This is a genomic window from Antribacter soli, from assembly GCF_021568775.1.
GTDB lineage: Bacteria > Actinomycetota > Actinomycetes > Actinomycetales > Cellulomonadaceae > Antribacter > Antribacter soli.
Window position 1 is genome coordinate 1 of sequence record NZ_JAKGSG010000042.1, and the last position, 102,942, is coordinate 102,942.

General features: G+C 72.5%; 99 protein-coding genes and 1 tRNA gene. 44 read left to right on the forward strand and 56 right to left on the reverse strand.

The features are described 5' to 3' along the window. Window positions 1-220: 220 nt before the first annotated feature. Window positions 221-826 (forward strand): hypothetical protein, encoded by a 606-nt coding sequence (locus L1785_RS15405; RefSeq protein ID WP_236090165.1) that lies wholly within the window; start codon window positions 221-223, stop codon window positions 824-826. Window positions 827-918: 92 nt separating this feature from the next. Here L1785_RS15405 and lysA read toward each other — a convergent pair whose 3' ends face one another. Continuing rightward, entirely contained in the window at window positions 919-2,292 is a 1,374-nt protein-coding gene (gene lysA, locus L1785_RS15410; RefSeq protein ID WP_236090255.1) for a diaminopimelate decarboxylase, read from the reverse strand. Window positions 2,293-2,351: 59 nt separating this feature from the next. After that, complete coding sequence (argS, locus tag L1785_RS15415; protein ID WP_236090166.1) at window positions 2,352-4,034, reverse strand: arginine--tRNA ligase; 1,683 nt, start codon at window positions 4,032-4,034, stop codon at window positions 2,352-2,354. 206 nt (window positions 4,035-4,240) lie between these two features. Between argS and L1785_RS15420 the strand changes: the two genes are divergently transcribed. Beyond that, window positions 4,241-4,313, forward strand: a tRNA-Arg gene (locus tag L1785_RS15420). Between the two features lie 247 nt (window positions 4,314-4,560). Here L1785_RS15420 and L1785_RS15425 read toward each other — a convergent pair. Next, window positions 4,561-5,415 (reverse strand): ALF repeat-containing protein, encoded by an 855-nt coding sequence (locus L1785_RS15425; RefSeq protein ID WP_236090256.1) that lies wholly within the window; start codon window positions 5,413-5,415, stop codon window positions 4,561-4,563. A gap of 156 nt (window positions 5,416-5,571) precedes the next feature. Between L1785_RS15425 and L1785_RS15430 the strand changes: the two genes are divergently transcribed. Both L1785_RS15430 and L1785_RS15435 read left to right on the forward strand, forming a co-directional pair. Next, window positions 5,572-6,063 carry a GvpU-like protein gene (locus L1785_RS15430; protein ID WP_236090167.1) on the forward strand — a complete coding sequence of 164 codons (492 nt, stop codon included), beginning with the start codon at window positions 5,572-5,574 and terminating at the stop codon, window positions 6,061-6,063. 72 nt (window positions 6,064-6,135) lie between these two features. Continuing rightward, window positions 6,136-6,795, forward strand: coding sequence for a CYTH domain-containing protein (locus L1785_RS15435; RefSeq protein ID WP_236090168.1), 660 nt, complete (start codon window positions 6,136-6,138; stop codon window positions 6,793-6,795). 13 nt (window positions 6,796-6,808) lie between these two features. On the opposite strand, the gene L1785_RS15440 is transcribed toward L1785_RS15435, so the two are convergent. The 3 genes from L1785_RS15440 to L1785_RS15450 all read right to left on the reverse strand — a co-directional run bounded on the left by L1785_RS15440 (window position 6,809) and on the right by L1785_RS15450 (window position 10,478). Further along, on the reverse strand, window positions 6,809-7,483 hold the full coding sequence (locus tag L1785_RS15440; RefSeq protein ID WP_236090169.1) for a M15 family metallopeptidase: 675 nt from the start codon (window positions 7,481-7,483) through the stop codon (window positions 6,809-6,811). A gap of 458 nt (window positions 7,484-7,941) precedes the next feature. Further along, a complete protein-coding gene (locus tag L1785_RS15445; RefSeq protein ID WP_236090170.1) occupies window positions 7,942-9,084 on the reverse strand; it encodes a hemolysin family protein in 1,143 nt (380 codons plus the stop codon). Beyond that, complete coding sequence (locus L1785_RS15450; protein ID WP_236090171.1) at window positions 9,081-10,478, reverse strand: hemolysin family protein; 1,398 nt, start codon at window positions 10,476-10,478, stop codon at window positions 9,081-9,083. Before L1785_RS15450 ends, L1785_RS15445 begins: the two co-directional genes overlap by 4 nt. A gap of 246 nt (window positions 10,479-10,724) precedes the next feature. On the opposite strand from L1785_RS15450, the gene L1785_RS15455 reads away from it, so the two are divergent. The 4 genes from L1785_RS15455 (at window position 10,725) to L1785_RS15470 (ending at window position 17,388) form a co-directional block, all read left to right on the forward strand. Next, window positions 10,725-11,504, forward strand: coding sequence for a response regulator transcription factor (locus tag L1785_RS15455; protein WP_236090172.1), 780 nt, complete (start codon window positions 10,725-10,727; stop codon window positions 11,502-11,504). 9 nt (window positions 11,505-11,513) lie between these two features. Beyond that, window positions 11,514-12,593, forward strand: a complete 1,080-nt coding sequence (locus tag L1785_RS15460) for a sensor histidine kinase (protein WP_236090173.1) — start codon at window positions 11,514-11,516, stop codon at window positions 12,591-12,593. Window positions 12,594-12,936: 343 nt separating this feature from the next. Next, a complete protein-coding gene (locus tag L1785_RS15465) occupies window positions 12,937-16,692 on the forward strand; it encodes a multifunctional oxoglutarate decarboxylase/oxoglutarate dehydrogenase thiamine pyrophosphate-binding subunit/dihydrolipoyllysine-residue succinyltransferase subunit (RefSeq protein ID WP_236090174.1) in 3,756 nt (1,251 codons plus the stop codon). A 156-nt stretch (window positions 16,693-16,848) separates the two neighbouring features. After that, window positions 16,849-17,388: a hypothetical protein gene (locus tag L1785_RS15470; RefSeq protein WP_236090175.1), complete on the forward strand. Its 540-nt coding sequence runs from the start codon at window positions 16,849-16,851 to the stop codon at window positions 17,386-17,388. A gap of 2 nt (window positions 17,389-17,390) precedes the next feature. Here L1785_RS15470 and L1785_RS15475 read toward each other — a convergent pair whose 3' ends face one another. Further along, window positions 17,391-18,386 (reverse strand): aldo/keto reductase, encoded by a 996-nt coding sequence (locus L1785_RS15475; protein WP_236090176.1) that lies wholly within the window; start codon window positions 18,384-18,386, stop codon window positions 17,391-17,393. 124 nt (window positions 18,387-18,510) lie between these two features. Between L1785_RS15475 and L1785_RS15480 the strand changes: the two genes are divergently transcribed. Together L1785_RS15480 and L1785_RS15485 are read left to right on the forward strand one after the other, a co-directional pair. Next, window positions 18,511-19,485 (forward strand): aldose 1-epimerase family protein, encoded by a 975-nt coding sequence (locus L1785_RS15480; RefSeq protein WP_236090177.1) that lies wholly within the window; start codon window positions 18,511-18,513, stop codon window positions 19,483-19,485. Between the two features lie 214 nt (window positions 19,486-19,699). Beyond that, the gene (locus tag L1785_RS15485; protein WP_236090178.1) at window positions 19,700-20,305 is read left to right on the forward strand and encodes a GDSL-type esterase/lipase family protein; all 606 of its coding nucleotides are present in this window, start codon (window positions 19,700-19,702) and stop codon (window positions 20,303-20,305) included. A 104-nt stretch (window positions 20,306-20,409) separates the two neighbouring features. Here the strand turns inward: L1785_RS15485 and L1785_RS15490 are convergent, their stop codons facing one another. The 3 genes from L1785_RS15490 to L1785_RS15500 are packed head-to-tail and all read right to left on the reverse strand — an operon-like array spanning window position 20,410 to window position 22,795. After that, window positions 20,410-21,207, reverse strand: coding sequence for a DUF4097 family beta strand repeat-containing protein (locus L1785_RS15490; protein ID WP_236090179.1), 798 nt, complete (start codon window positions 21,205-21,207; stop codon window positions 20,410-20,412). After that, window positions 21,204-21,926, reverse strand: a complete 723-nt coding sequence (locus tag L1785_RS15495) for a PadR family transcriptional regulator (protein ID WP_308113345.1) — start codon at window positions 21,924-21,926, stop codon at window positions 21,204-21,206. The genes L1785_RS15490 and L1785_RS15495 overlap by 4 nt, the downstream gene beginning before the upstream one ends. Then, window positions 21,926-22,795 (reverse strand): DUF4097 family beta strand repeat-containing protein, encoded by an 870-nt coding sequence (locus L1785_RS15500; protein ID WP_236090180.1) that lies wholly within the window; start codon window positions 22,793-22,795, stop codon window positions 21,926-21,928. The genes L1785_RS15495 and L1785_RS15500 overlap by 1 nt, the downstream gene beginning before the upstream one ends. 189 nt (window positions 22,796-22,984) lie before the next feature. On the opposite strand from L1785_RS15500, the gene L1785_RS23410 reads away from it, so the two are divergent. Continuing rightward, window positions 22,985-23,059 (forward strand): 50S ribosomal protein bL37, encoded by a 75-nt coding sequence (locus L1785_RS23410; protein ID WP_370449906.1) that lies wholly within the window; start codon window positions 22,985-22,987, stop codon window positions 23,057-23,059. A gap of 78 nt (window positions 23,060-23,137) precedes the next feature. Here L1785_RS23410 and rsrA read toward each other — a convergent pair whose 3' ends face one another. Together rsrA and L1785_RS15510 are read right to left on the reverse strand one after the other, a co-directional pair. After that, entirely contained in the window at window positions 23,138-23,425 is a 288-nt protein-coding gene (rsrA, locus tag L1785_RS15505; RefSeq protein ID WP_236090181.1) for a mycothiol system anti-sigma-R factor, read from the reverse strand. Continuing rightward, complete coding sequence (locus L1785_RS15510; protein ID WP_236090182.1) at window positions 23,422-24,129, reverse strand: sigma-70 family RNA polymerase sigma factor; 708 nt, start codon at window positions 24,127-24,129, stop codon at window positions 23,422-23,424. The genes rsrA and L1785_RS15510 overlap by 4 nt, the downstream gene beginning before the upstream one ends. A 290-nt stretch (window positions 24,130-24,419) precedes the next feature. On the opposite strand from L1785_RS15510, the gene L1785_RS15515 reads away from it, so the two are divergent. The 3 genes from L1785_RS15515 to rsgA all read left to right on the forward strand — a co-directional run bounded on the left by L1785_RS15515 (window position 24,420) and on the right by rsgA (window position 27,520). Further along, on the forward strand, window positions 24,420-24,911 hold the full coding sequence (locus tag L1785_RS15515; RefSeq protein ID WP_236090183.1) for a DoxX family membrane protein: 492 nt from the start codon (window positions 24,420-24,422) through the stop codon (window positions 24,909-24,911). A gap of 112 nt (window positions 24,912-25,023) precedes the next feature. Then, window positions 25,024-26,355, forward strand: coding sequence for a 3-phosphoshikimate 1-carboxyvinyltransferase (aroA, locus tag L1785_RS15520; protein WP_236090184.1), 1,332 nt, complete (start codon window positions 25,024-25,026; stop codon window positions 26,353-26,355). A gap of 10 nt (window positions 26,356-26,365) precedes the next feature. Beyond that, on the forward strand, window positions 26,366-27,520 hold the full coding sequence (gene rsgA, locus L1785_RS15525; RefSeq protein ID WP_236090185.1) for a ribosome small subunit-dependent GTPase A: 1,155 nt from the start codon (window positions 26,366-26,368) through the stop codon (window positions 27,518-27,520). A 28-nt stretch (window positions 27,521-27,548) separates the two neighbouring features. Here rsgA and L1785_RS15530 read toward each other — a convergent pair whose 3' ends face one another. Together L1785_RS15530 and L1785_RS15535 are read right to left on the reverse strand one after the other, a co-directional pair. After that, complete coding sequence (locus tag L1785_RS15530) at window positions 27,549-28,196, reverse strand: DUF6928 family protein (protein ID WP_236090186.1); 648 nt, start codon at window positions 28,194-28,196, stop codon at window positions 27,549-27,551. Between the two features lie 45 nt (window positions 28,197-28,241). Further along, window positions 28,242-28,652 carry a VOC family protein gene (locus tag L1785_RS15535; RefSeq protein WP_236090187.1) on the reverse strand — a complete coding sequence of 137 codons (411 nt, stop codon included), beginning with the start codon at window positions 28,650-28,652 and terminating at the stop codon, window positions 28,242-28,244. Window positions 28,653-28,830: 178 nt separating this feature from the next. Between L1785_RS15535 and hisN the strand changes: the two genes are divergently transcribed. Next, on the forward strand, window positions 28,831-29,625 hold the full coding sequence (gene hisN / locus L1785_RS15540; RefSeq protein ID WP_372461875.1) for a histidinol-phosphatase: 795 nt from the start codon (window positions 28,831-28,833) through the stop codon (window positions 29,623-29,625). A 70-nt stretch (window positions 29,626-29,695) separates the two neighbouring features. Here the strand turns inward: hisN and L1785_RS15545 are convergent, their stop codons facing one another. Genes L1785_RS15545 through L1785_RS15555 form a run of 3 tightly spaced genes read right to left on the reverse strand, consistent with a single transcriptional unit; the run spans window position 29,696 to window position 32,332 of the window. Continuing rightward, a complete protein-coding gene (locus tag L1785_RS15545; RefSeq protein WP_236090188.1) occupies window positions 29,696-30,238 on the reverse strand; it encodes a DUF6912 family protein in 543 nt (180 codons plus the stop codon). Between the two features lie 4 nt (window positions 30,239-30,242). Then, window positions 30,243-31,598, reverse strand: coding sequence for a CpaE/TadZ family protein (locus L1785_RS15550; RefSeq protein WP_236090189.1), 1,356 nt, complete (start codon window positions 31,596-31,598; stop codon window positions 30,243-30,245). Continuing rightward, on the reverse strand, window positions 31,595-32,332 hold the full coding sequence (locus tag L1785_RS15555; protein WP_236090190.1) for a CpaB family protein: 738 nt from the start codon (window positions 32,330-32,332) through the stop codon (window positions 31,595-31,597). Before L1785_RS15555 ends, L1785_RS15550 begins: the two co-directional genes overlap by 4 nt. 122 nt (window positions 32,333-32,454) lie before the next feature. On the opposite strand from L1785_RS15555, the gene L1785_RS15560 reads away from it, so the two are divergent. Beyond that, entirely contained in the window at window positions 32,455-32,673 is a 219-nt protein-coding gene (locus L1785_RS15560; protein WP_236090191.1) for a helix-turn-helix transcriptional regulator, read from the forward strand. A gap of 117 nt (window positions 32,674-32,790) precedes the next feature. Here L1785_RS15560 and L1785_RS15565 read toward each other — a convergent pair whose 3' ends face one another. After that, complete coding sequence (locus tag L1785_RS15565) at window positions 32,791-33,369, reverse strand: hypothetical protein (RefSeq protein ID WP_236090192.1); 579 nt, start codon at window positions 33,367-33,369, stop codon at window positions 32,791-32,793. Between the two features lie 142 nt (window positions 33,370-33,511). On the opposite strand from L1785_RS15565, the gene L1785_RS15570 reads away from it, so the two are divergent. Both L1785_RS15570 and L1785_RS15575 read left to right on the forward strand, forming a co-directional pair. Continuing rightward, window positions 33,512-34,444, forward strand: coding sequence for a LysM peptidoglycan-binding domain-containing protein (locus L1785_RS15570; RefSeq protein WP_236090193.1), 933 nt, complete (start codon window positions 33,512-33,514; stop codon window positions 34,442-34,444). Window positions 34,445-34,526: 82 nt separating this feature from the next. After that, on the forward strand, window positions 34,527-35,246 hold the full coding sequence (locus L1785_RS15575) for an Rv3235 family protein (RefSeq protein ID WP_236090194.1): 720 nt from the start codon (window positions 34,527-34,529) through the stop codon (window positions 35,244-35,246). A 24-nt stretch (window positions 35,247-35,270) separates the two neighbouring features. Here the strand turns inward: L1785_RS15575 and L1785_RS15580 are convergent, their stop codons facing one another. Continuing rightward, entirely contained in the window at window positions 35,271-35,918 is a 648-nt protein-coding gene (locus L1785_RS15580) for a nucleoside/nucleotide kinase family protein (RefSeq protein WP_236090195.1), read from the reverse strand. Further along, complete coding sequence (locus L1785_RS15585; protein ID WP_236090196.1) at window positions 35,915-36,751, reverse strand: PfkB family carbohydrate kinase; 837 nt, start codon at window positions 36,749-36,751, stop codon at window positions 35,915-35,917. Before L1785_RS15585 ends, L1785_RS15580 begins: the two co-directional genes overlap by 4 nt. Window positions 36,752-36,940: 189 nt before the next feature. Between L1785_RS15585 and L1785_RS15590 the strand changes: the two genes are divergently transcribed. After that, window positions 36,941-37,870 carry a DinB family protein gene (locus L1785_RS15590; RefSeq protein ID WP_236090197.1) on the forward strand — a complete coding sequence of 310 codons (930 nt, stop codon included), beginning with the start codon at window positions 36,941-36,943 and terminating at the stop codon, window positions 37,868-37,870. 24 nt (window positions 37,871-37,894) lie between these two features. Next, window positions 37,895-38,317, forward strand: a complete 423-nt coding sequence (locus tag L1785_RS15595) for a hypothetical protein (protein ID WP_236090198.1) — start codon at window positions 37,895-37,897, stop codon at window positions 38,315-38,317. Between the two features lie 124 nt (window positions 38,318-38,441). Here the strand turns inward: L1785_RS15595 and L1785_RS15600 are convergent, their stop codons facing one another. After that, a complete protein-coding gene (locus L1785_RS15600; protein WP_236090199.1) occupies window positions 38,442-39,200 on the reverse strand; it encodes a MerR family transcriptional regulator in 759 nt (252 codons plus the stop codon). Between the two features lie 68 nt (window positions 39,201-39,268). Further along, window positions 39,269-39,880, reverse strand: a complete 612-nt coding sequence (locus tag L1785_RS15605; protein ID WP_236090200.1) for a GNAT family N-acetyltransferase — start codon at window positions 39,878-39,880, stop codon at window positions 39,269-39,271. Between the two features lie 146 nt (window positions 39,881-40,026). Here L1785_RS15605 and L1785_RS15610 point away from each other — a divergent pair, with 146 nt between their 5' ends. Then, window positions 40,027-40,425: a VOC family protein gene (locus tag L1785_RS15610; protein ID WP_236090201.1), complete on the forward strand. Its 399-nt coding sequence runs from the start codon at window positions 40,027-40,029 to the stop codon at window positions 40,423-40,425. 89 nt (window positions 40,426-40,514) lie between these two features. On the opposite strand, the gene L1785_RS15615 is transcribed toward L1785_RS15610, so the two are convergent. Further along, the gene (locus L1785_RS15615) at window positions 40,515-40,685 is read right to left on the reverse strand and encodes a DUF8730 family Cys-rich protein (RefSeq protein WP_236090202.1); all 171 of its coding nucleotides are present in this window, start codon (window positions 40,683-40,685) and stop codon (window positions 40,515-40,517) included. A 63-nt stretch (window positions 40,686-40,748) separates the two neighbouring features. On the opposite strand from L1785_RS15615, the gene L1785_RS15620 reads away from it, so the two are divergent. The 7 genes from L1785_RS15620 (at window position 40,749) to L1785_RS15650 (ending at window position 47,769) form a co-directional block, all read left to right on the forward strand. Further along, window positions 40,749-42,413 carry an FAD-dependent oxidoreductase gene (locus tag L1785_RS15620; RefSeq protein WP_236090203.1) on the forward strand — a complete coding sequence of 555 codons (1,665 nt, stop codon included), beginning with the start codon at window positions 40,749-40,751 and terminating at the stop codon, window positions 42,411-42,413. A 34-nt stretch (window positions 42,414-42,447) separates the two neighbouring features. Beyond that, on the forward strand, window positions 42,448-42,789 hold the full coding sequence (locus L1785_RS15625) for a metal-sensitive transcriptional regulator (RefSeq protein ID WP_372461876.1): 342 nt from the start codon (window positions 42,448-42,450) through the stop codon (window positions 42,787-42,789). Between the two features lie 59 nt (window positions 42,790-42,848). Next, window positions 42,849-43,688 carry an alpha/beta fold hydrolase gene (locus L1785_RS15630; protein WP_236090204.1) on the forward strand — a complete coding sequence of 280 codons (840 nt, stop codon included), beginning with the start codon at window positions 42,849-42,851 and terminating at the stop codon, window positions 43,686-43,688. Then, complete coding sequence (locus L1785_RS15635) at window positions 43,685-44,152, forward strand: hotdog fold domain-containing protein (RefSeq protein ID WP_236090205.1); 468 nt, start codon at window positions 43,685-43,687, stop codon at window positions 44,150-44,152. The genes L1785_RS15630 and L1785_RS15635 overlap by 4 nt, the downstream gene beginning before the upstream one ends. A 156-nt stretch (window positions 44,153-44,308) precedes the next feature. After that, window positions 44,309-45,802, forward strand: a complete 1,494-nt coding sequence (locus L1785_RS15640; protein ID WP_236090206.1) for a family 43 glycosylhydrolase — start codon at window positions 44,309-44,311, stop codon at window positions 45,800-45,802. Window positions 45,803-45,813: 11 nt separating this feature from the next. Beyond that, on the forward strand, window positions 45,814-47,259 hold the full coding sequence (locus L1785_RS15645) for a family 43 glycosylhydrolase (RefSeq protein WP_236090207.1): 1,446 nt from the start codon (window positions 45,814-45,816) through the stop codon (window positions 47,257-47,259). Window positions 47,260-47,487: 228 nt separating this feature from the next. Beyond that, the gene (locus tag L1785_RS15650; RefSeq protein WP_236090208.1) at window positions 47,488-47,769 is read left to right on the forward strand and encodes a DUF3892 domain-containing protein; all 282 of its coding nucleotides are present in this window, start codon (window positions 47,488-47,490) and stop codon (window positions 47,767-47,769) included. A 48-nt stretch (window positions 47,770-47,817) separates the two neighbouring features. Here the strand turns inward: L1785_RS15650 and L1785_RS15655 are convergent, their stop codons facing one another. Both L1785_RS15655 and exaC read right to left on the reverse strand, forming a co-directional pair. Continuing rightward, on the reverse strand, window positions 47,818-48,354 hold the full coding sequence (locus L1785_RS15655) for a DUF779 domain-containing protein (RefSeq protein WP_236090209.1): 537 nt from the start codon (window positions 48,352-48,354) through the stop codon (window positions 47,818-47,820). Further along, window positions 48,354-49,877 (reverse strand): acetaldehyde dehydrogenase ExaC, encoded by a 1,524-nt coding sequence (gene exaC / locus L1785_RS15660; protein ID WP_236090210.1) that lies wholly within the window; start codon window positions 49,875-49,877, stop codon window positions 48,354-48,356. Before exaC ends, L1785_RS15655 begins: the two co-directional genes overlap by 1 nt. A 279-nt stretch (window positions 49,878-50,156) precedes the next feature. Here exaC and L1785_RS15665 point away from each other — a divergent pair, with 279 nt between their 5' ends. Next, on the forward strand, window positions 50,157-51,707 hold the full coding sequence (locus L1785_RS15665; protein ID WP_236090211.1) for a vWA domain-containing protein: 1,551 nt from the start codon (window positions 50,157-50,159) through the stop codon (window positions 51,705-51,707). Window positions 51,708-51,771: 64 nt separating this feature from the next. On the opposite strand, the gene L1785_RS15670 is transcribed toward L1785_RS15665, so the two are convergent. Next, the gene (locus L1785_RS15670) at window positions 51,772-53,097 is read right to left on the reverse strand and encodes a GAF domain-containing protein (protein WP_236090212.1); all 1,326 of its coding nucleotides are present in this window, start codon (window positions 53,095-53,097) and stop codon (window positions 51,772-51,774) included. A gap of 322 nt (window positions 53,098-53,419) precedes the next feature. Here L1785_RS15670 and L1785_RS15675 point away from each other — a divergent pair, with 322 nt between their 5' ends. The 3 genes from L1785_RS15675 (at window position 53,420) to L1785_RS15685 (ending at window position 55,560) form a co-directional block, all read left to right on the forward strand. Then, the gene (locus L1785_RS15675) at window positions 53,420-53,986 is read left to right on the forward strand and encodes a hypothetical protein (RefSeq protein ID WP_236090213.1); all 567 of its coding nucleotides are present in this window, start codon (window positions 53,420-53,422) and stop codon (window positions 53,984-53,986) included. 195 nt (window positions 53,987-54,181) lie between these two features. Continuing rightward, window positions 54,182-55,105, forward strand: a complete 924-nt coding sequence (locus L1785_RS15680) for a sulfurtransferase (RefSeq protein WP_236090214.1) — start codon at window positions 54,182-54,184, stop codon at window positions 55,103-55,105. After that, complete coding sequence (locus tag L1785_RS15685) at window positions 55,102-55,560, forward strand: SufE family protein (RefSeq protein ID WP_236090215.1); 459 nt, start codon at window positions 55,102-55,104, stop codon at window positions 55,558-55,560. Before L1785_RS15680 ends, L1785_RS15685 begins: the two co-directional genes overlap by 4 nt. A gap of 88 nt (window positions 55,561-55,648) precedes the next feature. Here L1785_RS15685 and L1785_RS15690 read toward each other — a convergent pair whose 3' ends face one another. From L1785_RS15690 to eda, 10 genes are all read right to left on the reverse strand, one after another. Beyond that, a complete protein-coding gene (locus L1785_RS15690) occupies window positions 55,649-55,957 on the reverse strand; it encodes a DUF3175 domain-containing protein (protein WP_236090216.1) in 309 nt (102 codons plus the stop codon). Between the two features lie 225 nt (window positions 55,958-56,182). Beyond that, complete coding sequence (locus L1785_RS15695) at window positions 56,183-56,548, reverse strand: TFIIB-type zinc ribbon-containing protein (RefSeq protein ID WP_236090217.1); 366 nt, start codon at window positions 56,546-56,548, stop codon at window positions 56,183-56,185. 90 nt (window positions 56,549-56,638) lie between these two features. Next, complete coding sequence (locus L1785_RS15700) at window positions 56,639-57,367, reverse strand: response regulator (protein ID WP_308113347.1); 729 nt, start codon at window positions 57,365-57,367, stop codon at window positions 56,639-56,641. Next, complete coding sequence (locus tag L1785_RS15705; RefSeq protein ID WP_236090218.1) at window positions 57,364-59,967, reverse strand: DUF4118 domain-containing protein; 2,604 nt, start codon at window positions 59,965-59,967, stop codon at window positions 57,364-57,366. The genes L1785_RS15700 and L1785_RS15705 overlap by 4 nt, the downstream gene beginning before the upstream one ends. Window positions 59,968-59,971: 4 nt before the next feature. Then, on the reverse strand, window positions 59,972-60,640 hold the full coding sequence (gene kdpC, locus L1785_RS15710) for a potassium-transporting ATPase subunit KdpC (protein ID WP_268915344.1): 669 nt from the start codon (window positions 60,638-60,640) through the stop codon (window positions 59,972-59,974). 25 nt (window positions 60,641-60,665) lie between these two features. Beyond that, window positions 60,666-62,849 (reverse strand): potassium-transporting ATPase subunit KdpB, encoded by a 2,184-nt coding sequence (gene kdpB, locus L1785_RS15715; protein WP_236090219.1) that lies wholly within the window; start codon window positions 62,847-62,849, stop codon window positions 60,666-60,668. Next, window positions 62,846-64,513, reverse strand: coding sequence for a potassium-transporting ATPase subunit KdpA (gene kdpA, locus L1785_RS15720; protein WP_236090220.1), 1,668 nt, complete (start codon window positions 64,511-64,513; stop codon window positions 62,846-62,848). Before kdpA ends, kdpB begins: the two co-directional genes overlap by 4 nt. A gap of 5 nt (window positions 64,514-64,518) precedes the next feature. Beyond that, a complete protein-coding gene (locus L1785_RS15725) occupies window positions 64,519-64,611 on the reverse strand; it encodes a potassium-transporting ATPase subunit F (RefSeq protein WP_236090221.1) in 93 nt (30 codons plus the stop codon). Between the two features lie 303 nt (window positions 64,612-64,914). Then, entirely contained in the window at window positions 64,915-66,015 is a 1,101-nt protein-coding gene (locus tag L1785_RS15730; protein ID WP_236090222.1) for a sugar kinase, read from the reverse strand. Then, a complete protein-coding gene (eda, locus tag L1785_RS15735; protein ID WP_268915345.1) occupies window positions 66,012-66,728 on the reverse strand; it encodes a bifunctional 4-hydroxy-2-oxoglutarate aldolase/2-dehydro-3-deoxy-phosphogluconate aldolase in 717 nt (238 codons plus the stop codon). Before eda ends, L1785_RS15730 begins: the two co-directional genes overlap by 4 nt. A 264-nt stretch (window positions 66,729-66,992) precedes the next feature. On the opposite strand from eda, the gene L1785_RS15740 reads away from it, so the two are divergent. Beyond that, window positions 66,993-67,379: a universal stress protein gene (locus L1785_RS15740; RefSeq protein ID WP_236090224.1), complete on the forward strand. Its 387-nt coding sequence runs from the start codon at window positions 66,993-66,995 to the stop codon at window positions 67,377-67,379. On the opposite strand, the gene L1785_RS15745 is transcribed toward L1785_RS15740, so the two are convergent. Further along, window positions 67,370-67,966 (reverse strand): ArsR/SmtB family transcription factor, encoded by a 597-nt coding sequence (locus tag L1785_RS15745; RefSeq protein ID WP_236090225.1) that lies wholly within the window; start codon window positions 67,964-67,966, stop codon window positions 67,370-67,372. The two genes, L1785_RS15740 and L1785_RS15745, sit on opposite strands and share 10 nt — an antisense overlap. A 56-nt stretch (window positions 67,967-68,022) precedes the next feature. On the opposite strand from L1785_RS15745, the gene L1785_RS15750 reads away from it, so the two are divergent. Beyond that, entirely contained in the window at window positions 68,023-69,372 is a 1,350-nt protein-coding gene (locus L1785_RS15750) for an MFS transporter (protein ID WP_236090226.1), read from the forward strand. 104 nt (window positions 69,373-69,476) lie between these two features. On the opposite strand, the gene L1785_RS15755 is transcribed toward L1785_RS15750, so the two are convergent. Next, window positions 69,477-70,394, reverse strand: coding sequence for a VOC family protein (locus tag L1785_RS15755; RefSeq protein WP_236090227.1), 918 nt, complete (start codon window positions 70,392-70,394; stop codon window positions 69,477-69,479). A 103-nt stretch (window positions 70,395-70,497) separates the two neighbouring features. Between L1785_RS15755 and L1785_RS15760 the strand changes: the two genes are divergently transcribed. Together L1785_RS15760 and L1785_RS15765 are read left to right on the forward strand one after the other, a co-directional pair. Further along, window positions 70,498-71,664 (forward strand): GTP 3',8-cyclase MoaA, encoded by a 1,167-nt coding sequence (locus tag L1785_RS15760; protein ID WP_236090228.1) that lies wholly within the window; start codon window positions 70,498-70,500, stop codon window positions 71,662-71,664. Between the two features lie 127 nt (window positions 71,665-71,791). Then, a complete protein-coding gene (locus L1785_RS15765) occupies window positions 71,792-73,171 on the forward strand; it encodes a glycosyltransferase family 4 protein (RefSeq protein ID WP_236090261.1) in 1,380 nt (459 codons plus the stop codon). Here the strand turns inward: L1785_RS15765 and L1785_RS15770 are convergent. Then, window positions 73,137-73,586 carry a molybdenum cofactor biosynthesis protein MoaE gene (locus tag L1785_RS15770; protein ID WP_236090229.1) on the reverse strand — a complete coding sequence of 150 codons (450 nt, stop codon included), beginning with the start codon at window positions 73,584-73,586 and terminating at the stop codon, window positions 73,137-73,139. The two genes, L1785_RS15765 and L1785_RS15770, sit on opposite strands and share 35 nt — an antisense overlap. A 116-nt stretch (window positions 73,587-73,702) precedes the next feature. Next, on the reverse strand, window positions 73,703-75,028 hold the full coding sequence (locus L1785_RS15775; protein WP_236090230.1) for a molybdopterin molybdotransferase MoeA: 1,326 nt from the start codon (window positions 75,026-75,028) through the stop codon (window positions 73,703-73,705). A 160-nt stretch (window positions 75,029-75,188) separates the two neighbouring features. On the opposite strand from L1785_RS15775, the gene nhaA reads away from it, so the two are divergent. Then, on the forward strand, window positions 75,189-76,562 hold the full coding sequence (gene nhaA / locus L1785_RS15780) for a Na+/H+ antiporter NhaA (RefSeq protein WP_236090231.1): 1,374 nt from the start codon (window positions 75,189-75,191) through the stop codon (window positions 76,560-76,562). Between the two features lie 25 nt (window positions 76,563-76,587). Here the strand turns inward: nhaA and L1785_RS15785 are convergent, their stop codons facing one another. Then, the gene (locus L1785_RS15785; protein ID WP_236090232.1) at window positions 76,588-77,136 is read right to left on the reverse strand and encodes a DsbA family protein; all 549 of its coding nucleotides are present in this window, start codon (window positions 77,134-77,136) and stop codon (window positions 76,588-76,590) included. A gap of 100 nt (window positions 77,137-77,236) precedes the next feature. Between L1785_RS15785 and L1785_RS15790 the strand changes: the two genes are divergently transcribed. Continuing rightward, window positions 77,237-77,890, forward strand: coding sequence for a vitamin K epoxide reductase family protein (locus L1785_RS15790; protein ID WP_236090233.1), 654 nt, complete (start codon window positions 77,237-77,239; stop codon window positions 77,888-77,890). 130 nt (window positions 77,891-78,020) lie between these two features. Here L1785_RS15790 and L1785_RS15795 read toward each other — a convergent pair whose 3' ends face one another. Further along, a complete protein-coding gene (locus tag L1785_RS15795; protein WP_236090234.1) occupies window positions 78,021-78,527 on the reverse strand; it encodes a dsRBD fold-containing protein in 507 nt (168 codons plus the stop codon). A gap of 129 nt (window positions 78,528-78,656) precedes the next feature. On the opposite strand from L1785_RS15795, the gene L1785_RS15800 reads away from it, so the two are divergent. Then, window positions 78,657-79,793, forward strand: coding sequence for an XdhC family protein (locus tag L1785_RS15800; RefSeq protein WP_236090235.1), 1,137 nt, complete (start codon window positions 78,657-78,659; stop codon window positions 79,791-79,793). On the opposite strand, the gene L1785_RS15805 is transcribed toward L1785_RS15800, so the two are convergent. From L1785_RS15805 to L1785_RS15815, 3 genes are all read right to left on the reverse strand, one after another. Beyond that, entirely contained in the window at window positions 79,723-83,379 is a 3,657-nt protein-coding gene (locus L1785_RS15805) for a glycoside hydrolase (protein WP_236090236.1), read from the reverse strand. The two genes, L1785_RS15800 and L1785_RS15805, sit on opposite strands and share 71 nt — an antisense overlap. A 97-nt stretch (window positions 83,380-83,476) precedes the next feature. Continuing rightward, entirely contained in the window at window positions 83,477-83,947 is a 471-nt protein-coding gene (locus L1785_RS15810) for a DUF421 domain-containing protein (RefSeq protein ID WP_236090237.1), read from the reverse strand. Between the two features lie 9 nt (window positions 83,948-83,956). Beyond that, the gene (locus tag L1785_RS15815) at window positions 83,957-84,442 is read right to left on the reverse strand and encodes a hypothetical protein (RefSeq protein ID WP_236090238.1); all 486 of its coding nucleotides are present in this window, start codon (window positions 84,440-84,442) and stop codon (window positions 83,957-83,959) included. Window positions 84,443-84,657: 215 nt separating this feature from the next. Here L1785_RS15815 and L1785_RS15820 point away from each other — a divergent pair, with 215 nt between their 5' ends. The 4 genes from L1785_RS15820 (at window position 84,658) to L1785_RS15835 (ending at window position 90,726) form a co-directional block, all read left to right on the forward strand. Beyond that, entirely contained in the window at window positions 84,658-87,027 is a 2,370-nt protein-coding gene (locus L1785_RS15820; RefSeq protein WP_236090239.1) for an autotransporter-associated beta strand repeat-containing protein, read from the forward strand. Window positions 87,028-87,095: 68 nt separating this feature from the next. Further along, on the forward strand, window positions 87,096-88,622 hold the full coding sequence (locus L1785_RS15825) for an alginate lyase family protein (RefSeq protein WP_236090240.1): 1,527 nt from the start codon (window positions 87,096-87,098) through the stop codon (window positions 88,620-88,622). A gap of 163 nt (window positions 88,623-88,785) precedes the next feature. Beyond that, window positions 88,786-89,694: a sugar phosphate isomerase/epimerase family protein gene (locus L1785_RS15830; RefSeq protein ID WP_236090241.1), complete on the forward strand. Its 909-nt coding sequence runs from the start codon at window positions 88,786-88,788 to the stop codon at window positions 89,692-89,694. 12 nt (window positions 89,695-89,706) lie between these two features. Then, on the forward strand, window positions 89,707-90,726 hold the full coding sequence (locus tag L1785_RS15835) for a Gfo/Idh/MocA family protein (protein WP_236090242.1): 1,020 nt from the start codon (window positions 89,707-89,709) through the stop codon (window positions 90,724-90,726). Window positions 90,727-90,867: 141 nt separating this feature from the next. Here L1785_RS15835 and L1785_RS15840 read toward each other — a convergent pair whose 3' ends face one another. From L1785_RS15840 to L1785_RS15880, 9 genes are all read right to left on the reverse strand, one after another. Continuing rightward, a complete protein-coding gene (locus L1785_RS15840) occupies window positions 90,868-91,605 on the reverse strand; it encodes a GntR family transcriptional regulator (RefSeq protein WP_236090243.1) in 738 nt (245 codons plus the stop codon). Between the two features lie 74 nt (window positions 91,606-91,679). Next, complete coding sequence (locus L1785_RS15845; protein ID WP_236090244.1) at window positions 91,680-93,356, reverse strand: hypothetical protein; 1,677 nt, start codon at window positions 93,354-93,356, stop codon at window positions 91,680-91,682. Between the two features lie 4 nt (window positions 93,357-93,360). Continuing rightward, window positions 93,361-94,179, reverse strand: a complete 819-nt coding sequence (locus tag L1785_RS15850) for a carbohydrate ABC transporter permease (protein WP_236090245.1) — start codon at window positions 94,177-94,179, stop codon at window positions 93,361-93,363. Then, window positions 94,176-95,123 carry a carbohydrate ABC transporter permease gene (locus L1785_RS15855; protein WP_236090246.1) on the reverse strand — a complete coding sequence of 316 codons (948 nt, stop codon included), beginning with the start codon at window positions 95,121-95,123 and terminating at the stop codon, window positions 94,176-94,178. Before L1785_RS15855 ends, L1785_RS15850 begins: the two co-directional genes overlap by 4 nt. Window positions 95,124-95,194: 71 nt before the next feature. Continuing rightward, window positions 95,195-96,484 (reverse strand): ABC transporter substrate-binding protein, encoded by a 1,290-nt coding sequence (locus L1785_RS15860; protein ID WP_236090247.1) that lies wholly within the window; start codon window positions 96,482-96,484, stop codon window positions 95,195-95,197. A 517-nt stretch (window positions 96,485-97,001) separates the two neighbouring features. Continuing rightward, a complete protein-coding gene (locus tag L1785_RS15865; RefSeq protein WP_236090248.1) occupies window positions 97,002-98,561 on the reverse strand; it encodes a pectate lyase family protein in 1,560 nt (519 codons plus the stop codon). A gap of 320 nt (window positions 98,562-98,881) precedes the next feature. Further along, window positions 98,882-99,328 carry a TolB family protein gene (locus L1785_RS15870; protein WP_236090249.1) on the reverse strand — a complete coding sequence of 149 codons (447 nt, stop codon included), beginning with the start codon at window positions 99,326-99,328 and terminating at the stop codon, window positions 98,882-98,884. A 26-nt stretch (window positions 99,329-99,354) separates the two neighbouring features. Then, complete coding sequence (locus tag L1785_RS15875; protein WP_236090250.1) at window positions 99,355-99,714, reverse strand: hypothetical protein; 360 nt, start codon at window positions 99,712-99,714, stop codon at window positions 99,355-99,357. Between the two features lie 109 nt (window positions 99,715-99,823). Beyond that, a complete protein-coding gene (locus L1785_RS15880; protein ID WP_236090251.1) occupies window positions 99,824-100,345 on the reverse strand; it encodes a putative immunity protein in 522 nt (173 codons plus the stop codon). 169 nt (window positions 100,346-100,514) lie between these two features. Here L1785_RS15880 and L1785_RS15885 point away from each other — a divergent pair, with 169 nt between their 5' ends. Further along, window positions 100,515-100,937, forward strand: a complete 423-nt coding sequence (locus L1785_RS15885; RefSeq protein ID WP_236090252.1) for a VOC family protein — start codon at window positions 100,515-100,517, stop codon at window positions 100,935-100,937. 30 nt (window positions 100,938-100,967) lie between these two features. Here L1785_RS15885 and L1785_RS15890 read toward each other — a convergent pair whose 3' ends face one another. Next, window positions 100,968-101,357 (reverse strand): nitroreductase/quinone reductase family protein, encoded by a 390-nt coding sequence (locus L1785_RS15890; RefSeq protein ID WP_236090253.1) that lies wholly within the window; start codon window positions 101,355-101,357, stop codon window positions 100,968-100,970. Between the two features lie 236 nt (window positions 101,358-101,593). Further along, window positions 101,594-102,942 (reverse strand): InlB B-repeat-containing protein (locus L1785_RS15895; RefSeq protein WP_236090254.1); only part of this gene is annotated, 1,349 nt, incomplete at its 5' end.

Sequence of the window (102,942 nt, forward strand, 5' to 3'; positions counted from 1 at the left end):
GCACCCGGCTCGGGGGCACCGCGTGAGCCCGCCTCCCGGGCCCCCTGCCGATGGCTTGAGCGACCAGGAGGCGGTCTCGCGCGTTCCACCCTTTTTCACCCGCTGTGGGGGCCCAGAGTACGAATTCAGGTAATTCCCAGGCGGTATCTTGCGCGGGCGCTCTGTGTCTTCGCGGACACCTGTATCCGCACCGCGGCGCGAGAACCACCTAGGAGAGCACGTGTCCACCGACAAGACCACCCCGGAGCAGACGGAGCAGCCCACGGCCGCCGAGCCCGTCGAGGCCACCCCGGCCGGCGTCGAGGCGTCCGCCGAGACGGCGACCACGCCCCGCCCGGCCATCGTGTCGTTCCTGCGCGACAACTGGCTCACGGCGCTGCTCGCAGTGCTGCTGGCCGGCGCGATCGTCTACGGCGCGGTGTTCACGGCGTCGAGCAGCCGCTGGGAGGCCAGCTCGGGCGACTTCGAGGCTCAGCTCGCCGAGACGACCGCTGCGAAGGCGGAGGTCGAGGCGGCAAAGGCGGAGGTCGAGGCCGCGAAGATCGCGGTGGAGGCCACGAACACCGATCTCCAGGGCGACCTCGACGAGTGCCGCTCCACGGCCGACGCGGCCGACGTGCTGGTCGGTCTCGACAAGCAGGCGGGCGACAAGCTCAGCGCCTTCATGGACACGTTCTTCTCGCTCATGGCCACGACGAGCGATGCGGAGGCCCAGAGCCTCCTGGGCACGATCGAGACGCAGGGCGCCGAGATCGAGGCCCTCGACGGTCAGGTCGACGCGGCGGAGAAGACGTACGACGAGCGCGTCGGGCTCTGCCGCGACTGACGGGGGCCGCCGTTGAGTTGGGGGGCGTCCGCGGGGTCCGGAACCGGACCCGGCGGACGTCCCACCTTCAGGCGCTCCCAGCGGCGACGCGGTCAGCCCTGGTCGAGGGCCAGCAGGTCGTCGACCGACTCCCGGCGCACCAGGACCCGGGACGCCCCGTTCGCGACCGCGACGACAGGCGGGCGCGGCAGCAGGTTGTAGTTCGACGCCATGGACCTGCCGTACGCCCCGGTCGCGGCGACGGCGAGGAGGTCTCCCGCCCGGATGTCACCGGGCAGCATGACCTCGTGAACGACGATGTCGCCGCTCTCGCAGTGCTTGCCGACGACGCGGGCGAGCACCAGGCCCGCCGACGATGCCCGGCTCGCGAGCTCGGCGTGGTACCGCGCGCCGTACAGGGCCGGGCGGATGTTGTCGCTCATGCCGCCGTCGACGGACACGTAGGTGCGGGTGAACGTCTCGTCGTCGCTGCCGTCCGCACCGCCGACCACCACCGGCTTGACCGTGCCCACCGTGTAGAGCGTCAGGCCGGCGGGCCCCACGATCGCCCGACCCGGCTCGATCGAGAACCGCGGCAGCGGGGTACCGAGCTCGGAGGCGACCGCGGCGACGGCCGAGGCCACGTCCTTGGCCACCCGATCGGGGTCGAGCGCAACCTCGCCCGGCAGGTACGCGATGCCGTATCCGCCGCCGAGGTCGATCTCCTCCACGAGCACGCCGGTGCGCGCCGCGAGGTCGGCCCGGAGCCGCAGCACGGCGTGCGCCGCGACCTCGAAGCCCGAAGGGTCGAGGATCTGGGAGCCGATGTGCGAGTGGATCCCGAGCAGGCGCAGCTCGGGCCGCTCCAGGATCGCGAGCAGCGCAGTCATCGCGGGGCTGTCGCCCGTGCCAGCGATCGACAGCCCGAACTTCTGGTCCTCGTGCGCGGTCGAGATGTACTCGTGGCCACCCGCGTGCACGCCTGTGGTCACGCGGACCAGGACCGGCGCGACGACCCCGGCCTCGCGGGCGAGCGCCGCGACCCTGTCGACCTCGACGAGGGAGTCCACGATGATCCGGCCGACACCCACCTCGAGGGCCTGGGCGATCTCCGCGTCCGCCTTGTTGTTGCCGTGCAGTCCGAGCTCGGCGCCGGGCAGGCCGGCCCGCAATGCGACCGCCAGCTCGCCGCCGGACGCGGTGTCGACCCGCAGCCCCTCCTCGCGCGCCCACCGTGCGACGGCGACCGTCAGGAGCGCCTTGCCGGCGTAGTAGACGTCCACGCCCGCACCGACCTCGGCGAACGCCCGCTCGAACGCGGTGCGGTACGCCTGGGCACGAGCGCGGAAGTCCGCCTCGTCGAGCACGTACGCCGGGGTGCCGTGCTCGGCCGCGAGGTCGTGCACGTCCACGCCGCCCACGGCGAGCGAGCCCTCCGGCGTACGCCGGACGCCGGACGACCACGGCTCCCCCGGGTGCCCGGGCACGCCCTGCGGGAGGTGACCCGGTGCACCCGGGCGCGCTCCGGCGTCGGGCAGCGCGCCCGTCACATCCGCTCCGGTGCACTGACGCCCAGCAGGCCCAGGCCGTTGACGAGGACCGTGCGCACCGCGTCGTTCAGCCACAGGCGCGTGCGGTGCTGGTCCGTGACCTCCTCGTCCGGGTACGGGGCGACGCGGAGGTTCTGGTTGTACCAGGAGTGGAAGTCCCCGGCGAGGGCCTCGAGGTAGCGGGCAACTCGGTGCGGTTCACGCAGCTCGGCGGCCTGCGCCACGATCCGCGGGAACTCCGTGAGGCGGCCGAGCAGCACCGCCTCCGACTCCTGGTCGAGGAGCGCCGGATCGAAACCGTCCTCGCGGCGCACGCCACGTTCGGCTGCCTTGGCCGCGACCTGGACGGTGCGGCTGTGCGCGTACTGCACGTAGAAGACCGGGTTCTCGTTCTTGGCGCTGGCCAGCAGGTCGAGGTCCAGGTCGATGTTCGAGTCCGCCGAGTAGCGCGCGAGCGAGTACCGGGCGGCGTCCACGCCCACGGCGCCGACGAGGTCGTCGATCGTGAGGACCGTGCCCGCGCGCTTCGACATGCGCACCGGCTGGCCCTCCTTGACGAGGTTCACCATCTGGCCGATGAGGATCTGCAGGTTCTTGCCCGGCGTGTCCCCGAAGGCCGCGCAGACCGCCATCATGCGGCCCACATACCCGTGATGGTCGGCGCCCAGCATGATGATCACGTCGTCGAAGCCGCGCTCGCGCTTGTCCAGGTAGTACGCGATGTCGCCCGCGATGTACGCGGCGTCACCGTCCGACTTCACGACGACGCGGTCCTTGTCGTCGCCGAAGTCCGTGGTGCGCAGCCACAGCGCCCCGTCCTTCTCGAACATGTGGCCGCCGGCCTGCAGACGCGCCACCGCGTGCTCCACCGCGCCCGACTCGTGCAGCGAGTCCTCGTGGAAGTAGACGTCGAAGTCCACCCCGAAGTCGTGGAGCGACTGCTTGATCTCGGCGAACATCCGCGTCACGCCGCGAGCGCGGAACGTCTCCTGCGCCTCGGCGTCCGGCAGGTCGCGCGGGTCGGCGTCGCCGTCGGCCAGCGCGTCCGCGATCACGGCTTCCGCGATCTCCGCGATGTACGCGCCGCCGTAGCCGTCCTCCGGCGCGGGGCGCCCCTTCGCGGCAGCGAGGAGCGACCGGGCGAACCGGTCGATCTGCGTGCCGTGGTCGTTGAAGTAGTACTCCCGGGCCACCTCGGCGCCGGAGGCGGTCAGGATGCGGGCCAGCGAGTCACCCACCGCGGCCCAGCGCACGCCACCGATGTGGATGGGTCCCGTCGGGTTCGCGGAGACGAACTCCAGGTTGATCTTGAGGCCCGCCTCGGAGTCGTTGCGGCCGTACGCGGCGCCCGCCTCGACGATCGTGCGCGCCAGGCTGCCGGCCGCGGCCGCGTCGAGCGTGATGTTGAGGAAGCCCGGGCCGGCGACGTCCACGGCCTTGACGCCCGGTGTGACGACCAGGCGCTTCGCGAGGTCCTCGGCGAGCGTGCGCGGGGCGACGCCAGCCTTCTTCGCGAGCTGCAGCGCGATGTTCGTGGCCCAGTCCCCGTGCTCGCGCTGGCGCGGTCGCTCCACGTGCACCGACGCGGGGATCGCATCGGCGGGCAGGGCGAGGGTGCCGTCGGCAACGGCCGCGGCCAGGGCAGCGCTGAGTGCTCCGGAGAGCTCGTCGGGGGTCACCCGGCGATTCTATCGGCCGGTCTGACGGCCCTGCCGTGGTTTTCCACACCCTGGGCGGCCCACGGCGCCCACGCTGCCCGACGGCGGCCCTCGCGCTGCGTACGCGAGGTGGCACCACCGTCGGGTGCCCGCAATGGATGCGGACGAAGCGGCCGACTGCTGGTAGTCTCGTGCACCGTGCCGGTTCACCACGTGGACAGGCGCGAGCGCCCGTAGCTCAGTGGATAGAGCGTCTGCCTCCGGAGCAGAAGGTCGTAGGTTCGAGTCCTATCGGGCGCACCCTCCGAAACATGGCCCCTGAAATGCAGAAATGCAGATCAGGGGCCATTTTCATGCACCGTGCCGACGACCGGTTCCCCACCAACTCTCCCACCACGGCGCCGCACCCACCCGGCGAGCCGAGAACGACGAAGCGGCCCCGGATTCGGTTCCGGGACCGCTTCACTCCTAGGCCGGCTACAACCCCGCCACCTCAGGAACGCTCAAGGGACAAAGGCTCGCCCCCGCCTTGTTCGTCCGTCGGCACTCAGGCCTTACGGCGCCGGCGGGCGAGGACGACGAGGCCGATACCGGTGAGGACCGCGGTCGCGGCGAGCACAGCCAAGGGTGCCGCGGCGGAAGAGCCCGTGGCGGCGAGCACGGGGGCAGGGTCCTCGGCGACGGCAGCAGGCGGCGCGGCGGCCCCCTCGGGCTGCCCAGACGCGGCCGGCGCGTCGGCCGCCGCCGCCGGCGCCGCGGGTGCTGCCGCCTTCGCGTCGAGCGCGCGCGCCGTGAACTGGCCGTTGAGCAGGAACTCGCGAAGGTCGGCGGCCGTGCCGGCCAGCGCTGCCTGCGCCGCCGCGTCGAGCGCCGGACCGCTGTTGTTCGCGCCACCGGTCAGCATCGTCGCAGCTGCCAGCCTGTCGTCGGCGTACTGCGCCTGGGCCAGGCCTGTCGAGAGGAACTCCGACAGTGCCTGAGGGTCGCTGCTGTCCAGGGCCGCCTGCGCGCCGGCCTTGACCGCAGGACCGGTTGCCGCGTCCAGGACGCGCGCCACCCGCAGGCGTTCATCGGCGTACCACGCGGCCCGGTAACCCCCGTCGACGAAGGCCCGCAACTGCTCGTCGGTCCCCGCCAACGCTTCCGTCGCTGCCTGACGCAACGCCGGGCCATCGGTAGTCGTCGCCAGGACTTCCGCCCATGCCCGGTACTCGGCGTCCGAAGTCCCGTGAAAACCCGCCTCGACGAACACCCGGAGGTCCGTGACGGGGTCCGCCGCAGCGGCAGGTACCGCACCGGGTCCGAAGCCCACCACTGACAGCACCGCGGCCACGCCAAGCAACCGCACCAAGTTCCGCACCAGCACACACTCCTCGTCATACACACACGGGCTCGGCGGCATGGCGTCCAAGCGAGACGGGCGAAGCCCCGCAACACCCTATAGTCTTTGTGAACCTTGTACGGTTTGTCTGCGTCCGGGCAGGGGATCGCCGGCCCCGAAGGCCAACTCCCCGGCTCCGATGAGCGGCGACAAGCAGCCGGTGGCAGACTCCCCCGCATGGTCGACATCAACCCACAGACCACCCCTCCCGAGATCACACCGGAGCAGGTCGCCGAGATCAGCGAGTCGATCACCATGCGCAGCGGCGATCGCGACTTCTACCTTGCGTTCCTCCTCAGGGCCTTCTTCGGCGAGACGTCCGGCAACGACCACGCGTCCTTCAGGATCTCCGTCCTCACGCCCGCCGGTGTTGTGGCCGGCACGGCCGTCTCACATGCGCGCTGGTCCAAGGCGCTGGCGGCGGAGCTCGCCACGGACACGAACGACGCCCTCTACGAAGCGTTCATCGACGCGTTCGCGATGGTGACGGACACCGATCTCCGATCGTCCCGCCTTCGCGACGTGAAGGGCGTGCCAGAGCCGCTCCCCTCCTTCCTGCACCTCGAGGACGCGACGATCTTCGTCGGCGAGCGGACCCTGAACAACCGCCTGTTCCGGGTCAGCGTCGACGACGTCTCGGGCTGGTGCCTCGGCTCCTGGTCCGCATGACCGGGTTCGCAGGAACCGTCGGTAACTCCACGTCTGGATAGGCTGGCTGACGTCCAGACCCTAGGAGTGACCATGAACGCCCACCGCACCGACTCCGGCGCAGCCGAGGACGGCTACGCCGACTTCGAGTTCGAGCGCCGGTTCTTCGTCCGCGACTTCCCGGAGGCGCTGCGGGACGCGCCCACGCTGATCGTCCAGTCCTACTTCCTGTCCGACGGCGGATACGCGCTCCGCGTCCGAGTCCAGGCGGCCGGCGTCGACGTCCTGCCGACGGCCGACACGGATACCGCCGACATCCTGCGGGACCACCGAGACCAGTTCGACTTCGCGGCCGTCACGGTCAAGGGACCGCCGGTGGGTGGCACCCGCTACGAAGCGGAGCGGGAGCTCGACACCCAGGTCGCCGCAGAGCTGGTGCACCGTGGCGGGGCGCCGATCGTCAAGACCCGGTACGCCGTGTGGCTGGGGGCCGACGGCTGGTCCGTCGACGTGTTCGGCGGCGCCAACCACCCGCTGGTCGTCGCCGAGTGCGAGCGCTCCACCCCCGTGACCGACCTGCAGATCCCGGACTTCTGCGTCACGGAGATCACGGACGACCGGCGCTTCTCGAACGAGACGCTCGCCGTCGATCCCTACCGGGGATGGTCGGTGCAGTTCGCCGCCGAGCTCGCGATGTCAGGCCCGCACTTCAGCCAGGACTTCGGCGGGAACACGCACCTGCCGACCACCTGAGCGGCCGGTCACCTCACCCGTACCACTTGCCCTTCTCCTGGACGCCCGGCACGAACTCGAAGTGCCACGGCTCGTACGCGCCGCTGCCGCCGCGCTTGGCCCAGGAGGGGTTCTGCCAGCCGTACGCCGAAGCATTGGACGTGAACCAGCGGTAGACCTCGCCGTTGCCGGTCTCCTGCGAGCACAGGTCGATGGCGAGGCCCCAGCCGTGCATCGAGCTGCCCGGGGACGCGGCATAGGAGCCACGGGTCGCCCGGACGGAGTACTGCATGCTCAGTGAGCGGTAGCTCGCGACGAGGCACAGGTCGCGGCCGAAGGCGGCGCGGAAGTTCTCGTTCAGCGAGGAGAGCGCGATCGCGGCGTCGGGCCGCAGGAACTCCCCGGGCTGCCACAGCTGGCACAGAGAGTGGTCGGCAAGGTTCCCGTTCGTTCCCTCGACGGGCGCGTCGGGGTTGCACTCGGGCAGCGGGTTGCGCTCGGACAAGCGGCTGACGGCGACGTCGGTGCGGGCGACCCGCTCCGCCGCGGCCACGTTGGGGGACGTCGGCGGCACGGCGACCTGGGCGGTCAGGAGCTCCAGCGTGCTGGGTCCGACGTCGCCCTGGTCGAGCGCGAAGGGTGTCTCGCCGATGTGCGCGGCCGGGCCGAGCGGGACGGCGATCGTGGCGGCTGCGAGGGTACCGAGCACCGCGGTGCGGGGGATCCAGCGGTTCGGCAGCGACCTCGTGGCCGGAGGCCGGGTTACCCCGGTACTTCGACCCGGCGGTTCGGCGGGCGCCGCGGCCGGCTTGCGCCGGGGGCTCTGTTCCGCCTCTCGCCTGGCACGGCGCGATACGAGGGCGGGCGTGACGCCCGTGACAGCCGCTTGCTCCACTACCCCTCCGTACTCCGTGTGCCCGCGGCCCCTCGCGGTTTTCCGTCTGCCCCCCGGCCTGGACCCTGCCTGCCGACCGCCGCACTGGGTGCTGCGGTCTGTCACAGGACAGTAACGGTGACGGGGCAGGACTGCCAAGCCTGCCAGTGAACCGACCTCGCCCCTGCGGGACCGGCGCCACCAGTGTGGTGCACGTGCGTGTCGTGAGCGTGTCGTCTACGTCACGCGGTGCGGCGACCGCGATAGCGACCCCCGCGCGCCGCCCGGACACCTCACCGTCGGCGCTGCATGGCGTCCCGGACCTCGCCGACGAGCTCTTCGAGGATGTCCTCGAGGAACACCACGCCCTGCAGGTCCCCGCCGGTCCCGACGACGCGTGCGAGGTGCGTCCGGGAGCGCTGCATCTCCCGCAGCACGTCCTCCACCTCGTCGTCCGGCCCGACGGCCGCGAGGGCCCGCACGCGCCAGGCGGCGACGGGCTCGAACCGGTCGCCGTTGGTCGCGTACAGCACGTCCTTCAGGTGCAGGTATCCGACGAGGTCCCCCGCGGCGGGCCCCGCCAGGACGGCGCCCCCCAGAGGAGGCCCCTCCACGGCGGGACCCTCCAGGGCGGGCCTACCCAGGGCGGCCTCTTCCAGGATGACGCCCGCCGCCGCGACGACCGGGAACCGGGAGAACCCGTGCCGCGTGACGAGCCGCTCGACATCGTCGGGCGTGGTGTCCTCCGGGACGGTGACGAGCTCGCCGACCGGCACCATGACGTCGGCCGCGGTACGGGACGAGAACTCGATGGCGCCTGCGAGGAGGCCCTGCTCGTCGCGCAGCAGGCCCTCGGCCTGGGAGTGCACCACGATGGACTGCACCTCCTCGGCGGTGAACGCCGAGGCGACCTCGTCCTTCGGCTCGATGCCGGCGAGGCGCACCGCGTGGTTCGCGAGCCAGTTCAGCGCCCCGATGACCGGCCGCAGCACCCGGGCGAGCAGCACGAGCGGCGGCCCGAACCACAGCACGGCCTTCTCAGGCCCGGCGACGGCGAGGTTCTTCGGCACCATCTCGCCGAGCACCACGTGCAGGTACACCACGAGAGACAGCGCGATGACGAGCGCGATGGGGTGCGCCAGGGCCGTGCTCGCACCGAGGGCGTGCAGCGGCACCTCGAGCAGGTGCGCGAGCGCGGGCTCGGCCACGATGCCCAGGCCGGTGGAGCAGACGGTGACGCCGAGCTGGGCGCACGCCAGCATGAGCGAGACGTGCTCCATGGCCCACAGGACGATCTGGGCACGCCGGTCCCCTGCGGCCGCGAGCGGCTCGATGGCGCTGCGGCGGGCGGAGATCACGGCGAACTCGGCGCCCACGAAGAACGCGTTGCCGGCCAGCAGCGCCAGGCCGACAAGGAGAGCGGTCGAGGTGCTCATCGGGCCCCCTCCCCGTTGCGGGAACCGCGCGGGGCGGACGCGCCCGCCCCGCCACCGGCGTCGGACAGGACGCGGACCCGCAGGCGCTCCACGCGCCGGCCCGCCATGGCCTCCACGCGCAGCATGACGCCGTCGACCTCGATCTCGTCCCCGACGGTCGGCACCCGGCCGAGCCGGGCCATGACGAGGCCGCCGAGGGTCTCGTACGCACCGTCCTCGGGGACCTCGATGCCGCTGGTCTCCTCGAGCTCGTCGGGGCGCATCACTCCCGGCACGATCCAGGAGCCGTCCGCCGCACGGGCGGCGCCCGCGCGACGTGGGTCGTGCTCGTCGGCGACGTCCCCGACCAGCTCCTCCACGACGTCCTCCAGGGTGACGATGCCGGACGTGCCGCCGTACTCGTCGACCACCACGGCCATCTGCATGCCGAACCCGCGCAGCTCCACGAGGAGAGGCCCCAGGCGGACGGTCTCGGGGACGCGATGCGCGTCCACCATGAGGGCGGCGGCAGGAACGTCGCGGCGGCGGCCGTGCGGCACGCCGACGGCGCGGCGCAGGTGCACCAGGCCGACGACGTCGTCCCGGTCCTCCCCGATCACGGGGAAGCGCGAGTGCCCGGTGCTGCGCGCGAGCGCGACGACGTCCTCCGCCGTGGTGTCGCGGTGGACCACCACCATCCGCATGCGGTCGGTCATCACGTCGACGGCCGTCAGCTCGTTGAGCTCGATGGAGTTCGTCAGCAGCGTCGCCACCGACTCCTCGAGCGTGCCCTCTCGCGCCGACCGGCGGACCAGGTACGCGAGCTCGGACGCGCTGCGCGCCCCGGACAGCTCCTCGCGCGGCTCGACGCCCACACGGCGCAGCAACGCGTTCGCCGACCCGTTCAGCACGGCGATCACCGGCTTGAACCCCGTGGTGAACATCCGCTGCAGGGGCATGACGACGCGTGCCGTGCCGAGTGGCACGGACAGGGCGAAGTTCTTGGGGATCAGCTCCCCGAACACCATGGAGAAGGTGTTCACCAGCACGAGCGCCAGGGCGACGGCGAGGCCGCCCGCGACCGCGCCGCTCATCGAGAAGCGCCCGAACGCCGCCTCCAGCAGAGAGGCCAGAGCCGGTTGCGCGGTGTAGCCCAGGAGGATGGTGGTCAGCGTGATGCCGACCTGCGCGGAGCTGAGCTCCGTCGAGAGGTTCTTCAGCCCGGCGCGAACCGCCCGGTCGCGCATGCCTGCGCGACGGACGGACCTGCCGGGCCCCGGACTGTCGCCCTCCGGGTCGTCCCCGCCGATCACGGCGGGGTCCAGGGTGACCAGGGAAAACTCGCCGGCCACGAAGAGTGCTGTACCTGCGGTCAGGAGCACCCCGAGCCCGACCATCAGCCAGTCGCCTACCACAGGGTGCTCCACGGATATCGCTCGATCATCGTGGCACCGATGGTAGCCGCTTGACACGCTCTTGGCTCTGCTCGCCGGGTCTCCGCCGGCCTGCCCGACGACGTCCGGATCACCCCCGCCGGTCGTGCTCCCGACCGGCGTGACGCACCCGGGCGACCGGGTCCGCGGCCGGGCGAGGACGACGCAGAGGCGGCCCACAGGTGCGCCTCAGTGTCCTGACAGGCCGGTACGTGCAAGATTGGTCCTATGTCGACAGGTACGCCCCAGCCGAGCACCTCGTACCCGGGGAGCGCCGCACCCGCCACGGGTCAGCCGAGCCAGCCCGGGAGCCAGCAGAGCGCCACCGTGCTCGTCGTCGAGGACGAGCCCACCATCGCCACCGCGATCGCCCAGCGGCTGTCCGCGGAGGGCTGGCGTGTGGAGGTGGCGCGCGACGGGCTGTCCGGCGTGGACGCCGCCGCGCGCCTGCGCCCGGACGTGGTGGTGCTCGACGTCATGCTGCCCGGTATCGACGGCCTCGAGGTGACCCGCCGCATCCAGGCGGACCACCCTGTGCCGATCCTCATGCTCACCGCGCGCGACGACGAGACCGACATGCTGGTCGGGCTCGGCGTGGGCGCGGACGACTACATGACGAAGCCCTTCTCGATGCGGGAGCTCGTCGCACGCATCAAGGCGCTGCTGCGCCGCGTCGACCGCGCCGCGCAGGCCGCCGTGTCCGCGCCGTCGGACCCGCCCATGGTCATGGGCGACGTCACCGTGGACCGCGCGCAGCGTCGCGTCTACCGCGGCGGCGACGAGGTCCACCTCACGCCCACGGAGTTCGAGCTGCTCGTCATGCTGGCCGGCTCCCCGAAGACCGTCCTCACGCGCGAGCGCCTCCTCGCCGAGGTGTGGGACTGGGCGGACGCGAGCGGCACCCGCACCGTGGACTCCCACATCAAGGCGCTGCGCCGCAAGCTCGGGCCGGACCTGATCCGGACGGTTCACGGCGTCGGGTACGCGTTCGAGCCGCCGACAGCCTGAGGCACGCCGATGAAGCCAAGGCGGGCGATACCCGACCTGCGCCCGCTCGACCCGCTCCAGTCCCTGAAGACGAAGCTCGGCGTGCTCGTGGCGGCGACAGCCACCCTCGCCGTGCTCATCACGTGGCTCGGCCTGCAGGCGTCCCTCGGGCCGAGCCGCACGTTCCCGCTCGCGATCGTGCTGTCGCTCCTGCTGACGCAGATCCTCGCGCGCGGCATGACGTCGCCCCTGCGCGAGATGACGGCGGCCGTGCAGGCGATGGCCGACGGCGACTACACGACGCGGGTGCACGCGACGAGCCAGGACGAGGTGGGCCAGCTCGCCACCGCCTTCAACATGATGGCGGAGGACCTGGAGTCGGTGGAGAAGACGCGGCGCGACCTCATCGCGAACGTGTCGCACGAGCTGCGTACCCCGGTCGCGGCGCTCCAGGCGCAGCTCGAGAACATGGTGGACGGCGTCGCGGAGCCCACGCCGGCGGCCCTGGAGCAGGCGCTCGCGCAGACGGAGCGGCTCACGCGCCTCGTCACCTACCTGCTGGACCTGTCGCGCATCGAGGCGGGGGCCTCCGCCCTGAGCGTCGGCCAGATCGCCGTCGGTGACTTCCTCGAGGACTGCGCGCAGTCGCTGTCGATGGTGGAAGCCGGCAAGGGCCTGAACTACGTGGTGGACGTGACGCCCGAGGACCTGATGCTGGAGGCAGACGCCGAGCGGCTGCACCAGGTCATCACGAACCTGCTGCAGAACGCGATCCGGCACTCGCCGCAGGGCGGGGTCATCCGGCTGGACGGCTATCCGGTCGACGACCTCGTCGTCATCGAGGTGAGCGACCAGGGGCCGGGCATCGCCCCGCAGGACCGCGAGCAGATCTTCGAACGGTTCGCCCGCGGGTCCCACGGACCCGTCGCGACGCCGGGGACGGGCACCAGCGGCGGCACCGGCATCGGCCTGGCGATCGTGCGCTGGGCGGTGGACCTGCACGGAGGGCACATCGAGGTGGCGGACTCCGCCGAGGGCGCCACGATGCGCGTGACCCTGCCGGCGCGATCTCATCCTGCGCCCGGCGTGACGACCATGCCGGCGGAGTGAGGCGCACGCCGTGAGACCCCGTCGCCGTGATTTGCGTCACATCAGCAAGCCAACGTTTGCGGCCGCAAGGAGTACGAAACGTCGGGCTGGACACTTCCAGCCCGAACATTGCCCGGCTTTTGCCCGGCGTGCAAGATTCGTGACGAACCGTCACCATGCCGCTCGCGACCACTGCAGCGTGTCCGTTTCGGGCACCCTGTCAACGGCGTCAAGGGCCTACGCTTGAAAACGGCCCGGAACTTCGGGCCGAGCACGAACTCTCGAGAACGCACTCCTACCAGAGAGTGCCGACACTGTGGTGAAGGTGGGCGATCCGCGCGTGGCTGGGTCAGAGTCGATCAGCGTGTCGAGCACGTCGTTCGGGGCCAACGAATGGCTCGTCGACGAGCTCTACGAGCAGTACCTCAAGGACAAGAACGCGGTAGACCCCGCATGGTGGGACTTCTTCGAGGACTACACCCCGGGCGGTAACGGCGGTCCGACGGCGGCCGAGGCCACCCTGGCGACCCCCGCCACCCCTCCGGCGACCGCCCCGGGCGGTGCACCGGCCCAGCCGGCGCCGAGCCCCGCGGCGTCCCACGGGACCGCCGCCGCCGAGGAGGCGCAGAGGGTCCGCCGGCAGCCGGTCCCCAAGGAGCCTTCCGTGAACGCGGCCCTGAAGAAGGTCGTGGCGACGGCGCAGCCGGCCACGGCGGAGTACGCGGCGGCCGCGACCGTCAAGCCGAAGCCGCACCACGACGACGCCGTCGACGAGGTCGAGAAGCTGCGCGGCCCGGCCGCGCGCGTCGTGACCAACATGGAGTCCTCGCTCGACGTGCCCACGGCCACCTCGGTGCGCGCGGTGCCCGCCAAGCTCATGGTGGACAACCGCACCGTGATCAACAACCACCTCAAGCGCGGCCGCGGGGGGAAGATCTCGTTCACGCACCTCATCGGCTACGCGCTGGTCGAGGCGCTGGCCGACATGCCGGTGATGAACGCGCACTACCAGATGGTGGACGGCAAGCCCGGCATCGTGCAGCCCGCCCACGTGGGCTTCGGTCTCGCGATCGACCTGTCCAAGCCGGACGGCTCGCGCCAGCTCCTTGTGCCGAGCATCAAGAAGGCGGAGGAGCTCGACTTCTCCGAGTTCTGGGCCGCCTACGAGGAGCTCGTCCGCAAGGCGCGCGGCGCGAAGCTCACGGTCGACGACTTCGCCGGCACGACGATCTCGCTCACGAACCCGGGCGGCATCGGCACCGTGCACTCGGTGCCGCGGCTCATGCAGGGCCAGGGCACGATCATCGGCGTCGGCGCGATGGACTACCCGGCCGAGTTCGCCGGCGCCTCCGACGAGCAGCTCGCGCGCATGGGCGTGTCGAAGGTCCTGACGATCACGTCGACCTACGACCACCGCATCATCCAGGGCGCGCAGTCCGGCGAGTTCCTCAAGATCCTCTCGGGCAAGCTGCTCGGCCTCGACGGCTTCTACGACCGCGTCTTCGCGGCGCTGCGCGTGCCGTACGAGCCGGTCCGCTGGGTCCGCGACAACACCGTCTCCACCGAGATCGAGGCCGCCAAGCCGGCCAAGATCGCGGAGGTCATCCAGTCGCACCGCTCGCGCGGCCACCTCATGGCGGACACGGACCCGCTCGCGTACCGCCAGCGCAAGCACCCGGACCTCGACATCCAGAACCACGGCCTCACGCTGTGGGACCTGGACCGGACATTCCCGACCGGCGGGTTCGGCACCAAGGACCGGATGACGCTGCGCGAGATCCTTGGTCTCCTGCGCGACTCCTACTGCCGCTCCATCGGCATCGAGTACATGCACATCGCCGACCCGGCGCAGCGCACGTGGCTTCAGGAGCGCCTCGAATCCGGCTACGCCCGCACCCCGCGCGAGGACCAGCTGCGCATCCTGCGCAAGCTGAACTCCGCCGAGGCGTTCGAGACGTTCCTGCAGACGAAGTACGTCGGCCAGAAGCGCTTCTCGCTCGAGGGCGCCGAGACCGTCATCCCGCTGCTCGACGCGATCCTGTCGAAGGCCGCCGAGAACGGCCTCGACGAGGTCGGCATCGGCATGGCGCACCGCGGCCGCCTCAACGTGCTCGCGAACATCGCCGGCAAGAGCTACGGGCAGATCTTCAAGGAGTTCGAGGGCGTCCTCGACCCGAAGAGCATCCAGGGCTCCGGCGACGTCAAGTACCACCTCGGCACCGAGGGCGTGTTCACCGCGGAGAGCGGCGCCACGACGCGCGTCTACCTCGCGGCCAACCCGTCGCACCTGGAGGCCGTGGACCCCGTGCTCGAGGGCATCGTCCGCGCCAAGCAGGACCGCATCGACCTCGGCAAGGACGGCTTCTCCGTGCTGCCGATCCTCGTGCACGGCGACGCGGCCTTCGCCGGCCAGGGCGTGGTCCCCGAGGTGCTGAACCTGTCGCAGCTGCGCGGGTACCGCACGGGCGGCACGATCCACGTGATCATCAACAACCAGGTCGGCTTCACCACCGGCCCGCAGTCGTCGCGCTCCACCACGTACGCGACCGACGTGGCCAAGGGCTACCAGATCCCGGTCTTCCACGTGAACGGCGACGACCCCGAGGCGTGCGTCCGCGTCGCCGAGCTGGCCTTCGCGTACCGCGAGCAGTTCGGCCGCGACGTCGTGATCGACATGATCTGCTACCGCCGTCGCGGTCACAACGAGGGCGACGACCCGTCGATGACGCAGCCGCTCATGTACAACCTCATCGAGGCCAAGCGGTCGGTGCGCAAGCTGTACACCGAGAACCTGGTCTCGCGCGGTGACATCACCGTGGAGGACGCGGAGCTCGTGCTGCAGGACTACCAGTCGCAGCTCGAGCAGGTCTTCACGGAGACCAAGAGCGGCGGGTTCGAGCCCTCGACCGAGCACATCAAGGGCCTGGAACGCCCCGAGTCCCAGCTCGAGGACGCGGGCATCATGATGGGCTGGAAGACGGCCATCTCCCATGCCGTGCTGGAGCGCATCGGCGAGGTCCACACGGCCCCGCCGGAGGGCTTCACGGTGCACCCGAAGCTCGCCCAGCTCCTCGAGAAGCGCCAGCTCATGTCGAAGGAGGGTGGCATCGACTGGGGCTTCGGCGAGCTCGCGGCCTTCGGTTCGCTGCTCATCGACGGCGTGCCGGTCCGGCTCGCCGGACAGGACTCCCGCCGGGGTACCTTCGTGCAGCGTCACGCCGTCTTCCACGACCGCGACACCGGCGCCGAGTGGACCCCGCTGCTGTACCTGTCCGACGACCAGGCGAAGTTCTGGATCTACGACTCGTCCCTGTCGGAGTACGCCGCTCTCGGCTTCGAGTACGGCTACTCGGTGGAGCGCCCGGACGCCCTCGTGCTCTGGGAGGCGCAGTTCGGCGACTTCGTCAACGGCGCCCAGACCGTGATCGACGAGTTCATCTCGTCGGCGGAGCAGAAGTGGGGCCAGTCCGCCTCCGTCGTCATGCTCCTGCCGCACGGCTACGAGGGCCAGGGTCCGGACCACTCGTCCGCCCGCATCGAGCGGTTCCTCCAGCTGTGCGCGCAGAACAACATGACGGTGGCGCAGCCGTCCACGCCCGCCTCGTACTTCCACCTGCTGCGCCGGCAGGCGTACGCCCGCCCGCGTCGCCCGCTCGTGGTCTTCACGCCGAAGCAGCTTCTGCGGCTCAAGGCCGCCTCGTCCGCGGTCGAGGACTTCACGAACGGGACGTTCGAGCCCGTGCTCGGCGACACCGCCGTGGTCCCGGGCTCGGTGGACCGCGTGCTCCTGTGCACGGGCCGCCTGTACTACGACCTGCTCGCCGAGCGCACCAGGCGCGGCGACACCAGCACGGCGATCGTCCGCCTCGAGCAGCTCTACCCGTTCCCGGAGGAGGAGCTGCGCGGCGAGCTGGCGAAGTACCCGGGCGCGCAGGTCCTCTGGGTGCAGGACGAGCCGGAGAACCAGGGCGCCTGGTGGTACGTCCACCTCAACGTGCCCGAGGACCTGCCGCGCGTGCGCGTCGTGTCCCGCCCGGCGTCCGCCTCCACGGCAGCCGGCACGGCCAAGCGCCACCAGGCGCAGCAGGCCACGCTCCTGGAGCAGGCCTTCACGCGCTGATCGTCTGCCCGACGACGGACGCCCGGTCACCTTCCGTACGGAAGGTGACCGGGCGTCCGTCGTCGTACCGGGGAGTGCCCTGGCATGATCGGCGCCATGGCATCCATGCACTCCCGGGGCCGCCCTCTGGCGGAGGTGGTGAGCTGGAGGATTGCCGTGGCGTCACCCTGGCGCCGCGCCCGGGCGTGGACGGTCTTCGTGCTCGCGCTCGTGCTGGAAGTGGCGGGCGGGGCGGGGTTCAGTGTCGACCGCCCGCCGGCGATCTCCCGCATGCCCGTGATCCCGCCGGAGGACGGCGCCGACATCCCTGACGTACATCTCTGGGCGGAGAGCGGCGTCGCGCCCTGGATGCCCGCCCGCTGGGCGGACCGTCCGGCCGTGGTCGGGACGACGAGCGGTGCGCGGGTCGAGCCGCCGGGCCTGCCCCGTCCCGTCCAGCTCGACCCGCGCCTGCTGTGGCTCGTCGAGGCGTCACCGCAGGAGAGCCGCCGCCCGGAGAGGTTCGCCGCCGAGCCGTGGCGTGCGCGCGTACGCGGCCGGGACGCCGAGGGCCGCGAGGTCGACGTCGTCCTCGCGGGGACCTGGGCGAGCCTGGCGTGGCTCGGTCACCTGGGCGGGTGGCCCGACCCGACGGTCACGCCCCTGCCGCCGGTTACCGCACCCGAGCCCGACGCGTGGGGCAACGCGCGCGCCTGACCTCACCACTTGTCGTGGACGTGCTCCCGGACCAGCTCGTCGTAGATCTCCCGCACGCCCGATGCGAACAGCGGGCCGAGCGTGCCGGCCTCCCCGGCGGCCGCGTTCGAGCGCGCCTGCTCGGGGCTGCGGGCGCCCGGGATGACCGTCGAGACGCCAGGCTGCTGCCACGCCCACGCGATCGCGGCCTGCGCCGGCGTGAGGCTCTCGCCGAAGGTCTCGCGGACGAGCTCCGTGAAGCGGCCCGCGGCCTCCACCCCGACCTCGTACGGGACACCCGAGAACGTCTCGCCGACGTCGAAGGCGCTGCCGTCCCGGTTGAAGTTGCGGTGGTCTTCCTTGGCGAAGACCGTGTCCTTGGTGTACTTGCCGGACAGCAGGCCCGACGCGAGAGGCACCCGGGCGATGATGCCCACTCCCGCGGCCGAAGCCGCCGGCACGACCTCCTCGAGCGGCTTGAGGCGGAAGGCGTTGAGGATGATCTGCACGCTCGCCACGTTCGGGCGGGCGATCGCCGTCAGCGCCTCCCCGACCGTCTCGACGCTGACGCCGTAGCTGGCGACGACGCCCTCCTCGACGAGGGTGTCGAGCGCGTCGAACACCTCGTCGTCCGAGTACACGGAGGTGGGCGGGCAGTGGAGCTGCACCAGGTCCAGCCGGTCGACGCCGAGGTTGCGGCGGGACCGGTCCGTCCATTCGCGGAAGTGGTCCATCACGTAGTTCTCCGGCTCCTGCGGCATCCGGCGGCCCATCTTCGTGGCGACCGTGATGCTCGCGTCCGGGTGGTTCTTCAGGAAGGCGCCGATCACCTGCTCGCTCCGCCCGTCGCCGTAGACATCGGCGGTGTCGAAGAAGTCCACCCCGGACTCGAACGCGGCGTCGAGGATGGCGTGCGCGTCCGCCTCGCTCACCTCGCCCCAGTCAGCGCCGAGCTGCCAGGTGCCCAGGCCCACGACCGGCACGAGCCGGCCGGTCCGTCCGAGTACCTGCTTTTCCATCGTTCCTCCATGCTGTGGTGCGAGCGCCCGCGGCCCGCCATCGGTGGCGGGGCACACGTGGGACAGTCTGCTGTCCAACGCTACGGTGCGCCCGACGAAAGAGCGTTGCCATTACGGTGTGAACGTGAACATCGTTGATATCCCGGCCCACGGCACCACCGTAGCGGCCGGCACCCAGGCCGCACCGACCGCACCGTCCGCGCCCTCTGGCGCCCAGTACCGCATCGCCCACGGCACGCACCACGCCACCGTTACCGAGGTCGGCGCCGCCGTGCGCGAGTACACGGTGGACGGCCGCGACGTCGTCGTCCCGTTCGCCGAGGACGAGATCAACCCCGTCTACAACGGCGCCGTGCTGCTCCCCTGGCCGAACCGCCTGCGCGACGGCGCCTACACCTTCGACGGCGTCGAGTACCGGCTCCCGCTCACCGAGCCGGGCCGCGGCACCGCGCTGCACGGCCTGGCGTCCTGGGAGCGGTGGTCCCTCGTGTCCCACGAGGAGTCGGCCGTCGAGCTGGAGCTCGCCCTCGTGCCGCAGCCCGGCTACCCGTTCGCGATCGTCTCCCGGGTCCGCTACGCCCTCTCCGACGCCGGCCTCGAGGTGACGCTCACCACATCGAACACCGGGTCGACGCCCGCTCCGTACGGCGCCGGCTTCCACCCGTGGCTGTCCACGGGCGGCGCCCCGCTCGACGAGTGCACGGTCCGACTCGACGCGACCACCCGGGTCACCACCGACGAGCGCCTCCTGCCGACCGGCACCGAGCCCGCCGCGGGCGACTTCGACCTGCGCATCGCCCGGGCGGCGCGCGGCCTCGACCTCGACGACGCCTACGTGGACGTCCTGCGCGACGCCGAAGGACTCTCCTGGGGCCTGCTGACCGGCCCCGACGGTCGCACCGCGGCCCTCTGGATGGACGGGTCCATGGACGTGTGGCAGATCTGCTCCGGCAACCACGTCGACGCCGGGTACCGGCGCATGGGCATGGCGATCGAGCCGATGAGCTGCGTCGCCGACGCCTTCGTCACGGGCGAGCGGCTCGTGCGGCTCGCGCCGGGCGGCTCCCACGTGGTCCGTTGGGGCATGACGCTCTCGTGAGCCGAGGCACCCGCCCGAGCCGCGAGTCGATGGGGACTTCTCCCCCACCCGAGTGATGTCGTCGCCGGGAGGTTGTCGGTGGGACCGGGTACCGTGCACCCGGCGTGTTGCGGCGCGCGCGTCACGAAATCCCAGGTCGTCGCTCCCCTGTACCTGAGAATGGGGGCGGCCGCTCCCCGTCGACAGGGCGGCCGGGCGAGGCAAGGAGAGGTCCGTGCAGGAACGCGAGGTGCGCATCTGCGTCGTCGGTGACGAGCTGGCCGTAGGAGTGGGCGACGCCCGAGCACTCGGGTGGACCGGCCGGGTCGTGGCGCGCACGCACTTCGACCGGCCGGCCATGGTGTTCCCCCTCGCCATCCCCGGCGAGACGACGACGCAGCTCAGCGCCCGCTGGGAGGCCGAGGCGTGGGCGCGGTTCGGCCCGGAGGGCGAGGTGGAGAACCGCCTCGTCGTCGCCCTCGGCCGGCACGACGTCGGCTCGAACCTGTCCGTGGCCCGGTCGCGCCTGAACCTGGCGAACATCCTCGACGTCGCCGACTCGCACCGGGTGCCGGCCTTCGTCGTCGGCCCGCCGCCGGGGCGGCCGGAGGACGGCGAGCGGATCGCGGAGCTGTCCGACGCGTTCGCGGATGTGGCAAGCCGCCGTCGCGTCCCGTACGTGGACACGTACACGCCGCTCGCGTCGCACGAGCAGTGGCTCGCGGACCTCGCGCAGAACGGCAGCACCTACCCGGGCCAGGCGGGCTACGGCCTCATGGCGTGGCTGGTACTGCACACGGGCTGGCACGCCTGGCTGGGACTGCCCCAGGACGAGGCCTGACGCCGGCGTGACGTAGGGCCGGGTGGTGTGCCTGGGGCCGGGGCACGCCTGTCTGGTCGCCTCCTCCAGGAGGCGACCAGACAGGCGTCGGGCAGCGGCGGGTCTCAGCCCCGCGAGACGGACGCCACGCCCGAGACCGTGTTGGTCGAGACGTAGGCCGCCGCGCCGGGCTCCGCGTGGTCGACGACCACGGTGCGCTGAGCACTGGAGGGGACCGGGACGCCGTCGAGCACGACCTTTCCGGTCACGCTGCGGGCCCGCAGGTTGACGGGCGAGCCGGCGTCCAGGTGCACGCCGACCGACCCCGACACGGTCTTGACGGTGACGAGCGGCGTGGTGCCGTCGGCCGTCACGTCGACGGAGCCCGACACGCCGTTCACGGTCACGCGGCCCAGCGCACCCGTGAGGGCGACCGAGCCGGAAACGGTGGCGGTCGTGACGTCACCCGCGTGCTCGGACACCGTGATGGGGCCGGAGACCGACTTGGTCGCGAGCGTGCCGCTCGTACCCGAGACCGCCAGCGCGCCGCTGACCGTCTTCGCGTCGACGCGACCCTGCCCGCCGGTCACCACGATCTCCGCGCCGACCGCCGCGACGTCCAGGACCGTCGAGGACGGGACGGTGACCCGCACCGTCGCCGAGTCCTGGTCCTTGAGGCCGCGGAAGCGGTCCACGAACCCCTCCACGCCGGGGAAGTCGTAGGCGATCCGCAGGCTGCCGTGCTCGGCCAGGACCTGCAGCGGCCGCGAGGAGACGTCGAGGACCTCGACGAGAGCGCCGGAGGCGCGCGACGGGTCCGCGATCACCTCCGCCCGGCCGTTCGTGAGTCGGACGGTGAGGCTCCGCACATCCGCGACCTCGATGGTCTGCGGTGCGGCGACGCTCCAGGACTCGGTGCTCATCGGGATGCTCCGTTCGTGTCGGTCGTTCCGGTGGTCATTCTGGTGGCATCCGGGACGCCAGGCGATCCGGGCGGACCGCCGGGTCCCGGGGTGGTGGGTGGTCCCTGCGCGGTCGGCAGGGTCGCGACGATCGCCGAGCGGGCGCTGGCGAGGACGGTGCGGACGGTGTCCACGGTGAGCGTGGAGACGGCGCTCGCGACGTCGGCCTCCCGCAGGTCTGCCAGGACGTCGTCGCGGAACCGGCGGAGCACCATCTCGGCCTCCTGCCGCAGGGTGTACGACGTCGCACGGCGCGGGTCCGGCGGCGTGCCGGGCCCAGGCCGCGGACGAGCCCGCGCCTCCTGCGCCGCCGCGGCGAGCTCGGCGCGCAGGCCCTGCATCGTGCTGCGGATGTCCTGCCGGAGGTCGTCGGCGCGGGTGCGCACCGTCTCGGCGACGGCACGCTCGAGACGCCGCACGTCGTCCCAGCGGGCCTCCACCTCCGCTCGGCCTTCGGGCGTGAGCTCGTACGTCGCCTTGCGGCCGGCCTCCGAACGGCGCACCAGGCCCTCCTCCTCGAGGCGGGCCAGGCGCGGGTAGATCGTCCCGGCGCTCGGCCGGTAGGTACCGCCGAAGCGACCGGCCAGCTCCGTGATGAGCTCGTACCCGTGTCGCGGCCCCTCGACGAGCAGCACCAGGAGGTACAGGCGCAGCTCGCCGTGAGCGAAGACGGGAGGCATCAGAGCGCGTCCGTGACCGGACCGCCGGGCGGGGCGTCGGCCGGGCCGGGCGTCCCGTAGGCCGGGGCGTGCTCAGAGGCGCCACCGAGCACCGTCACGTTGCCGGAGACCGTGGACGCCTTGAGGTACGTGGGCGCGCCGGCGCGGCCAGGCTGCACCTGCCGCTCGCCGCGTCCGTTGATCTCCAGGCCGCCCACGACGACCCGGCCGCTCACCGCGGACACCATGGTGTCGACGACGCCCGCGTCCGGCAGTCGCAGCAGGAGGTTGCCCGAGATCGCGCTGGACCTCACGGTGCGCGGCTGCGCGGTCAGGTCGATCGTCACGTCGCCCGACACCGAGCTCGACACGACCTCGTCGACGGCGCCTGTGGCGGTGACGTCACCGGAGACCGTGCTGCTCGTGAGGTGACCGCTGTGCTCCCGGACGGTGACGTCGCCCGAGACCGAGGAGATCTTGAGCGACCCCGCCGTGCGGGACACGAGCAGCGAGCCGGACACGGTCGAGACCTTCGCGCCCGCCGTCGTGCCCGCCAGGAGGCCCTCGCCCCGGACGGTGCCGAGCTTCACCGTGACGTCGCGCGGGACCGCCACGTGGATGTCGGCGCGCGCCCGTCCGTGGAAGTCCCGGAACTGCGCGAGGAACGCCTGCCAGCCGCTCAGGCCCGTCTCGTGGCCGACGACGAGGCGTCCGCCGTCGAACCTGACCTCGACCGGCCTGCCGTCCACGGAGTGCACCTCCACCCGCGTCACCGGCTCGTCGTGGGCCACGACGTCCAGCCGGCCGTCCACGACGTGCGCCGCGAGCGCCGTCACGCCGTCCACCTCGATGGTCTGCGGACCGGTGACGGTCCAGGACTCGCTGCTCATGCCCGCTCCCCGCCTCGTCGACTCACGCGATATATCGCGTCTCCGAGACACGCTATATCGCGTCTTTGGCGCCGACAACCCCCGGCGCGGAAGATCAGGGTCGGATCAGGGGGAACCCGCAGGTTCGGCCGGAGCGCGCGCGTATGGGACCATGGGACGAACCCATCGGTCACCTGTCAGGAGACACCCATGAGCAAGCGCGGTCGGAAGCGTCGCAGCCGCAAGGGCAGTGCCGCCAACCACGGCAGGCGTCCCAACGCCTGAGCATGCCCACACCTTGTGGGTACGGAAAAGGCGGGAATCCTCGATCGGATTCCCGCCTTTTGCGCACCCACAGGGTTGTCAGGCGAAGAGCTGCTGCCGGATGCGCGAGCGCAACGTCTCAGGCGCCCGCTCGCTGCACGACCGCCGCACCAGCTTCTTCACGAGCTCCTCGATGCTCAGCTCCGCCAGGCACGGTGAGCAGTGCGCCACGTGCGCGCGCATCCGCTGCTCGTCTTCCGGCGTCATCTCCGAGTCGAGGTACTCGTAGATGTGCGTGAGCGCGTGCTCACACTCGTTCTCCCCGCCCGTGTCGTGCGGGATCGGTTTCACCACGGACGCCTCCCCGCGCCGCTCCTGCTCGCTCACTGCCCACCTCCGGGCGACTTCGTCGCAACAAGTCCTCGTTCGGCCGCGTAGTCGGAGAGCAGCTCGCGCAGCTGCCGACGACCGCGGTGCAACCGTGACATCACCGTCCCGATCGGTGTCCCCATGATCTCGGCGATCTCCTTGTAGGGGAAGCCCTCGACGTCGGCGTAGTACACGACCATCCGGCGATCTTCGGGCAGCGCCGCCAGCGCCCGCTTCACGTCGCTGTCGGGCAGGTGGTCCAGCGCCTCGGCCTCGGCCGAGCGCAACCCCTGCGACGTGTGCGACGCCGCGCGCGCGATCTGCCAGTCCTCGACCTCCTCGGCCTGCGACTGCTGCGGCTCGCGCTGCTTCTTGCGGTAGCTGTTGATGAACGTGTTCGTCAGGATGCGGTACAGCCAGGCCTTCAGGTTCGTGCCCGGGCGGTACTGGTGGAACGCCGCGAACGCCTTGGCGAACGTCTCCTGGACCAGGTCCTCCGCGTCCGCGGGGTTGCGCGTCATGCGCAGCGCCGCCGAGTACAGCTGGTCGAGGTACTGCAGGGCGTCGGTCTCGAAGCGCACGGCGCGGGCGGACGCGTCCTCCCCCAGCGGGGCACGGTCCGTCTGCTCGTCCGTCTCGGGCGCGTCGGCCTCGGTCCGGTCGAGGTTCTCGAGCTCGTCGAGGCCCTCGCCGACCGCCGGCTCCACCGGGTTCTCGGTCATCGGCATCGAGCCTATCCGTGCGGGCCAGGCCGCGTCCGCAATCTCACCAGTGCGGTGGCCCACACCCTTGACGGGACCGGACTCCGTCGCCGCGCCCAGGATCCGGGAGTCCGAGGGCACCGCGAAGAGCGGAACAGGGGCGGGTCCGGTCTCCCGGTCCGCGACGAGGCGTGTCATCACGTCGGGTAGAACGGCGGCACACGGCAGGGCATTCCCCTCCCGGGCGGTCTCGTGGATCACCTGGCCTGTCCGGCGGTGCGATCGGGCCGAGCCTCTGTCAAGGTGGACCCATGCTGCTGCGACACATGGCAAGGCCGTTGCTCGGTTCCTGGTTCATCTACGACGGGGCCCAGGCGGCCCTGCACCCGAACGAGCACCTGCAGGCGGCGCGGGAGGGCTCGGTCCTGGCCACCAAGACGTTCGGCGTCGAGCCGCTCACGGAGAAGCAGCTCACGACGCTCGTGCGGGCGCACGGTGCCGCGACTGCCGCCGCCGGGCTCCTGCTCGCGCTCGGGAAGGCGCCACGCGTGTCGGCCCTCGCGCTCGCGCTGCTCACCCTCCCGCTCGCGGCCGTGAACCAGCCGTTCACTGCGCCGAAGGCGGAGCGGTCCGCACGGACCGAGCGGTTCGTGCGGAACCTCGGTGCAGTCGGCGCCGCGCTCATCGCGGGCGCCGACATGGAGGGCCGGCCCGGCGTCGCGTGGCGTGTTCAGCACGCGCGCGCGACGCGGGCAGCCGTCCACGCCGCGAAGGACGCGAAGAAGGCCGTCACGCACGCCTGACCGGCCGCCCCTCAGCCTGACCGGTCACGTGATCGGGTCGACGTGCGCGGCAGGGACCGCCGCGGGGCGGCCGGGACGGCGGGGCGGCAGCCCGCCGCGATAACCTCGGCACATGACGGACACGCCGACCACCACCGCCCCCGCCGCCGCAGCCTGGGAGGCACCGCTCGCGGGCGGCCCGCTGGACGCGACGGTCGACGTGCCCGGCAGCAAGTCCCTCACGAACCGCCTGCTGGTGCTCGCCGCCCTGGCAGACGGCCCGGGAGTGCTCCACGGAGCCCTGCGCAGCCGTGACACCGACCTCATGATCGGTGCTCTCCGTGCGCTCGGCACGCAGGTCGAGGAGGGCGACGTCCCGTCGACGCTGCACGTGACGCCCGGCCCCCTGCACGGCGGCACGAACATCGACACCGGCCTGGCCGGCACGGTCATGCGCTTCCTACCTTCTGTGGCCGCCCTCGCCGACGGGCCCGTCCGGTTCGACGGCGACCCTGAGGCGCGCGTGCGCCCCATGGGCCCGGTCCTGGCGGCGCTCAATGCGCTCGACATCCCCATCGCGGGAGACGACGGCGGCGCGGTACCGACCCACCTGCCGTTCACGGTCGGTGGCCGTGGCCACGTGCGCGGAGGGTCGGTCGACGTGGACGCGTCGGGATCGTCCCAGTTCGTGTCCGGCCTGCTGCTGGCCGCGGCGCGGTTCGACCAGGGCCTCACCCTGCGCCACGTCGGCACCACGCTGCCGAGCCTGCCTCACATCGAGATGACGGTGGACACGCTCCGCTCCGTCGGTGTCACCGTCGACGACAGCCGTGACGGCATCTGGCGGGTCTTCCCCGGCCCGGTCCACGCGGGCGAGTTCCGCGTCGAGCCCGACCTGTCGAACGCCGCGCCGTTCCTCGCGGCCGCGGTCATCGCGGGCGGCACCGTCCGCGTCCCGGGCTGGCCCGACAAGACCACCCAGCCGGGCGCCCTCGTGCCCGACCTGCTGACCCGCATGGGCGGCGCCGCCTCCCTCGACGGCGACGTGCTCTCCGTGACCGGCACGGGCGCGATCCACGGCATCGACGTCGACCTGCGCGCCGCCGGCGAGCTCGCACCCACCTTCGCCGCGCTCGCCGCGCTGGCGGACTCGCCCACGCGGCTCCGCGGGATCGCGCACCTGCGCGGCCACGAGACGGACCGCCTGGCGGCCCTGGCGCGCGAGATCACGCGGCTCGGCGGGCAGTGCGAGGAGACCCGGGACGGGCTCGTCATCACGCCGCGGCCGCTGCACGGCGACGTGTTCCGCACCTACGCCGACCACCGCATGGCCACGTCGGCCGCGCTGCTGGGCCTGCGGGTCGCCGGCCTGCGTGTCGAGGACGTGGACACGACGGCCAAGACGCTCCCCGGCTTCACCGGGATGTGGCTCCGCATGCTGGCCGGGTCCAGGACGCCCGAGTGACGGCCGCCTGATGGCCCGCATCCGCGACGAGTCGGACTTCCGCTCCCGTCCGTCGAAGCACGGCTCGCGCCCGCGCAGCAAGCAGCGACCTGAGCACGCCGACGCGGTGACCGGCCTGGTCACGGGCGTGGACCGGGGCCGCTACACGCTGCTCGTCGAGGACCGCAGCGTGCTCGCGATGAAGGCGCGCGAGCTCGGGCGCCAGCGCGCCGTGGTAGGCGACCGGGTGGACGTCGTCGGCGACGTGACGGGCGAGGACGGCTCGCTCGGGCGGATCGTCCGCATCCGGGAGCGGACCTCGACGCTGAGGCGCACTGCCGACGACACCGACCCGTACGAGCGCATCGTCGTCGCGAACGCCGACCAGCTCGTGGTCGTCACCGCGCTCGCCCAGCCCGAGCCGCGGACCGGCATGATCGACCGCTGCGTCGTCGCCGCGTACGACGCCGGGATGGACGTCCTGCTCTGCCTGACCAAGGCGGACCTCGCCTCGCCCGACGCGCTGCGCGGGCTCTACGAGCCCCTCGGTGTCAAGGTCGTCGTCACGCAGAGCGCGCTGCCCGAGCCTCGGGACGTCGGTGGAGCACCGCAGGGCGAGGGCGCAGCGCCGGATGACGGCGGCGCGCCGGTCGCCCAGGACGGCCGCGTCCGGCTCGCGCGCGACTCCGTCGAGGAGGTGCGCTCCCTGCTGCGCGGCCGCACGTCGGTGCTGGTGGGGCACTCGGGCGTCGGGAAGTCGACGCTGATCAACGAGCTCGTGCCGGACGCCCGGCGGGCGACCGGCGTCGTCAACGCCGTGACCGGGCGCGGGCGGCAGACGTCGACGTCGGCGGTGGCCCTACCGCTGCCGGTCGGCCCCGCGCGAGACCTGGGCGATGGCCTGGAGGCCGCCGACCACGACGGCTGGGTGATCGACACCCCGGGCGTGCGCTCCTTCGGCCTGGCGCACGTCGAGGTGGCGCACCTGCTGCACGCCTTCGAGGACCTGTCGGCAGTGGCGGAGGAGTGCCCCCGCGGCTGCACGCATCTCGCTGACGCACCCGACTGCGCCCTCGACGACTGGGTCGCCGCCTCCCCCGACGACGCGACCCGCGCCCCGCGCGAGGCCCGCGTCACCTCGTTCCGCCGCCTGCTCGCGAGCCGCTCGGGCACGGACGACCACTGACCGGACGCCGCTCAGGTCCGGTGAGGCGTCAGGCGACCTCGAAGCCGAACAGTCGCACGTCCTCGGGGTCGACGCGCCACTCGACCCCTTCGTCGCCGTCGAAACCCTCGAACGCGAAGCCGAAGAACTCGTACAGTGCCCGTTCGCCCAGCTCGAGCGGGTGGAACGGGAGCGGGTAGGCCTCCCCGCGGTCAGCGGCGACGGGGAACGAGCCTGCCCAGTAAGGCTCCTCGAACGGGAGCCGCTCCCCGAGGTCCTCCAGGATGCCGTCGTCGGGAGCGAGGCTCAGCGCGCGCACCAGCTCGCCGTCCTCCCAGACGGCGAACGCGAACCAGTCCACCACGCTGTGCATGGCGTGCAGGACGAGGCGCCGGCCGGTGCTCGCCGCGACGAGGTGCTCCGGAAGCAGCGACGGCCGGTCGATCATGAACGCGCGGTCGCAGATCACGTCGACGTCCGGCGTCGAGAGCGCGTAGGCGTGCCCCTCGGGCGGATAGACCGCCTCGACGAGCTCCCACGGATCGTCGCCGTCGGGCCGGACACGATGGGGCGGGTAGAGAAGGCTCACCAGCGCGCTCGCGCCGTCCGGGTCGGCGCCGTCCGCCGCCCCGGCCAGTGCAGCGGCCAGGTCCGTCTCCACGTCCCCACAGACCAGCATCGCGGTCTTGACGCCCATGCCAACCCCTCCCGTGACGCCTCGACAGTACCGAGGAGTCGCGTGTCACGCCTGCATGAACATCCAGCGGTGGCCCTCGAGGTCCTCCGCGCGGTAGAGCGTGCCGTACTCCTCCGCCTCGATCCCGGACAGGAGCCCGGCGCCCGCGGCGCTCGCACGCTCGAAGTGTTTGCGCACGTCGGGCACGTAGACCAGCACGCCGTCGATCACCCACGGTGTCGACAGCCACACGTCCGACGCCGGGCAGTGGGCCCGGTGGGCGGTCGGCCCCTGGTAGGACGCCAGCTCGGCGAGCATCACTCGGCCGTCGCCGGCGAGGAGCTCGCCGTGGGAGAGCCGTCCGTCGTCGTCCAGCCAGCGTTCCGCCTCGGTGAAGCCGAACGCGTTGATGAGCCAGTCCATGGCGGCGCTGCCGTCGGCGTAGGTGAGCATCGGGATCACTGTCGGGTGGGGCATGACGACCTCCTCGGATCTTCGAACTAGTGTACTAATCGCGGGCCGCGGCGCAAGAGCTGTCGACGCCGCAGGCGCCCGTCGGCGACGTCCGCCGGAGCGGGGTGGGCAAAGGTGAGAATCCGCCCGTTCGGCGCGGCCGTGTGTCCTCCAGGCCTCACGCGACGCTACGGTGAGCCCCGTGCCAGCCGTGACGAAGACGAGCTATGACGACGACCTGCGCCTGGCGCACGTGATCGCCGACCAGGTCGATTCCATCACCATGTCGCGCTTCAAGTCACGGGACCTGCGGGTCGAGACCAAGCCCGACCTCACGCCGGTCTCCGACGCCGACCGCGCGGCCGAGGAGTTCATCCGTGCGCAGCTCGCGAGGGCGCGGACGCGCGACGCCGTCGTCGGCGAGGAGTACGGCTCGGCAGGTTCGGGGGCGCGGCGCTGGATCGTGGACCCGATCGACGGCACGAAGAACTTCGTGCGCGGCGTGCCCGTGTGGGCCACGCTCATCGCGCTCGCCGACGGCGACGAGGTCGTCATGGGCCTCGTGTCGGCGCCGGCGCTGGGCAAGCGCTGGTGGGCCGCGAAGGGCTCGGGCGCCTGGACCGGCAAGTCGCTGCACGCTGCGAGCCGCCTGTCGGTGTCGGGCGTGGCGAAGCTGGGTGAGGCGTCGCTGAGCTACGCCTCGCTGACGGGCTGGGAGGAGCGCGGCAAGCTCGACGGCTTCCTCGACCTGACCCGCGCCTGCTGGCGCACGCGCGGCTACGGCGACTTCTGGTCGTACATGCTCGTCGCCGAAGGTGCTGTGGACATCGCCGCCGAGCCGGAGCTCGAGGTGTACGACATGGCCGCGCTCGTCCCGATCGTCGTCGAGGCGGGCGGGCGTTTCACGTCGCTCGAGGGCGTCCACGGGCCGTGGGGCGGCAACGCCGTCGCGACGAACGGTGCGCTGCACGACGAGGTGCTGGACCTCCTGGCCTGACGGCGACCCGGGCGGGAGCCGGTCGGGCCGGCCCCGGGCCGCCCGGTCGGGGCCGCCGCGCCGCCGGAGGCTACGCCCGGGGGATGTCTCCCAGCTCGGACCAGTCGTACCAGAGCAGGTCGCGGTCGGTGATGCGCTGGAGCGCGGCGTCGAGCGCGCTCTCGGACTCGGCACCCACGGCGCCCGTCTCCTCGGCGTCGTTCTCCTCGTCGGCGGCGGCGAGGACGTCCGCGACGTCGGCCGCGGCCTCCGGCTCGTCCACGTGGACGCACACGATCGCCACCTCCGGCACGTCGCGGACGACCTGCACGGCCGACGGCGCGACGTCGTCGTCCGCGCCGGCCGGGCCGACGGCGGCGTCGGGCACCTCGACCGTGACCACCACGCGCTGCAGCGGCACACCCGGGCGGGCCGCGACGAGCGCGAGCGAGTCCGACGCGGCCTCGATCGCGGCGGCGTACTCGAGGCCCTCCTCGTCCTCGTCGGGCAGGGCGGCCTCCAGCTCCTTCGTCACCGCGTGCGCAGGGCGCGGCGCGAGGGTCCATCGGGCCGCGTCGGCCGTGGTGGTGGCCGAGTCGAGCTCGTCGAGCGTGGCGGGCACGTAGATGCGCATGGGCTCAGTCTGCCGTGGCCGGCCCGATCGCACTGCGGGCGGCGGGCACGAGCCCGCGCACGCGTTCGGCGAGCGCGGCGAAGGCGGCGCGCGCCGGGGATCCGGGAACCCGCTCGGCGAGCGCCCGGCCAGCCAGCAGCGCCGCGTCGGCCCCCGCCGGGTCGTCGGGAACCACGTGCAGGTCGACGACCCCGGCGTAGCGGGCGAGCGCGTCCCGGACGGCCGCCTCCGGACGCGGCCCGGCGGCGCCGGCCCGCACACGGTTCGCGACGACGACCCGCACGCCGGCCACGGCGACGGGAGCCTCGCGCAGGTCCTCCAGCCCCCGGACGAGGCGCTGCAACCCGACCGGATCGGCCGCACCGACGACGACCACGACGTCGGCCGCCGCGAGGGCGGCCAGGGTCGCGGCGTTGCGCTGCGGCGCGTGCGTGTCGTACATCAGCAGCTCGTCGGCCTCCAGGACCGGGCCGCAGTCGACGACGGTCCAGGTCACGAGCTCGCGCGCCCGCTCCCAGACCACCTCGAGCGCGCTCGCGGGCAGCTCCGGCCACCGGGCCGGGCGTGTGATCCCGGTCAGGACGCGTACTCCGGGTAGGGCCACGGGGCTGTGCCGGGCGAGCGTGACGAGGTCGAGCACGCCCTGCCCGGCGGCCCGCGCCGCGGCGGCGAGACCGGGCGCGTCGTCCAGGAGGCCGAGACGGGTCGCGACCGACGACGCGTACGTGTCGGCGTCGACCAGCAGGACCGTGTCGCGCGGGCCGGTCGGACGGCGGCCGCGCCGGGCCCGGACACCGGCGCCCGGTCGTGTCGGCAGCCGCACGCCGGAGGCCGTCGGAGCCCCTCCGGTGCCCGCCCGGTCCGGCAGCCCGGCGAGCGCTGCCGCCAGCTCGATCGCGGTCGTCGTCCGCCCGGGCGACCCCGCGGGACCCCACACGGCGACGACGGCACCCGGCCGGCCGCCGTCGGGCACGGGGGGCTCTGCCACCGTGGGGCCGGCCACGGTCTCGTCACGGACCGCGGCGAGGAGGCCCTCCGGGTCGACCGGCCAGCCCGGGACGACGGCGTCCGGGCCGAGGCCCGAGACCCGCCCGGCGGAAGCGTGCCCGTCGGCGAGGACGACCACGCGCGTCCCTGCGCGCCGCAGGCGGGCCACCGCCTCCCGGTCGAGACCCGGCAGGTCCACGGAGACGACGGCGACGACCCCCGCACCGGCCTCCGCCGCAGCGAGCAGCTCCGCCAGCTCGGCGCAGCGCCGCGTGACCGTCACGGCCGCGCCGGCCGCGCCCAGCACCGTGACCACCGCCGTCTCGTCGGGGCCTCGCACCGCGCACAGCACCGTCACGACGCGCTCGGTCACCGGCCCTCCCCGGCGCCGGCCGGGGCGCCGTCGCCGCCCGCACCCGGGGCATCCGTGAGGGCGCCCGCGACGGGGACCACGGCGACGCTGCCGGCGTCGGCGAGCGCGGCGAGGACGGCAGGCAGGTGCTCGGCGGGGATCAGGGCGTGCAGGGTGCTGCCACCTGCGACGACGAGCGCACCCTCGGCGCGATCGACCTGTTCCACGACGACGGCCGCGGCCAGCAGCGTCGGCTCCTCCCGGACCGCGTCAGCGGCGACGGGCGGCTCGGGCACGAACCAGAGGTCGACGACGGCTCCCGGCCGGATGCGGTCGGACAGCGCCGTGCCGACCGGGACGGCGACCGAACGGACGTCTACCCCCGAACCCAGGGCGGACCGCGCGACGAGCTCGCCCTCACCGACTGCGCGGAGGGCCAGGAGACCCTGCGGTAGCGGCTCGTCCGCACGCAGGTAGCGGTCCGTCCCGGCGGCGATCCGGACCTCGACGGTGCGCAGGGCGGAGCGGTCGAGCGGCTCGCCCGGGGTCAGCGGGCCGTCAGCGACATAGAGCGGTACCGTATGTCCTGCAGAGGAGACGGCCCACGAGCCGAGGGCCACCGACAGGGCGACGAGCACGACGCCGACGACCAGTCGCGGGTCCCGCCAGGACGGACGCCTCAGCCGCGCCGCGACCGGCTCGGGCAGCGGCCCGGGAACGATCCGGTCCACAGGGACGCTCGGGGCGTACGACATCGACTCCTCCGGAGGGTTGTGGGGGCGTCAACCATTGTGTGCGAACACCCCCGATCCGGCATCAGATGAACTCTTCCTGTGGATAACCGCACGATGTCAGTGCCTCGTGCCACACTGTTGGCATGGAAAGGCGATTTCTCTCCCTGGCCGACGTGGTCGAGACCCTCAGCATCTCCATGGCACAGGGCTACGCCCTCGTCCGCTCCGGTGACCTCCCTGCGATCCAGGTGGGACCCAAGAAGGTGTGGCGCATCGAGGCCAAGGAGCTCGAGGCCTACATCGAGCGGATGTACGCGAAGAGCCGCGAACGACTGAAGGACCCGGAGAACCAGGACTCCTGACCTCTCCCGCCATCGGGCCGCGCGCCACCGGCACTCCCGGGGACGCGCGGCCCTCTCATGCCCGCCGCCGGCTCCTGGCGTGGCCGGCCGAGCCGCGCGTGCGCCTGGCGAGCCGGATCAGGGTGCCTCACTGACGCACAGCAACGCGGCGAACGGCACCGTGCGCGCACCCGGCCACGATGACCGGGGCGCGGCACCGTCACCGCGCACGACGTCGACGTCGAAGTGGTCGCGGCCGACGCGACCCACCCGGCCCTCGACGGCCCCCGCGAGCGTGCGCACGAGGAGCCGCGCGCGATCGCGCTGCAGCCCGCGTAGCGCCGGCCCGAGCCCCAGCCCTTCACGCCGCTGCTGCGGCGCGGCCTGCCGTCCGAGGCCCGACACCCCGGACACTGCCGACAGCGGGACGAGGTGCTGCAGCGGCCCGCTCGGAGCGATCCCGCGAAGCAGGACCCATTCAGCGGCGGCCTCCAGCACGGTCCCGCGGACAGGCTCGCCTGCGGCGAGGTCGAGCACGACCTCCGCGCCGAGCGCCGCCCGGAACCGCTCCGCGAGGGTCATCGTGGCGTGCTCGGCGCGCGTCAGCTCGGCCACGAGGGCGTCCGCCTCCGCCGCGTCCTGCGCGGCGGCCTGCGCCTCGAGGTCGGCGAAAAGCAGCTCCCAGCGGGTCGGCGCGGCGGGGGTCGGTTCGTACATGACCCCACCTTCGATCATCCACAGGCATCCCGCTCATCTCTGGACACGATTCGGCAACCGGGTTTGAATATCACCCACCAGAGCACATCAACCGCGATGATCGGGTAGAAAACCGAGTCGTCAGCAGGACCAGGGGGATTCCTTGACCAAGCACGCCATCTCACCTCCATCACGCCAGCACGGTGGGATCGCCGCACTCCTGGCTCTCGGGCTCGGCCTGAGCGCCGCGGCGGCCCTGCTCGGGCTCCGGGCCCACGGTGTCGCGGCCGCCGTCATGGGCGGCGCGGCTCGCGCCTCGCGGACCGACGGAAGCCCGCTCGGCACCGGAGCTCTCGGCCTGCTCCAAGCCGAGAACCTGGGCGTCGACGCCATGGTCGAGCTCCTGGTCATCGGGGCCGGCGCGATCGCGGCGGCCTGGGTCGGGCTCTCAGCCCTGCTCGCCCTGGCGTGCGGGCTCACGGCCCGCGCCGGGCGGCGGTGGACCGCCGGCGAGCGCCTCGTCGCCCGTAGCGCGCCCTTCCTCGTCCGCCGCCTCGCCCACGCCGCGGTCGGCGCGGGGATCGGCCTCGCACTCGTGACGCCGACGGCGATCGCACTGCCGGCTCCGGCCGCGGGTGCCGGCTCCACACCGGAAGCCGAGTCGGCGCCCCACGTCCTCGATCTGGGCTGGCAGCCGACAACTGCGGCACCGGCCGACGGGGCGGCTCCTGAAGCCGCCGCGCCCCCGGATGGCGGTTCCCTGGCGTCCGAGCCCAGCCCGGCGGCGCCCGGCGGCATCGCAGGCGGGCCCGCCGTACCCGGTCAGCCCGACAACCCGGCGACCGAAACGGCGTTCCCGGTGCGCGTGGACCTCGCCGATCGCGGCCTGCCGGGCGGTGGAGGGCGACCGCCGACCGTCGTGGTGGTGCCCGGCGACACGCTGTGGGAGATCGCAGCGGCGCACCTGGGTGGCTCCCCGCCGGCCGCAGAGATCGCCGAGGCGGTCGCCCGCTGGTACGCCGGGAACCGCGCAGCTGTCGGCGCGGACCCCGACCTGATCCTCCCCGGTCAGACCCTGCGCGCCCCGTCTGCCTGAGACCGCCGACAACACGGCGCACGTCGCGCCCGCACGCACGGGACCACATTCCCTGCGCCCTCGCACCCTTCAGGAGGCACGCATGACCACCACGCTCGACACGCCTGTCCGTTCAGAACCCGTCCGCACAGAACCTGTCCGCACAGGACCGGTCCCCACGGTTCCGGCCGGCATCGGCCCGGCGCCGTCCGTCCAGTCGGTCCAGTCCGCTCCGGCGGCCCCGTCCGCTCCTGCCGTCGCCCCGTCGACCCCGGCAACCTCGGCCACCCCGGCGATCACGTCCGGGATCCGTACGGCGCCGGTACCCCGCGCACCCACCACGAGTCCCTCGGTCGGAGGGGCCACGGCCGGCACGGCGGCCGCCGTCGGGCACCGCATCCGGAAGGTGCGGATGGGCAGCACGGCCTACCCGGACCTGCGGGAGACCGCCGAGGTGCGCGACGGCCGTCCCGCGCCCGAGCCGGAGGCGGTGCTGCCCGACCCGACGGCGCAGGTCTGCCGCGTGGTCCGCGCCGCAGTGGAGGTGCTGCGCGGCGAGCGGCCGGCAACGCAGCTCGCCCGCTGGGTAACGCCGCAGGTCTATGACCAGCTCTTGGAGCGCGGCCGCCTCATGCGTGAGGTCCTGCCGCCGCGGCCCGCCGCACACCCGGCGATGGTTCGCCGGGTGCGGCTCATGCGGATCGGCGAGACGGCGGCCGAGGCGGCGGTGATCCTGCAGGACGAAGGCCGGGTCCGGGCGGCGGCGGTCCGGCTGGAGGCGAGACGCGGCGTGTGGCGCGTCGCCTGCCTGGAGATCGGCTGACCCCGCAGCGGTCGGTACGTGCGGTCAGGCCGTCCACTCCACGACGAGGTCGGCGTCGTCGCGGGTCCTGACGATCAGGTCGGCGTTGCGCTGGTCCGTCCCGAGCGCCCACGCACGGGCATCCGGCATCGGCTTGCCGTACGCGTGGTGCCGCGCGACCAGCCGCTCCAGCCGCAGGTCCTCGATCGGGTCCAGGTACCAGACCTCGGCCATGAGAGCGCGGGCTGCGGGCCACGCACCGGACGGGACGAGCAGGTAGTTGCCCTCGGAGATGACGAGCGGCACGGTGGACGGCACCTCGATCCCGGCAGCGATCGGTTCCTCGAGATCCCTCCGGAACGCCGGGGCGTACACGGGCGGGTCGCCCCGGCCGGCCCGCGCCAGCCGCTCGACGAGCGTCGCGTACCCGGTGTCGTCGAACGTGTCGATCGCGCCCTTCCGGTCGCGGCTGCCGTGCCGCTCCAGGACCGCGTTCGACAGGTGGAAGCCGTCCATCCCTGCCACCACCGCCAGGTCGGGGCCGAGGGCCGCGGCCAGCACCTCCGCGAGGGTCGACTTGCCGGCGCCGGGCGCACCCGTCAGGCCGAGGACGCGCCGCTCCCCCGCCACGGCGAGCGCCTTTGCGCGGGCGACCAGGTCGTGGGTGGTCAGCGGGACGGCGTTCCGGCTCATGGCGAGACGGTACCGATCTCGGCCAGCCATTCGCGCGGCCCCACGTGCGCGACCCGGGTCGACGCGACACGCGCCGCGAACGCGCAGGCGTCCGGCAGGTCGTCGCCGCGGGCGAGCGCAACGACCAGGGCGCCGTGGAACGCGTCACCGGCGCCGAGCGTGTCGCGCGCCGCAACCTGCGGCACGTCCACCGTGCCCCGTCGGCCGTCGGCCTCCGCCCACTCGACAGGGTCGGGGCCGTGAGTCACCACGAGCGCACGCGGCCCGGGGGGCGCGGCGTCCACCGCGTGCGGCGCTGCCATGTCGGCGCGGGCACCGCCGTCGGGCAGCGTCACGCCGGCGTCCGGCGGCAGGGCGAAGTCGGCGGAGCAGGCCGCGACGTCGGCTGCAGGGAGGAGCTCCGCGAACACCGGGCGCCAGCGACCGGCGTCGAGCACGACCTGTGGGCGGGGCTCGAGCTCGTGGACAAAGGCGAGGACCGCCCGTGCGATCGCCGGGTGGTGCCCGTCGAGCAAGACGATGTCCGGGCGCGGTAGCGCTCCCAGGGCGTCCGGTGTGGGGACGGCGTCGGAAGGAGCGAGGGTCGCGTCCGGCGAGACGACGGACCGGTCGCCGGTGACGTCGTCGACGAGCACGGCCGACACGGCCAGGAGGGTGTCGTCGCGGGGTGCGACGTCGTGCACCTCGACGCTGTATCGCTCCAGGTCACGGCGGGCGACGCTGCCCACGGGACCGGTGCCGATGACACTCACGAGAACGGCCCGCACACCGAGCGCCGCGGCTGTGACAGCGGCGTTGGCGGCCGGTCCGCCGGCCGAGACGTCCTGCCTCAAGGCTGTGATCTTCTGGTTGGGTCCGGGCCGTGCGGCGGCACGATGGAGCACGTCAAGCGTGGTAAGACCAGCGAACCAGCAGGTCAATGCTGGTTTTTCGGGTGGCTCGGCGGGGTTGTCGGGCATGTGCTGAGGCTACGTCAAGAGTCGCCCCCGCAGGTGTGGGTGACCCGTCCTAGGCTCGTTTGCATGGGTGATACCTGGCGCACGCTGATCCTCGACCAGCTCGACTTCTACTGGGCCGCCCACCTGTGGCCCCGCCTCGAAGGTCTCACGGACGACGAGTACCTGTGGGAGCCCGTGGACGGTTCCTGGAGCGTGCGCCCGGGACCGGACGGCCGGCCTGAGCTCGAGCAGACCTCGCCCGACCCGCCGCTGCCGCCCGTGACGACCATCGCGTGGCGCATGGTGCACGTGGGCCGGGACGTGCTCGGCCGCCGGGCAAAGGCGCTCTTCGGGCCGACCGACGCACCGCCGGACGCCGACATGTACGACCCGCGCCACTGGCCGGTAACCCCCGTCACCGCGTCCGAGGGCCTCGCGATGCTCGAGGAGGGGTATACCCGGTGGCGGGACGGCATCGCCGCGCTCGACGACGAGGCGCTGCTGCGACCCATCGGCCCGAAGGGGGGTCCGTTCGCGGACGACACCATGGCGGGGCTCGCGCTGCACCTGAACCGGGAGACGACGGCGCACGGCGCGGAGATCTGCCTGCTGCGTGACCTGTACCGGGCGTACCGGGACCGCGAGGAACCACTCGTGGCGGCCGCGCTCGCGGGGCGCAGCGACGACGTCGCCGGGCTCCTCGCCCGCGGTGCGGGCTCTGGCGTCCGTGCGACGCGACCCGCCCTGGTCACCGAGGCGGCCGGCTTGCGGCACTGGCCCGTCGTGCGCCTCCTCGTCGAGGACGGCTTCGAACCGTCGCCCGAGGCGCCCGGCCCGCTGCACTACGCGGCCGCCGCAGGCGCGGACGACGAGGTGCGATTCCTGCTGGACCACGGTGCGGACCCCACGGCGGCCGACCCCGTGTGGGCCAGGCCGCCGGCGGGCTGGGCCGAGTTCTTCGGGCACGGGCGGCTGGCCGAGCTCCTGTCTGTGGATAACCACGACCAAGCCTGATCAACATCGGTCATGCTGGATGTCATGACTGCTACCGCACCCATCCAGCACGGTGTCCCGCTGACCGACGACGGGGCGCTGCTCGCACTCGCCGAGTTCCTCCACCGTGGCGCCGACCCGCTCGAACGCACCCTCTGGTCGGTGATGCTCGACAGCGAGCGCCGCCCGCTGCCCGCCCTCCTGCCGGTCGACGACGTGCCGGCCGAGCCGGACCCGCGGGCCGTCCGGCACGTCGGCCGGCTCTGGGACGAGCTCCTCGAAGAGCTGCCGGGCGCCGGGCTCGTCCTCGTCCTGGAGCGCCCCGGCCCCGAGCTGGTCACGGACGCCGACCGGGCGTGGGCGTCGGGCCTGCGAGCCACCGCCGAGGCGCGCGGACTGCCGGTCCTGGCGTTCTTCGTCGCGTCCGACGACGGCGTGCGCCCGCTGGCACCGGACGACGCGGCCTGACCGGCGCCCGTGCTGTCACGCCTGGACCGGCCTGTCGTGGGTATGGAATCGGCGTGAATCCGGGCCCGAATTCACGCCGATTCCCACACCACGCGGGCGGGCGGCGGCGGACAGCGAAGGCCGCTCAGAACTCCCGGTCCGCGTACGCGCGCAGCGTGTCCCGGACGAAGGTCGCGCCCTCGACGCCGCCGTAGTTCGCGGCGAACCGCGGGTCCGCGACGTACATGTCGCCGAGGCCGAGCAGGTACTCGGCCGTCGGGCGGCCGTGCTCCGACCCGGGCGTGCCCGGGATCGAGCCCAGCCACTCGGCGTGCCGCGCCGCGAGCGCCTGCGCCTCGTCGCCCGCCGGGTCGATCCCGGCCTCGGCGGCGGCGATCCAGTCGCGCCCGAGCTCCTCGGCCCGGGCGCGCCACTCGCGCTGCCCCTCCGTGCTGAGCCCCCGCCACCAGGCGTCGCCGCGGGCGTAGGCGTCACGCCCCCAGCGCTCCTCCACCTCGTCCTTGTACTGCGTGTGGTCGAAACCGTCGAGCATGTCGCCGGCCATGATGTCCTCCTCCTTCTCGAGTGCCGTGATGGTCCGTTCCACGGAGGCGGCCTGCCGCGCCAGGCGTTCCTGCTCGGCGTGCAGCCACTGCAGGTGGGTGCGCAACGCACGACGTTCGTCGCCCTGGGCGTCGAGCGCCTCGGCGATCGCGCCGAGGCCGACGCCCAGCTCGCGCAGCAGCAGGATCCGTTGCAGGCGCACGAGGGCGTCGCGGTCGTAGTGCCGCAGGCCCCCGGAGCCCACCCGGGTCGGGCGCAGCAGCCCGATGGCGTCGTAGTGCCGCAGGGTGCGGCTCGTCGTGCCGGAGAGCCGCGCCACCTCCTGAATGGACCAGTCCATGTCTGAGACGGTAGAGGTTGACGTTGCGTCAACCGCAAGTGCTCAAGCGTCGGCGCCGTCGAAGGGCTTCAGTCCGGGTCCGCCGGGGCCGCTTCCCCGGCCCGGGCGAACTCCTCGTCGAGGATCGCGTAGACCCCCGTGTCCGCCCACTCACCCCTGAACCACAGGTCCCGGACGAAGTGCGCCTCCTCCCGCAGGCCGAGCCGGCGGCACAGTCGGATCGACGCGTCGTTGCGGGGGTCGAGCTCGGCGACGACGCGGTGCAGGCCGAGTCGGCGGAACGCGAGCCCGAGCACGGCCCGGGCCGCCTCGCTGGCGTAGCCCTGGCCGTGGTGGTCGGGGTGGAAGGTCCAGCCGATCTCGCCGGTCCGGTTCGGCACGCTCTTGAGCTGGAAGTACACGTCGCCGAGGAGCCGCCCGTCGGACCGGCGCTCCACGGCGATCTGCACGTAGTCGCCGGTGCGCTCCAACCGGTCGTGCGCCACGTACTCAGTGACCCTCTCGGCAACACGCGCGCGGTCCCGCGGCTCGAACAGGAGGTAGCGACACACGTCCTCGCGCGACTGGTACGCGTGCACCGCGTCGGCGTCGGCCAGCCGCATCGGCCGCAGCACGAGCCGTTCGGTGGGGATCGGCTCCGCGAACGTGTACGGGCGCTCGAGGCCGGGCTCGTCCGTCATGCCTCGACGGTAGCGGTCGGCCCGACGGCGGACGAGTCGCCCGGGTGGACCGCGTCCCGTGCCGCTCCCGGCGTCCTGGCGATCCACGTGGACGGTGGGTTCTCGGTTCACTGACGGAGGCGGCCAGCCGGTGCCACGATGGCCACATGATCGATCACGTCAGCATCAACTGCGCGGACCTCAGCAGGGCGAAGGCGTTCTACGACGCCGTGCTCGGCACGCTCGGGATCTCCCGGCAGCGCGACTTCGGCGAGGGCGTCGACTTCGGCGAGGCCGTCGGCTACGGCACCGAGGGCCAGCCGGACTTCTGGCTCGGCCGCTTCGATGACATGGGCCCGAACCGGGAGATCCACGTCGCATTCCGGGCGAAGGACGCCGCGGCCGTCCGCGCGTTCTACGACGCCGCGCTGGCGTTCGGCGCCGAGCCGCTGCACGCGCCCCGCGTCTGGCCCGAGTACCACCAGCACTACTTCGCGGCCTACGTCCGCGACCCGGACGGCAACAACGTCGAGGCCGTGACGCACAGCTACCAGGGCGAGGGCTGAGGCCGCCCGACGCCGGACCGCTCGCTCCGGGTACCTCAGGCCGCCGCCGCTGAAGCCGGCGTCCGATGCCGGACGCCGGCCCCGCGGGCTCAGCGCGAGAAGAGCCGCGCCAGGAAGCCCTTGGCGCCGTCCTTCGGCCCGCTGTCGTGGCCGGCGCACCACTGGGCCGCCGGGACACCGCGCCGGACGTCCTCGACGTGCTGGCCGCAACCGGCCCAGGTCGTCTTGCCGCACTGGCGGCAGGTGGTCGCGCTACACATGGAGGTTCCTTCCGTCGGGAGACGATACGCGGAGCAGCATACCCCGGGGGGTATGCTGCTCGTATGCGCACACTGATCATCGGCGGCGTCGCGGGCGGCATGTCCGCGGCGACCCGGCTGCGACGGCTCGACGAGGACATGGAGATCGTGGTCCTGGAGCGCGGCCGGTACGTGTCCTTCGCGAACTGCGGCCTGCCCTACTACGTGGGCGGGGTCATCTCCGAGCGCTCGTCGCTCCTGCTCCAGACGCCGGAGTCGCTCGCAGCGCGCTTCGGCCTGGACGTGCGGGTCGAGCACGAGGCGACGGCGATCGATCGGGAGCGCAAGGTCGTCCACGTGACCGACCTGCGCACCGGCCGCACCTCCGAGGAGCAGTACGACCACCTGGTGCTCGCGGCGGGCGCCGCGGCGACCCGGGAGCCGCTCGCGGGGAGCGTCCCCACCCGCACCCTGCGCACAATCGACGACGTGGACGCGATCACCGCCGTCCTGGCCGACGTGACGGGCCGCCCGGCCGACGTCGTCGTCGTCGGCGCCGGATTCATCGGCCTCGAGGCCGTGGAGAACCTGGTGCGGCGCGGCGCGACCGTGACACTGGTCCAGCGCGGCGCGCAGGTGCTCGCGCCGCTGGATCCCGAGATGGCGGCCCCCGTCCTCGCCACCCTGAGCTCCCACGGTGTGGACGTCCGCACCGGCACCACGATCGCAGGCGCGGAGGCTGGGCACGTCCTCCTGTCCGACGGCACGCGCCTCGCCGCCGACCTCGTCGTCGAGGCGACCGGGGTCCGTCCCGCCACGGAGCTGGCGGTCGCCGCGGGCCTGCGGCTCGGGCCGACCGGAGGTGTCGCGGTCGACGAGCTGCAGCGCACCGACGACCCTGCGATCTACGCGGTGGGCGACGGCGTCGAGAAGACCGATCATGTGGGCGGCGCGGCGACTCTCGTGACGATGGCGGGGCTCGCGAACCGGCACGGTCGCGCCGCGGCGGACGCCATCGCGGGCGTCCCGACGCCGGCCCGTCCTGCGCTCGGCACCGCGATCGTGGGAGTGCTCGGGTCGACGGTCGCGATGACGGGCTGGAGCGAGTCGCGCCTACGGGCGTCCGACCGGCCGCACCGTGTGATCCACACGCACCCCACCTCGCACGCCGGCTACTACCCCGGCGCCGAGCAGATGGCGCTCAAGCTGCTCGTCGACCCCGCGGACGACGCGATCCTCGGCGCCCAGATCGTCGGCGGCGACGGCGTGGACAAGCGGATCGACGTGATCGCCACCGCCATGACGGCCGGCCTCACGGCGTCGTCCCTCTCCGAGCTCGAGCTCGCGTACGCCCCGCAGTACGGCTCGGCCAAGGACGCCGTGAACCTGGCCGGCTACGTGGCCGAGAACGTCGCGCGGGGCGTGACGCGCACGCTCCAGTGGCACGAGCTCGACGACGCCATGACCGGCGGGGCCACGCTCATCGACGTCCGCAGCCCCGGTGAGCACGCCGCCGGCGGGATCCCCGGTTCCCGTAACCTCCCGCTGGACGAGCTGCGCACGCGGCACGCGGAGCTGCCGGCCCGCCAACCGGTCGTGGTGCACTGCCAGGTGGGCCAGCGGGGCCACACGGCCGCTCGCCTGCTGGGCCAGCTCGGCTACGACGTGCACAACCTCGACGGCGGCTACCTCACCTGGTCCGCGGGCACGGCGGCACGATCCGCCGACCGCACGAAGGCCGCCGGGTGAGCCCCGAACCCCCCGACCACGAGACGAGGACCTCATGAAGGACACCACACCGGCCGGCGCGGCCGGCACCCCCGGCGCGGCCGGCACCCCCGGCGCGGCCGGCACCCGCGGCCCGGCCGGCACCGCCGACGACACCCGCAAGGTCCTGAACCGCCTGCGCCGCGCCCAGGGTCAGCTCACCGCCGTGATCGCCGCGGTGGAGGCCGGGTCGGACTGCCGCACGGTGGTGACGCAGCTCGCGGCGGTCTCCAGCGCGCTCGACCGGGCCGGGTTCACGATCGTGTCGCACGCGATGCGCGAGTGCCTGAGCGAGGAGCCCGGCGAGGACAGCCTCACGGTCGAGGAGCTGGAGAAGCTGTTCCTCACGCTGGCCTGACCAGGCCCGTCCCCGAAATGAGGCGACGGCTCGAGCCCGGGCCTCGATAGGGTGACCGGATGTTCGTCGAGACAGCCGGCACCCGGGTCCACTATGTCGAGCACGGCCCCGCCGCGGGGGCGCCGACGGCGGTGTTCCTGCACGGGTTCCCGGTCGACCACCGGATCATGACGGGCCCGTTCGAGCCGCTGTTCGCCCGCCGCCGCCCAGGCTGGCGCCGCATCTACCTCGACCTGCCGGGCATGGGGGCCACGGTCGCGCCGCCCGGGGTCGGGAGCACCGACACGGTCTTCGACGTCGTCCGCGCGGCGATCGACGCGCTCGTGCCCGGGCCGTACGTGGCGCTCGGCGAGTCGTACGGCGGGTACCTGGCGCGCGGCCTCGCAGCGGCCGAGCCGGACCGTGTGAAGGGCCTGGGCCTGCTGTGCCCGATGATCGTCGCCGAGCACGCCGAGCGGGCGGTGCCGCCGTACCGCGTGCTCGTGCGCGACCCGGAGCTCGTCGCGCAGATCGGCGCGGAGGTGCTCGACGCCGACGACGTCGGCGTGATCCAGACGCCCGCCACGTGGCAGCGCTTCCTCGACGAGGTCGTGCCCGGCCTGACCGCCGCCGACGCCGGGGCCACCGCCCGCATCCGCGCCACCTGGACCGGGACGTTCCCGCTCGAGCCGCGTCCGTACGAGCGGCCCACCCTCTTCCTCCTCGGCCGGCAGGACGCCTCGACCGGCTACGCCGATGCCTGGCAGATCCTGGAGCACTACCCGCGCGCCACGTTCGCCGTGCTCGACCGCGCCGGACACAACCTGCAGATCGAGCAGCCGGCGTTGTTCGAGGCGCTGGTCGACGAGTGGCTGGACCGGGTCGAGGAGGCAGGCACCCCGATAGGGTCACCGGCATGACGCAGGTGTACGCGATGTGGCGCAAGCTCGAGGGCAAGCCGCTGGGCAAGAGGCTCTTCAGCCTGGGCTTCAGCCTCAAGGCCCCCTACTTCGCGAGCGTCCGCCCGCGCTTCGTCGAGGTCCGCCCCAGCTACGCCGAGCTCGTGGTGCCCCAGCGCTGGGCGGTGCGGAACCACATCGGCACCGTCCACGCGATCGCGGTCTGCAACGGGCTGGAGGCGGCGATGGGCGCGCTGGCCGAGGCGAGCGTCCCGCCGGGCAGACGGTGGATCCCGAAGGGGATGGACATCGCCTACACCGCCAGGTCCTCGAGCGACATCACCTGCGTGGCCGAGACCGACCCCGGCCAGTGGGCCTCGGACGAGCCCGACCTCCCGGTGCGGGTCACAGCACGGCGGGCCGACGGCGTCGTGGTCGCCGAGGGCGTCATCCGTCTCTGGGTCACGGACAAACCCACCCGCTGAGGCGACGGCACGGGTTGCTCGGCCGGCGGGCCGCCGTCGTCAGGTCGTCGGCAACGTAAACGTTTGCTCGAAAACACGCCTTGACGGGATTGAGCGAACTCCGCCAGACTGCGCGATGTTAGCGCTCACATTGCCGACTGACACAGGAGTCATCTCGTGCACTCATCCCTTGCCCCCTCGCTGCCCCGGTGGCTCGCGGCACTGCTGGCGCTCGCGCTGGCCCTGACCGTCACCGCGACGGCGATCCAGCAGGCCCAGGCCGTGACCGGCACGCCGGTCACCAACCCGCTCGTCGACTCGGCGATCAGCGCCGACCCCTGGGTCGGTGTCCACGACGGCAAGTACTACTACGCCGCGACCACGTGGAACTCGAACATCGTGATGCGGACCTCCAGCACGCTGGAGGGCCTCGGCGCCGCCGCCGAGAGGACCGTCTTCACCATCAACCAGGCCAACGGCTGCTGCACCATGTGGGCCCCCGAGCTGCACCAGCTCGACGGGCCCAACGGCTTGCGGTGGTACCTCTACTACTCGGCCGAACCCTCCTCCTCCGCGGGCGGCACCCGCCAGACCCACGTGCTGGAGAGCGCCGGGAACGACCCGATGGGCCCGTACACGTACAAGGGCGTCCTCAACCTCATGCCGAACGGCGGCTGGGCGATCGACGGCAGCGTCCTGCGCCTCGACGGGGCGGACTACTTCATGTTCTCGGCGTTCGGCTCGGACAACCTGCAGTCGGTCTTCATCGCCCCGATGAGCTCACCGTGGCAGGTCTCCGCCTTCGGCACCCGCATCTCCGCCCCGACCCTCGCCTGGGAGACGCAGGAGGGCGCCGTGAACGAGGGGCCGACCGCGCTGCAGCGCGACGGCCGGACGTTCCTCACCTACTCGGCGAGCGCCTGCTGGGGCCCGAACTACAAGATCGGCATGCTCGAGTACACGGGCACCGACCCGCTCTCGCAGAGCAGCTGGACCAAGAAGACGACGCCGATCTTCGAGCGCAACGACGCCAACGGCGTCTACGGGCCCGCCCACCACACGTTCTTCAAGTCGCCGGACGGCAAGGAGACCTGGATCGCGTACCACGCGAACAGCTCGGCGTCGGCCGGCTGCGGCACGACCCGCAGGACCCGGGTGCAGAAGATCTCCTGGAACGGCGACGGCACGCCCAACCTCGGGGTTCCCGTGTCGACGGCGACCGTCCTGACCGGCCCGTCGGGCGAGGACGGCTCGACCAACGGGCAGTCGATCAAGAACCGCTACAGCAACCTGTGCCTCGACGACTACAACTGGGCGACGAACCCCGGCGCGGAGGTGCGCCAGTGGACCTGCAGCACGGCCGCCGTCCAGGACTGGTACCTCGACTACGCCGCCGAGGGGTACTTCCAGATCAAGAACCGGAACAGCGGTCTGTGCCTGGACGACTACAACTTCGGCACCGAGCCCGGGGCTGAGGTCCGTCAGTGGACCTGCAACGGGCTCGACGTCCAGCAGTGGGAGATCACCGACGTCGGCAGCGGCTGGTCGACGATCCGCAACCGGCACAGCGGCCTGTGCCTGGACGACTACCAATTCGGCACCACCGCCGGTGCCGAGATCCGCCAGTGGACCTGCAACGGCAACACCGTGCAGCACTGGTCGATCGGCTGAAAGGAAACGACATGACCCTGCTCTCTCGCGCGCGCCGCATCCTCGCCTCCGGCGCTGCTGCCCTGATCGCCCTCGCCCTCGTGCCCCTCGCTCCGGCGTCCGCCCAGTACATCGACGTCCCGAACCCGATCGTGGAGCAGCGCGCCGACACGGCGATCTACAAGCACACCGACGGCTACTACTACATGACCGCGTCCGTGCCGGACTACAAGCGCGTCGAGCTGCGCCGGTCGCAGACTCTCGCGGGCCTCGGCTCGGCCACACCGGTCACCGCGTTCACCGCGCCGTCCAGCGGCAACCTGAGCGGCTGGATCTGGGCGCCTGACATCCAGTACGTGGACGGCGCCTGGTACCTGTACTTCTCGGCGTCGCCCAGCTCCTCGCAGTTCGCGCAGCGTCTCTACTGGATGCGCAACACGTCGGCGGACCCGACGACGGGCACGTGGTCGGCACCGCAGCGCCTGACGACGGGCTGGGAGTCCTTCCAGCTCGACCCGGCGTCGTTCACACTGAACGGCACCCGGTACTTCGCGTGGGCGCAGGACAGCCCCAGCACGAGCTACAACAGCCACATGTACCTGGCGCGGATGACGTCCCCGACGACGATCGACACCGCAACGGCGATCGAGATCGCGCGGCCCAGCTACTCCTGGGAGATGGAGGGCGTCGCCGGCGTGGTCGAGGGCCCGTCACCGATCGTGAAGAACGGGCGGGTCTTCATCGCGTACTCGGCGTCTGCCACCGACTCCCGGTACAAGCTCGGCCTGGTCTCCGCGTCGGCGTCGGCCGACCTGCTGTCCGCGTCCTCGTGGACCAAGAGGTCGACGCCGGTCTTCCAGACGGCGAACGGCGTCTACGGGCCCGGCCACGGCAGCTTCACCGTCGCCGAGGACGGCGTCACGGACATCCTCGTCTACCACGCCCGCGACTACGCGACGCCGACCCCGGACGCCCTGACGGACCCCAACCGGCACACCCGGGTCCAGCAGCTGTACTGGGCGGCGGACGGCTACCCGTTCTTCGGCCAGCCACAGGCGACCGGCTCCGGGCAGCCGGGAATCCGGGGGCAGTACAGCGACAAGTGCGTCGACGACTACGACTGGAACACGGCCAACGGCGCCCTCGTCAAGCTCTACACGTGCAGTACCGCAGCCGTGCAGAAGTGGGAGTTCAGCTACGTCGGCGGGTACTACCGCATCAAGAACCTGCACGCCTCCAAGTGCCTCGACAACCTGAACGGTTCGGCAGCGCTCAACGCCGACGTCGGCCTGTGGTCCTGCAACGGCGGGACGGCCCAGGACTGGTCGATCGTCGACCAGGGCAGCGGCTGGTTCTCCCTTCGCAACCGCGCGTCCGGGCTGTGCCTCGACAACTACGCGTGGGATGCTGCGAACGGCGCGCGGCTCTCGATGTACACGTGCAACGGGGTCGGCGCTCAGCTCTGGCGCCGGGGCTGACGGGACGCACCGAGCGTCTTCGCCAGAACGGTGTGGGTGCCGCTCCCAGCCCGGGAGCGGCACCCACACCGTGGAACGTGCGCCGACGCGCTGACGACACGCCGGGTGAAGTCCGTTTCTTCACCCGTGGGTGAGTTACACCCATTTCACCCGCTTCCGGCGTCACGAACGGGTCGCTGGACACCCTTTCCCTGTACGGGGGGAACGCAACACATAGGGGTGCCAGCCATGCCGTTCATTCGCTACGTCCGCGTCGCCGACCCAGGTACGTCCAACGAGCACGTGGTCGAGGTCCGTTGCTCGTCCATCACGACCGGTCCGCTTCGTTCGGAGTCGATCGAGTCGATCCACGCAGCGATCCGGAAGGGCACACCCTTCCGGACGTTCAACGAGCGCAACCACAACCAGAAGGACGTCGTCGCCAAGACCACGCCGAACGGGGGCAGGTACATCGCCGCCGTCGACGGGGGTTACGAGACCGACGACCTGTTGCGCCTGCCCAGGTACTGACGCCTGGCCGGCCGGCGAGGCAGCAGCGCCCCGCCGGCCGGCCAGGCATCAGGCCAGCGCCGTCCACTCCGCGTCGGTCAGCAGTCGCGACCGGATGACGAACCGCACGCCCTCGGGCGCCTCGACGCTGAACCCTGCCCCCCTGCCCGGCACCACGTCGATCGTCAGGTGGGTGTGCTTCCAGTACTCGAACTGCGCGCGGCTCATCCACACGGGCACGACGAAACCGCCTCCGGAGCCACCGGGCTCACCCGGCACGGCCCCGCCGTCGGCCACGGCCCCGCCGTCGGCCACGGCCCCGCCGTCGGCCACGGCCCCGCCGTCGGCCACGGCCCCGCCGTCGGCCACGGCCAGGTCCCCGAGGTGCACGTCCGCGTCGCCGATCAGGAGGTCGCCGTCCGGGTAGCACATGGGCGACGACCCGTCGCAGCACCCGCCGGACTGGTGGAACATCAGCTCGCCGTGCTGCCGCCGCAGCCGGGCGAGCAGCCCGGCTGCGGCGGCGGTGAGGTCCACCCGGGAGGCGCTGCCCGACGCCGTCGGCCCTCCCGCGTCCACCGGGTCGCCGCCGGGCGCCGCGCCCATCAGAAGAAGCCCAGCTTCTGCGGCGCGTAGGAGACGAGGAGGTTCTTCGTCTGCTGGTAGTGGTCGAGCATCATCTTGTGGTTCTCGCGTCCCACACCCGAGCCCTTGTACCCGCCGAACGCCGCCGCGGCCGGGTAGGCGTGGTAGCAGTTGGTCCACACGCGGCCGGCCTCGATCGCCCGGCCCGCCCGGTACGCCGTCTGCCCGGAGCGCGACCACACGCCGGCGCCGAGGCCGTACAGGGTGTCGTTCGCGATCTTGATCGCGTCGTCGAAGTCGGAGAACTCGGTGACCGCGACGACGGGGCCGAAGATCTCCTCCTGGAAGATCCGCATGCTGTTCTTGCCCTCGAAGATCGTGGGCGTCACGTAGTAGCCGCCCTCGAGCTCGCCACCCAGCTCGGCCCGCGTGCCTCCGACGAGGACCTTCGCCCCCTCGGCCTTGCCGATGTCGATGTACGACATGATCTTCTCGAGCTGGTCGTTGGACGCCTGCGCGCCGATCATCGTCTCGGTGTCGAGCGGGTTGCCCTGCCTGATCGCCCGCGTCCGCTCGAGCGCGTCTCCGAGGAACTGGTCGTAGATGTCCGACTGGACGAGCGCCCGCGACGGGCACGTGCACACCTCGCCCTGGTTGAGGGCGAACATCGTGAACCCCTCGAGCGCCTTGTCGTAGAACTCGTCGCGCTCGGCGGCCACGTCGGAGAAGAAGATGTTGGGGCTCTTCCCGCCCAGCTCCAGCGTCACCGGGATGATGTTCTGCGAGGCGTACTGCATGATCAGGCGGCCCGTCGTGGTCTCGCCCGTGAACGCGATCTTCCGGATCCGCGACGAGGACGCGAGCGGCTTGCCCGCCTCCACCCCGAAGCCGTTGACGACGTTCACGACGCCCGGCGGCAGCAGGTCCCCGATCAGGTCCATGAGGTAGAGGATCGAGGCGGGCGTCTGCTCCGCCGGCTTGAGCACCACGGTGTTCCCCGCCGCGAGCGCCGGCGCCAGCTTCCAGGTCGCCATCAGGATCGGGAAGTTCCACGGGATGATCTGCCCGACCACGCCCAGGGGCTCGTGGAAGTGGTACGCGATCGTGTCCTCGTCGATCTCGCTGATCGACCCCTCCTGCGCACGGATCGCGCCCGCGAAGTAGCGGAAGTGGTCGATGGCGAGCGGCAGGTCGGCGGCGAGCGTCTCGCGCACGGGCTTGCCGTTCTCCCACGTCTCCGCGACGGCGAGCTCCTCGAGGTGCGCCTCCATGCGGTCGGCGATCTTGTTGAGCACGTCGGCGCGCGCCGAGACGGTCGTGCGACCCCAGCCGGGCGCCGCGCCGTGGGCGGCGTCGAGCGCCCGCTCGATGTCGTCGGCGTCGCCGCGCGCCACCTCGGTGAACGTCCGCCCGTTGACCGGGCTGGGGTTCTCGAAGTACCTCCCGCTCGCCGGCGGCACGTACTCGCCGCCGATCCAGTGGTCGTAGCGCTCCCTGTAGGTCGCGATCGCCCCGGCGGTGCCGGGGGCTGCGTAGACGGTCATGCGCTGCCTCCTCGCAGTCGTTCGCCTCGGGCGCCGGCCCCTGTCCGACGCCGGTCGCCCGCCCGGGCGCACCGTCGCACCCGGTCCCGGGCACGGTAGGCACGCGAGGGTTGCAGCAGGGTTGCAACCCACGGCGCCCTGCAAAGGGCCGGTCGGCCGAGACACAAGGGAGACGAGAGCGTGACCGCTCTGTGCTGGTGGTCCTCCGGCGCGCGCGCTGAGACTGGGGACCACGACGAGGCACCACCGACGAGTTACCACCCGAGACGAGGTACCGCGATGGCTGCACGACACCGCACGACCGCCCTGCCGATCAGGATTGCCGTGACGGCCCTGGTCCTGGGGCTGGCAGCCTGCTCTTCCGGCGAGTCCGGGGCGTACTCGGAGGACGCCTCCGTGGCGTTCCCCGCCGCCCCGCAGGAGGAGTGGCGCGACGTCCCGACGGACCCCCAGGAGGAGTACGACGACTCCCCCGAGACCCCGTTCAAGGACGTCGCCACGAGCCCCCTGTCGACCTTCTCGGCCGACGTCGACACCGCGTCGTACAGCAACCTGCGCCGCCAGGTGAACCAGGGCGTCGCGCCCGAGGGCGTGCGCATCGAGGAGCTCGTCAACTACTTCGACTACGACTACCCGGCGCCGCGGCCGGACGCCGAGCACCCGTTCACGGTCACGACGCAGGTCGCGGCCGCCCCGTGGAACCCCGAGCACCAGCTCGCCATGGTCGGCGTGCAGGCCACGGAGGCGATCCCCACGTCGGAGGGCAACAACATCGTCTTCCTGCTCGACGTGTCCGGGTCGATGGACGAGGCCAACAAGCTGCCGCTCCTCGCCGAGTCGTTCGCCCTGCTCGTGGAACAGCTCGACGAGGACGACGTCGTCTCGATCGTGACGTACGCCGGGTCCGAGCGGGTGGTCGCCGACTCCGTGCCGGGGTCCGAGCACGAGCGGCTCGTGGAGCACCTCGAGAGCCTGGAGGCCGGCGGGTCCACGGGCGGGGCGGCGGGCATCGTCACCGCGTACGAGCTCGCCGAGAAGAACTTCATCGAGGGCGGGAACAACCGCGTCGTCCTCGCGACGGACGGCGACTTCAACGTGGGGCTGTCGACTCCCGAGCAGCTCACGGAGCTCATCGAGGAGAAGCGGGCCTCGGGGGTGTACGTCTCGGTGCTCGGCTTCGGGATGTACAACCTGAAGGACAACACCATGGAGGCGATCGCGGACCACGGGAACGGGAACTACGCCTACATCGACACTCTCGACGAGGCCCGGAAGGTCCTGGTCGACGAGTTCGGCTCGACGATGTTCGTCGTCGCGCAGGACCTCAAGCTGCAGGTCGAGCTCAACCCGGCGACCGTGGCGCAGTACCGCCTGATCGGATACGACAACCGGCGTCTCGAGAACGAGGACTTCGACGACGACGCCAAGGACGCGGGTGACGTCGGCGCCGGGCACTCGGTGACGGCGTTCTACGAGCTGGTGCCCGCTGCCGGTGCCGTCGCCGACGGTCTCGACTACCAGGACCCGCAGCCCGGCACGAGCACGGACTACCTGACCGTCCATGTCCGCTACAAGCAGCCCGGCGGCGCCGAGAGCACCGAGGTCGTGGTCCCCGTGGGCGCCGAGGCGTACACGGACCGGCCGACGGCGGACTTCCGGTTCGCGTCCGCCGTCGTGGAACTCGGACTGATCGCGATCGACTCCGAGCACAAGGCCGGCGCGAGCCTCGCCGCCGTCCACGAGCGGGCGTCGGACGCGCTGGGCGAGGACCCCTACGGCCTGCGGCAGGAGTTCGTCGACCTGGTGGACGCGTTCTCCCGCCTGGACTGACGGCACGCGTTCCGCCGAGGTAGTCACTCCGTCCGACGAAGTGACTATCTCGGCGACGAGACAGTCAAGAGAGGTCGCGGTCCAGCAGGGCCAGGCGGGCCTTCGCACGCGCCGCGCGGGGCGTGCCCGGGGCGGCGAGCCGGGCGAGCAGGCTCCAGGCGGCGTGGTCGTCGGCGCCCTCGTCGCGAGCAGCCCACGCCTCGACCACGCGGATGTCGCGGGCGGCGAGGACCGCCGCCCGCACCTCGGCGGCGAGCTCGTCGCGCACCCGCTCCACCCCCGGCGCGACCGAGCGCCGAAGCACCTGCTCGGGGTAGGCGGCCAGCGCCCCGCGCACGTCACCGCGCGCGAGCAGGTCGCGGACCGTCGCTGCGTCCGTCGCGAGGGGCCGGGCGAGCCGGTACGGCCGGGAACCGGCGAGCAGGGGGCCGCCCGGCACCGCCCCCACGGCCCGGCGCAGCCGCGACACCTCCGCGCGGATGGCGACGAGCGAGAGGTCGCCGGGGTGCAGCAGCACGGCGAGCTCCTCGGCGGACAGGCCCCGCGGATGCTCGGCGAGCAGAAGCAGGATCTCGGCGTGCCGCAGCGCCAGGGGGCGTCCGCGCAGGGCGGGCGGGCCCAGCACCTGGAGCTCGGGCCCCGCCGTCCGCCGCCCCACCCCTCCCCGGGAGAGGTCGGGCCCGTCCACCCAGGGCGTGCGGCCGGCGTCGGGCAGCGTGGCGGAGCGGGCGGCGAGCTCGCGCTCGACGCTCGCCACCGTGGCGCGCACCAGGGACAGGGCGACCGGCGAGGCCGCGACGCGACCTCCGGTGACGTCGAGGACGCCGAGGACGCCGCCCGTGACGGGATCGTGGACCGGGGCGGCCGTGCAGCTCAGCCCCTGCACCGGCCGCCAGAAGTGCTCGGCCCCGATCACCTGGACCGGCCGGCGCGTGGCCAGCGCCGTGCCGGGGGCGTTGGTCCCGACCAGCTCCTCGCGCCACACCGCACCCTCGACGAAGCCCACGCGGTCGGCCGTGCGGCGTCCCGCGCCCCGGCCCTCCACCCAGAGCAGCCGGCCGCCCTCGTCGGACACGGCCACGACGAGGCCCTCGCTCGTGGCGGCGCCGGTCAGGTCGCGGACGAGCGGCATCGCGACCGCGAGCGGGTGGCGGCTGCGGTGGTCCTCCAGGTCGGCGTCGGCGAGGCCGCCGTCGCCGTCCGGGCCGTCCGGGTCCACGCCGGAGCGCAGGCTCCGGCGCCAGGACTCGGCAACCACCGGGTCGATGCCCTCCGGCGCCCGTCGTCCGCCCGAGCCGACGAACCTCTCGTACGCCTCGCGCACCCAGCGCGCGTCGCGGTGGAGCGCCACGGGCGCGGCGCTGCGCCCGTCCGTGCTGTCCGGGACCATGCCGCCTCCGAGGCTTGCGTCCGACGTCGTCGTCGAGCTCCTGCCACTCCCCCGAGAGTCTAGGCACCTCTGCACCTTCCTGCCCCAAAGGCGCCCCGGCTGGGAAAGCGTTATCGCACTTCAGGGGCAATTTCCGCCCGATTGGACCGGATCACAGGCTCGGCGAGCGCCATCCCGGCGGCGGCCCTACCCTCAGGCAATCGGGACCGCCCGGAGCCAGGGGGCGGTCGTGTCCCGGAACCCCGGGGTGCGGCCACGGGCGGTCCCGGACGAGCCACGAGCTCGGTGCTGCAGGTCGGACCGATCGTTCAGGGGGAACGAGTTGGACACCACTGTTGCGCCACCGGCCCGGAGAGTCGCGGGTCCACAGGAAGACACCACCACCACACGCGCGAAGGACGCGCACGACACACCGGACGGCGACGGGTCCGAGCTTGCCGGCGCACGTGCCAGACGCCCCTGGTTCGCCGGCGCCGCCGTTCTCACAGGCGTCGCCCTTGCGCTCACACTCGTCGTCTCGGGCGCGCGTGCGGACTCGGCCGAGCGTCTCGAGTCGCTCGCCTTCCGGCTCGACCGGCAGGCCGTCACGACGTACCGCACCGCGGACGACCTCGGCATCACTCTCGACGTCGCCGAGTCGGTCTACGCCACGTCTCACGACGCCGACCCGGCGGCACGCGAGACCCTCGCCCGGGCACTCGAGGCGGCGCGTGCGGCCGCCCGGCAGCGCGTCGCGGGCGACCCGCCCGCGACCATCCATCACGCCGAGGCCCGGCTGCGGCAGGCCGAGCTGATCGACGAGTCGTTGCGGTGGGCCGCGGAGGACCTCAGGCGGGCTGTCGACCTCGTCGCAGACGCCCGTCCCCTCATCGAGGCGGCGGCCCGCTGAGGTCGCCCGGGTGCGCCGCGGCGATCCGGCGCGGCGCACCCAGGCGGGCCGCGGCTGGGCCGCGGCTGGGCCGCGGCCGGGCGGCGATCGGGCCGCGATCGGGCCGCGATCGGGCCGCGATCGGGCCGCGGGATCTTTTCCTCGCCCGCTTGTGTTCCTAGGGTGGAACCGGAAGCACCGAAAGAGGAGGAACTCATGCCCGCCCCGACCGATCCCGCGGCGAAGCTCGCGGAGTACGCGCACCCGGAGCGTCTCGTCACCACGCAGTGGCTGGCCGACCACCTGAAGGACCCCGGCCTCGTCGTGGTGGAGTCCGACGAGGACGTGCTGCTCTACGAGACGGGCCACATCCCCGGCGCCGTGAAGGTCGACTGGCACACCGAGCTCCAGCACCCGGTCATCCGCGACTACCTCGACGGCGCCGGCTTCGCCGCCCTCATGAGCGCCAAGGGCATCACCCGCGACACCACGGTGGTGCTCTACGGCGACAAGAACAACTGGTGGGCCGCGTACACCGCGTGGGTGTTCACGCTGTTCGGCCACCCTGACGTGCGGCTGCTCGACGGCGGCCGCGGCGTGTGGGCCGCGGAGGGCCGCGAGCTGACCACGGACGTCCCTGCGCCCGCGCCGGTCGACTACCCCGTGGTCGAGCGCGACGACCACACCGTCCGCGCCTTCAAGGCCGAGGTGCTGGCGCACCTCGGCCACGGTCCGCTCGTCGACATCCGCTCCCCGCAGGAGTACACGGGCGAGCGCATCGCCATCCCCGACTACCCGGAGGAGGGCGTGCTGCGCGGCGGCCACATCCCGACGGCGCGCAGCGTCCCGTGGGCGACGGCGGTCGCGGAGGACGGCACCTACAAGACCCGCGCCGAGCTCGACGCGATCTACACGGCCGGCCTCGGCATGTCGCCCGACGACGACGTCATCACCTACTGCCGCATCGGCGAGCGCTCCAGCCACACCTGGTTCGCGCTCACCCACCTGCTCGGGTACACGAACGTGCGCAACTACGACGGTTCGTGGACGGAGTGGGGGAACGCGGTGCGGGTGCCCATCCAGCAGGGGACCGAGCCGGGCACGGCCACCGGCGCCGCGCCGCAGGGAATGACCGCATGACCACCGCACCGACCGCCGAGCTGCCCGCGGCCTTCGCGGAGCTTCGCGACGCCTTCCTCGAGGTCCCCGAGCGCGACCGCCTCCAGCTCCTGCTGGAGGTCTCGTACGAGCTGCCGCCGCTGCCCGCCCGCTACGCGGACGCGCCCGAGCTCCTCGAACGCGTCCAGGAGTGCCAGTCCCCCGTCTACGCCTTCACCGAGGTGGACGACGCCGGAGTGGTCGCCTTCCACGCCACCGCACCGGAGGAGGCACCCACCACACGCGGATTCGCGTCGATCCTCGCGCAGGGGCTCACCGGGCTGACCGCGCAGGAGGTCCTCGACCTGCCGGACGACCTGCCGCTCATGTTCGGGCTCACGAAGAGCGTGAGCCTGCTGCGGCTCAACGGCATGGCCGGCATGCTGACGCGCGCCAAGCGCCAGGTGCGGGAGCAGCTCGCGGCCCGGACGGTGTGACTGTCTCGGCAGAGGAATCCCGTCCGACGGAGTGACTGTCTCGGCGACAGAACGGTGCCGAGGTAGTCATCGCGTCCTCCGGGCCGGGTCACTCCCGCCCGAACGCCCTGCGCAGCTCCGTCTTTGCGCGCTCCAGCACGTCGCGCTGCTCGTCGTCGAGGTGATCGCCCGCCCGGTTGATGTAGAAGGTCAGCATCGACATCGCCGATTGATAGGGCGTGCCCTTGCGGCGGGTGCTCACCTCGGCGGAGTGCTTGAGCGACGCGGCCACGCGCACCGGGTCGTCCCAGGTGAACACGCCCTCCTCGAGGTCGAGGGCGTCGCTGTGCTCGGTGACGTCCTGCGACCAGCGTCCGGGCTCGTCGTCCTCCCGGTCGCGCTGCCTGTCCTGTGCCACTCACCAATCGTCGGCCGCCCCGCAGGCGCTCGCCGCCCGTCGGGTCAGAACATCAGATCTGCGCAACGCCCGTGCCGCGGCGGTCTGTCAGGGGTGAAGTCACCCGGCCGGCCGCCCCGCCCGGTCCCGCCCCCCGCTGTGAGAGGCGAGAGGGGGACCGCCGACCGTCTCGGCGGTCACGCCTTGCCGAGACAGCCGGCCCGTCGGCAGAGACAGCCCGTCCGGTCAGAAGTCGAAGAGGTCCTCGAGGAACGACTCCTTGCGCTTCTTCTTGTGGCCGTAGCCGCGCTCGTCGCGGTACCGGTCGTCCCGGTAGCGCTCGTCGCGGTACCGGTCGTCGCGCGCACGGTCGTCGTAGCCGTACGCGGGCGCGGGTGCGGCCGGCGGAGCGCCCGCTCCGGCCGGGTACGCCGCCGCAGCGCCGGGGAGCGCCGCGCCGGGCGCCTGCCCGGCCTCGGTCTCGACCCGGTCGATGATCTTGTCGAGCTCACCGCGGTCGAGCCACACTCCGCGGCAGGTCGGGCAGTAGTCGATCTCGACGCCCTTGCGCTCGGTCATCACGAGCATGGACTGGTCGGCAGGGCACAGCATCGGGTCCTCCTCTGTCGTCGGCCGGGGTCACCCGACCGGTCGTCGGCCTGTGGGGACCAACGCCCGGCCCCCGCCCACGGTTCCCGCAGCTCACTCCTCGAAGCGGTAGCCCGCCCCCGGGTGGGTGAGCAGGTGCCGCGGGTGCGCGGGGTCGGCCTCGAGCTTACGGCGCAGCTGCGCGGTGTAGACCCGCAGGTAGTTGGTCTCCGTCGAGTAGGCGGGACCCCAGACCTCGCGCAGGAGCTGCTGTCGCCCGACCATACGGCCGCGGTTGCGCACCAGCACCTCGAGCAGCGCCCACTCGGTGGGGCTGAGCCGCACGTCCTCGCCGGCGCGGGACACGACCCGGCGCGCGAGGTCGATCCGCAGCTCGCCCGCCTCGATCACGGGCTCGTCGGCGTCGACGGGGCGGGCGCGCCGGACCGCGGCCCGCAGGCGTGCCAGAAGCTCGTTCATCGCGAACGGCTTGGTCACGTAGTCGTCGGCCCCGGCGTCCAGCGCGTCGACCTTGTCGTCGCCGAGCTGCCGGGCCGACAGCACCACGATCGGCACCCGCGTCCATCCCCGGATCCCGGCGATGACGTCCAGCCCGGACATGTCTGGCAGGCCGAGGTCGAGCAGCACGACGTCGGGTCGGCCCGACGCTGCCGCGTCGAGCGCCGCCGCGCCCGTCGGCGCGACGATCACGTCCCAGCCGTGGGCGCGCAGGTTGATCGAGAGGGCACGAGCCAGCCCGGAGTCGTCGTCCACGACGAGCACGCGGTTGCCCGACGCCGGCTGCTCACCGTCCTGCACCGTCTCCCCCCTCGTCTCGCTCACCGGGCCGGCTCCTCGTACGCGGCGACGGTGTCGGGGTCGTCGGCGCCGACGGACTCCTCGCGGGCGGTGCCCGGTCCGCCCGGGGAGACCGGCCCGACGTCGGGCACGGAACGCGGGACCGTGAGCACCATGGTCAGGCCGCCGCCGGGCGTGTCCTCGGCGGCGATCCGTGCCCCGACGGCCCCCGACAGGCCCGCCGCGACCGCGAGCCCGAGCCCGAGTCCCGGCCCGGTGGTGTCGTCGAGGCGCTGGAACGGCTCGAACATCGTCTCCTTCCGGTCGTCGGGTACGCCCGGTCCCGCGTCGGCGACGCGCAGCTCGACCTCGTCCCTGGTCGCCGACGCCGTGACCAGCACCGGCCGGCCCGGCGGGGCGTGCCGGACCGCGTTCGAGACCACGTTCGCCACGACGCGCTCCAGCAGCCCCGGGTCGGTCTGGACGAGCGGGAGGTCCTCGGGGACGTCGAGCGTCAGGGCGGGCAGCCAGGGCTCCACCGCGACGGGCACCACCTCCTCGAGGGAGGCGGGGCGCAGCGCGGGCCGGACGGCACCGGTCTGCAGGCGCGACAGGTCGAGGAGGTTGCCGATGAGCCGCTCGAGGCGGCCGGTGGACTCGCCGATGGTGCGGGTCAGCGCGTCCCGGTCCTCCGGGTCCAGCTCGACGTCGGGCGACGACAGCCCGTCGACGGCCGCGCGGATCGCCGCCAGCGGCGTGCGCAGGTCGTGCGAGACCGCCGCGAGCAGCGCGGTGCGCGTGGCCTCGGCCTGCTCGAGCGCCTGCGCCTGGGCGGCCTGCTCACGCAGGCGACGGTGCTCCAGGACGATTCCGGCCTGGGCCCCGAACGCCTCGACGACCTCCCGGTCGCTCGCCGGCAGCGCGCGGCCGGCAAGGACGAGCCGATGCCGCTCGTCGATCGCGACCTCGGTCACGGTGGTGCCGGGCGCGTCCGAGGCTGGGCCGCGGGTCGTCACGGCGACGGCGACCCAGGGGGCACGCTCGTCGTCGCGCTCCTCGAGGCGCACGTCGGCGACGGCGAAGGTCACCGCGAGCCGTTGCACGATCGCCTGCGCCGTGTCCTCGCCCGACAGGACGGACCGGGACAGCGCCGCGAGGGTCGACGCCTCGGCCCGTGCCCGGTAGGCCTGCGCGCTGCGGCGAGCGGCGAGGTCGACGACGGACGCCACGGCCCCGGCCACGAGCACGAACACCACGAGCGCCAGCACGTCCTCCGGCTGGTGGATGATCAGCCGTCCCGTGGGTTCCGTGAAGAACCAGTTCAGCAGCACGAACGAGACCACGGCGGTGACCAGGGCCGGCCACAGCCCGCCCACGATCGCGACGGCGACCACGCCCGCCAGGTAGATCATGAGGTGGCTCGGCAGGTTCTGCTCGTCGCGGTCGAGGAGCAGGAAGAACGCCGTGAGTGCGACGGGCACGGCCACGGTCGACACCCAGCCGGCGAGCCGCCGTCGCGGTGAGAGCGACGAGAACCGCGACTGCCGGCGGGCGCCGGCGCGCGCCTGCTCGTGCGTCACGAGGTGCACGTCGATCGCCTCCGACAGGCGGGCGATCTCCGCGCTGGACGAGCCGAGCAGCGCCTGCCGCCACACCGGGTGGCGCGAGACGCCCACGACGATCATGGTGGCGTTCACGCCGCGTGCGAAGTCGACGACCGCCCGGGGGACGTCCTCGCCGACCACCGTGTGGAACGTCCCGTCGAGCGACTCCGTGAGCGCCCGGTACGAGGCGATGGTGGCCGGCGGGGTCGACGGCAGCCCGTCGGTCGGCAGGACGTGGACCGCGAGCAGCTCGGCGCCGGCCGCGCGCTGCGCGATCCGGGCGCCGCGGCGCAGCAGCGTCGCCGTCTCCGGACCTCCGGTGACGGCCACGACGATCCGCTCGCGGGCGGGCCAGATGCCGGAGATCGCGTGGTCTGCGCGGTACCGGGTCAGGGCGTCGTCGACGCGGTCCGCGAGCCACAGCAGGGCGAGCTCGCGCAGCGCGGTGAGGTTCCCGAGCCGGAAGTACGACGACAGGGACGCGTCGATCTGCTCGGCGCGGTAGACGTTGCCGTGCGCGAGCCGGCGTCGCAGCTGCTCGGGCGAGAGGTCCACGAGCTGGATCTGGTCGGCCTCACGGACCACCTGGTCGGGGACCGTCTCCCGCTGGCGCACGCCGGTGATCGCCTCGACGTCGTCGGTCAGCGACGCGAGGTGCTGCACGTTGACCGTGGTGACGACGTCGATCCCGGCGTCGAGCAGGTCGTGCACGTCCTGCCAGCGCTTCGGGTGCGCCGACCCGGGCGCGTTGGTGTGGGCGAGCTCGTCGACGAGGACGACCTGGGGCGCGCGCCGCAGCACGGCCTCGACGTCGAGCTCGGTGAGCATCGTGCCGCGGTGCTCCACGAGCCTGCGGGGCACGATCTCGAGGTCGCCGATCCTGGCGATCGTGGCGGCGCGGCCGTGCGTCTCGACGAGGCCGATCACCACGTCCGTGCCCCGGGCGCAGCGCCGCTCCGCCTCGTCGAGCATGGCGTAGGTCTTGCCCACGCCGGGAGCCGCCCCCAGGTACACGGTCAGGCGGCCCCGACGGTTGTTCATGTCCTCAGTCTGCGGCACTGCCCTGCGTCCCGTCGGCGTCGGCGCCGCCGAGGGCGGCGAGCGCGAGGTTCAGCTCGAGCACGTTCACGCGCGGCTCGCCCAGCACGCCCAGGTCGCGGCCGGCGGTGTGCTCCGCGACCAGTCCGGCCACGACGTCGTCGGACAGGCCGCGTGCCTGCGCGACGCGCGCCACCTGGATCGCCGCGTACTGCGGGCTGATGTGCGGGTCGAGACCCGATGCCGAGGCCGTCAGCGCGTCGGCCGGGACGTCGGCCGGGTCGACCCCGTCCTCTGCCGCGACCGCGGCACGCCGCTCGTCGATCGCGGTGACGAGGCCGGGGTTGAGCGGCCCCAGGTTGGACCCACCGGACGAGAGGGTGTCGTAGCCCTCGCCCGCCGCGGACGGGCGGGGGTGGAACCACTGCTCGCCCTCGAAGCCCTGACCGATCAGGGCCGAGCCGACGACGTCCCCGCCGCGCCGGTCGACGTGCGAGCCGTCGGCCCGCACGAGCGAGCCGTTCGCCTGCCACGGCACAGCGAGCTGGCTGATCCCGGTGACCACGAGCGGGTAGCCGAGACCGAGCACGAGGGTGAAGGCGAGCAGCATGCGCAGCCCCGCGAGCGCCTGCCGTGTGAACGACGCCAGGTCGCCCGCGACGGTGGTGGTGGACATGTCAGGTTCCTTTCGGGCCACCGGGTCACAGACCCGGGAGCAGCGAGACCAGGAGGTCGATGAGCTTGATGCCCACGAACGGGGCGACCAGCCCGCCGACGCCGTAGATCAGCAGGTTGCGCTGCAGCAGCGACGAGGCCGACGCCGGCCGGTAGCGCACGCCCCGCAGGGACAGCGGGATCAGCGCCAGGATGACGAGAGCGTTGAAGATGACCGCCGAGAGGATCGCGGACTCAGGGCTGGACAGCCGCATGACGTTCAGCACGCCGAGCTGCGGGAACAGCCCCACGAACATGGCCGGCAGGATCGCGAAGTACTTGGCCACGTCGTTCGCGACGGAGAACGTGGTCAGCGCGCCGCGCGTGATGAGGAGCTGCTTGCCGATCTCCACGATCTCGATGAGCTTCGTCGGGTCCGAGTCGAGGTCGACCATGTTGCCGGCCTCCTTCGCAGCGGACGTGCCGGTGTTCATCGCGACGCCGACGTCCGACTGCGCGAGCGCCGGGGCGTCGTTCGTGCCGTCCCCGGCCATCGCCACGAGCCGGCCGCCCTCCTGCTCCCGCCGGATCAGGGCGAGCTTGTCCTCGGGCGTGGCCTCGGCCAGCACGTCGTCCACGCCTGCCTCGGCGGCGATCGCGCGGGCCGTCACGACGTTGTCCCCGGTCACCATGACGGAGCGGATGCCCATCGCACGCAGCTGGTCGAACCGCTCGCGCATGCCCGTCTTGACGACGTCCTTCAGCCGCACGACGCCGAGGATGCGCGCCGGCGCCTCCCCGACCTGCTCCGCGACCACGAGCGGCGTGCCGCCCAGGCGCGAGACAGCGTCGACGTGCGCCGCCAGCTCGGCCTCCTCGGCGGGCAGGACGTGCGCCCCGGTGCTGTGCACCCACCGCTGCACCGCGCTGCCGGCGCCCTTGCGTATGCGGCGCACCCCGCGGCCGCCGTCGCCGGCGGGCAGGTCAACGCCCGACATGCGCGTCTGCGCGGTGAACGGCACCAGCTCGGCGCCGGCGGGCAGCTCGTCCGGCTCGCCCCCGCTCGAGGCGTACGTCGCGTCGACGAGGTCGACGATGCTGCGCCCTTCGGGAGTCTCGTCGGCCAGCGACGCCAGCCGCGCCGCCGCCGCGAGGTCGCGCGGGCCGATCGACCCGACGGGCAGGACCTCCGTCGCGCGCCGGTTGCCGTACGTGATGGTGCCCGTCTTGTCGAGCAGCAGGACGTCGATGTCACCCGCGGCCTCGACTGCCCGGCCCGACATCGCGAGCACGTTGCGCTGCACCAGCCGGTCCATGCCGGCGATACCGATGGCGCTCAGCAGCGCGCCGATCGTCGTCGGGATGAGGCACACCAGCAGCGCCACGAGCACGAGGAGGGACTGCCGCGACCCCGAGTACACCGCGAAGGGCTGCAGGGTCGCGACCGCGAGGAGGAAGACGATCGTCAGCGACGTGAGCAGGATGTTGAGCGCCACCTCGTTCGGCGTCTTCTGGCGCTCGCTGCCCTCGACCAGGGCGATCATCCGGTCGACGAAGGTCGACCCGGCGGGCGCCGTGATCCGCACCACGATGCGGTCGGACAGCACGACGGTGCCGCCCGTGACGGCCGAGCGGTCGCCGCCGGACTCACGGATGACCGGCGCGGACTCGCCCGTGATCGCCGACTCGTCCACCGACGCGACGCCCTCGATCACGTCGCCGTCGCCCGGGATCGTCTCCCCGGCCTCGACCACGACGACGTCGCGCACCTGCAGCGACGAGGACGCGACCTCGACCGTCGGGAGGAGGTCGAGCCGCGTACCCGTGTCCAGCGTGTCCTGTGCTGCGGCCACCTTGCGCGCCGTCGTCTGCTGCTGCGTGGCCCGCAGGGTGGAGGCCTGCGCCCTGCCGCGCGACTCCGCGACGGACTCGGCGAGCGTCGCGAACAGGACCGTGGCCCAGAGCCACACCGTGATCCACCATGCGAAGACGTCAGGCTGGATCACCGCGAGGACGGTCGTCAGCGCCGCACCCACCTCGACGACGAACATGACCGGCGACCCGGACAGGAGCCGCGGGTCGAGCTTGCGCAGCGCCGCCGGGAGGGCCGCGCGGACCTGCGTCCAGGTGAGCGCACGGCCCGCCGGACCGCGCTTCGAGTGGTGACGGATGCCGCCGTCGGGCACCTCCGCGGAGGTGGGGGTGACGGGACGGGTGTCGGTCGTGCTCATGACAGGGACTCCACGACGGGGCCGAGGGACAGGACGGGGATGAAGGTGAGACCGACCACGACGAGCGCGACCGCGGCGACCAGGCCCACGAAGAGCGGCTGGTGGGTCGGCAGCGTCCCCGCCGACGGCGGGACGGAGGTCTGCGAGGCCAGGCGGCCCGCCAGTGCGAGCACGAGAGCGATCGGGACGAACCGCCCGAGCAGCATGGCCACGCCGAGAAGGGTGTCGTAGTACGGCGTGCCGGTGGTCAGACCCGCGAACGCGGACCCGTTGTTGTTGCCCGCCGACGCGAAGGCGTACAGCACCTCGGTCAGGCCGTGCGGGCCGGCCTCCTGGATGCCCGCGATCCCCGGCGACAGCACCACCGACAGCCCGGTGCCGACCAGCACGATCGCCGGCGTCGTCAGGACGTAGAGGGCGACGAGCGTCATCTCGCGCTGCCCGATCTTCTTGCCCAGGTACTCGGGCGTGCGGCCCACCATGAGCCCCGCGACGAACACCGCGACCACCGCGAGCACGAGCATGCCGTACAGGCCGGCGCCCACGCCGCCCGGCGCGACCTCGCCCAGGAGGATGTTGAACAGCAGGACCCCGCCGCCGGGCGCGGTGAACGAGTCGTGCATCGAGTTCACCGAGCCGGTCGACGTCGCCGTCGTCGACACGGCGAACAGGGCACTCGCCGCCAGACCGAAGCGGGTCTCCTTGCCCTCCATGGCGGCACCGGCTGCCTGCGGGGCGGCACCGGGCCCGGCGAGCTCGGCCCACGTCGTGAGCACGAGCGCGGCGGCCCACAGGCTCGCCATGACGCCGAGGATCGCCCAGCCCTGCCGGCGGTCGCCGACCATGATGCCGAACGTCCGGGGCAGCGTGAACGGGATGACGAGCAGCAGGAAGATCTCGAACAGGTCCGTGAACGGGGTCGGGTTCTCGAACGGGTGCGCGGAGTTCGCGTTGAAGAAGCCGCCGCCGTTCGTGCCGAGGTCCTTGATCGCCTCCTGGGACGCGACGGGGCCCCCGAGCAGGTGCTGGGTCGCGCCCTCCACGGTCGAGATCGCGGTGTGCGGGTCCAGGTTCTGGATCACGCCGGACGCCACCAGGACGAGCGCCGCGACGAACGAGAACGGCAGGAGGATCCGGGTCACACCCCGGGTCAGGTCCGTCCAGAAGTTCCCGATCCGGGCGTCCGTCCCGGAGCGGGCGAACCCGCGGACCAGGGCGATCGCCACGGCCAAGCCGACGGACGCCGAGACGAAGTTCTGGACGGCGAAGCCCGCCATCTGCAGCAGGTGCCCGGTCGCGGCCTCGCCCGAGTACCACTGCCAGTCGGTGTTCGTGGCGAAGCTGACCGCCGTGTTCCAGGCGCCCGCCGGGTCCAGACCGGTGAAGCCGAGGTTCCATGGCAGGTACGCCTGCAGCCGGCCCAGCGCGTACAGGAAGAGGACGGACATCAGGGAGAAGCCCAGAACAGACAGCAGGTAGACGTTCCAGCGCTGCTCCGCGTCCGGGTCCACGCGGACGGCGCGGTACCACGCCCGCTCGACGGGCAGGTGGTTCGGGGTGGTGTAGACACGGGCCAGGTACGCGCCGAGCGGCACGTGGACGGCGGCCAGCGCGGCGACGAGCACCAGCACCTGCGCCACGGCCGCCCAGGTCTGGGTGGTCATCGGGCTCACCGGACCTTGTCGCTGCGCAGCAGCGCGACGAAGAGGTAGACGAGGCCGGCGACGGTGAGCACCAGGCCCACGGCGTCGTAGGGGTTCACCGCCGCCTCCCCAGGGGGTTGACGGAGGTCTCGCGCGCCGCGACGCGTCGCGCCACGAGCGCGACCGTGACGAAGAACGCCGCGGTGAGGAGGATGTAGGCCAGGTCGGTCATGACACCCGGTCTACGCCCGGCGGCCTGGCCCCGAGCCGGTCCTTGACGGGTCCTTAGCGGTGCGCCGCGGGACCCTGACGGCTCCCTGACGCGGCCGCCCTTCGCCGCTGTGGGCATGGCTTCGGCGTGAACTCGGCGCCGAACTCACGCCGAACACATCCCCACAGCGGGAGGGGTCAGCGGGGAGGGGTCAGCGCTGGACGCGCGCGCTGCCGCCCTTGGCCAGCTTCTCCACCTCGGCGAGGGTCGCCATGGTGGTGTCGCCCGGCGTGGTCATGGCGAGGGCGCCGTGCGCGGCGCCGTACTCGACGGCTTCCTGCAGCGAGCCGAGCTCCATCAGGCCGTAGGCGAGGCCGGACGCGAAGGAGTCACCGCCGCCGACACGGTCGAAGATCTCCAGGTCCGCGCGGTGGGTCGCCTCGGCGAAGCCCTCCTTTCGGGACCAGGCGATCGCGCCCCAGTCGTTGCGGGACGCGGACCGCACCCCGCGCAACGTCGTCGCGATGACCTGGAAGTTCGGGTACTCCCCGGACGCCCGCTCGATCATGGCGCGAAAGGCGCCCGTGTCGAGGTCGGTGAGGTTCTCGTCGACGCCCTCGACCTCGAAGCCGAGCGAGGCCGTGAAGTCCTCCTCGTTGCCGATCATCACGTCGACGTGCCGGGCGAGGCGGCGGTTGACCTCCTGCGCGCGCTCCGGCCCGCCGATGCCCTTCCACAGGGAGGGCCGGAAGTTGAGGTCGTAGGAGACGATCGTGCCGTGCCGCTTGGCGGCCTGCATGGCGGCCTCGGCGACGTCGGCGCTGCTCTCGGAGAGCGCGGCGAAGATGCCGCCGGTGTGGAACCAGCGCACGCCACGCGAGAACAGGCCGTCCCAGTCGACATCGTCGGGCTGCAGCTGCGCGATCGCGGTGTTGCCGCGGTCGCTCACGCCGACCGCGCCCCGCACGCCGAAGCCCCGCTCGGTGAAGTTCAGGCCGTTGCGGACCGAGCGGCCGATGCCGTCGTACGGCACCCACCGGATGTACTGCGTGTCCAGCCCGCCGGTGAGCACGAAGTCCTCGACGAGCCGGCCGACCTCGTTGTCCGCGAGCGCCGTCACGACGGCGCCTCTCAGGCCGAAGCAGCGGCGCAGGCCGCGCGCCACGTTGTACTCGCCGCCGCCCTCCCAGGCGTCGAACGTGCGGGCCGTGCGGATGCGGCGCTCGCCCGGGTCGAGGCGCAGCATGACCTCGCCGAGCGCGACGACGTCGTACGCGGTGTCCGACGTCGGACGGATCGTCAGGGAGCTCATCGAGAGGCCTCCTCGGGGGCGCTCGGGGTGGTTACGGTTTGCGCGGCCGCGGGCGCCGCCATCTCGACGGCCTCGCGGGTGCGGCGGCCGACCTCGGCCCAGTCGCCCGCGGCGACCAGGGTCTTCTCCACCATCCAGGACCCGCCGACGGCCAGGACCGACGGGACGGCGAGGAACTCGGCCAGGTTGGCGGCGCTCACACCGCCCGTCGGGACGAACCGCACCTGCGGGAACGGGGCGGACAACGCCCTGAGCGCCGCCACCCCGCCGACCACGCCGGCGGGGAACAGCTTGACCGTGGTCACGCCCAGCTCGAGGGCGGTCATGATGTCCGACGCCGTCGCGCACCCTGGCACGATCGGCACGCCGACCTCCTGGGCGCGCTCGACGACGGCCCGGCTGATGCCGGGCGAGACGAGGAACCGCGCACCGGCCGCGACCGCCTCGTCGACCTGGGCCGGGGTGACGACCGTGCCGGCCCCCACGAGCACGTCGGGCCGGTCGGTGGCGATCGCCTCGATCGCGGCGCGGGCGCCTGCCGTGCGGAAGGTGACCTCCGCGACCGGCAGACCGTTCTCCGCCAGGGCTGTCGCGACGCCGATGCCCTGCGCGGCGTCGTCCACCACTACCACGGGGACGAGGCGAACGAGCCCGAGGCGATCGACGACCGCCCCGGGAGGTGCTGACGTATCTGACGATGGCTGCACTGGCATCGCGGCGCTCCGAGTTCCTGGTCGTCGTCGTTCCTGGTGGCCGCACCGGGCCGTCTCGACCCCGTGCGTCTTCGCGGACAGTCGAACTCTAGGCGAAGCGACGCCCCTCTCGGAAACCGCTTCCCCGGCGACCGGCGCGCCTCCTCGGTGCCTTGGTCGCCGGGTCTGGCACGCCCGGCCGGCAACGCCCTGCTCAACGCGCTGACCTGTGAGAGAGTTCAACCGGCAAGACTTGCCGGCGAACCTGTCCGGAGGTGCGATCGCATGACGGTCCTCGTGGCGTACAACGCGTCCCCCCAGGGGGAGGCGGCACTCCGTGCCGCGGTCTCAGAGGCGGAACGTCGGCAGCAGGACCTGGCAGTGCTGGTCCTCACGCCGCAGCCGCCGGGTGCCGGCATGCCGGCACATCTCGCCCATCTGCTCGACTCGGTGCCGTCGGACGTCGCCGTCGCCCCGATCGCCTACAGGTCAGAGCACCAGCAGGTGGCCGACGCGATCGTCGGCGAGGCCGAGCGGGTCTCCGCCGGGCTCGTCGTCATCGGGTCGCGCAAGCACTCGACGGTGGGGACGTTCCTCATCGGCTCCACCACCCAGCAGGTGCTGCTGGACTCCCCGGCGCCCGTGCTCGTGGTGAAGGCCGGCTACTCCTGACGGTTGCCAGGGTCACCGGGGTCTCCGGCTCCGTCCCGGCCTCCGTCTGGCGAGCCGGGGGGTGAGCCGGTCGCGACCCGGTGGACGGCGAAGAAGCCGCGGTGCACGGGGCGGTCGCGCCGCTCCGCGTCCGTCGCGACGTACTCGTCGATCACCTCGAGCAGGCGGCGGTCCAGCTCGGTCACGTCGTCGGGCGTCAGGTGCAGCGTGAACGTCGCGAACGTCGCCCGATCGCCGGGCACCGACGCCCGCAGCTCCTCCATCGCGAGCTCGACCGGGCCGAACCGCACGTCCGGGGCCGCGCCCGCGAGCGGGTCGTCGAGCCACCAGCTCCGGCCCGTCGACCGGTACGGCTTCTCGCGTGCCCCCCGGGTCCCGTGCCGGACCGGCAGCTGCTCGACGAGACCCGCTTCCGCCAGGATCCGCACGTGGTAGAGCACCGTCGCGGGGTCGGCGCGGAGCCGGTCGGCGAGCTGCCGGTTCGTCAGGTCCTCGGCGCTCAGCAGGCGGACGAGCCGCTGGCGCAGCGGGTGCGCGAGCGCCTTCGCCTCGGCGGCGGTGGGCGGACGGCGGGCGGGAACAGCCATGGCCGCATCCTACCGAAGTCATTTGAACTTTCTCAATCACTCAGTACGATCGACGTATGACCGAGGACTCCGACGGCAGACCGACCACCCCCGCGGCCGGCGCCGCTCCTGACCTGGCTCCCGGACCGGGTGACCTGCCCACCGAGGCGACCGCGGCGCCGTCGGCCGGCGTGCGCCTGGGCGCGAGCTTCGCGAAGGTGTGGACCGCGTCGACCCTGTCCAACCTCGCGGACGGCGTGCTGAAGATCGCGGTGCCGCTCGTCGCGGTGCAGTACACGCAGTCGCCCATCCTCATCGCGGGCATCGGCTTCGCGATGAGCCTGCCGTGGCTGGTGTTCGCGCTGCCGTTCGGCGCCGTCGTCGACCGGGTCGACCGGCGGCGGGCGATGCTCCTCGCCAACTCGGCGCGCCTCGTGGTGGCCGGGCTCGTCGCCGCGGCCGTCTGGGGCGGGCTCGGCAACATCTGGCTCCTGTACGCGGCAGCGCTCGTGTGCGGCGTCGCGGAGGTCCTGTACGACACCTCCGCCCAGTCGATCCTGCCGCAGGTGGTGGACCGGTCGGCGCTGACCAAGGCCAACTCGCGCCTCTACCTGGGCGAGCTCACGGCCAACCAGTTCGTCGGGCCGCCGGTCGGCGGCTTCCTCGTCGCGGCCGGGGCCGCGCTGGCGCTCGGCGCTCCTGCGGCCCTGTGGGCGTTCGCCGTCGCGGCGCTCGCCTGGGTGCCGGGCTCGTTCCGCGTGGAGCGCGCAGCGACGCGCACCACCCTGAGCGCCGACATCAAGGAGGGCCTGACCTACCTGGTGCACCACCGGGTGCTGCGCACGCTCGCCGCCATGACCGGCCTGTCGAACTTCACGTCCAGCGCGGCGTTCGCGGTGTTCGTGCTCTACGCCGTCGGGCCGAGCTCCCCCATGGGGCTCACCGAGGCGGGGTACGGCGCGCTCAGCACCACCAGCGCGATCGGGTCCGTCGTCGGCTCGCTGTTCGCCGCGCAGGCGGTCGCCGCGCTCGGCCGGGCGTGGTCGCTCGGCATCGGCGTCGTCACCTTCACGCTCATGATCGGGGTCCCCGCGATCACGCCGAACGCGTGGGCCATCGGCGCCACGTGGGTGCTGGCGGGGGCGGGCGTCGCCATCTGGAACGTCATCGCCGTGTCGCTGCGCCAGCAGATCACGCCCGACCGCATGCTCGGCCGCCTCAACTCCTGCTACCGGCTGCTCGCCTGGGGCACCATGCCCCTCGGCGCCGCCGCGGGCGGCGTGCTCGCCGAGCTGTTCGGGCTTCGGGCCACCTTCGCCGTCTGCGCGGTGATCTCGGCCCTGACGGCGCTCGGCCTGTTCGTCGCGACGGACCGCGCGATGGACGAGGCCGAGGCGGCGGCCCGGGAGCCAGAGCCCGCCACCTGAGCGAACGCGCGAGACCGCCCCTGGGTCGCTCTCAGAGCCTTGAGAGCGACCCAGGGGCGGTCTCGTGCGTTCCCCGGTTCACCCGGAGCCCCAGCGGGCCGGCATCAGGCCGTTGCCCGGACCTCCAGGTGGTTGTTCCACGGGTCGTCGAACCGCAGGGTCGCGCCGTCGTCCGCGGTCGCGACGCCCGCACGGGTGAGCCGGTCGCGCAGGGCGGCGACGTCCTCGGTCGTCGGCACCTCGATGCCCACCGTGGCCAGACCGAGCGTGGTCGCGGCGCGCGGACCCGCGCCGCGGCTGTTCCACGTGTTCATCGCCATGTGGTGGTGGTAGCCGCCGGCCGATACGAACAGGGCCGACGGCATCGCGGCGGTCTCCTCGAAGCCCAGCGCGCCGACGTAGAAGTCGCGGGCCGACGGGACGTCACCCACCTGCAGGTGCACGTGACCCACCACCGCGCCGGCCGGCGTCCGCGGCCGGTCCTCCGGGGCGGTGCGGACCAGGTCCCGAGCGTCGGGCGTGAGGTGCTGCGCCAGGAACGCGTTCGGGTCGAGGTACCGCGTGTCCATCTGGATCCGGCCACCGTCCCACGCCCACGTGTCGCGCGGCCGGTCGTGGTACAGCTCGACGCCGTTGCCCTCCGGGTCGGTGAAGTAGAACGCCTCGGAGACGAGATGGTCGGCGGAACCCGTGAACGTCGACGGCGCGGTCGTCGCCACCGCCGCGAGCGCCGCGGCCAGGGCGGGGGCGCCGTCGAAGAGCACGGCCGTGTGGAAGAGACCGGCCTCGCCACGGGCAGGTCGCGGCAGCCCGGGCCGACGCCGCAGGATCACGAGGGGCCGGCCGCCGCGGCCGAGCACCGCCGTCTCCGCCAGCTCGGCAGGCGTCAGACCCAGCTCCTCCGGCGCCTGGAGCTCGTGCAGCAGGAGGGCGTCGCGGTAGTAGCGCGTCATCAGGTCGAGGTCCGCGACATGCAGCGTCACCGCTTGCATCGAGGTCTCGGGGGCCAGGAGATCGGTCATAGAAACTTCAACCATATCGCCGGCGCGTGTGTTCCGCGCGCCGCTGCGGCCCGGGCGGCGGACGGCGCGGATCGCCGCCGGACGGCCCGGGTACGCTCGGCTCATGGCCACGGTCTCGCTCGGCATCCCCGCACTCCGCGGGCCTGCGCGCCCTGCGGCAACGGGCCGTGGCACCGCCGTCGTCCGGCCGCGACCCGACACCCCCTTCCTCGTCGACCGCTACGGCCGGGTCGCCCGCGACCTGCGCGTCTCGCTCACCACCGCCTGCTCGCTGCGCTGCACCTACTGCATGCCGGCCGAGGGACTGCCGGTCGTGCCGCGGGACGAGCTGCTCACGCCGGCCGAGATCGGCCGCCTGGTCGGGATCGGCGTGCGGCTCGGCATCCGCGACGTGCGGTTCACCGGCGGGGAACCGCTCATGCGGCACGACCTCGTCGAGGTGATCCGGGCCTCGCGCGCGGCGGCCGACGCGGCGCTCGCCGGCGACGGCGGCAGCGTTCGCGGCGGCAGCGTTCGCGGCGGCAGCGTTGGCGGGGGCAAGGTGCGCTTCGCGATGACCTCCAACGCCCTCGGCCTCGACAAGCGGGTGCACGCGCTCGTCGACGCGGGCCTGGACCGGGTGAACGTCAGCCTGGACACGGTCGACCGGGCGGCGTTCCGGGCGCTCACCCGCCGCGACCGGCTCGAGGACACGCTGACGGGCATCCGCGCCGCGGTCGCCGCCGGGCTCGCCCCGGTCAAGCTGAACGCGGTGCTGCTGCCCGAGACGCTCGCCGGCGCGCCCGACCTCCTGCAGTGGGCGGTCGACAACGGCTGCCACCTGCGCTTCATCGAGGAGATGCCGCTCGACGCGGACCACGCGTGGGCGCGCCAGGCCGTCATCAGCGCTGACGACCTCCTCGATCGCCTGAGCAGCCGCTTCACGCTGACGCCGGCTGGTCGCGAGGACCCGTCGGCGCCGGCGGAGGAGTGGCTGGTCGACGACGGGCCGGCCACCGTGGGCATCATCGCCTCGGTGACGCGATCGTTCTGCGGCACGTGCGACCGCACCCGGCTCACCGCCGAGGGCACGGTCCGCTCGTGCCTGTTCGGCGACGCCGAGACGGACCTCCGCGCGCTCCTGCGCGGCGGCGTGAGCGACGAGGACGTCGCCGACGCCTGGCGCGGCGCCATGTGGGCCAAGCCCCGCGCGCACGGCAGCGACGCGCCGGAGCTCGCCCCGGACGCGTTCGCCGACACCACGCGCACCATGGGCGCGATCGGCGGCTAGTTGCTCCGCGACACGCCGTGCGACACGCCGGTGTGCAGCGGCGGGGTCAGACCGTGCCAGAATCGGCGCCGAGCGCGGCAGCCGGCCGCGCGCCGACCGCCTCGTGCAACGATCCGGGTTGACCGCTGTGACTGAGACTCTCGACGCGCCCGACAGACCGCTCGCCGGACCCAGGACGCCTCGCCGCATCATGATCGTGACCGACGCCTGGGAGCCCCAGGTGAACGGCGTCGCCCGCGCGCTGCGCCGCATGGTCGACGAGCTGCGCGACATGGGCTGCACGGTGGAGGTCGTCACGCCGTCGGACGGCTACCGGACGGTCCCCGTGCCCAGCTACGCGGAGCTGCGCGTCCCGATCCGCGCCCGCGACGACATCGAGCGCCGCTTCCTCGACTTCGCGCCCGACGCGGTGCACATCGCGACCGAGGGACCGCTCGGCTGGACGGCGCGCAACGTGTGCCTCTACTACGGCTTCCCGTTCACGACGAGCTATCACACGCAGTTCCCGGAGTACCTGACGGCGCGGTGGTCGTGGGTGCCGCTCTGGGCGGGCTACTCGTACATGCGGCGGTTCCACTCGACGTCGGGCCGCGTGCTGGTGACGACGCAGACCATGCGGGACCAGCTCGAGGGGCGACGGTTCCGCAACATCGCGCCGTGGAGCCTCGGCGTGGACACGGAGCTCTTCCACCCGCGCCGGCGTGGCGTGGACGGGGGCGTGTACCGCGACCTGCCCGGCCCGGTGTTCGCATACGTGGGGCGCCTGGCGGTGGAGAAGAACGTGGAGGCGTTCTGCGCGCTGGACCTGCCGGGCTCGAAGGTGGTGGTGGGCGACGGCCCGGCCCGCGCCGACCTGGAGGCCCGCTACCCGGAGGTCCGCTTCCGCGGCTCGCGCTCGGGCGAGGACCTGGCACGCCACTTCGCGGACGCCGACGTCCTCGTCTTCCCCAGCCTGACCGACACGTTCGGGCTGGTCATCCTGGAGGCGATGGCGGCGGGCACGCCGGTGGCCGGCTTCGACGCGCCCGGCCCGCGGGACCTCATCCCGGGGACGGGTGCGGGTGCCGTCTCCAAGGATCTGCGGGAGGCCGCCCTGGTCGCCCTCACGTGCGACCGGGGTCGCACCCGCGCGTACGCCGAGCAGTTCTCGTGGCGGGCCTGCGCCGAGGCGTTCCACCGCAGCCTGGACGTGCTGCCGCTCCCGGTGCAGGCCCCGCGGCTGCAGCGCCTGACGAACGAGGTCATCACCCGCCTTCCGTCCCCGCACGTGACGCTGCACCACATCTGGCTGCCGAACGTCTCGCTGCAGACGGTCACGGCGCGGCACCTGCCGAACCTGCCGAGCCTGCCGCAGCTCTCCGTGCGCGACTCCCTGGCGCGGATCCCCGGGCCTCGCGCCCTGGGTCACCGGGTCGTCACGTCGCGGGTCGTGTCCCGGTCGATCTCCCTGGTCGACGACGCGGCGCGCCGCGCTACAGGCCGACCCACTCCGACTCGCCGTCCGTGAACCGCTGCTTCTTCCAGATCGGCACCTCGGCCTTGATCCGCTCCACGAGCAGCGAGCACGCGGCGAACGCCTCCTCGCGGTGCCCGGCGGACGCGGCGGCGACCAGCGCGACGTCGCCGATCCCGAGGTGGCCGTACCGGTGCACGGCTGCGACGCGCAGTCCCGTCTCCCCCGCGACGTCCGCGCACACCGCACGGAGCACCGCCGTGGCGTCGGGGTGCGCCTCGTAGTCCAGGCTCGTCACGTCGCGCCCGCCGTCGACATCGCGCACCACGCCGCGGAACGTCACCACGGCGCCGCACTCGGGCGCCGCGACGGCGTCCTCCACGGCTCGCGCGGTCGCATCGTCAAGGGCCGCGTCGGTCACGCGCGTCACGTCCTCACGCTGCCCGACGCCGGAGCTCACCTCGGTCATGTCTCTCACCCTACGCAGTGCTGGGCCGGGCCCCGGGCGCTGTCCGCCTCGAGCAGGCGATCAGGCACGGCTCCCGGCCCCGACGCGATACCTGATCACCTGCTCGAAGCGGACTCTCAGAGCGGCCAGACGGTGACCTCGGCGCCGGCGGCGAGGTCCGTCACGTCGGCCGGGACGTCGACCAGCACGTCCGCGGCGGCCATCGAGGCGACGAGGTGCGAACCCGGGCCGCCGACGATCTCCACGCCAGCGCTCGGACCCACCCCGGCGGCGTGCTCCCCAGCCGCCCGGGTGGGCGTCGTCGCCGGTGCGGCGGAGGCCCGGGGCGAGGCACCGCCGTCGGGCAGCAGCCTGCCGCGGAGGAGCTGACGGCGGCCCGCGGGGGACGTGAGACCCGCGGCGAGGCGGGCCGTGCGCCGTCGGACCGGCGGGAGGCCGCCAAGCTCGCGGAGGGCGTCCCGGGCGAGCACGACGAACGAGACCTGGGCGCTGACCGGGTTCCCCGGGAACGTGAGCACGGGCGTGCCGTCGAGACGGCCCAGACCCTGCGGACCGCCGGGCTGCATCGCGACGGAGCGGAAGACGACGTCGGGCAGGGCGTCCTTGACCACCTCGTACGCGCCCTGGGAGACGCCGCCGGACGTGAGGACGAGGTCGGCGGACCGTGCGGCCCGGCCCAGCACGGCGGCGGCGCCCGCCGGGTCGTCGTCGGTGCGGTCCGTGAGGACCACCACTCCCCCGGCCACGCGGACGGCGGCGGCGAGCGCCGCCGTGTTCGCGTCCCACACCTGGCCCGGGCCGGCCGGCTCGCCCGGGGCGACCAGCTCGCTCCCCGTCGAGACGACCGCAACCCGGATCCGCGCCCGGACCGGCAGCTCGCCGAGGCCGCAGGCCGCCGCGGCAGCGACGTGGTGCGGGGCGAGGAGCGTCCCGGAGCGGAGCACGACGGCGCCCGCCGCGACGTCGGACCCGGCCTCGCGGACGAACTCGCCCGTGCCCCGCGGGCGGAGCACCGTCACGTGGGTCGCACTTCGGTCCGCAGGACGCATCGAGGGGTCGGGGTTGAACGTGCCCGTGCCGGTGTCCTCGACCGGGACCACCGCGTCGGCCCCCTCGGGGATCGCGGCACCGGTCATGATCCGGACCGCCGTGCCCGGCGCGAGCGGGGCCGGGTCGCCCGGTGCCGCGGCGACCTCGCCCGCGACCGGCAGCACCACGGGCGCGTCCGGCGACGCCCCGGCGACGTCGGCCGCGCGCACGGCGTAGCCGTCCATCTGCGAGTTGCGAAAGCGCGGCAGCGGGCCGGGCGCGCGGACGTCGCCGGCGAGGACCCGGCCTGCGGCGTCGGCGAGCGCGACCCGCTCCGCCGGGCGTGCGGCGAGCCCGGCCAGGAGCTCCGCGACGTCCCGGCGGTGCTGGTCGACGTCCACGCGCTGTGCCATGCGCCGAACCTACCTCGCCGGTCTCGTACGCTCTGCGCGTCGCGAGGACCGCTACCGGGAAGCGATCCCCCCGCACGACGGTTCACCCAGGAGCCTGCCAAGGACCCGTTGCCCGCCCCGGCTCCGTGCGTGACGCTTGAGCCACACCGAGAGGACCACCGTGACGTCCCTGACCCACCCGGGTCCGCCGCTGCGGATCCCGCTGCGCCCCGTCGCCCCGTCCGTCCGCGCCTTCCTCGCGACGGAGGCGGGCGGCGCGATGCTGCTCCTCGGTGCGTCGCTCGTGGCGATCGTGTGGGCGAACACGCCCTGGGCCGGGTCGTACGAGGCCCTGTGGGAGACCGAGGCGGGCCTGCGTGTCGGCTCGTGGGACTTCTCGCTGGACCTTCATCACTGGGTGAACGACGCCGCGATGGCCGTGTTCTTCCTGGTCATCGGCCTGGAGATCAGCCGGGAGGTCACCAGCGGCGAGCTGCGCAACCCGCGCGCCGTCGCGGTTCCCGCCCTGGGCGCGATCGGCGGGCTGGCGGTCCCCGCGCTCATCTACTTCGCCTTCAACGCGGGCGGCCCGGCGGCGCACGGCTGGGGCATCGTGATGTCGACGGACACGGCGTTCCTGGTGGGCGTGCTCGCGCTGTTCGGGCCCCGCTGCCCGGACCAGCTGCGCCTGTTCCTGCTGACGCTGGCGGTCGTGGACGACATCGGCGCCATCACGGTGATGGCCCTGTTCTACACGGACTCGGTGAGCGTGCCGGGCCTGGTGGCCGCCGCCGTGATCGTGGTGGCGATCGTCGCGATGCGCTGGATGGGCGTGTGGCAGGTGACGCCGTACGCGCTGGCGGGAGTCGGACTGTGGGTCGCGGTCCTCGCCTCCGGCGTGCACGCGACGCTCGCGGGAGTTCTGCTCGGCCTGCTCATCCCGGCACGCCCGGCGCGCCCGGAGGAGGTGCGAGCCGTGTGGCAGTACGTCAAACGGCTCACCGTGGAGACGACGGCGGAGCGCAGCCACCTCACCGAGCTCGCCGCCCGGGCCGCGGTGCCGACCGGGGAACGGCTGCAGCGCGTACTGCACCCGTGGAGCGCGTTCTTGGTGGTCCCGCTGTTCGGTCTGGCGAACGCAGGCGTGCACCTGGACGGCGAGACGCTGCGGGCGGCCGTGACGTCACCGGTGACGATCGGTGCGATGGTCGCGCTCATGGCGGGCAACGCGATCGGCGTCTTCGGGGCGTCGACGCTCGCTCTGCGCGCCGGGCTGGGCGACCTCCCGGGCCGGGTGCGCTACTCGCACCTGCTGGGCGGCGCGATGCTGGCCGGGATCGGCTTCACGATCTCGCTGTTCATCGCGGAGCTCGCGTTCGACGACGCCGTGCTCAAGGAGCAGGCGAAGGTGGGCATCCTCGCGGGGTCGGCGATCGCGGCCGTGCTGGGGTCGGTCACGCTGCGGCTCTTCGGGGAGCGGTGGCCGTTGTGCTCCCCGTCGGCGGCCGGCCCGCCCGCCGCGCTGCCGCTCGGCCCCTGGCGCGCCCCGGCGTGACGCCCGCCCGGGGGCGGGGGCAGGGTCAGCGGTGGCCGGCGTACGCCTCCTCGACCGCCTTCTCCAGGCGGTCGCGCGCGACCCGCCCCCGCCAGAGCACCCCGTCGACGAACAGCGTCGGCGTGCCCCGCACGCCGGCCGCGATGCCGTCCGCGTAGTCCCGGCGCACCGCGTCGGCGTGCGCCTGCGCGGCCTCGCCCGCGACGGACGCGGGGTCGGGCACGCCGACGGCGGCGGCGTGCGCCACGAGGTCGGCGTCGGTCAGGCGGTCCTGGTGCTCGAAGAGCCTCTCGTGCAGCTCCCAGAACCGGTCCCCGGCGGCCTCGACGGCGAGCGCCGCGGTGAGCGCGTGCGGGTGCACCTCGAACAGCGGGAAGTGGCGCCACACGAGCCGGACGCGGCCGCGGGAGCCCTCGACGAGCTCCCTCAGCACGGGCGCGGCGTCCCGGCAGTAGGGGCACTCCAGGTCGCCGAACTCGACGATCGTGACGGGCGCGGCGGGATCGCCGAGCACGTGGGCGCCGGAGGGCACGAGCAGTGCGTCCGCGGGCAGGGTCCCGGGGGTGCTGGTCATGGGCGTCAGCCTGCCGCACCGCTGTGCGCGACGCCACACCCTCCCCGGAGCCCGACCCACCCGGCCCGCTTGTACGATTTTTCACAAGAGAGGGGCTCACATGCCGACCATGCTGCCCGACGACGAGCTGCCCGCCGTCGAGACTCCGATCCGGCCGCCGGGATTCCCGCACTCCCGCCGCTGGCTGTTCGGCGAGATGCTGGTCGGCGCCCTGGTCGGCCTCGTCGCGGCGTTCGTCCTCGGCGTCGACGCCATCGAGCTGGCGGCGAACCCGCAGGTGACCCTCGCGTGCGACATCAACACGATCATCAGCTGCGGCACCGTCGCGCAGGCGTGGCAGGCGTCGGTCTTCGGCTTCCCGAACGCGTTCCTCGGGCTGATCGCCGAGCCCGTCGTCATCACGGTTGCCGTCGCCGGCCTGGCCGGGGTGCGGTTCCCGCGCTGGTTCATGACAGCCGCCCAGACCGTGTACCTGCTGGGCACGATCTTCGCCTACTGGCTGTTCACGGAGTCGATGTTCGTCATCGGCGCCCTGTGCCCGTGGTGCCTGACGGTGACCGTCTCGACCACGTTGGTGTTCGTCTCGATGCTCCACTGGAACGTCCTGGAGGACAACCTCTACTGGCCGCGCCGCGTGCACGCTCGGGCCGTGGAGTTCGTACGCTCCGGAGCGCTGGACATCCTGCTCGCGGCGTGGCTCGTCGGTCTCGCCGCGGCGATCGTCCTGAAGTACGGCACTGCGCTCTTCTCCTGAGCCGGATCCTGGGAGCTGTCAGAACCGCGCGACCAGAACCGCGCGACCCGCCGCTCGACGAAGCTTGCGGAGGCGCCCGGCCACGCCTCCGCAGGTACCGCCGCAGCACCGCTGCAGGTACCGCCGCAGGTCAGGAGTGCACGTGCGCCGCGTGGCCCGTCGACGCCGCGATCTCGTACTCCGCCACCTCGAGGAGCCGGTCCGCGAGGCGCCGCAGCGCCCGCGCCGCGGCCAGCTCGTCGCCGATCGCCGGGATCTCCTCGTCCTGCGGCGCCTTGCGAGCGTGGCCCACGGCCCGCAGCGACCCGGACGTCGGTCCGACGACGGTCGCCTCCGCCGTCGTGCTGCCCGAGCTCTCCACGAGCGTGACCTGGACCTGCCACGTCAGGGTCCGGCGCGATTCCCCGCCGGCGCCCTCCCCGGCGCGCTTCGCGCCTTCGTCGTGGACCGCCCCCGAGTGGTCCACGAACGAGTCCGGTCCGGGGAAGACCAGCGTCTCCTCCCCCGTGTCGGACCACCGGACCCGGTACGGCGGTGTCCCATCCGGACCGCGGGTCTCCACGATCACGCCATCGCGCACCGGCCCGCCGACCACTCCCGAGGCCGTCACGATCCGATCTCCCGTTGCTGCCTTCATCGGTGTCTCCCTCGCGTCGTCGCGCCCGTCCGATACCTTCATCATGCGCCCGCCGCCGCTGCCTCGCCCAGACCCCCGCCGGGCGAACAGCGGTCACGCGTGAGACCGGCCGGGCGCACAATGTGACCCATGCGCGACCTCCTGCCGACCCTGCTGGAGTGGTGGCGCGCCGGCGAGTCCGGTGCGCTCGCCCGGGTCGTGCGCACGTTCTCGTCGGCACCGCGGTCACCGGGCGCGGCCCTCGCCGTCGGGCCGGGGGGCGACGTCGTCGGGTCGGTGTCCGGCGGCTGCGTCGAGGGCGCGGTCTACGACCTGTGCCTCACCGTCGCCGAGACCGCCCGGCCGGTCCTCGCCCGCTACGGCGTCTCGGACTCTGCCGCGTTCGAGGTGGGGCTGACCTGCGGCGGCACCATCGAGGTGCTCGTCGAGCCGTTCTCGCGGGAGGGCTGGCCCGGCTTCGACGACCTGGTCACGGACGTCCTGCCCGACGTCGCAGCCGACGCCTCGCCCCTCGTCGTCGCCACCGTCGTCACCTCGCCCGGCGAGGGCGCCGTGGGCCGGCGGCTGACGGTGCGCCCGGCCGGCGCGGACGGGACCCTGGGAGACCCGGCGCTGGACGCGGCGGTGACCGCGGACGCCGTCGGGCACCTCGGCAACGGCGAGAGCGTGCTGCGCGAGTACGGGCCGCGCGGGGAGCGGCTCGGGACGGGGGTGGGCGTGTTCCTGCACGCGTTCGCGCCGCGACCGCGGCTGCTCGTGTTCGGGGCGATCGACTTCGCCGCCGCCATGGCTCGCGCGGGCCGGCTCCTCGGCTTCCACGTCACGGTGTGCGACGCCCGGCCGATCTTCACCACGGCCGCACGCTTCCCCGACGCGGACGAGGTGGTCGTCGACTGGCCGCACCGCTACCTCGCGGCGGAGCTCGCCGCGGGACGCGTCGACGCGACCACCGCCGTGTGCGTGCTCACCCACGACCCGAAGTTCGACGTGCCGCTCCTGCGGCTCGCGCTGGAGGCGCTGCCCGCCGGGACGTACGTGGGGGCGATGGGGTCGCGGCGCGCGCACGCCGAGCGGTCGGCGCGGCTGCTCGAGGAGGGCCTCGCGCCCGCCGCACTCGCGCGCCTGCACTCGCCGATCGGGCTCGACCTCGGCGCCCGGACCCCCGACGAGACGGCCGTGTCGATCGCCGCCGAGATCATCGCGTCCCGCACGGGCGCTTCGGGCCGCCCCCTCTCGGAGACGACGGGCCCCATCCACGGCGGCTGACCAGGGGAGCCTGAGCCGGGCGATGGTGCCCGGTCACTCGGAGGCCGCACTGCGGACAGTGCCCTCGGTCAGGTACGACCGAGTGCCTCCTACGTCCTCGCGCCAGGCGATGCGGTCGCCCGCCATGCCTGCCCGGACGGCGACGCCGGGGATGCGGGCGAGGTCCGGCCCGGACCAAAGGTTGCAGTCTGCCCATGGTGCCCGACGCCGGGAGCCGGACGAACCGCACCGACCGGACCAGGGTGACCGAGCCGTCCGGTGACGTCACGGTGATGCGGGCGATGCTCCCGCCCCGAACGGCGGGCACCTGCTTGACCACGACGTCCGCCTCGGTGTCCACGGGGTATGCCGCGACCTCGGGCAGGTCCGCCCCAGCCGGGACGCGCACGGTGTACGCCTCCCGCTCCGGGTCCCAGCCGGACACCGGCACGCCGCCGACCCGCAGGTCCGCGAGGCTCGCCACCGAGGAGGGGCCGGGGCCCTTGGCGTCGATCTCGACCTCGGACACCACGAGGTGAACGTTCGACCCGTCCGCCCGCAGCGTCGGCAGCAGCACGAACCGGACCGCGTCGGCGCGGATCCCGGACAGGTCCACCTCGGCGACCGGCGCGCCGCTGGACGCCGGCGGGATCTGGACCGGGGCGTCGGTCAGCGGCACCCACGTGCCGTCCGCAGCCCGGTACTCGGCGGTGTACGCCCGGGCCCACGAGGGGTGCCAGCCGTCCGCGAAGAAGTAGATCCGCGCGGCGGTGAGGTCCTGCGGCGCCCCGAGGTCGTAGGTGAGCGTGTCCTGGCTGCGCAGCGTGCCGGGTAGCCAGTTGGACCAGCCCTTGTCGTTCGTCACGCCGTTGCGCGTCCGGTCCACCGGGTAGCCGGGCTCGGTGTAGGTGGCCGACGCCGTGGTGGTGGGTGCGGTCGCCACGTTGGTCGTGACCGGTTCGGTGACCACCACCGACAGCGTGGCGGGCAGGTCCCCGCCGCGGGTCGTCGCCGTGCCCGGCAGCGTCACGACGCCCGTCGTGGCGGTCGCCTCGCCCGCGGCCGACCAGTCCCAGACGACCGGGACGTCGAACGTGCGAGGGCTCGTGCCGACGTGTGCCGGGACGGTGGCCGGTGCCGCTGCGACGGCCGCCTGGAGGTCGGCCCCGGCGTAGGCGTGGACGGTCACCGGGTCGGTGATCGCGAAGCTGCCCACGTCGACGAGCGCGGTCGCCTGGAACGCCGTCCCGAACACGTCGGTGCCCGTGCCGGTGACCGTCACGGTGCCGGCGGTGTCCCACGCGGCCGGCAGGTCCCAGACGACCGGGACCGGGGTGCCCGTACCCCAGGCGTACCGGGGCTCGACCGTCGTGGGCAGGCTCGGCGCCGTGCCGGCCGGAGTCTCGGCCTGCACCTCGCCCACGCCCTGCAGCGTGGTGTCCTGGAAGGTCCAGGCCTGGTGGGCGCCGGTGCTGCTCGCCCACGTCCCCACACCGGTGCCGGCCGCCGTGCCCTCGCCGTTGATGTCGAGCTGCTCGGTGGCGGCGACGCTGAGCAGCGAGTACGTGCGGCCGTTCAGGCTGTTCAGGATCCACTGCTGCGCGGGCGTGCCGGCGGCGGTCCCCAGGTCGGACGTCACGAGCGCCGCGCCGTGCCCCGGTGTCGACGCGAGGAACCGGCCCGCGCCGTCCGTCACCGCGACCGTGCGCAGGTTGGTGCCCTCGCCCGACAGGGTGTGCAGCGTCCACGCCTGGAGGTCGGCCGGGTTCGTGCCCGGCGCGCCCGTCCCCGGCGTGGCCGTCAGGTTCTCGATCGTCAGGGCCGGGCCCGTACCGACGTGGCTCGTCAGGACGCGGCCGCTGCCGGCGCCGCGGAGCAGATACGAGGTGCCGTCGGCCGGCGCGGCTCCGGCCACGCCGGACACGCCGTCGACGAGGAACGTCACCACGGACTTGGCCGGCACGCGCAGCGTGGCCGTCCCGTCCGGTCCGACGGCGACCGGCGCGCCCTCGACCAGGGCGTTCGCCTCCGGGTCGTCGGCGGTCGGGCGCGTGGTCACGACCGGCGTCACGGTGGCGCCGTCGGTCACCGCGAAGCGCGACAGGTCGAGGGCGACCTCCTGCTCCGACGTCGAGCTGTTGACGTGCACCAGCGTGGCGCCCGTCTCGTCGCCGCGCACGAACGCCGTCGTGGCCGCGTCGTCGACTGCGACTCCGACGTCGCCCGGGTTGATGTAGTGGGTGAAGTTCCGGACCGTGTTGTACTTCGCGTTCGTCAGGACCTGGCAGGACGGGTCCGCGTACCCGGCGGCGAGACGGCGCTGGGAGTTGCCGTCGGCGTCGCAGTCGAAGTCGACGTAGACGCTGCCCCAGTTGGCGGTCTCGGTGACCTCCATGTTCCACAGGTCCTCGACCGGCTGCCAGAAGACCCACGCGCTGGGCTCGAGCTCGCGCAGGTCGTCCACGATGCGCCCGGCCATGCCGAGGCCGTTGTCGATGTTCGTGAGGTCCAGGCCGTCGACGCCGGAGAAGTCGCCCTCGACCTCGCTCATCCACAGCGGCTTGTCCGCCGTCTTGGCGATGTCGCGGACCCGCACCCGGTCACTCGTGCCGTAGGTGTGGACGTTGAGCTGGTCGACGGCGTGCCGCGCCGCCGGGGTCCAGCCGTTCCAGTCGGCCACGAAGGTGCCGGGGTTGGTCTCGTCGGGGGCGGAGATGCGGGCGTCGGAGCCGGCCGTGGCCAGGCGGGCGTCGAGCGCCTCGATCACCTGCGCCTGCAGCGCCGGCGACATGTGCGCGCCCTCCTGCCGGCAGCACCGGGGCGACCCGTCGGGGTTGAGGCTCGTGCCCCAGTAGTTCGTGTTGGGCTCGTTCATCGGGTCGATCGTGTCGACCTCGATGCCGTGCGCGGCCTCGAGCTCCTCCACCACGCTGACCATGTACTCGGCGAAGTCGTCGATGCTGTCCTGACGGAGCTGGTCGGTGCTCGCGTTGAAGCCGCCGGTCACGTAGGCGTTCTCGGTCATGAACCACGGCGGCGAGTTGCTGAACGCCTCCCAGTGGGTGATCTGGTCGTCCTGGACCAGGCGGTCCACCCACCAGCGCTGCGTCGCGTCGGCTGTCAGGTCGTAGGACGCGGCGTCGTCGGCGTCCCACGCGGCGCGGTAGGCCTCCGCGTTCGCGCGGACCGCCTCGTCGGTGTCGCCGTCGCCGTCCAGGTCCGACTGCCACCAGCCCTCGACGGCACCGCCCTTGCGCATGTACGCGTCGTCGTCGACGTCGACCGCGTTGCCTCCGCCCACGTTGTAGCGGGCGATGTTGAGGTTGAGCCCGTCCTCGCCGAAGACCTTCTGGTACAGCTCCTCGCGGACGTCGTCGGGGTAGCCGCCGGTCGCGTTGGCGAACCAGACGAGGCTGGTCCCCCAGCCCTGGAACGGCTCGCTCGCGCGGTAGGACGGGTCAGGGGTGATGGTGACGGGGACCGGCCCGTCGGTCGCCGCGGCCGCAGCCGGTGGTGACCCCGGCGGCACCACGCCTGCAAGGCCGGCCACGAGGCCGCCGAGGACGACGGCCGCGCCGAGCGGCCGCCAAGGGAACAACGTACGCATCTGCCAGCTCCCGCCGTTGGGGTTGGCGGGCGGAGCTGCGACGCTCCGCCCGGGTAACCCGGCCATCCTGTGGCACGACGGATGTTAACGTCAACATCTAGGTGGGATCGGGCCTCGGCGCCGCGCGGTCCTTGGGCACGATGCTGATCCCGCCGGACGTCTCGAGCACGGCCCACCGGATCTGGTCCAGCCCCTCCAGCCCCTGTGCCAAGCGGGCCGCGGCGAGGATGTCGTCCACCGAGAGGTGCTCCCTGCGCAGGACGTCGTGCAGCACCCGGCCGTCCTCGACGATCACCAGGGGCACGCTCTCCGCCGCCCGCTGGACGCGCGGGAAGCGCCACCCCAGGTAGTCCGCGCCACGCTCCAGCAGGAGCAGCGTGGCGATGACGAGCGCCGACTGGGCGATCGAGAAGTCCTCACCCAGCAGCGCCTGCTGGGTCGCCTCTCCGACGATGAGCAGGATGACGAAGTCGAACGTCGTCACCTGCGACAGCGCCCGCTTGCCGACGAGCCGGAACAGCAGCAGCAGCACGACGTACATCGCCACGGCGCGGAGCACGGCGTCCACGGGGACCTCCTAGGGCAGGATCAGCTGGGTCAGCGACAGCGAGTCGGTGCCGACGGCCACGTCGGCGGTGAGCGGCCCGACGTCCTGCGCGCGGAACGACACGGTCACGGTCAGGTCGCCGGGCTCCTCGACCGCGAACTCGTACACGACGCCGTCGTCGGTGACGCGCTCCTCGCTCGGCGCCGGCGTGACGCCCTGGAGGTCGACGCCGGAGACCCACGAGCCCGTGAGCGCCAACGTGACGGTGTCCTGCTCGACGGCCGCGGGGTCGAACCTGATCGAGAGCAGGTCGTCCGCCTCGTAGTGGGCTACGCGGCCGTAGCTCACCTCGACGAGGCCGCCCTCGCCGGCGCGGGTCGTGTCGCCCAGCGGGCCGGGTCCCACGAGCCCGAGGAGGCCCGCGAGGACGAACAAGGTCAGCAGCGTCCAGCCGACCCGTTCGAGGCGCCACTCCCGGCGCTGGAAATCAGGCTCCTGCAGGATCTCGAGGTCCACGGCACCCCCATCAAGTCACCTTCTGTGCCACGGTCGCCCGGATTGCGAGGCTACGCACGTCGAGAGCTCAAAGGTGTTGGCGCTAACATCCCCCCATGTCGCATATACGCCATTTGCTGCAGCGGCGTGCGGCGACCGGTTGGGCTCGGGAAGAACGGGGCGCCCGGGTCGCGAGGGGGCGGCCCCCCCTGGCGACCCCGATCCGGTTGCTCGCCGTGCTGGCGCTGACGTTCGCCGCACTTCCGCTCGCTGACGTCCCGGCCCAGGCAGCGACGGACATCACCGCCAGGGTGCGGGCGAACGAGAGCGTCGAGCTGGCGGGCGACGCGGTCATCACGCTCGGCGACGGCGAGGAGGTCGTCTACGGCGGCGTCTTCTCGGGCGTGGGAACCCTGACGGTCAGCGGGCGGGGCAAGCTCGTGCTGACGGCGGACAGCGACTTCCAGATCCCCGAGGACCGCCAGCGGCAGCGCCTGGAGGTCCTGGGCATCAAGAACCACCCCTACGCCACGTTCCACGACCCCGATCCGCCCGCCGTCACGGTCGAGGCCGGCGCGACGCTGCAGTACGGCGACGGCACCGGCGCGACGGGCCGGGTGGGCCACTACCCCTACGACTACCCGAACTTCGCCTGGAACGCGCTCAACCATCACATCGACGGCACGCTGATCGTCTCCGTCAGCGGCGCGCCGTACCACCCGGGGATCCTCAGCGGCGGCGGGGTGCTGAACCAGACCCGGTTCATCTGGGACGGCGTCTATCTGGCCGGGGACCACTCCTTCTCAGGCACCTTCGTCAACGGCACCGTCGCCTATGTCGGCCAGCGTGAGGGGTACCGGACGGCCTTCCCGAACATCGCGAGGGTGGTCAACTACGGCTCGTTCATCGTGGACACGCCCCACGACCACGACACGGTCCTGAGCTTCGACATCTTCTCCCGCGAGTGGGGGAACGACGTCAACTTCCACGGCGCCCCCGACGGCAGCCGCATCATCATGTCCGGCGTCTACTCCTGGAGCGACCAGGGCTCGGAGACGAACCCGTCCCTCTCGGACCCCGGCCTCAACCTCCGGGCGGTGCACAAGAACATCAACAAGCGCGGCGTGAACATCCAGGGCGCGATCGTCCAGTGGGGCGACGGCACCCACAACCGCTTCTTCCTGCCCGGGACGCGCGAGACCGTCTACATCAACCTGTACACGCGCCGCGCGCGCGGGCACCTCATCTTCGACTACAACGGGCCGGTCACTCTTGGCGCGCCGATCTCGGGGGGCAGGTACCACGACACGATGAGCGCCGTGGCGGTCGGTGACGTCACCGTCGCCGGCACGCCGGGCAACGACGTCACCTTCGCCGACCAGCAGAACTACGACGGCGCCACGACGATCGGGAACGGGGCGATCCTCCGGCTCGGGACCGGCAGCCCGGGCGAGGATTCCTGGCTGCTCACCGGGACGGAGTTCGCCAAGGTCGTCGACGACGGCACGCTCGTCGTCCACAACGCCGAGAAGGCGATCGAGCTGTCCCGCGTCAGCGGTGCGGGCTCCTTCGAGCAGGCCGGACCGGCGCCGGTGACGCTCACCGGCGACATCTCGTACTCCGGGCCCACGACGGTGTCGGGCGGAGCGCTCGTCCTCGCCGGCGCAAGCCTTGCCTCGTCCGCCGGCCTGGAGCTCTCGAGCCCCGGGGCGGCGCTCGACGTGACCACCGCGGGCGACCAGACCGTCAACAACCTCCGCGGCGTCGAAGGAAGCGCCCTGCGCCTCGGCACCGCCGCGCTGACCGTCGCGAGCACCGAGGACACCCAGTACGCCGGCGGCGTCGAGGGTGCCGGCGGCCTGGTGAAGGCCGGTGCCGCGACGCTGACCTACACGGGCACGAGCACTGCCCAGGGCCCCTGGGCCGTCACCGACGGGACCCTCGCGCTCGCCGGCGCTGCACTCGCGGGGGACCTCGTCGTCGACCGGACCCTCGCGGTCACCGGGGCGACCGCCGTGGGCGGCAACCTGACGCTGCAGGGAACGTCCGCTCTCCAGGCGAGCACGGGGGCCGAGCTGACCGTCGCCGGCACCGTCACCCTGGGCGGCGGCACGCTCGAGATCCGCCACGAGGACGGCGCCCCCCTGCCCGCCGAGTTCGCCGTCGTCACGGCCGGCGGTGGGATCACCGGGACGTTCGCCGGTCTCGACGACGGCGCCACGCTCGACGTCGCGGGCACCGAGTACGAGATCAGCTACACGGGCGACAGGGTGCTGCTCTCCGCTCCGACGCCGCCCGCTGCGGTCACGGGCGGCGAGGCCGCGCCGGACAGCGCCGCAGCGCCCGAACAGGGAACCGGCGTCTCCCCCGTCGTCGTCGCAGTGATCTCGCTCGCCGCGCTCGCCCTGGCCGCGCTCGCCGTCGTCGCGGTGCGCCGACGGCGGACCGCGATCCCGCGGCACGCCCGACGCCGGACCACCGGGAAGCCCTCGGGCACCGAGGCCGGGCCGCTCGAAGAAGGCCCGCCCTCGGGCATCGAGGACCACGCCTCGGCCGCAGCCACCGCGCCGACGGAAACACTTTCCGTGGCGAATCCGCATCAGTAGGTCTTGTCCGGCCGATCAGGTCTCGTGTTGAATTTCACCCGCTGTCCCCTTCCGAAAGAGGTCGTTCGATGAGCAGCCAGACAGGCCCCGCCACACGGAACGGGCCCGACGGGCTGAGTCGCCGTGGCTTCCTGGCCCTGGCGGGAACCGCGTCCGCCCTCGCGGCGGTCGGCCCGCTGTGGATCGGCGCGCCGGCCCGCGCCGCCGGCGCGCACCCCGGCCTGCTGCACACCGCAGAAGACTTCGCGCGCATGAGCGCCAGGGTCAAGGCGGGGGAAGATCCCTGGATCAGCGGCTGGAACGCGCTGACCGGGAGCAGCCACGCCCAGGCGGGCTGGGCCCCGCGGGCCACCCCCGTCGTGATCCGTGGCGGTGACGGTCAGAACGTCGCGGTCCTCTTCAAGGACATGCACGCCGCGTACCAGAACGCGCTGGTCTGGAGGGTGTCCGGCAACGAGGACCACGCGCGGACCGCGCGCGACATCCTGAACGCCTGGTCCCACACGCTCACGGAGCTCACCGGCAACGCCGACCGCTACCTGGCAGCCGGGATCTACGGCTACCAGTTCGCGAACGCGGTCGAGCTCATGCGCGGCTACGAGGGCTTCGACTTCGACGCCGCGGCGTCGAAGCTGCTCTCGATCTTTTACCCCATGAACGACAGGTTCCTCAAGGAGCACAACGGCGCCCACATCGAGAACTACTGGGCGAACTGGGACCTGTGCAACATGACGTCGATCCTCTCTATCGGCGCCCTCCTCGACCGAGGGGATCTCGTCGACCAGGCCGTGAGCTACTTCAAGTCCGGCGGGGGCAACGGGTCGATCGGCCGGGCGGTCCCGTTCCTGCACGAGAACGGCGCGCTCGGGCAGTGGCAGGAGAGCGGCCGTGACCAGCCCCACTCGACCATGGGCGTCGGCCTCATGGGCGCGTTCTGCGAGACGGCCTGGAACCAGGGCATCGACCTGTACGGCTACGACGACAACCGCTTCCTCAAGGGCGCGGAGTACGTGGCCAAGTACAACCTCGGGTACGACGTCCCGTTCGAGACCTACGGCTGGCACCACGGTCAGTACGGGGCCTGGCGGACGCAGACGGTGATCTCCGACGCCGGCCGCGGACAGGTCAGGCCCGTGTGGGCCATGATCCAGGGCCACTACGCCGGCCGCAGGGGTCTCGAGGCGCGCTACGTGACGGAGACGATCCAGCGCGACGGGGTCGAGTCGGGCGGCGGGCAGTACGGCCCCAACAGCGGCGGCTACGACCAGCTCGGCTTCGGGACGCTGGCCTTCCGGCGTCCGGTGGCCGCTCCGGCCGCCGAGCCCGAGCCGGAGGTCACGAGCGCCCCGCCGTCACCCAGCCCCTCGCCCAGCCCCTCGCCGTCCCCGTCCCCCTCGCCGTCCCCGTCGCTGAGCACGAGCAGCACCGCGGCTCCGTCGTCGGTGCCCTCGTCGTCCGAGTCCTCGTCCGTGACGGTTGCCGGGGCAGTGGCCGGCACGGACATCCCCATCGGGGTACCGATCGGCTTCGGTACCGCCGCCGTGGCTGCGCTGATCGGCGTCATCGGCAAGTTCCGCGGGTGGTTCGAGCGGTAGGCAGGGGCCGACCGGAGGACCGAGGGGCCTGACCAGCGCCGCGCTGGTCGGGCCCTTCTCCGTGTGCTCCACGGCAAGTCGCGCTCGAGGGCTTGCTCGATCGTGGTTTGTCCGTACATACTGACAACGCACCTACGGTCGACAAGGGAGTGACGAGGGAGCAATGGCGATCATCGTGGCGGGCGCGCCCGTGAGTTTCGGTGTCTTCGAGCTGACCCCCGACGGCGACGACCTGCGGTTGCCGACGGCTGACGAGGTGCTCGACGTCCTCGAGCGGACGGGCTACGCGGGCGTGGACCTGGGGCCGGTCGGGTTCCTCGGCCGCGGCGACGAGCTGCGCAAGCGCCTCGACCGGCACGGGTTGGAGCTGGCCGGCGGCTGGGTCGACCTCCCGTTCACGGACGACGACGCCTTCACCGGCGCGCTCCCCGCCCTCGACGATGCGCTGGACGTCTTCGCCGACGCCGCCGAGGCGGGCCCGTCCAAGCTCCCCCTGCCCACGCTCGCCGACTCCGGCGACGCTACCCGCAAGGCCAACCCGGGCGGCGGAGCGGGACACGTCCTCGACGCCGACGGCTGGACGCGCCTCGCACGCAACGTCGGCGTCGCCGCCGAGCGCGTGCGCAGCCGCGGGTTCGAGCCCACGTTCCACCACCACGCGTGCACGTTCGTCGAGACCCCGGACGAGATCGACACCTTCCTCGACCGGACCGACGTGGACCTCACGTTCGACACCGGCCACCTCCTCATCGGCGGCGGCGACCCCCTGGAGGGCTGGCGCCGGTGGTCGAGCCGGATCAACCACCTCCACCTCAAGGACGTCCGGGTCGACGTGCTGCGCGACATCGTGGCGAGCAAGGGCGGGATGATCGACGTCTGGTCCGGCGGCACGTTCGTGCCGTTCGGCGAGGGGGACCTCGACATCGCCGCCGTCATGGACGCCGTGGTCGCCTCCGGGTACGACGGCTGGCTCGTCGTCGAGCAGGACGTGTACCCGCGGCCGGGCGACGACCCCGCGCGCCCCGAGCGCGACTCCCGCACCAACCGCGACGCGCTGCGTCGCTGGATCTGAGAGAAGGAAGCGATGCAGGACGAGGACCTCCGCGTTGCCGTCGTGGGCGCCGGCATCATGGGCGGCGACCACATCAGCCGGCTGACGAACAAGGTGAGCGGCGCGCGCGTCGTCTCGGTCGTCGAGCCCGACGACGGGCGGGCCGCCTCGGCGCTCCTGACCGCGCCGGGTGCGCGGCAGCGGGCCACGATCGAGGACGCGCTCGGGCACGACGACATCGACGCCGTCATCGTGGCCAACCCCGGGCCGTTCCACGAGGCGACGCTGCTGCCCTGCCTCGAGGCCGGGATCCCCACGCTGTGCGAGAAGCCCCTCACCCCCGACTCCCTGGGCGCGCTCCGCGTCATGGAGGCCGAGCAGAGGGCCGGCCGGCCGCTCATCCAGGTCGGGTTCATGCGCCGCTTCGACGCCGAGTACCGGCAGCTGCGCGAGCTCGTGCAGTCCGGCGACGCCGGCGCGCTCCTTGCGCTGCACTGCGCGCACCGCAACGTCGCGACCCCGCCCGGGTACGTCGAGTCGATGCTCATCACCGACTCGGTCGTGCACGAGATCGACGTCGTCGCCTGGCTCGCGGACGAGCCCATCACGGCGGTCGAGGTCAAGAAGCCGCGGCGCAACTCGCGCGCGCCCGAGGGCCTGCGGGAGCCGCAGCTCGTCCTGCTCGAGACCGCCTCGGGCGTCCTCGCCGACGTCGAGATCAACGTCAACTGCGGGTTCGGCTACCAGGTGACCACGGACGCCGTGTTCGAGTCCGCCCTCGCGTCGATCGGCCGCACGACCGGCATCACGCAGTGGCGGGACGGCCGGATGATCGCCGCGGAGCACACCACCTACACCACCCGCTTCGAGGCGGCGTACGACGTCGAGGTCCAGCGCTGGGTCGACGCCACGCGCCGCGGCGTGATCGACGGCCCGACGACCTGGGACGGCTACCTCGCCGCCGTCGTCTGCGAGGCGGCGCTCGAGGCGCAGGCCTCGGGTCGCCGCGTCGAGGTCGCGTACGTCGACCGGCCCGCCTTCTACGCCGCGTAGCGACAGGCATCGTCGTGGGGGGGGGGGGGGGGGGGGGGCGGGGGCCCCCCCCCCCCCCCCCACCGGGGGGGCGCCGAGCGCGCACCCCCCCCCCCCGCCCCCCCCCCCCCCCCCCCCCCCCCCACGCTCATGGGGGCGCGATCAGTGCGCGAACAGCGTGGTGTCGAAGATGTACCGCGACGCGCGGTAGATGTGCCTGCCGAACTCGACGACGTTGCCGGACTCGTCGTAGGCCGTGCGCTCCATCGTCAGCAGTGCGGAGTGCGGCTCCTCGTCGAGCACCTTGGCCTCGGCGGCGGTCGCCGTCCGCGCACCGATGCGCTGGCGCGCGACGGCGGGGCGGATTCCCCGCGCCCGCAGCGCCTCGTAGAGCCCCAGCCTCTCGAGCTCCTCGCGCGTGGGGGCGGTCTCCTGGGGCAGGTAGTTGTTGAGGACGGCGAGCGGCTCCCCGTCGGCGAGGCGCAGCCGCTCCAGGTGCACGACGGGGGAGCCCGCCGGGAGCTCGAGCAGCGCGGCCACGTCGGCGGGCATCTCGATCGTCTCGTACGCCAGGACGCGCGTCGACGGCTTCCGGCCGGCGCGCTCGAGGTCGGACTGCAGCGACGTCAGCTCGACCGTGCGCCGGATACGCTCGGGCGCGACGCGCGTCCCCACCCCGCGCTTGCGGACCAGGCGTCCCTTGTCGACCAGCTCCTGCAGCGCCTGCCGGGCCGTGGGACGCGAGATGCCGAGCCGGGCCGCGAGCGCCACCTCGTTCTCCAGGAAGTCGCCCGGGGCCAGAAGGCCCGACTGGATGTGCGCCTCGATCGACGTCGCCACCTGGTGGTAGAGGGGCACGGGGCTGGAGCGATCCAGCTCGATGAGCAGATGATCAGCCACGCTGTGCCTCCTCGGTTCGGACGACCGGCTGGTCCGCCGGCCTTGGTGGTCGATGACGGTCCCGCAGGGCGCACTCACGCACGGCGGATCCGCACGGTCGTGGTTCCGGGCGACGACCAGGTCAGGTAGAGCCGCGGCCCCGCGAGCGCGTCGGTGCCGCCGAGGAACTCGTACGCCTCCCCCGGCCGGTACACGGGCGGCGCGGCGGGATCGCCCCCGGTCGGCTGCTCGACGTGAAGCATCGCATCCGGGCCGACGACGTCCGCCGCTCCGGTCACCAGGTGGAACCGGCCGTCCCCGAGGTCGTCGGCGCCGCGCACCGCGCAGTCCCACGGTAGTGCCAGCTCGAGCGCGTGCGGGGCCGCGAGGCCGTGCGTCGTGATCGCGAGCACGACGCCGTCGTCGGCGAGGTCGAGCGCGATCTCGGTCTCGAGGCGCACGACGTCGCGACGTCGCTGCGAGAACGCCATCGACGCCGCGAAGCGGCCCTCGAACTCGAGCGCGTACGCCCCGTCGTCAAGGCGCCGCGCGGCCTCGAGCGGCTGGTAGTACGACGCCGAGACCTGCTCGCGCAGCACCACCCGGTCGCCGTCGCGCTCGGCGGACGTGGGCCGGAACGGGCCGAGCCCGAAGAAGTCGCGCGACAGCCGTGCCGAGCGGACGCCCACCCCGCCGAGCCCGGTCCGCAGGAAGGTCGGGTTGCACGCGAGCCCGGACGCGATGCGCCCGGACGCCGGCACGTCCGACCCGCCGTAGACGGTCGCCCACGTGTCGCCGCTCCACCGGCGCAGCAGACGGCTGCCGGCGAACCAGCGCTCGCCCGCCTCCGCCGGCCCTGGCTCGCCGGCGCCCGCCGCGTGCCCGGCGGCGGCGAACCCCGCGCGCACGTCGTCGTCGAGCAGCGCCCGCGCCGTCGCGTGGACGGGATCCGTGCCCTCGGCGGACGCGCTGCGCCGCGTCGCGTCCCGGCACCGCGCGCACCCGGCGGCGAACCGCGCGAGCTGGTCGAGGAACGGCCCCAGCGGGAACGACTCGTCCTTCTGGTCCTGCCGCCGCGAGTGCACGGTCTCGACGACGCCGTCGGGCGTCGTGAGGTCGAGCTGGGCGTGCAGGTTCGCGTGCACGACGTCGGTCAGGTCGTCCCGTCCGAGCGCCGCGGCGAGCGTCAGCAGCGACGGGTTCGAGACGTACGCCGCGTAGATCGGGCTGCGCTCGCTGTAGATCCCGTCGGCGTCGACGTCGATCCCCTCGGCGAGCCACTCGCGGGCGCGCTCGAGGGCCTCGGGTGCGTCGACCAGCGTCCCGAGGCCCGCGAGCGCCCCGGCGATCTCCCACCGGTGGTTTGGCGTGTGCACGCCGCCGGTCACGAGCGCGGGCAGCGCGCGCCGCAGGACGGCCTCGACGCGCTCCCCCACGCCGGGCCACAGCGAACGGCGGCGCAGCAGCGTCAGCGCGAGCACGCCGTCGGACACCGTGAAGGCGGAGTCGGGCGGGGAGGCCAGGTTGTCGCCCGAGGAGAACAGGCCCGTGGGCTCCTGCAGCGCCTCGAGCTCGCCGAGCCAGCCCCCGGCCGCCGCCTCGAGGAGAGGATCGGCGTCGTCCGCTCCCGCGACGACGGCGGCCGTCACCATGGCCATGAGGCCACGGTGTCCGCGGGCACGCTCGGCCGCGGCCGCCGCCCCCTCGGACCCGAGGCCGAGGGCCCGGTCGCGGGCCGCCAGCGCGAGCGACGCCAGGAGGTCGTCCGCCATGCGGTCAGTCCTTGAGGCCGGAGCTGATGTCCGCGCTCATGATCTGCCTCTGGAAGATCGCGAACAGGACGACCATCGGGATGAGCGAGATCACGGACGCCGACAGCAGGACCGACCAGTCGATGTTGTCCGCGCCGACGATGCTGCGCAGCGCGACCTGGAGCGTGTAGCGGTCCGGGTCGCGCAGGATGAGCAGCGGCCAGATGTAGTCGTTCCACCGCCACTGGAACGAGAAGATCGCGAGGACGACGGCGATCGGCTTGGCGAGCGGCAGCATGATCCTGAGGAACAGCCCGAACTCGCCGACGCCGTCGATGCGCGCGGCCTCCATCAGCTCGTCCGGGACCGTGGAGAAGTACTGCCGGAACATGAAGATGCCGGTCGCGGTGATGATCGACGGCACGATGATGCCGGCGAGGGTGTCGTACATCCCCAGGTCGCGGACCACGATGAACGAGCTCGGCATGATGACCTCGGTCGGCAGCATCGTCGTCGCGAGGATGCAGATGAAGAACACCTTGAGCCACCACGCCTTGTACTTCGCGAACGCGTAGCCGGTCATCGCGCTGACGAACACCGTGAGCACGGTCGTGACCACGGCCACGATCGTCGTGTTGAGGAAGTACTTCTGGAAGTCGAACCGGTCCCACGCCGTGGCGTAGCCGGAGACGGTCCAGTCCTCGGGGAAGAGCGTCAACGGCAGGCTGAAGAGCTCGAAGCCCGGCTTGAACGAGCTGAGGACGAACCACGCCGTGGGGAAGATGTAGGCGGCGGCCAGGACCCAGAGGATGACCGTGCTCGGGAACCCGCGCAGGTTCTTCACGAGAGGTCCCTCCGGCTGTCCTGGAAGCGCATCTGGATCACGGCGATGACGATGAGGATGACCATGAGCACCATCGATGCCGCGCTCGCGTAGCCGATGTCCGCCCGCTCGAAGCCGGTCTGGTAGATGTACTGCACGATCAGGCGGTTCTGGGTACCCGGTCCACCGGCGTTCAGCGCCTGGATCATCGCGAACTCCTTCATGGAGCCGATCGTGGTCAGCAGGATCACCATGAACGACGTCGGCGCGAGCAGCGGCAGCTGGATCCGGCGGAACCGGACCCACGCGTTGGCGCCGTCGATCTCGGCCGCCTCGAGGTAGGACTTGGGCACGTTCCGGATCGCCGCGATGAAAAGCAGCATGTTGAACGCGGTACTCCCCCACGTACCCACGATGAGGATGAGGATCAGGGCGAGCGTGGCGTCGGTCTGCCAGCGGAGCCCCTCGCCACCGAGCTCCCTGATGAGGAAGTTGACGACGCCGAAGCTCTCGCCGAAGAGCCACCGCCAGATGACGCCGGCGACGATCGGGGAGATCAGCCAGGGCAGGAAGAAGATCACGCGCGCGGAGGTCTTACCCTTGGCGAGCGAGCTGGCCAGCAGCATCGCGATGCCGAGCGCGACGACGTAGTGCGCGGGCACGGACAGCGCCGTGTAGATGAACGTGCGGCCGAGGGACTGGTAGAACTCCTCGTCGGCGAAGAGCTCGGTGTAGTTCTCGACCCCGATGAAGTTGACGTCACCGACGCCCCGGTAGTCGCTGAAGGAGTAGATCAGGCCCAGCGCGCCGGGCCACACGAAGAAGAGTGCGAACAGCACGACGGCGACGGAGATGAACGCCAGCGGTGCGTACGTGCGTGAGGGGTGGGCGCGCCTCCTGGCCGCGATCCGGGTCGGTGCCAGCGGGACGGGCTCTGGTGCCATCCTCGTCGATGGTGCGCTCATGCCTTCTCCGAAGTTCGTGGAACGGGACCCGGGCGGCCCCTGACGCCGTGGGCGCCAGGGGCCGCGTCAGGTCACGGCAGGGGGCCGAGCTGCTCCGTCAGCTGCTCGTTGATCCGCTGGATCGTCGTGTCGACGTCCTGCTCACCGTTGAGGTACTTCACGGTCTCGTCACGCACCGGGTCGCCCTCGGTCGCCATGCCCTCGATCTCGTAGGCGAGGTCGTTCTGCTTGATCTGGCCGACGATCGGTGCGGAGTTGGCGATCTCCTCGTTGTACAGCTCGAACGCCTCCGGGTGGGACGCGTACGTGACCTCGAGGCCGTCGATCGCGGGGAGGAAGCCCGACTTCTCGGCGAGCTCACGGTAGTTCTCCGGCTCGTACAGCCACTCGACGAACGCGAGCGCCGCGTCCTCCTGGCCCGTGCCGTCGAAGACGACGATGTTCGCCGCGTTGCCGAAGTTCGTCGTGCGCACGGGCTGCGCCGGCATGGGCACGGACGCCCACTCGAAGTCGGCGATGTTGACGGCGAAGTCCGCGATCTGCCACGAACCCGACATGTAGGAGACGACGTCGCCGCTCTTGAACAGCGCGTTCGGGTCGTCGTCCGACAGCCACACCGAGCGCGGCATGAACTTGTCGTCGTTCAGGCTCGCGAAGTACTCGAGCGCCGTCTTGGTCTCGTCGTTCGTCGAGAACTCACCGCTGTCGTCCGGCTGGAACCACTCGGACCCGAACTCGTAGAAGAAGGCCTTGAGGCGGTGCGAGGACCGGTCCACGACCATGCCGTAGGTGGTGCCGGTCTGCGCCTGGACGTTCTTGACCGCGGCCACGTACTCGTCCCAGGTCCAGGTCTCGTCCGCACTGGTCGGGTACTCGACGCCGGCCTGGTCGAAGAGCGTCTTGTTGATGAACATGCCGACGGCGGTGACGTCGGTGGGGATCGACAGGACCTTGCCGTCGGGGTCGATCGCCGCGAGGTCGGTGTTGATGTCGCTGCCCTCGGTCACCGGGGCCAGGTCGACCGTGGCGTCCTTCCAGACCGGGTCGACCGCGCCGACGCGCGCGAGCGCCGGAAGGTCGTTCGCCTGGGCGGCATTCTTGAGCTTGGTCGGCAGGTCGGGGTTGGCGAGGTCGACGATCTCGACGGTCACCCCGGTCTCCGCCTTGTACTTCTCGGCCATGTGCGCAAAGCCGCCGCCTTGGTTGGCATCTCCCGAGAGGAAGAACTGCAGGGGCTCGTCGCTCGCGGCCTCCTCGCCCCCATTGCCGCCACCTCCGCACGCCGCGACAAGGGCGAGAGTGACGAACCCGGCCAGCACGCCCGGAACGCCCCGGCGTCGGATCTTCTGAGAACGCAACATCGTGTCTCTCCTTCGCGGGCGCTCCACAATGAGCCGCCCCGTCGTCCTGGTCGCTGAGGGACCAGCGCCCGTGAGAGGAACCGTCACACGGCGAATGTATGTTTGTCAAGAGTTACGGACAACGACATGACATGCGCGGCGCGCGACGGCCCGCGAGGAGGTCGCGACCTCCTCGCGGTGGTGTTCGTCCACTCGCCGATCTGGCTGGTCCCGGCGTCGTTCGAGCCGCGGGCGGACCGGGGCGTCACGCCGCCAGCAGGCCCCGGCACAGCCGTCCGACGGCGGCGTCGTCGACCCCGATCCGGGCGAGGTAGGCCGCAACACCCCCGTAGCGGGCGTCGACCTGGTCGAGGGTGTCCTGAGGATGTCAACCTGCCCCGGGAGCACGCGAAGCGCCTGCGCAAAGGGTCCTGACGAGCCGAACCCGGGTATGGCTGTGGGTGGAGTCTCGGGGGAGTCCAGCGCCGCACTCCCCCGAAGTCTCCACCCACGACCACCGTCGGTGGAGAGAACCTCGCTACCCGGCGTAGGTCTCGAACTCGGCGACCCTGGGCGTCCCCGACCCGCTGACGATCTCGAAGTTGATCTTGGTCAGCGAGGTCGCGGGGAAGCTGATGACGCCGGCACCGCTGCCGGAAGCCAGGACGGCGCCGGTGTCGTTGTTGACGACCCGCCACGTCCCGATGTTGCCCACGGCACCGGAGGCCTCTCGGATGTTGATCTTCGACACCGTCTTGGCGGTTGACCACTTGATCGAGATGCGGCCGGTCGAGCTGGCCGGCGACCAGTAGGTGGTGGTGGAGCCGTCCAGCACGTTGCCGTAGCTCGTCCCGTCGGCCTTGCTGGAGCCGTCAGCGCCGGCCCCCAGGCTGAGGTTGGGCCCGGTCGGCGTCGGGGTCGGGGTGGGAGTGGGAGTGGACGTCGGCGTGGGGGTCGGCGTCGGCGTGGGGGTGGGGGTGGGGGTCGTCGGGGTGCAGGTGCCGTCCGACACGCGCACACCCTTGTTGGCGCCCGCCGTGGACGCGACGACGGCGGGCACGCAGCTCGCCCCGTCCATGGTGTAGGCGTACGGGATGGTGACCGTGGTCGTGGACGTCACGTTCGGGCCGGCCGGGTTGTTGTCGGTACCGGGGCTGGACCACGTCACGTTGTCGAAGATGTTGCCGCTCACCTGCCAGTAGCCGGCCTGGTCGGTGTAGAAGGTGCCCAGCACGTCCTTGGAGTTCTTGAAGTAGTTGTTCTCCACCTTCGCCTTGGCCCCGGCCCTGGAGTTGATGCCGGACTCGTTGAGGCTCACGTAGGAGTTGTTGTAGATGTGGGCGACTCCGCCACGCAGGAGCGGGGCGCGCGAGTCGATGTTCTCGTACAGGTTGTGGTGGAACGTGACGTACCCGTTCGTCAGGTCGGTCTCGCTGGAACCGATGAGGCCCCCGCGGCCGGAGTTGCGCAGGATGCTGTAGGAGAGGGTCACGTACTGGGTGTTGTTCTTCATGTCGAACAGGCCGTCGTAGCCCTCCGACTCCCCACCCGAGGCCTCCAGGGTGACGTGGTCGACCCAGATGTTGCGGACAGTGCTTTCCATCCCGATGGCGTCGCCGCCGTTGGAGAGGGGCGAGCCCGACTTCTTGACGTTCCGGACGGTCACGTTCTGGATGATGATGTTGCGGGACTCGCGGATGTGGATGCCCAGCTGGTCGAAGACCGCTCCGCTCCCGACGCCGACGATCGTGACGTTGCTGATCTGCTTGAGCTCGATCACGTCGGCAGCGGTGCTGCAGCTGGCGCCCGACACCTGGGTCGTGTTGCCGTGGTTGATCGTTCCCTCGACCTCGATCGTGATGGGGGTGCTGCTGCTGGCGCGGTTGCACAGCGCCGCGTGGATCGCGGTCCCCGTCGTGGCCCGCACGGTCTGCCCGCCGGCGCCGCCGGTGGTCCCGCCGTTCTGGGTCGCGAAGCCCGTGGCACTGCCCGTCGCCGCCTGGGCGTCAGGAATCGACAGGGTCGTGACGCCGATCGTGGCCGCCAGGGCCACCGTGGCCCCTGCCGCAAGGAGTCGCACTGCGACTGGTCGTCTCATTGTTGCCTCACCTTCGTCATTGAATGCGGGACATTGCTGTGGTGCGATCCGTGCACGTCTCGTCGGACGGTCCGCCGAGTCCGGCTGATCTGAGCTCGCCAGGTGCGGGATCGTGCACCCACCCTCGTCGCCGACGGCATCGCGTGTCCGCCCCGGCGCTGGAGCGGGACCGCAGATGAGACCAAGACGCGGGTAACCGGTTTCCCGATCCTAGAGACCGGTTTCTCAGAAGGCAACCCCGAGATCTCTTTGGTCGCCCTTGACTGTCTCGTGACTCTGATCGAGGGGCTACCGGCCGGGCCTCGGGTGTGCCCAGCGGCCTAACCGACTGCGGGACCCCAGTTCGCGTGATGACCATCAGTCGGACCGGTGGTGAGCTGCTTGACGTCGCTACCGTCGAGGTTGGCCGAGTAGATGCCCGGCTCTGGGCCGCCGAGTGAGAAGACGATTCGCCGGCCGTCCGGGGAGAAGGCGACGTCGAAGGCGGTCCCTCCGGAGGACCCGTCCAGCAGCTGCAGGCTGATCTTGGCCAAGCCTTGCCCGTCGGGGCTCACGCGGTAGAGAGACCCGCCCGTGCCGAAGACGATGGTCCGGCCGTCCGACGACCAGCTCGCGTAGTCGTCGGTGAGCCCCCAAGGGGTGATCTGGTGGGGCTGGCCGCCACTGATCGGCGCCACAAACAGGGCGTGCACCGATCCGCGGGACGGGTCCGCGCGATCGATCAGAAGCTGACTGCCGTCGGGAGAGTACGCCAGAGGAGTGTCCATCCCGCCCGGGTTCTCGGTGACTCGCGTCAGCCCTTTGCCGTCTGAAGCGCGGATCGTGTAGACGCCAACGCCGGCTTACCGCCGTCAGGCCCGACCACGTACAGGTCGCGTTGCTCGGCCCCGGGTTCAATCTTCTCGAACACGATCAGTTCCCCTGGCCCCAGTGGCGTGGCCGCCGTCGCACCGGTGCCCCCGGACTCGGTGTCGGTCTGAGAAGGCGACACGGTCGGCGTCTCGGACTCCGCACCGGTGTCGGCGGACCCGCCGCAGGCAGTCATCAGTGCGATGAGCGCCAAGGCGATGACGGATCGTCCCGCCGCGGCGGGCCACCAGGAACGACCGGCCCGAACCACTCCTACGACCGGGACGGTGAACATGACGCTCACGGGTGCCTCCAGCAGATCGGCGGGCTCACCTGACAAGCGTCTCTCAGGCGGCGACGATCGACCTGGCCAGTCCTGTCGGCTTCGCCGGGGGTCGAACGGGTTCGCAGCGTCAGTCGTCGAAGACGTTCCAGCAGATCGCGCTTCGATGCCGCTGGTCGTCGAGGACGAGCTCCCGAACCTGCGCGGGGATCCTCTCTCGCTGCCAGTCTCGTTCGGCGACGCGCGCCGACTCAGCCTCACCACTCGTGAGAGCGTCCGCAGCCGCTGCCCTGATCGCATATGCCGCAGCGCCCAGGTCGTGGGCGGCGACGTGGGCCACTGCCACTGCTTGCCCGGCTGCGAGAGCGGCAAACTTCGCGGGTTCGGGCAGGTCACGTCCGGCGGCATTTGCCGGGAATGCAGCCCGGTGGGCGTCACGCATGTGGACCTCGCCGCGCACCCAGGCTCGACCGATGTCGATGGCGTCACGCGGGCGGGTGTCGTTCGGCTGAGCCTGCTCAAAGAGATGCAGGACGTGCTCTGCGCAGAGGGCTGCCCACTCCGCCAGCAGCCGGTGATCTTCGTCCGTCAGCGTTCCGCCGCGGCGCACAGTGATCAGTCGGGGGTCACGGTCGGCGGGCAGGATTGGCACGACCTCACACTCTAGCCACATCCGGCGACCGCTCCAGCAATGCCTTCGCAGCCTTCGAGCATCCCGAGCGACGTCGACTCGTCGTCCCGGCCGTCGTGACCGACGATGAGTTCCAGGCGCCCCTTTCGTCAGATAGTACGAGCACCACCGTTCCCAAAGGAGAGAAGCGATGCCGATCTACGTCAACCTGCCCGTCGCCGACCTGGACGCGTCCAAGGCGTTCTACGAGGGCCTCGGGTTCTCGATCGACCCGCGGTTCACCGACGAGAAAGCAGCCGCCGTCGTCCTCGAGGAGGGCATCACGGTGATGCTGCTCCGCAACGAGTTCTTCACCACGTTCACGAAGCGCCCCGTGGCGACGGACGGCATCGAGGTCATCAACTCGATCGAGGCCGCCAGCCGGGAGAAGGCCGACGAGCTCGCCGAGAAGGCGTTCGCCATCGGCGGGTCCGTGACCGTCGACCCTCAGGACATGGGCTGGATGTACTCGCGGTCGTTCGCCGACCCGGACGGGCACCACTGGGAGGTCATGTACGCCGACGAGGCCGCGATGGCCGAGGCGTTCGCGGCCGAGGGGACGCCGGGGACATAGCCGCCGCCGTCGCCCACGAGCCTCAACGGGTCAGTCGAAGTCGAGCTCGAACAACGGGCTGCCTGCCAGCCAGGCAGGCAGCTCACTCGGGTTCTGGCCCCACAGCTTGATGATCGCGGCGAGGATCTCACGTCGTCGAGCGTCGTCATCGATCGGCCTGGCCGTGGCGGGCAGGTCGGCCATCGCACCGTGCTTGAGATGAACGGTGAGAACCGGGTTCGCCCGAAGGTTCGCTACCCACGCCCGGCGGCCCGGGGAGCCGGAGAGGAACCAGCGGCCGTCCACCTGCTGCACCCAGATCTCGATGCGGTGCGGTTGGCCTGAACGCGCACCGATCGTGGTGATGTCGACGGTGCGGACACTCCGGTGAGCGTCCGGCCCGGCTCGAAGCGCTGCCGCACTTCTCGATTCTTCGACCATGCGTTACATCTACCGTCAGCGAAGAACTGGGACAAGCTTGACGTCGTGGAGCCGGTCGCCCCTGACCGCCGCGGTCAGGTAGGTACCCGACCGGCTGGCGCCGCCGGTCGGTCGGCGACCCGGGGTTGAGCAGCCGTATTTCCCCCACCGTCTGGCCGAACACCGTGTGCCGGGAGGGGCCGGCCGGTGTGTACCGGTCGGCCCCTCCTGTATGCGGTCTGTCGGCTGGCTGGGGGTCAGTCGACCTGACCGCGGCGGTGGCGTGCCCAGATGGCAAGGACCAGCCCTGCGAGGAGGGTCAGGCCGGCAAGGCCGATGAGCGCGCCGGTCCCGTCGGCTCCCGTGACCGGGAGGATCGGGGCTGCTGCCGGTGGCGCCGGCTGTGCGGGCTTGGGGCAGACGGCGTCAGGGCCGAAGGTGACCTTGAACGTTGCGACTGTCGCCGAGACCTGGGTCCAGCCTGTGGGCAGGGTGCCCCAGGCGAACCCGTCCTTGAGCGTCGCCGTGACGGTGACAGTCTGGCCCGCGCTGTACGGGCCGGCCGGGCTGGCCGTGTAGGTGATGCCGGTGGTGGTGCCCACGGTCAGGACCGACGGTGTCGGCACCGTCGCACCCGGCGGGCACACCGACGGCTTCAGGACCGGTGACTGCGGCGAGACCACGATGCAGACCACGTTGTCGAACGTCACCGAGGAGGTGGCGACGGTCGGGGACTGCTGTGTCCAGCCGGCGGGCATGTCGCCCCACGCGAAGCCGTCGGCCAGCGTGGCGGTGACGGTGACCGTCTGGCCCGCGGTGTAGGGGCCCGCGGGAGCGACGGTGTAGGTGATGCCCGTGGTCGTGGCCAGGACGAGCGTCGGTGCTGTGACCACGCCGCCCACGCAGACCGCCTGGGTGACGGTCGGGTTGACGGGCATGACCTCTTCACACTCGACCTCGTCGAACGTCAGCTCGAACGTGGCGACCGTGAAGGACTCCTGCGTCCAACCTGCGGGCATGGTGCCCCAGGAGAACCCGTCCTCGAGAGTCGCGGTGACCGTCACGGTCTGTCCGGGGGCGTAGGGCCCGGCAGGGCTGACCGTGTAGGTGATGCCCTCGGTCGTGGCGAGGGTGAGGGTCGGCGGGGTCAGCTGTCCTGCCACGCAGACCGCCTGGGTGACGGTCGGGTTGACGGGTACGACCTCCTTGCACTCGACGTCGTCGAACGTGACCGAGAACGTCGCGACCGTCGGGGAGACCTCGACCCAGCCTGCGGGCAGGGTGCCCCAGGCGAAGCCAGCACTCAGCGTCGCGGTGACCGTGACCGTCTGGCCCGCGGTGTAGGGGCCCGCGGGAGCGACGGTGTAGGTGATGGCCTCGGTGTTGGCCGGAAGGGTCAGCGTCGGTGCGGTGACCACGCCGCCGACACAGACCGCCTGGGTGACGGTCGGGTTGACGGGGACGACCTCCTTGCACTCGACGTTGTCGAACGTGACCGAGAACGTCGCGACCGTCGGGGAGACCTCGACCCAGCCTGCGGGCAGGGTGCCCCAGGCGAAGCCAGCACTCAGCGTCGCGGTGACCGTGACCGTCTGGCCCGCGGTGT

What these genes read in the sequence shown, in the direction of transcription:
- L1785_RS15425 (WP_236090256.1), bottom strand. Translation starts at nt 5,415, where the DNA reads ATGCCGCCGAGCCCGTGTGTGTATGACGAGGAGTGTGTGCTGGTGCGG.
- L1785_RS15430 (WP_236090167.1), top strand. Translation starts at nt 5,572, where the DNA reads ATGGTCGACATCAACCCACAGACCACCCCTCCCGAGATCACACCGGAG.
- L1785_RS15435 (WP_236090168.1), top strand. Translation starts at nt 6,136, where the DNA reads ATGAACGCCCACCGCACCGACTCCGGCGCAGCCGAGGACGGCTACGCC.
- L1785_RS15445 (WP_236090170.1), bottom strand. Translation starts at nt 9,084, where the DNA reads ATGAGCACCTCGACCGCTCTCCTTGTCGGCCTGGCGCTGCTGGCCGGC.
- L1785_RS15455 (WP_236090172.1), top strand. Translation starts at nt 10,725, where the DNA reads ATGTCGACAGGTACGCCCCAGCCGAGCACCTCGTACCCGGGGAGCGCC.
- L1785_RS15460 (WP_236090173.1), top strand. Translation starts at nt 11,514, where the DNA reads ATGAAGCCAAGGCGGGCGATACCCGACCTGCGCCCGCTCGACCCGCTC.
- L1785_RS15475 (WP_236090176.1), bottom strand. Translation starts at nt 18,386, where the DNA reads ATGGAAAAGCAGGTACTCGGACGGACCGGCCGGCTCGTGCCGGTCGTG.
- L1785_RS15490 (WP_236090179.1), bottom strand. Translation starts at nt 21,207, where the DNA reads ATGAGCACCGAGTCCTGGAGCGTCGCCGCACCGCAGACCATCGAGGTC.
- L1785_RS15495 (WP_308113345.1), bottom strand. Translation starts at nt 21,926, where the DNA reads ATGCCTCCCGTCTTCGCTCACGGCGAGCTGCGCCTGTACCTCCTGGTG.
- L1785_RS15500 (WP_236090180.1), bottom strand. Translation starts at nt 22,795, where the DNA reads ATGAGCAGCGAGTCCTGGACCGTCACCGGTCCGCAGACCATCGAGGTG.
- L1785_RS15510 (WP_236090182.1), bottom strand. Translation starts at nt 24,129, where the DNA reads ATGACCGAGAACCCGGTGGAGCCGGCGGTCGGCGAGGGCCTCGACGAG.
- L1785_RS15515 (WP_236090183.1), top strand. Translation starts at nt 24,420, where the DNA reads ATGCTGCTGCGACACATGGCAAGGCCGTTGCTCGGTTCCTGGTTCATC.
- aroA (WP_236090184.1), top strand. Translation starts at nt 25,024, where the DNA reads ATGACGGACACGCCGACCACCACCGCCCCCGCCGCCGCAGCCTGGGAG.
- rsgA (WP_236090185.1), top strand. Translation starts at nt 26,366, where the DNA reads ATGGCCCGCATCCGCGACGAGTCGGACTTCCGCTCCCGTCCGTCGAAG.
- L1785_RS15530 (WP_236090186.1), bottom strand. Translation starts at nt 28,196, where the DNA reads ATGGGCGTCAAGACCGCGATGCTGGTCTGTGGGGACGTGGAGACGGAC.
- L1785_RS15535 (WP_236090187.1), bottom strand. Translation starts at nt 28,652, where the DNA reads ATGCCCCACCCGACAGTGATCCCGATGCTCACCTACGCCGACGGCAGC.
- L1785_RS15545 (WP_236090188.1), bottom strand. Translation starts at nt 30,238, where the DNA reads ATGCGCATCTACGTGCCCGCCACGCTCGACGAGCTCGACTCGGCCACC.
- L1785_RS15555 (WP_236090190.1), bottom strand. Translation starts at nt 32,332, where the DNA reads ATGTCGTACGCCCCGAGCGTCCCTGTGGACCGGATCGTTCCCGGGCCG.
- L1785_RS15560 (WP_236090191.1), top strand. Translation starts at nt 32,455, where the DNA reads ATGGAAAGGCGATTTCTCTCCCTGGCCGACGTGGTCGAGACCCTCAGC.
- L1785_RS15565 (WP_236090192.1), bottom strand. Translation starts at nt 33,369, where the DNA reads ATGTACGAACCGACCCCCGCCGCGCCGACCCGCTGGGAGCTGCTTTTC.
- L1785_RS15575 (WP_236090194.1), top strand. Translation starts at nt 34,527, where the DNA reads ATGACCACCACGCTCGACACGCCTGTCCGTTCAGAACCCGTCCGCACA.
- L1785_RS15580 (WP_236090195.1), bottom strand. Translation starts at nt 35,918, where the DNA reads ATGAGCCGGAACGCCGTCCCGCTGACCACCCACGACCTGGTCGCCCGC.
- L1785_RS15590 (WP_236090197.1), top strand. Translation starts at nt 36,941, where the DNA reads ATGGGTGATACCTGGCGCACGCTGATCCTCGACCAGCTCGACTTCTAC.
- L1785_RS15595 (WP_236090198.1), top strand. Translation starts at nt 37,895, where the DNA reads ATGACTGCTACCGCACCCATCCAGCACGGTGTCCCGCTGACCGACGAC.
- L1785_RS15600 (WP_236090199.1), bottom strand. Translation starts at nt 39,200, where the DNA reads ATGGACTGGTCCATTCAGGAGGTGGCGCGGCTCTCCGGCACGACGAGC.
- L1785_RS15605 (WP_236090200.1), bottom strand. Translation starts at nt 39,880, where the DNA reads ATGACGGACGAGCCCGGCCTCGAGCGCCCGTACACGTTCGCGGAGCCG.
- L1785_RS15610 (WP_236090201.1), top strand. Translation starts at nt 40,027, where the DNA reads ATGATCGATCACGTCAGCATCAACTGCGCGGACCTCAGCAGGGCGAAG.
- L1785_RS15615 (WP_236090202.1), bottom strand. Translation starts at nt 40,685, where the DNA reads ATGTGTAGCGCGACCACCTGCCGCCAGTGCGGCAAGACGACCTGGGCC.
- L1785_RS15620 (WP_236090203.1), top strand. Translation starts at nt 40,749, where the DNA reads ATGCGCACACTGATCATCGGCGGCGTCGCGGGCGGCATGTCCGCGGCG.
- L1785_RS15625 (WP_372461876.1), top strand. Translation starts at nt 42,448, where the DNA reads ATGAAGGACACCACACCGGCCGGCGCGGCCGGCACCCCCGGCGCGGCC.
- L1785_RS15630 (WP_236090204.1), top strand. Translation starts at nt 42,849, where the DNA reads ATGTTCGTCGAGACAGCCGGCACCCGGGTCCACTATGTCGAGCACGGC.
- L1785_RS15635 (WP_236090205.1), top strand. Translation starts at nt 43,685, where the DNA reads ATGACGCAGGTGTACGCGATGTGGCGCAAGCTCGAGGGCAAGCCGCTG.
- L1785_RS15645 (WP_236090207.1), top strand. Translation starts at nt 45,814, where the DNA reads ATGACCCTGCTCTCTCGCGCGCGCCGCATCCTCGCCTCCGGCGCTGCT.
- L1785_RS15650 (WP_236090208.1), top strand. Translation starts at nt 47,488, where the DNA reads ATGCCGTTCATTCGCTACGTCCGCGTCGCCGACCCAGGTACGTCCAAC.
- L1785_RS15655 (WP_236090209.1), bottom strand. Translation starts at nt 48,354, where the DNA reads ATGGGCGCGGCGCCCGGCGGCGACCCGGTGGACGCGGGAGGGCCGACG.
- exaC (WP_236090210.1), bottom strand. Translation starts at nt 49,877, where the DNA reads ATGACCGTCTACGCAGCCCCCGGCACCGCCGGGGCGATCGCGACCTAC.
- L1785_RS15665 (WP_236090211.1), top strand. Translation starts at nt 50,157, where the DNA reads ATGGCTGCACGACACCGCACGACCGCCCTGCCGATCAGGATTGCCGTG.
- L1785_RS15670 (WP_236090212.1), bottom strand. Translation starts at nt 53,097, where the DNA reads ATGGTCCCGGACAGCACGGACGGGCGCAGCGCCGCGCCCGTGGCGCTC.
- L1785_RS15680 (WP_236090214.1), top strand. Translation starts at nt 54,182, where the DNA reads ATGCCCGCCCCGACCGATCCCGCGGCGAAGCTCGCGGAGTACGCGCAC.
- L1785_RS15685 (WP_236090215.1), top strand. Translation starts at nt 55,102, where the DNA reads ATGACCACCGCACCGACCGCCGAGCTGCCCGCGGCCTTCGCGGAGCTT.
- L1785_RS15695 (WP_236090217.1), bottom strand. Translation starts at nt 56,548, where the DNA reads ATGCTGTGCCCTGCCGACCAGTCCATGCTCGTGATGACCGAGCGCAAG.
- L1785_RS15705 (WP_236090218.1), bottom strand. Translation starts at nt 59,967, where the DNA reads ATGAACAACCGTCGGGGCCGCCTGACCGTGTACCTGGGGGCGGCTCCC.
- kdpC (WP_268915344.1), bottom strand. Translation starts at nt 60,640, where the DNA reads ATGTCCACCACCACCGTCGCGGGCGACCTGGCGTCGTTCACACGGCAG.
- kdpB (WP_236090219.1), bottom strand. Translation starts at nt 62,849, where the DNA reads ATGAGCACGACCGACACCCGTCCCGTCACCCCCACCTCCGCGGAGGTG.
- kdpA (WP_236090220.1), bottom strand. Translation starts at nt 64,513, where the DNA reads ATGACCACCCAGACCTGGGCGGCCGTGGCGCAGGTGCTGGTGCTCGTC.
- L1785_RS15730 (WP_236090222.1), bottom strand. Translation starts at nt 66,015, where the DNA reads ATGAGCTCCCTGACGATCCGTCCGACGTCGGACACCGCGTACGACGTC.
- eda (WP_268915345.1), bottom strand. Translation starts at nt 66,728, where the DNA reads ATGCCAGTGCAGCCATCGTCAGATACGTCAGCACCTCCCGGGGCGGTC.
- L1785_RS15740 (WP_236090224.1), top strand. Translation starts at nt 66,993, where the DNA reads ATGACGGTCCTCGTGGCGTACAACGCGTCCCCCCAGGGGGAGGCGGCA.
- L1785_RS15745 (WP_236090225.1), bottom strand. Translation starts at nt 67,966, where the DNA reads ATGGCTGTTCCCGCCCGCCGTCCGCCCACCGCCGCCGAGGCGAAGGCG.
- L1785_RS15750 (WP_236090226.1), top strand. Translation starts at nt 68,023, where the DNA reads ATGACCGAGGACTCCGACGGCAGACCGACCACCCCCGCGGCCGGCGCC.
- L1785_RS15755 (WP_236090227.1), bottom strand. Translation starts at nt 70,394, where the DNA reads ATGACCGATCTCCTGGCCCCCGAGACCTCGATGCAAGCGGTGACGCTG.
- L1785_RS15760 (WP_236090228.1), top strand. Translation starts at nt 70,498, where the DNA reads ATGGCCACGGTCTCGCTCGGCATCCCCGCACTCCGCGGGCCTGCGCGC.
- L1785_RS15770 (WP_236090229.1), bottom strand. Translation starts at nt 73,586, where the DNA reads ATGACCGAGGTGAGCTCCGGCGTCGGGCAGCGTGAGGACGTGACGCGC.
- L1785_RS15775 (WP_236090230.1), bottom strand. Translation starts at nt 75,028, where the DNA reads ATGGCACAGCGCGTGGACGTCGACCAGCACCGCCGGGACGTCGCGGAG.
- L1785_RS15785 (WP_236090232.1), bottom strand. Translation starts at nt 77,136, where the DNA reads ATGACCAGCACCCCCGGGACCCTGCCCGCGGACGCACTGCTCGTGCCC.
- L1785_RS15790 (WP_236090233.1), top strand. Translation starts at nt 77,237, where the DNA reads ATGCCGACCATGCTGCCCGACGACGAGCTGCCCGCCGTCGAGACTCCG.
- L1785_RS15795 (WP_236090234.1), bottom strand. Translation starts at nt 78,527, where the DNA reads ATGAAGGCAGCAACGGGAGATCGGATCGTGACGGCCTCGGGAGTGGTC.
- L1785_RS15800 (WP_236090235.1), top strand. Translation starts at nt 78,657, where the DNA reads ATGCGCGACCTCCTGCCGACCCTGCTGGAGTGGTGGCGCGCCGGCGAG.
- L1785_RS15805 (WP_236090236.1), bottom strand. Translation starts at nt 83,379, where the DNA reads ATGCGTACGTTGTTCCCTTGGCGGCCGCTCGGCGCGGCCGTCGTCCTC.
- L1785_RS15825 (WP_236090240.1), top strand. Translation starts at nt 87,096, where the DNA reads ATGAGCAGCCAGACAGGCCCCGCCACACGGAACGGGCCCGACGGGCTG.
- L1785_RS15830 (WP_236090241.1), top strand. Translation starts at nt 88,786, where the DNA reads ATGGCGATCATCGTGGCGGGCGCGCCCGTGAGTTTCGGTGTCTTCGAG.
- L1785_RS15835 (WP_236090242.1), top strand. Translation starts at nt 89,707, where the DNA reads ATGCAGGACGAGGACCTCCGCGTTGCCGTCGTGGGCGCCGGCATCATG.
- L1785_RS15845 (WP_236090244.1), bottom strand. Translation starts at nt 93,356, where the DNA reads ATGGCGGACGACCTCCTGGCGTCGCTCGCGCTGGCGGCCCGCGACCGG.
- L1785_RS15855 (WP_236090246.1), bottom strand. Translation starts at nt 95,123, where the DNA reads ATGAGCGCACCATCGACGAGGATGGCACCAGAGCCCGTCCCGCTGGCA.
- L1785_RS15860 (WP_236090247.1), bottom strand. Translation starts at nt 96,484, where the DNA reads ATGTTGCGTTCTCAGAAGATCCGACGCCGGGGCGTTCCGGGCGTGCTG.
- L1785_RS15865 (WP_236090248.1), bottom strand. Translation starts at nt 98,561, where the DNA reads ATGAGACGACCAGTCGCAGTGCGACTCCTTGCGGCAGGGGCCACGGTG.
- L1785_RS15870 (WP_236090249.1), bottom strand. Translation starts at nt 99,328, where the DNA reads ATGGACACTCCTCTGGCGTACTCTCCCGACGGCAGTCAGCTTCTGATC.
- L1785_RS15885 (WP_236090252.1), top strand. Translation starts at nt 100,515, where the DNA reads ATGCCGATCTACGTCAACCTGCCCGTCGCCGACCTGGACGCGTCCAAG.
- L1785_RS15890 (WP_236090253.1), bottom strand. Translation starts at nt 101,357, where the DNA reads ATGGTCGAAGAATCGAGAAGTGCGGCAGCGCTTCGAGCCGGGCCGGAC.